The sequence below is a fragment of the Streptomyces sp. NPDC046759 genome (assembly GCF_040645475.1).
In the GTDB taxonomy this organism is placed as follows: Bacteria; Actinomycetota; Actinomycetes; order Streptomycetales; family Streptomycetaceae; genus Streptomyces.
Window position 1 is genome coordinate 283410 of record NZ_JBEYYJ010000004.1, and the last position, 81483, is coordinate 364892.

An 81483-nucleotide genomic window follows, 5' to 3' on the forward strand; every position below is an offset into this window, starting at 1 on the left:
GGCCGGGGCCCCGCACCGGAATGCTGGTGAACGTCGGCTGCTCAGGTTCCCGCGAAGTGAAGAAGTCGTTGCCCTTGTCGTCCACGACGACGAACGCCGGGAAGTCCTCGACCTCGATCTTCCAGACGGCCTCCATGCCCAGCTCCTCGTACTCCAGCACCTCGACCTTCTTGATGCAGTCCTGGGCGAGGCGGGCCGCGGGGCCGCCGATGGAGCCGAGGTAGAAGCCGCCGTGGACGTTGCACGCGTCGGTGACCTGCTTGCTGCGGTTGCCCTTCGCCAGCATCACCTTGGAGCCGCCCGCCGCCTGGAACTGCTCCACGTAGGAGTCCATGCGGCCGGCCGTGGTCGGGCCGAAGGAACCGGAGGCGTAGCCCTCGGGGGTCTTCGCCGGGCCCGCGTAGTACACCGGGTGGTCCTTCAGGTACTGCGGCATCTCCTCGCCCGCGTCCAGCCGCTCCTTGATCTTGGCGTGGGCGATGTCACGGGCCACGACCAGCGGGCCGGTGAGGGACAGACGGGTCTTGACCGGGTACTTGGTCAGCTCGGCGAGGATCGTGTCCATCGGCTGGTTGAGGTCGATCTTGACCACGTCGTCGTCCGACTCGAGGTGCTCGTCGGTCGTCTCCGGCAGGAACCGCGCCGGGTCGGTCTCCAGCTGCTCCAGGAACACGCCCTCGGCGGTGATCTTCGCGACGGCCTGGCGGTCGGCCGAGCAGGAGACGGCGATGGCGACCGGGCAGGACGCGCCGTGCCGGGGCAGGCGGACCACGCGGACGTCGTGGCAGAAGTACTTGCCGCCGAACTGCGCCCCGATGCCGATCTTCTGGGTCAGCTCGAAGACCTTCTCCTCCAGCTCCTTGTCCCGGAAGCCGTGGCCGAGCGGCGAGCCCTCGGCGGGCAGCTCGTCCAGGTAGTGCGCGGAGGCGTACTTGGCGGTCTTCAGCGCGTACTCGGCGCTGGTGCCGCCGACGACGATCGCCAGGTGGTACGGCGGGCAGGCGGCCGTACCCAGCGAACGGATCTTCTCCTCCAGGAACTTCATCATGGAGGCCTCGTTCAGGACGGCCTTGGTCTCCTGGTAGAGGAAGGACTTGTTGGCCGAGCCGCCGCCCTTCGCCATGAACAGGAACTTGTAGGCGCCGCCGTCGGTGGCGTACAGCTCGATCTGGGCCGGGAGGTTGGAGCCGGTGTTCTTCTCCTCCCACATGGTGAGCGGAGCCATCTGCGAGTAGCGCAGGTTCAGCTTGGTGTAGGCGTCGTAGATGCCGCGGCTCAGCGCCTCCTCGTCGCCGCCCTCCGTCAGCACGTTCTGCCCGCGCTTGCCCATGACGATCGCGGTGCCGGTGTCCTGGCACATGGGGAGCACGCCGGCCGCCGCGATGTTCGCGTTCTTCAGCAGGTCGAGGGCGACGAACTTGTCGTTGCTCGACGCCTCGGGGTCGTCGATGATGCGGCGCAGCTGGGCGAGGTGGGCCGGGCGCAGGTAGTGCTGGATGTCGTGGACGGCCTCCTCGGCCAGCTTGCGCAGCGCCTCCGGCTCCACCTTGAGGAACGTCCGCCCGTCCGGGCCCTCGACGGTGGAGACGCCCTCGGACGTCACCAGCCGGTACGGGGTGGTGTCCTCTCCCTGGGGGAGCAGATCGGTGTACGCGAACTCAGGCATCTCAGCCCATTCCTCACTCTGACGGACGGCGCCCGCCGACGCTGGCGGGCCTCACCAGCCTAGAACCTGCCGCCGACGCGGAACCTGTGAGGTAAGGCTCAGTTCGGCACGCCGGGGTTGCGCACCCCCTAGTCGCGATCTATCGCGTTTCGGTACGCTGCGGTCGTGGACCTTCAGAAGCACACCGAAGCGCCGGTCTCCGAGCTGCGTGCCTCGGACGCCGACCGTGATCGCATCGCCGACATCCTCCGCGAGGCCCTCGCCGAGGGCCGGCTGACCGCCGACGAGCACGCCGAGCGCGTGGACGGCGTGCTGCACGCCAAGACGGTGGGCGAGTTGGAGGTCTTCATCCGGGACCTGCCCGCCGCCCACCGGCGGCCGTCCGTCCCCGGCTGGACGCCCGCCCCGTCCCGGCCCACCCCGGGCGCGATCCCCGCCGAGGCCGACGCCAGCGTGGTGGCCGTCTTCAGCAGCGCCGTGCGCCGGGGCCGCTGGCACGCGGGCCGCCGGATCCATGCGTACTCGATCTTCGGCAGCGTCGAGATCGACCTCAGTGAGGCGATCTTCGAGTACCAGCAGGTCGTGATCAAGGCCGTGTCGGTCTTCGGCGACGTCCAGATCCGCGTCCCGGAGAATGTGTCGCTGCGCGGCACCGGGGGCGGCGTCCTCGGTAACTTCGAGGTGGACACGCTCGACTCGGTCGAGTCCGACGCGCCGGTCGTCTACGTCGACGGCTGGGCCGTACTCGGCAACGTCGAGGCGCGCCCCCGGCGCGGCAAGCGGGTGGCGGACATCCTGGAGCGGGTGCAGGGCAAGGTCGACCGGAAGCTGGAGCGGGTCCACGACAAGGTCGACCGGAAGCTGCGCAAACACCTGGACCGTTGACGGTCGCGAATCCGCGGGTGACCGGAAGGTTCCGGTCCTGTTGTGCCGCCCGGCAGGGGCGCGAACGAGCCGCCGCGCGCCTACGGTTGGGAACTCTGTGCATAGGCGCGCGCACAGCGGGTAGGCCTTGCTGCATCGTGTCTCGCTCGCGAAGCCGTCGTCAGGAGTAGACCGTGCTGCAACCGCCGCATTCGTCCCTGCAGGTCGCTGCCGTTCCGGCCCAGCGGGTGCCAGCGCGAGACAGGGATCAAGACGCTCCCTGGCACACCGAGGCGGTGTGCCGGCGCGACGAGGCGGGTCTGTTCTTCGCCCCGTCGAAGGAGCCGACCGCCGCCCGCCTCTCCCGCGAAGAAGCGGCCAAGCGCGTCTGTGCCCGCTGCCCGGTGATGGTCGAATGCCGCGAACACGCCCTGCTGCAGCCCGAGCCGTACGGTGTCTGGGGCGGCCTCACGGCGGCGGAACGCCGGGTCGTGCTGGCCAGGCGCCGCCGCCGGGAGATGGAACTGAAGAAGGCGTCGCGGGCGACGGCCAACCGCATAGCGGGTTAGCTCGGCGGAAGCACGGAGCGCCCCCCTCCGCACAGGGGGGCGCTCGTCACGGGCGCGGGGAACTGCGCGAGCAGCCACGGATGATCCGCAGCCGCCGGCGCTCCACGCGCCCCCTCCGCTCGGGCGCCCGTCGCTCGGGCGCCCTTCGCGCCGGACCTACTTGGCGCGGTCGAAATCGATCGCGCTGTAGGCCCGCAGCTTCTTCAGCCGGTGCTCGGAGTCGATCTTCCGCACCGTCCCGGACTTCGACCGCATCACGATCGACTCGGTCAGCGCGGTCTCCGACCGGTAGCGCACGCCCCGCAGCAGCTCACCGTCGGTGATGCCGGTGGCGACGAAGAACACGTTCTCGCCGGACACCAGGTCGTCGGTGGTCAGCACGCGGTCCAGGTCGTGGCCGGCGTCGATGGCCCGCGCACGCTCCTCGTCGTCCTTGGGCCACAGCTTGCCCTGGATCGTGCCGCCCAGGCACTTCACGGCGCAGGCCGAGATGATGCCCTCCGGCGTGCCGCCGATGCCGAGCAGCAGGTCGACGCCGGTGCCCTCGCGCAGCGCGTACACCGAACCGGCGACGTCGCCGTCGGAGATCAGCTTGATGCGGGCGCCGGCCTCGCGGACCTCCCGGATCAGGCCCTCGTGCCGCGGCCGGTCGAGGATGACGACGGTGACGTCCTCCGGGGTGGCCTTCTTCGCCTTGGCGATCCGCTTGATGTTCACGGCCACCGGCGCGTCGATGTCGACGAAGTCGGCGGCCTCCGGGCCGGTGACCAGCTTGTCCATGTAGAACACGGCGGACGGGTCGAACATGGCGCCCCGCTCGGCGGCGGCGAGGACGGCGATCGCGTTGGGCATGCCCTTGGCGGTCAGCGTGGTGCCGTCGATCGGGTCGACGGCGATGTCGACCTCGGGGCCGGTGCCGTCGCCCACGTGCTCGCCGTTGAAGAGCATCGGGGCCTCGTCCTTCTCACCCTCGCCGATGACGACGACGCCGTTCATCGACACGGTGGAGACGAGGGTCCGCATGGCGCGCACCGCGGCGCCGTCGGCGCCGTTCTTGTCGCCGCGCCCCACCCAGCGGCCGGCGGCCATGGCGGCGGCTTCGGTCACCCGGACGAGTTCCAGGGCGAGGTTGCGGTCGGGAGCCTCGGAGGGAACATCGAGCTCGGACGGCAGGTGATGATTTTCGGTCATCGGAGCGCACCTTTCTGATACGACGACGGCCGGATGAGGGAGTTGCGCCTGACTCTATCGTTAGGCAGACAAAATGAGCAGGGGACCCCACGGATGAGCGCTTGGGGCACCTGCGACGATAGGGGGCGTGGCAGGTTCGAACGGTAAGCAGAAGACGGCCCGGGACATGATTCTCTCCCTGGCCGTGATCGGCATCGCGGCGTCGGTCGTGTACTTCCTCGGCATCCCGCACGACGATCACGCTCCCGATCTCCCGCGGGTCGACTACCAGGTCGAACTGACCACCGCCCGTCGCGCGGCGAGCTATCCGGTGGCCGCACCCGAGGGACTGCCGAGTACCTGGAAAGCGACCTCTGTACGCTTCCAGGGCGAGAACGGCGACCGCTGGCACCTGGGCTTCCAGACCCCGGACAGCCAGTACGTGCAGGTCGAGCAGTCCACCGAGAAGCGGGCCGCCTTCATCGACGACGCCAGCCAGGGCGCGTCGGCCACGGAGAAGACCGAGACGATCGGCGGCCGCACCTGGACCCGCTACACCGGCGGCCGCTACGACGCCCTGGTGCTGAACGGCTCGCGGGGCTCCACCACCGTGGTGGCCGGTACCGGGTCCTTCGCGGAGCTGGCGAAGATGGCGGCGGCGCTGAAGACGCAGTGAGCCGTCCCGCTGAAGACGCAGTGAGCCGTCCAGGAGGCGGCCCGTGGTGGAGACGGCCCATGGAGAAGAAGAGGCCCCCGGCGGTGCCGGGGGCCTCTTCGTGTGGCCTGCGGAGCCGGGTGGCTCAGACGGTGGTGACGACGTCCTCGTACCCCAGGCGCGGCGAGCGCGGGAACCAGGCGTCCGGGCCCGGCCTGCCGATGTTGACGACCATCAGCGGGGTGTGGTCGTCGTCCAGGAACTCCTTGCGCACGCCCTCGAAGTCGAGACCGGTCATCGGGCCGGCGGCGAGGCCGGCCGCGCGGACGCCGATGATGAAGTAGGCGGCCTGCAGGGCGGCGTTCAGGGTCGCGGCGCCCTCACGGGCCGCACGCTCGCTGAAGAACACGTCCTTGGCCTGCGGGAAGTGCGGGAACAGGGTCGGCAGCTCCTCGTGGAACTCGTTGTCCGCGGAGAGGATCGCGACCAGCGGGGCGGCGGCCGTCTTCGGCTGGTTGCCCTCGGCCATGTGCTGCACCAGGCGCTCACGGGCTTCCGCGGAGCGGACCAGGGTGATGCGCAGCGGGCTCTGGTTGAAGGCGGTGGGGCCGTACTTGACCAGGTCGTAGATCGCCTGGACCTGCTCCTCGGTCACCGGTTCGTCGGTGAAGGTGTTCGCGGTGCGGGCCTCGCGGAACAGCAGGTCCTGTGCGGCGGGGTCAAGAACGAGAGACATGGGTGAGCTTCCTAGGTGGGGGTCGTGCTGCGGCGTACCGGACCGTGGTCCGGATGACCTGACGGCATGACTCTACGACAGGTGAAGTTCAACCTTCAACAAATGTCGGGCTGTGGTGGCCTGGTTCACACGTGCGGGCCGACGCCTACTCGGCGTCCTCCTCGGCCTCCTCGGTCAGTGCCGCGTCCAGCCGGGCCCGCGCCCCCTCCAGCCAGCGCCGGCACACCTTGGCCAGCTCCTCGCCGCGCTCCCACAACGCCAGGGACTCCTCCAGTGTCGTACCGCCCGCCTCCAGGCGTCGTACGACCTCGATCAACTCGTCCCGCGCCTGCTCGTACGAGAGCGCTTCGTCCACCTTGCTGGTCATTCGCCTACCTTCACTGTGAATTCTCCATCGGCGACACGGGCCCGCAGCGCCTCGCCCGGCGTCACCTCGTCCGGTTCGCGCACCACATGCCCGTCCGCCTTCTGCAGCACCGCGTAACCACGCTTGAGCGTCGCCGCGGGGGAGAGCGCCACCACGCGCGCGTGGGTGTGCGTCAGCTCCGAGTCCGCGCGGTCCAGGAGATGGCCGAGGGTGCGCCGGCTCCGCTCGACGAGAGAGGACACATGGTCCGCGCGCTCGTCGACCATCCGGTGCGGATCCTCTATCGAGGGGCGGGCCAGCGCGTGCGCCAGCCCGCGCTCCTCCCGCTCCAGGAACGCGTTCAGACACCGCCGGGCGCGGTCCCGCAGCATCCCCACCCGCTGCAGCTCCTCGCCCACGTCCGGCACGACCTTCTTGGCTGCGTCGGTGGGTGTGGAGGCGCGCAGATCGGCGACGAGGTCCAGCAGCGGGCTGTCCGGCTCGTGCCCGATCGCCGACACCACGGGCGTACGGCACTGGGCCACCGCCCGCACGAGCTGCTCGTCGGAGAACGGCAGCAGGTCCTCCACGCTGCCGCCGCCGCGCGCGACGACGATGACGTCGACGTCCTCGATCTCGTCCAGCTCCTTGACGGCCTGCACGACCTGCGGGACGGCATGGACGCCCTGCACCGGGACGTTGCGCACCTCGAAGCGGACGGCGGGCCAGCGGTGCCGGGCGTTCTCCAGCACGTCGCGCTCCGCGGCGGAGGCGCGGCCGCAGACGAGCCCGATCAGCTGCGGCAGAAAGGGCAGCGGCTTCTTCCGCTCCGGCGCGAACAGACCCTCGGCCGCGAGGGCCTTCTTCAGTTGTTCCAGCCGGGCCAGCAGTTCACCGACGCCGACGGGCCTTATCTCGGCGGCACGGAGGGAGAGCTGCCCCCTGGGCGCGTACCACTCCGGCTTCGCCAGGACGACGACGCGTGCGCCCTCGCCGACCACGTCCGCGACGGCGTCGAAGACCTGCCGGTAGCAGGTCACGCTCACGGAGATGTCGTACGACGGGTCGCGCAGCGTCAGGAACACGACCCCGGCACCGGGCCGCCGGGACAGCTGCGTGATCTGCCCCTCGACCCACACCGCCCCGAGCCGGTCGATCCATCCCCCGATGAGCCGGGAGACCTCGCCGACCGGGAGCGGCGCTTCGGGGGTGGTGTTCGCAGCCATGTGGTCGAGCGTAACGGCGGGTACTGACAGGGGAGCGCCGCCGGGCTCGAGGGAAGGAGGAGTCCGTGGACCACGTGACGGTGACGGCGCCGTCCTCCGTCTCGGACAGGGCGCCAGTGCTCCCCGCAGGGCACCGCGGACGCGAGCTCAGCGCCGTCGAACGCGGCCTTACGATGGGACCCATGACCGCTTCGTCTGGCCGCCGTGTCCTGCTCGCCGCCCCCCGGGGCTACTGCGCCGGTGTGGACCGCGCCGTGATCGCCGTCGAGAAGGCCCTGGAGCAGTACGGGGCCCCGATCTACGTCCGGCACGAGATCGTCCACAACAAGTACGTCGTGCAGACCCTGGAGAAGAAGGGCGCCGTCTTCGTCGAGCGGACGGAGGAGGTGCCACCGGGCAACATCGTCATGTTCTCGGCGCACGGCGTCGCCCCCGTCGTCCACGAGGAGGCCAAGCAGGGCCGCCTCGCCACCATCGACGCCACCTGCCCGCTGGTCACCAAGGTCCACAAGGAAGCCGTCCGCTACGCCAAGGAGGACTACGACATCCTCCTGATCGGCCACGAGGGCCACGAGGAGGTCATCGGCACCTCCGGCGAGGCCCCCGACCACATCCAGCTCGTCGACGGCCCCGAGGACGTCGCCGGCGTCGAGGTCCGTGACCCGTCGAAGGTCGTCTGGCTCTCCCAGACCACCCTCTCCGTCGACGAGACGATGGAGACCGTCGACGCCCTGAAGACGAAGTTCCCCGGGCTCGTCTCCCCGCCCAGCGACGACATCTGCTATGCCACCCAGAACCGCCAGCTCGCCGTGAAGCAGATGGGCGCCGAGGCCGAGCTGGTGCTCGTCGTCGGCTCGCGCAACTCCTCCAACTCCAAGCGCCTGGTGGAGGTCGCCAAGCTCGCCGGCGCCCGCGAGGCCTACCTGGTGGACTTCGCCGACGAGATCGACGAGGCCTGGCTCGAGGGCGTGACCACCGTCGGCGTCACCTCCGGCGCCTCCGTCCCGGAGGTCCTGGTCGAGCAGGTCCTTCAGTGGCTCGCCGAGCGCGGGTACGGCGACGTGGAGATCGTCAAGGCCGCCGAGGAGTCCATCACCTTCTCACTGCCCAAGGAACTTCGGCGCGACCTGCGCGAGGAGGCCGCCGCCCTGGCCGCCGAGCGCGGCGGCACCGGCACTTCCGAGGCGTGAGGGCCGATCGCCCGTCGTAACGTGGTGCCATGCAGATCTTCGGCGTGGACATCGGCGGATCCGGGATCAAGGGCGCCCCTGTGGACCTGGACAAGGGCGACCTGGCCCAGGAGCGGTGCAAGGTGCTCACCCCGCACCCCGCGACGCCGGCCGGCGTCGCCGACGGGGTGAAGCAGGTCGTCGACCACTTCGGCTGGACCGGCCCGGTCGGCCTGACCTTCCCCGGAGTGGTCACGGGCGGCGCCACGGTCCGTACGGCGGCGAACGTCGACAGGAGCTGGATCGACACGGACGCGCGCGCGTTGTTCAGCGGCAGGCTGGGCGGCCTGCCGGTGACCGTGGTCAACGACGCGGACGCGGCGGGCGTCGCCGAGATGGAGTTCGGCGCCGGCCGTGACCGCGGGGGCACGGTCATCCTGCTCACCTTCGGCACCGGCATCGGCAGCGCCGTCTTCGTGGACGGCGTCCTCGTCCCGAACACGGAGCTGGGCCACCTTGAGCTGAGCGGCCACGACGCGGAGAAGCGCGCCTCCAGCAAGGCCAAGGAGGACGAGGGGCTGAGCTGGGAGCACTGGGCGCGCCGCGTCCAGAAGTACCTGGCGCACGTGGAGATGCTGTTCTCGCCGGAGCTGTTCATCATCGGCGGCGGGGTCAGCCGCAAGTCCGAGAAGTTCCTCCACCACATCGACGGCATCAAGGCCGAGATCGTCCCCGCGCAGCTGCAGAACAACGCGGGGATCGTAGGGGCGGCGATGAGAGCGGCCCAGCAGGCGTAGGTCCCGGCGGCGCCGGCTCGCCGGCGCCCGCCTTCCGGTTCGGGGGGCGGACACGGTACGGCACCTCGGCTTGGAAGCGGCCCGCCGGCTCAGGCGTGGCGGGGCCGGCTCGGGTACCGCGCGCCGCCTCAGGCGCGAGGGCCTCGGCGGCCCCGCACCCACCGCACCCGGCGGACGAGCACGACGGCTCCGGCGACGAGCGTCCCGACGTACAGCCAGCCGGCCTGGGTGGCGAGCCCGGTGAAGATGCCCATCAGCCGGCCGAGCAGACCCCCGCCTCCCTCGGCCAGGGGAATCAGCCCCACGGCGAACGCGATCGGCACGACCACCGGCGCGCTCAGCACGTCCCCGGCCCGCACCCACAGCGCGGTCAGGACGCACACCGGCACGAACAGCACGCCGTACACCGGCAGCGAGCCGCCGAACAGCTCGTCCAGGAAGCCGAGCAGGAACATCGCGGCGACGCAGAACAGCCCGCTGCCGAGCCCGGTGAGCCGGGTACCGGGTAGCCCCGGACCCGGCCGGGGGGCCCATCCCCGCCGCCCCGGCCGCCGCGCCCCCGGCCCCTGACCCGGCCCGCCCTCGCCGCCGGTCCGGCCCCTGGCCTGTGGAGGCAGGTGCGCGGGCTGCTGCGGGGTGCCGCGTCGCGGTCCGTCGTTCGGAGGTCGCATCCTGTGTTGCTCCACTGGACCAACTTAGGTCTGCTTATGTGCCGAATAGCCCATCAGACACGCCGGTGAGGAGAGCTTGGCCGGACGTTCGACGCTCCCGCGAGCCGCCCGGCACGGACGCCGTAGACTGGTGGATCGGCCGGTGTCGGTCTCTGGCCCCCTGGCAGCCTCTGGCCCACTCATCTACGGGAAGTCGCAACGTGTCGCTCACGATCGGAATCGTCGGCCTGCCGAATGTCGGCAAGTCGACCCTGTTCAACGCCCTGACCAAGAACGACGTGCTGGCGGCCAACTACCCGTTCGCCACGATCGAGCCCAACGTCGGCGTGGTCGGCGTCCCCGACGCCCGCCTGGCCAAGCTGGCGTCGATCTTCAAGTCGGAGCGCATCCTTCCGGCCACGGTGGACTTCGTCGACATCGCCGGCATCGTGCGCGGCGCCTCCGAGGGCGAGGGCCTGGGCAACAAGTTCCTCGCGAACATCCGTGAGTCCGACGCGATCTGCCAGGTGATCCGGGCCTTCAAGGACGAGAACGTCGTCCATGTCGACGGCAAGGTCTCCCCGAAGAACGACATCGAGACGATCAACACCGAGCTGATCCTCGCCGACCTGCAGACCATCGAGAAGGTCCTGCCGCGCCTCCAGAAGGAGTCGCGGATCAAGAAGGACGTGGCCCCGAAGGTCAAGGCGGTCGAGGAGGCCAAGGAGATCCTGGAGAAGGGCGACACGCTCTTCGCGCACGGCATCGTCCAGGGCACCGAGCGCAGCGAACTCCTCCACGACCTGCACCTGCTCACCACCAAGCCCTTCCTCTACGTCTTCAACGTCGACGAGGACGAACTGGTCGACGAGGGCTTCAAGAACGAGCAGCGCGCCCTGGTCGCCCCCGCCGAGGCGATCTTCCTCAACGCCAAGCTGGAGGCGGACCTCGCCGAGCTGGACGAGGAGGAGGCCCTGGAGCTCCTCCAGTCCGTCGGCCAGGAGGAGCCCGGCCTCGCCACCCTCGCCCGCGTCGGCTTCGACACCCTCGGTCTGCAGACGTACCTGACGGCCGGACCCAAGGAGTCCCGCGCCTGGACGATCAAGAAGGGCGCCACGGCCCCCGAGGCGGCCGGGGTGATCCACACCGACTTCCAGAAGGGCTTCATCAAGGCCGAGGTCATCTCCTTCGGCGACCTGGTCGAGACCGGCTCGGTCGCCGAGGCCCGCGCGAAGGGCAAGGCGCGCATGGAGGGCAAGGACTATGTGATGCAGGACGGGGACGTGGTGGAGTTCCGGTTCAATGTGTAACCGACTCGCTGCTGTGCGCTAGGTAGTCGAGCGTGGATCAGGAGGGGCTGAGCTCTGGCGAGCTCAGCCCCTCCTGCGTTCCCGTGCCGACTTGGTGCTGACCCCTAGGTGCTCGTCGGTGGCGTGAGCCTGTCGAGGTCCAGGCTGATCTCGAACGGCAAACCCTTCCGGTCACAGCACTAGGACGCTCCCAGGGCCGGAGACGGCGCCGGGTCGGTCACCCAGCCCGCCGCCAGCACCAGGCGGGACTCCCGTTCGACGGCGAGGAAGCCGAAGGGGCGGTCGAAGACGGCCCGGACGACCGTCGTCTCGTAGCGGTGCTGCGGTGCCGGGCTGCCGTACTGCGCCGCCAGGGCCGTCACCGCCGCCGCCCGGAAACCGAGGGCGCCGAACTGGGCGACGGCCGACTGGCGGCCCTGGGCGACGGCCAACGGGCGGTCGCTGATCCCCGGGAAGTGGCCGGCCCGGGTGTCCATGGCCGCCGTCAGGCCGAACAGCTCCGGCCGGGCCAGCAGGTCGTGGTCGCCGCGCACCTCGTACGCCACCGTCCGCACGTCCAGGGCGATCGGCTCCGGAGCGGTGGCGGGCTCCCGTACCACGTGCAGGCCCGGGCCGACGTGTCCGAGCGGGAGCCCGCCGCCCGGGCTGAGCGGCAGTGCCCGCTCCACGATCCCGACCCCGGCGGCCAGCACCTGACCGGGTGTCATCCGCTCCTCACCGAGCACGAGGTGGACGTCGACGCCGTTGTCACCGGGAACCGTCAGCGCGGTGACGAAGCCGTCGGGCGTGCCCGTGACGCCCACCCGGTCCGGCCGCACCCCGCGCCGGTGCAGGCCGCGCAGCGTGCGCCCCTGCCAGGGGCCGGCCTCCGGCCTGAGCGGCAGCTCGGTGAACGGCTGCCGCCAGGTCGTGCGCAGCGCCAGGGCACTGGCCAGCACCATCCGCGCGTCCCTGGTCAGCGTGACCGGCATCCGCTCGACCAGCCCGCCGGTCCGCTCGGCCGCCCACGTGTCCAACTGCTCCTGCGCGGTGACGAGATCGTCCCCGAACGCCCCGCAGGTCCCGGCCGGCAGTCCGGCGCGCCACTCCTGGCGGAGGGCGAGCGCATGGTGCGTCCACAGACCGAGCGCCGCCTCCAGCCCGGAGATCGAGCGCAAGGCCGCCGGCAACTCCCGGGCCACACCCGCCGCCTGATGCGCCGGCAGCCCGAGGGCCTCGCTCAGCTCGGCCCGCGCCGGGCCGGCCGCGCCGTCGGCCAGATGGGCCAGCAACGGCCAGACCCCCGCCGCCGAGAAGACCGTTCCGCCGTGCGCGGTCGCCGCCCACCGTCGGGTGAGGCCGTTCACCGCCCGGACGGCCTCGCCGCCCACCCGGCTCACGGTCTGGTCCACCGTCATTCCGCCCCCGTTCGTGCCCTGGTCACCGGGCGCCCCGTCGTACGTCGGCCCGGTCACCGGCGGTTCACCGGTCCCGTGCTCCGCCACCGGGCCCCAGGAGCACGCTACCGGTGCCCGCGTCCCCGCCTCACGGCCCCACCGGCCGGAAGCGCCGTATCGGCCACCCGGACCGGCACCCAGGTGTGAGCAGGGCCGTCCGCGCGCATCTATAGGGAGAAAGTGCCTGCGTAAAGCCCTGCAGCACCACATGTCATCACATCGAGTGATTCTCTGGCCTTTGCTTGCACGGCACAACCCACGGTTGCCAGTCTGTTGCTGTCTGTACAACCTGATGGGAGCGGCCAGTGACTTTCGGTGAGCAGCCGGCGTACCTGCGTGTCGCGGGTGATCTCCGCAAGAAGATCGTCGACGGTTCGCTGCCGCCCCATACCCGCCTGCCCTCCCAGGCCCGCATCCGCGAGGAGTACGGCGTCTCGGACACGGTCGCGCTGGAGGCCCGCAAGGTGCTGATGGCCGAGGGGCTGGTCGAGGGCCGGTCCGGTTCCGGCACGTATGTGCGCGAGCGCCCCGTGCCCCGGCGGGTGGCCCGCTCCGGGTACCGCCCGGCCGCCGGTGCCACGTCCTTCCGGCAGGAGCAGGCGGACGCCTCGTCGCGTGGCACCTGGGAGTCCGGCAGCGAGCAGGCCGAGGCCGGGGCCGCGATCGCCGAGCGGCTGGGCATCCGGGCGGGCGACCGGGTCATGCGCACCAAGTACCTGTTCCGGGAGGCCGGTGAGCCGATGATGCTCTCCACCTCCTGGGAGCCGCTGGCGCTGACCGGCCGCACCCCGGTGATGCTGCCCGAGGAGGGCCCGCTCGGCGGCATGGGTGTGGTGGAGCGGATGCGCGCCATCGACGTCATCGTCGACAACGTCACCGAGGAGGTCGGCGCCCGTCCCGGCCTCGCCGAGGAACTGCACCTGCTCGGCGGCGTCCCCGGCCATGTGGTCCTGGTCGTCCAGCGCACGTACTACGCGTCCGGCCGCCCGGTGGAGACGGCCGACGTGGTGATCCCGGCCGACCGGTACCGGGTCTCGTATCACCTGCCCGTGAAGTGACGGCCGGAGCCGGCGGTCGCTGAGCGCGCTCCTCCGCGTGAGGTGGCGCACACCCCTGCACGCCCCGGCGCCGGACGCCCGGGGCGTGCGACCTTGCACCAGAGGCGACCGGCCGCTGCAATCCAGCCGTTTTCCCAGGTGACCACGGGTCACACGGATATGCCCCCGACTCGGGGCGGCGGCGCTCACGACGGCGCGTTCACTTCCGCGCGCCCCCTGGGTTCTGGCTGGTTGCGTACCTCTTTGTGAAAAGGCGTATTCGCTGCGTGAAGGTTGGGCGTACGCTCGGGCATATGCGGATTGCGGTTTCCTTAGGCGGGGCTCGCGGGGGCCCGGTCGAGTGTGGGGGAGGGCAGCGCGGTGCAAGAAGGACCGATGCGGGGGGTGGGGACCGTGAGTGAGGGGACCGTCTCCCTGCCCTGGATCGTGATACGGCAGGACGACAACGGCAATCGCTATCGCGTCGGCCGGTACGCGACCCGCGCGGAGGCCCAGGAGATCGCCGACAGCCTCGACGACCGCGGCCACAAACAGCTCTACTGGGTCGAGCGCATCGGCCAGAACGGGGACGGCGCCCGCAACTGACCTCGAGCGCCCTCCCGTAGGCTCCGCCCCATGACGCCCAGGACACCCATGACGGACCGGATCGTGGTGGTGGGAGCCGCTCTGCTCGACGGCGGCCGGCTGCTCGCCGCGCGTCGCAGCGCTCCCGAGGACCTGGCCGGACGCTGGGAGCTGCCCGGCGGCAAGGTCGAGACGGGCGAGCGGCCCGAGGACGCCCTGGTGCGTGAACTGCGCGAGGAACTCGGCGTCGACGCCGAGGCCGTCGAGCGCGTGCCCGGGCAGTGGCCGCTGCGGGCGCCGTACGTCCTGCAGGTGTGGACCGCCCGGCTGCGCCCCGGATCGCCTGCGCCGAGGCCCCTTCAGGACCATGACGAGCTGCGCTGGCTCACCGAGGCCGAGCTCTGGGACGTGCCCTGGCTGGACCAGGACGTTCCCGCCGTCCGTGAAGTCGCACCCAGACTGGGTACGGGCATGCGCTGAGCGCCCCGTACGCCGTTCGTGCCACAGTGCGCCCCACCCCACGGTACTGCCCTCCAGATATCGGGTATGTGCCAATTAACCCCACGAAACCGGACATGGGTGCGCTTGCTGGCCTGGGAAGTGATCGGCGTGATCGACACCGATGGCGACTGCGCCGAGTGGACCTTTCCCGCGGAACCGGGCGCCGTGCGCGCCGCACGTGCCGTGGTCCGCGGCAAGTTGCACGGCTGGCATCTCGACTGTGTAGCCGACCTTGCCGCGTTGCTGGTCAGTGAGCTGGTCACCAACGCGCTGCGGCATGCCACCGGCCCCATCGGCGTACGACTGGTCCGGCCCGCCGGGCTGGGCGGCGGGCTGCTGGTGGAGGTCTCCGACCCGCTGCCGGACCCGCCGCGCGAACGCGTCGCCCGCGACGAGGACGAGAGCGGGCGCGGTCTGCAACTGGTCGCCGGGTCCTCGCGCCGCTGGGGCACCCGGCCCGGCACGAGCGGAAAGACCGTCTGGTTCGAACTGGCGGTGCCGGGGTGAGCCTGAAGCACCCGGGGGGCACGGGGATGTACGGCAGGCGGTGTTCCGTCCAGCGTGCGCTCCGAGCGCCGGCCGATCCCGCGGTGTGTGATTCACGGGCGTGTTCCCTGGTTAGAAGAGTGGAAGTGTTGTCACGGACCGGTCCGAAAAACATCTGGACCGAGCTGTGATCGTGAACACCGTGTCGTGCGGCGCCGTAGTGCTGGATACTGCGGGCAGCCGCCTTTCGGTGACCGGTGCCGGATGCGGTGAGCTGGAGGGGACGGTTCGCGTGAGCGAGATACCAGCGAAGGCCACGGAGTCCGAGGACCCGTCGGACGGCGCGATGGGTCGGGCCGCGGAGGCTGCCGCACCCGGCGATGCCATGTGGCAGAGCAGTCCGCCCGGTTCGATCTACGACTACATCAAGGTCGCGTCCTTCTCCATCAGTCCCGGCGGGCTCGTCGACCAGTGGAGCCTGCGCGCCGAGCAGCTCTTCGGCATCCCCGCCGCACGCGCCGTCGGCATGGACCCGATAGAGGCCTTCATCGACCCCGACCTGCGCGAGCGCAGTCAGCGCAAGATGGCCGAAATCCTCGACGGGCGGGAGTGGACCGGGGTCGTGCCCTTCCGGATGCCGGACACGGCCGACGGCGGGCGCGGCGAGGAGGGACTGGCCGAGGTCTACGTCATGCCCACCCGGACCGCCGAGGGCGACAAGGCCGCCGTCTGCATCGTCGTGGACGTCCGCACCCTGCGCAGCATGGAGACCGACCTCGCCGCCTCACAGGCCATCTTCGGTCAGTCCCCCTTCGGATTCCTGCTGATCGACCCCGACCTGAGGGTCCGTCGGGCCAACGAGCGGTTCGCCTCCATCTTCGGCGGAACCCCGGACGACCACCGGGGCAAGGGAGTTCACGACTATCTGCCGCGCGGTGAGGCCGAGCGGGTTTCGGCCACCCTGCGGCGCGTGCTGGAGAGCGGCCAGTCCATCACCGACATGCACGTCACCGGTCACGTCCCCGGCTCCGAGGAACGCAGGCACTGGTCCGTCAACCTCTACCGCGTGCACAGCGGCAGCGGCCGGCCCATCGGCATCGCCTGGCTCGGCACCGACATCACCGCCCGCCGCGCCGCCGCCCGTGAGGCCGCCGCCGCCCGGCGCAACCTCGCCCTGCTCAACGAGGCCGGCGCGCGCATAGGGAACTCCCTCGACCTGGAGACCACGGCCCGGGAACTCCTCGACGTGGTCGTCCCCGGCTTCTGCGACCTCGCCACCGTCGACCTCTACCAGGGCCTGCTCACCGGCGACGAGACCCCGCCCGGGCTCGCCGACGGCAGCGCCGAGCTGCGCCGGGTCGCCTTCGCCAGTGCCGTCTCCGGCGCCCCCTTCGCCGGCTCCGGCGAGCCCGTCGAGGTCGGTGCGGTCCACCACTTCCCGTTCAACTCGCGCTGCGCAGACGCCCTGCGCACAGCCCGGCCGCAGCACGTGCCCCCCGAGGACGGCGGTCTCGTGCAGTCCACGCTGGCCGTGCCGATGGTCGCCCACGACACGGTCGTCGGCCTCGCCCAGTTCGCCCGCACCAAGGGCAGCGAGCCGTTCGGCGACCGCGACCGGGAGCTGGCCGTGGAGCTGGCCGCGCGCGCGGCGGTGTGCATCGACAACGCGCGGCTGTACCGCAGGGAGCACGAGCGCGCGCTGATACTGCAACGGTCGCTGCTGCCGCCGGGCGACCCGGAGGCCTCCGGACTGGACATCGCCTGCCGCTATCTCCCGGGGAACGCGGCGACCGAGGTGGGCGGCGACTGGTTCGACGTCATCGAACTGCCGGGCCACCGTACGGCGCTGGTCGTGGGCGATGTGATGGGGCGCGGCCTGCGGGCGGCCGTCGCGATGGGCGAACTGCGCACGGCCGTAAGGACCTTGGCCCTGCTGGATCTGGAACCGGCCGAGGTGCTCTCGGCGCTGGACGAGATCGCCCGCGGGCTCGGTACCCCCGGCGGCGTCCAGCAGGCCACCCGCACGGCCCGCCAGCCCCGCGACGCCGACCTGTCCGAGGTCTACCTGGCGACGTGCGTGTACGCGGTGTACGACTCCGTCACCAGGCGCTGCACGTTCGCCAACGCCGGCCATCTGCCGCCGGTCCTGGTCGAACCCGGTGAGCCGGCCCTGATGCTGGACGTGCCGCCCGGCATGCCGCTCGGGGTGGGCGGCGAGCCCTTCGAGGAGGTGGAGGTCGAGCTGCCGGAGGGCGCGCTGCTGGCCCTCTACACGGACGGTCTGGTCGAGTCGCGCGACCACCCGCTGGACGAGGGCCTCCAGGCGTTCGTCGGCGCGCTCACGGATCCGTCCCGCCCGCTCGAGGACGTCTGCGACCACGTCCTGAGCACCCTCGACACCCACCACGGCGAGGACGACATCGCGCTGCTGATGGCCCGGGTGCAGGGGCTGCCCGCCGAGTCCGTCGGCGACTGGACGCTGCCGCGCGAGCCGCGGAGCGTGGGGCGCGCGCGGGAGTACGCCCGGGGGCAGCTGCTGAGCTGGGACCTGGAACCGCTCGTCGACACGACCGAACTGCTCGTCAGCGAGCTGGTCACCAACGCGCTGCGCTACGGCGAGGGGGAGATCCGGCTGCGGCTGCTGCTGGACCGCACGCTGGTCTGCGAGGTGTGGGACTCCGGTCTGGTCCAGCCCCGCCGGCGGCGCGCGCGCGACACCGACGAAGGAGGCCGGGGGCTGCAGCTGGTGGGGCTGCTCAGCGCGGCATGGGGCTCGCGCCGGACACCTCGCGGCAAGACGGTGTGGTTCGAGTTGCCGCTGCCTGGGGGAGAGGCGGGGCTGACCGACCCGGCGGAGGCGCTGCTGAGCCTCTTCTGACGTCCTGCGCGCGGGGTCGGCGCGAGGGATTGGGCGGGTGGCGAGCAGGTGTGGCGGGTCCGGGTCCGGGGGCCTCCGTAGCCGGCGGGCGGGCCTGTGTCCGTGTCCTGCGCAGGCAGCATTGCGCCCAGGGCTGGGTCAGGCGGGCGGCGAGCAGGTGTGGCGGGTCCGGGTCCGGGGGCCTCCGTAGCCGGCGGGCGGGCCTCCGTCCGCGTCCTGCGCCAGCAGCACTCCGCCCAGGACCGCGCCCGCCAGTCCGGGTGCGTCGCCGTCGGCGCTGGTGTGCGGGTTGCCGCGGGCCCGGACGTCCCGCTCGGCCAGGGACCGTGCCTCGCGGGCCTCGGCGTCGGCCCGGTCGGCGCGGCCCGCGCCCAGTTCGCGTGCCGCTTCCGCGAGGCGGACCCGTGCCTCCGGGCCCACCGCGCCCCGGTGCACCGTGACGAACTCCTCCGCGCCGGCGACGGAACTCCGCGCCACGAGCAGCGCCGCGACGGCCGGCGCACCGGCGTGGCCCGTGTGCAGCCGCTCCACCGCCCGCGCGATCCGGCGCAGGGCGTCCAGCGGATCGTACGGACCCGCCGTCAGCTCCTGCCGTACGGAGGCCAGCACGCCGTCCGCGTGGGCCAGCCGGGCGTGCAGCTCACCGCTGGTCAGGGGCTTTTGCACGTCCCCTTTCCGGGCCGCCGCGAGCTCCGCCTCGGCGCCGGTCAGCACGGCCGGCACCAGCCGTGCCGCCTCCCGCAGCCGTTCCGCGAGCCCCTCCACCCCGGTCACCAGGACCCCGGCCTGCGCGACCGCGCCCTCGGCGGCGCGCAGCTGCCCGGCGGCCCGTGCACCGGCGCCCGCGTCGGACGACTGACGGGCCTCGTTGAGCCGGACGGTGGCGAACACCAGCCGGTCCTTGGCCTGTTCGAGGTACCCGGTGACGGATGCGACGGCCGAAGGGGCGCAGCGGCCGTGCAGGGCGGTCAGGGTCTCCCCGGCGGTCAGCGTCCGCCCGGTCAGCTCCCGGAACCGTCCCTCGGCGACCTCCAGCGCCCCGGCCAGCCCCGGTCCCTCCAGCTCCCGCAGCCGGTCCAGCGCGGGGGCTTCGGCGTCCAGCCGGCGTCCCGCCTCCGCGCACCGGCCGACCACGCCGATCAGCGCCTGCCGCCGGGCCACGTCGTCCTCCGGCACCCCCAGCTCGTACCGCCGCCAGATCGCGCAGGCGGCCGCCAGCTCGGTCTCGGCGGCCCGCAGGGCGTGCACGAGGGGTTCGGTGTCCGGCCGCGCGAACCGCGCCCGGACGAAGGAGAGTTCCTCACGGCTGGTGCGTACACAGTCGTCGGCCAGCACCAGCGCGGCGCGGGCCTGCCGCTCGGAGTCGGCCGGGGTGGGCGTGGGCGGGGCGGCGGAGACGGTTCCGGGGGTGGTGCGGGTGCGGGCACGGCGGGTGCGGCGCACAAAGCCGTACCCGGCCAGCACCACGGCGGCGATCCCCGCGATCAGGGGCAGCACGAGGTCGGCGGTGGACGTCTCGTCCTGCCGTGGCGCGGCGGCGCTCGCGACGGTTCCGGCGGGCGCCGCGGGAACCGGATCTTGCCCGCCGACCGTCATCACCGGCAACACCAGCCACCCGACCCCGGCCACGGCGCCGAGCACGGCATGCGCCACCCGCACCCGTATGTGCGCCTTGGCGCGCCGGGGCCGGCCCCGGATCAGGGATGACGTCACATTTTGGAGCGTATGGGCAGGTAGGCGCCTTCGCGAGCGGGACGGATACGGGTGGGGGACGGGAGAAGCGGGGGCAGGAAATGGACGACCGAACCAGCCAGGGTGAGCAGGTCCTGCCCGACGACACCGCCGGCGCGGACGACCCGCACCCGCCACCCGTGCCCGGCACCGCCGCTCGCGCGGACAAGGCGGGCCAGAAGAAGACGATGCGGCGCCGCGTCCTGCGCTGTGCCCTCGCCGCCCTCGCCGTGCTGCTCCTCCCGCTCCTCACCGCCGAAACGGCACTCCGCATCAACTACACCGGCACCCCGGGATCCGGTACCACGACCCGCCACCGGGACGCACTGTGGCTGGGCCACGCCTGGGTCGACGGCCGGAAGAACGACCAGGACGTCCGCAAGCTCGCCCGGCGCCTGAAGGACACCGGCATCCGTGACCTGTACGTCCACTCCGGCCCCCTGGAGCACGACGGCACCCTGCCGGACTCGGCGTACCCGAAGGCCCGTTGGCTGATCTCGGCCGTCCACCGTGAGCTGCCCGGCGTCCGGGTCCAGGCCTGGCTCGGGGACAAGCTGGCCACGGAGAGCCCTGACGGCCTGCGGCTGGAGCGCGCCGCGACCCGTGAGGCGATCGTGGCCTCCGCCGGTCGCCTTCTCGCCGCCGGCTACGACGGCGTGCACGTCGACCTGGAGCCACTGCACTCCGGCGACCGCCACTACCTCTCCCTGCTGGACCGCCTGCACGGCCTGACCCGCAGCCGGAAGGGCCTGCTGTCCGTCGCCGCCCACCAGATCGACCCGCTGCCCGCGTTCCACTCCCTCTGGGGGACGACCACCGGTCACCCCAAGTGGTGGTCGCAGGCCTACTTCGGGCAGGTGGCACGCCGCGTGGACCAGATCGCCGTCATGTCGTACGACACCATGCAGCCGCTGCAGAGCCTGTACGGCGGCTACGTGGCCGAGCAGACGAGCCTCGCCCTGGAGGTCACCCCGGACACCACGGACCTCCTCATGGGTCTGCCCTTCTACCACGAGAACCGCTTCGGGCACCGGGCGCGTGCCGAGACCGTCCCGGCCGCCGTACGCGGCGTCCGCCTGGGCCTGTCCCGCACCGACGCCGACCGGACCCGCTTCGGCGTCGCCCTCTACGTCGACTTCGCGGCGACGGAGGCGGACTGGCGGGCGTACGAGAGGACCTGGGCCCGCTGACCGGAGGGACCTTCCCTTGACGCGATCCATGCGCGGTCTCGCCGCGCACGACCTGGCGCAGGCCCCGGCACCAGGAGGAACATGACAGTCATGCACATGTTCTTGGTGGTGGCCAACGGCGTGGCCATGGGTCTGCTGGGGGTGTTCGGGATCGCGGGCATCGCGACCGGCTGGGTGGCGCCCTGGGGCCGCGGCCGGGTGCTGCGCCCGAGGCTGTGGGGCTCCGGCTCGCTGCTGAGCGGCGTCGGCGGAGCGTTCTTCGTCTTCCTCGGCCCGCTCGCCGCGGGGCGGCACACCGTCCTGCCCTGGCTCGGCTGGGTCGCCTTCATGGTGGGGCTGGGCCTGCAGATGCTGGCCCAGCGCCCCGGCCGGCCCCTTACGAGGAACGCCTCCTGATCTTCGAGCCGAGCCACACCAGCGGGTCGTACTTGCGGTCGACCGCACGCTCCTTCAGCGGGATCAGCGCGTTGTCCGTGATCTTGATGCCCTCGGGGCAGACCTCGGTGCAGCACTTGGTGATGTTGCAGTAGCCGAGGCCGTGTTCGTCCTGGGCCGAGCGTTTGCGGTCCAGTCCGGTCTCGGCGGCCGCGTCGAGCGGGTGCATGTCGAGTTCGGCGATCCGCATCAGGAAGCGCGGGCCCGCGAACGCCGTCTTGTTCTCCTCGTGGTCGCGCACCACATGGCAGGTGTCCTGGCACAGGAAGCACTCGATGCACTTGCGGAACTCCTGCGAACGGTCCACGTCCTCCTGCATCATCCGGTACTCACCGGGCGCCACACCGGCCGGCGGCACGAACGACGGGACCTCCCTGGCCTTCTGGTAGTTGAAACCGACGTCGGTCACCAGGTCCCGGACCACCGGGAAGCCGCGCAGCGGAGTGACCGTGATCGTCTCCGCCCGGTCGAAGACCGACATGCGGGTCATGCACATCAGCCGGGGACGGCCGTTGATCTCCGCCGAGCACGAACCGCACTTGCCCGCCTTGCAGTTCCAGCGCACGGCCAGGTCGGGGGCCTGGGTGGCCTGGAGACGGTGGATGATGTCGAGCACCACCTCGCCGTCGTTGACCTCGACCGTGAAGTCCGCCAGGCCGCCGCCCTGCACATCACCCCGCCACACCTTGAAGCGGGCCTCGTAGCTGCTCACTCGTACAGCTCCTCTTCGGCGAGGTACTTGACCAGCTCCTCCTTCTCGAAGAGGGCGAGCAGGTCCGGGCGGATGGGATCGGTGGTCTCGCGGGTGAGGCGGATCTGGCCGCGGCCGGAGTCGGTCGCCGCGAGGCCGCCGGTGGGGTCGGCGAGGGTGCACAGCAGGTTCACGTTGCGCCAGGCGCGGTCCATCGAGGGGTGATCCTCGCGGGTGTGGCCGCCGCGCGACTCGGTGCGTTCCAGCGCGGCCCGCGCCACGCACTCGCTGACCAGCAGCATGTTGCGCAGATCCAGCGCCAGGTGCCAGCCCGGGTTGAACTGGCGGTGGCCCTCAACGCCGGCCCGGCGGGCCCGCAGGCGCAGCTCGCCGAGCTTGCGCAGGGCCTGCTCCATCTCGCCCTCGCGGCGGATGATGCCGACCAGGTCGTTCATGGTCTGCTGAAGTTCCTGGTGCAGGGTGTACGGGTTCTCCGGCGGCCCCGCCTCGCCCTCCCGGTCCGCCTCGGCGGAGAAGGGGCGCAGGGCCTCCGCGGCGGCCGTGTCGACCTGGGCGTCGTCCACCGGCGGGCGCTGATACGCCAGGCCCTGCGCGTACCGTGCCGCGTGCCAGCCCGCCCGTCGTCCGAAGACCAGCAGGTCGGAGAGCGAGTTGCCGCCGAGGCGGTTGGAGCCGTGCATTCCGCCCGCCACCTCACCGGCCGCGAACAGCCCCGGCACCCCGCGCGCCGCCGCCGTGTCGGAGTCGACCGCGATGCCGCCCATCACGTAGTGACAGGTCGGCCCGACCTCCATGGCCTCCGCCGTGATGTCGACGTCGGCCAGCTCCTTGAACTGGTGGTACATGGAGGGCAGCCGGCGCCGGATCACCTCCGCCGGCATACGGGTGGACACGTCCAGGAACACCCCGCCGTGCGGCGAGCCCCGGTCCGCCTTCACCTCGGCGTTGATGGCGCGGGCCACTTCGTCCCGGGGCAGGAGCTCCGGCGGCCGGCGGTTGTTGTCCGGGTCCTCGTACCACCGGTCGGCCTCCTCCTCCGACTCGGCGTACTTCTCCTTGAAGACGTCCGGGATGTAGTCGAACATGAACCGCTTGCCCTCGGAGTTCCGCAGGACCCCGCCGTCGCCGCGGACCGACTCGGTGACGAGGATGCCCTTCACCGACGGCGGCCAGACCATGCCCGTCGGGTGGAACTGCACGAACTCCATGTTCAGCAGCGGCGCGCCCGCGAGCAGCGCCAGCGCGTGGCCGTCGCCCGTGTACTCCCACGAGTTCGAGGTGACCTTGAAGGACTTGCCGATGCCGCCGGTCGCGACCACGACCGCGGGGGCCTCCAGGACGAAGAAGCGGCCGGTCTCGCGCTCGTAGGCGAAGACCCCGCAGACGCGACCCGCGGCGGAGCCGCTGTCGGACGCGGTGTCCTTGAGGACCCTGGTGACCGTGCACTCCTGGAAGACCTTCAGCCGGGACTCGTAGTCCCCGGTCTCCTTGAAGTCCTCCTGCTGCAGGGCGACGATCTTCTGCTGGAGGGTGCGGATCAGCTCCAGGCCCGTGCGGTCGCCGACGTGGGCGAGACGCGGGTACTCATGGCCGCCGAAGTTGCGCTGGGAGATCCGGCCGTCCTTCGTACGGTCGAACAGCGCGCCCCAGGTCTCCAGCTCCCACACCCGGTCCGGGGCCTCCTGCGCGTGCAGCTCGGCCATCCGCCACTGGTTGAGGAACTTGCCGCCGCGCATGGTGTCGCGGAAGTGGACCTGCCAGTTGTCGTGCTCGTTGGCGTTGGCCATGGCCGCCGCGATGCCGCCCTCCGCCATCACCGTGTGCGCCTTGCCGAACAGCGACTTGCAGATCACCGCGGTACGGGCGCCCCGCTCGCGCGCCTCGATCGCGGCCCGCAGCCCGGCGCCGCCGGCACCGACCACGACGACGTCCCACTCCTGGCGGTCGACCACGGACATCAGTCCCTCACTGTGTCTCTAGAAGAAGCGGGGGTCGGCGAAGACCCCGGACGCGACGAGATAGACGTAGAAGTCGGCGAGCGCGACGCTCACCAGCGACGCCCACGCCAGTTGCATGTGGCGGGCGTTGAGCCGGCCGGCGAACTGCCACGCCCTGTAGCGCACCGGGTGCTTGGAGAAGTGCTTGAGCTTGCCGCCGACGATGTGCCGGCACGAGTGGCAGGAGATCGTGTAGGCCCAGATCAAGGTGATGTTGATGAGGAACACGACAGTGCCGAGGCCCATGTGGCCCCAGTTCTCGTGCGGGTCGCGGAAGGACAGCACCGTGTCGTACGTCAGCACACCGGCGACCAGGATCGCCGCGTAGAAGAAGTACCGGTGGATGTTCTGCAGGACCAGCGGAAAGCGGGTCTCGCCGGTGTACCTGCGGTGCGGTTCGGCCACCGCGCAGGCGGGTGGGGACGCCCAGAAGCTGCGGTAGTACGCCTTCCGGTAGTAGTAACAGGTCAGGCGGAACCCCAGCGGGAAGATCAGGATGATGATCGCCGGGGAGATCGCCCACCAGGTGCCGAAGAGATCGGCGTTCGGGCCCGAAGGCATGCTCTTGCAGTTCTCCGCCAGGCACGGCGAGTAGAACGGCGAGACGTAGGGCGCCGCGTAGTAGTCCGCGTTCGCGAAGGCCCGCCAGGTCGAGTACACGACGAAGGCCAGCAGACCGGCCGCGGTGACGGCGGGCGCCAGCCACCAGCGGTCGGTCCGCAGATGCGGGGCGGCGATCTCGGCTCGCGTACCTGTCCGTACGCCGCCGCTGTTCTGTTGGGGTTCGGTGCCGGTAGCCAATGCGGGGCTCCGCTTCTCTGGCTCGGGTGTCAGGGGGCGCGGCGGTCGCGGGCGCCCAGGCCCTCGTCGTCCGAGTCCGTCCACAGGCTGATGTCGTACGGCGTGTCGGAGATGGTGACGAGGTCGGGCCGGCGTGACGCGTCCGGCGCGGCGGAGGCGTCACGCAGCAGCGCCACGCTCTCGCGCAGATGGTCGGCGTCCAGTCGGACCCGGCGCATCTCCAGGCCGCCGCTGCCGAGCTGGTGTTCCAGGCGCCCCAGCGACCGGTAGAGCTCGTCGAGGGAACGCTGGACCGAGGTGATGTCGTCGTGCACGGACATGACTTGCCCTCACTTCCGCGGGTCCGGCCGACCCTGGGCGGCGACGCTCATGCGCCTTGGAGTGTTGCGCGTCACACGTGCCGGTGTGAAGGCATGTGCAGCGATTGGCGGAGGCGTACGGATGCATCTGTGGTGGTGTTGCGCCGCACGGGTGGGGTTGCCGCCCGGCGCCGCCGTGTCGCCTGCGGTGGCCGGATCCTTTCCTCTTCAGTGGGCCGCATAGATCTGATCAGCTCCAAATACCGCCAAAAGTGATCATAACGCTCGCGGCTTCCCGGAGGTAGCAGAGATGTCCCACGACGGAGTCGGACCGCGCGCCGTCACGCGATCGGTCGCCTTCCTGGCCGCGGGAGCGCTCGCGGTGCCGTTCCTGGCCGGGTGCGGCTCCGACGACAAGGTGAGCAAGCCGCTCGCCGGACAGGACATCGTCCCGGTCGCCCGCGACCTGGTCGCCGACGGCGGCACCCTGAAGTGGGCCGTCGACGCCCTCCCCCAGACGCTGAACGCCTTCCAGGCCGACGCCGACGCCGGCACCAGCCGCGTCGCGCAGGCCGTGCTGCCGTCGATGTTCCGGCCGGACGCCACCGGCCGTCCGGTGCCCGACCCGGCCTATCTGGAGTCGGCCAAGGTCATCGAGACCGAGCCCCGCCAGGTCGTGCTGTACAAGCTGAACCAGCAGGCCGTCTGGAGCGACGGCCGGGAGATCGGCGCCGCCGACTTCGTCGCCCAGTGGCGCGCCCTGTCCGGCAGGAACAGCGCCTACTGGACCGCCCGCAACGCCGGCTACGACCGCATCGAGAAGATCGAGCGCGGCGCCAACGACCTCCAGGTCCGGGTCACCTTCTCCCGCCCCTACGCCGACTGGAAGTCGCTGTTCTCCCCGCTGTACCCGAAGGATGTCACGGGCGCCCCGGACGCCTTCAACGACGGCGCACGCCGCAAGCTGACGGTCACCGCCGGACCCTTCACGGTGGACAAGGTCGACACCGCCCACAAGGACGTCGTCCTCACCCGCAATCCGCGCTGGTGGGGCAAGGCTGCCAAGCTGTCCGAGATCGTGCTGCACGCCGTACCACGCGACAAGCGGGTCGCCGCGCTCGCCGACGGCAGCGTGGACATCGCCGACGTGGACGCCGCAGACGCCCAACGGATCGGGCTCGCCGCCCACAACACCGCAAACCCGCTTCAGGGCTCCGGCAAGACGTCCGTGAAGAAGCTGCGCGCCTGGGCGCGCGCGCACGACCTCGGCTCCGAGGACGTGAAGGCCGGCAAGAAGAAGCTGCGCAAGGCGATCTCCGAGTACCTGGACGAGCAGCAGGCGATGCGCGACTTCGAGGTCCGCAGGTCGCTGGAGCCCGCCTACACCCAGCTCGCCCTCAACGGCTCCGCCGGACCCCTCGCCGACGAACGCGTCCGCCGGGCCGTCGCCCGGGCCCTCGACCGCAAGGAACTGGCCAAGCTGGTGCTCACCCCGCTCGGGCTGCCCGCCGTGCCGGTCGGCAGCCACCTCGCCCTGTCCGGGCAGGCCGCCTACGCCGACAACAGCGACGCGGTCGGCGACCCCGACACCAAGGAGGCGCAGGCGCTGCTCGCCGACGCCGGCTGGGTGGCGGGCGGCCCGATCAAGGAGGAGCCGCAGAAGAAGAAGGGTCAGAAGGCGGCCGGCCCGCAGAGCGACCACGAGGACAAGTCCAAGGGGTACAAGGACGGCGAGTACATCGTCGGCGAGGACGACAGCGGGGACGACGACAGCGGGGACGGCAAGAACAGCGACGGCAGGAACGGCGACGGCAAGGCCGGTGGCCGCGGTGACGAGGGCGGCCGGCACCTGGCGCAGGAGGGCAGGCGCGGCGGCGAGCCCGGCGCCTACGCCCCGAAGGGCACGGCCGCGCCGGCCGCCGCGCCGGCGGCACCGCTCGCCAAGGACGGCAAGCCGCTCGCGCTCCGCTTCGTCCTCCCGTCCGGGCCCGGCTCCGAGACGCTGAACTCGGTCGCCGAGCGGATCTCGGCCATGCTGGAGCGGGTCGGCATCCGGACCTCGATCAGCAAGGTCTCGGACGCGAGCTACTTCAAGGACCACATCGCCTCCGGCGACTACGACCTCGCGCTGTACTCGTGGCCCTCCTCCTCGTTCCCCGCGACGGACGACCGGCCCGTCTACGCCAAGCCGGTGCCGGCCGCGGACGGCTCGGTGAACGTCGAGCAGAACTACACGCGGGTCGGCACCGACCAGGTCGATCAGCTCTTCGACGAGGCCGCGGCGACGCTGGACGAGGACGAGGAGATCTCCCTGATCCGCAAGGCCGACTCGCGCATCTGGGCCGCGGCGGGCTCGATCCCGCTGTATCAGCGGCCTCAGCTGGTGGCGGTGCGCAAGAATCTGGTGAACGCCGGGGCGTTCGGGTTCCAGACGCCGGTCTACGAGGACATGGGCTTCCTGAAGAAGGGGGCAAGGGTTCCCACCAGCCCCTCGCCGCACTGAGGAGCGTCGGCGGATCCGGCCCAGCGAGCCCATGCCCCGGAGGGCACGTACCATGGGGTGAGGCCGTGGCATGTCAAGCCCGGCAGGGCCCGCGTGCCACGGACGTACGCGCAGGCTTTCCTCACACTCCGGGAGTTCGCCGCACTATGGCCACGCGCCACGACATCCGCAACGTCGCCATCGTCGCTCACGTCGACCATGGCAAGACCACCATCGTCGACGGCATGCTGAAGCAGGCCGGCGCGTTCGCCGCCCACCAGCTCGACCAGGTCGACGACCGGGTCATGGACTCGAACGACCTGGAGCGTGAGAAGGGCATCACGATCCTCGCCAAGAACACGGCGGTGAAGTACCACCCCAAGGACGGCGGGGACCCGATCACCATCAACATCATCGACACCCCCGGCCACGCCGACTTCGGCGGCGAGGTCGAGCGCGGTCTGTCGATGGTCGACGGCGTCGTGCTGCTGGTGGACGCCTCCGAGGGCCCGCTGCCGCAGACCCGCTTCGTGCTGCGCAAGGCGCTGCAGCAGCGTCTGCCCGTCATCCTCTGCATCAACAAGACGGACCGCCCGGACTCCCGGATCGACGAGGTCGTCAACGAGACCTACGACCTCTTCCTCGACCTGGACGCGGACGAGGAGCAGATCGAGTTCCCGATCGTCTACGCCTGCGGCCGTGACGGCATCGCGTCCCTGACCAAGCCGGACAACGGCACGGTCCCGGCCGACTCCACCAGCCTCGAGCCGTTCTTCTCCACCATCCTGGAGCACATCCCGGCGCCGACGTACGAGGAGGAGGCGCCGCTCCAGGCCCACGTCACCAACCTCGACGCGGACAACTTCCTCGGCCGTATCGCGCTGCTCCGCGTGGAGCAGGGCGAGCTGCGCAAGGGCCAGACGGTCGCCTGGATCAAGCGCGACGGCTCCGTGCAGAACGTGCGGATCTCCGAGCTGATGATGACCGAGGCGCTCACCCGCAAGCCGGCCGAGGTGGCCGGTCCCGGTGACATCTGCGCGGTCGCCGGTATCCCGGACATCATGATCGGCGAGACCCTGGCCGACCCCGAGAACCCGGTCCCGCTGCCGCTGATCACGGTGGACGAGCCGGCGATCTCCATGGTCATCGGTACGAACACCTCTCCGCTGGTCGGCCGCGGCGGCACCGGCAAGGGCGCGGACGCCAAGGCGGCCGTGAAGGACCGCAAGGTCACCGCCCGCCAGGTGAAGGACCGCCTGGACCGCGAGCTGATCGGCAACGTCTCGCTGCGCGTGCTGGACACCGAGCGCCCGGACGCCTGGGAGGTACAGGGCCGCGGTGAGCTGGCGCTCGCCATCCTGGTCGAGACCATGCGCCGCGAGGGCTACGAGCTGACGGTCGGCAAGCCGCAGGTCGTCACCAAGGAGGTCGACGGCAAGGTCTACGAGCCCGTCGAGCGCATGACGATCGACGTGCCCGAGGAGCACATGGGCGCCGTCACCCAGCTCATGGGCGTCCGCAAGGGCCGCATGGACAACATGTCCAACCACGGCTCCGGCTGGGTCCGCATGGAGTTCGTCGTGCCGTCCCGTGGCCTGATCGGCTTCCGGACCGAGTTCCTGACCCAGACCCGCGGCACGGGCATCGGCCACTCCATCCACGAGGGCCACGAGCCCTGGTTCGGTGCGCTGCAGACGCGGAACAACGGCTCGCTGGTCGCCGACCGCTCCGGTGCCGTCACCGCGTTCGCGATGACCAACCTGCAGGAACGCGGCGTGCTGTTCGTGGAGCCCGGCACCGAGGTGTACGAGGGCATGATCGTCGGTGAGAACTCCCGCTCCGACGACATGGACGTCAACATCACCAAGGAGAAGAAGCTCACCAACATGCGGTCCTCGACGGCCGACGTCGCGGAGTCGATCGTGCCGCCGCGCAAGCTGTCGCTGGAGCAGTCGCTGGAGTTCTGCCGCGACGACGAGTGCGTCGAGGTGACCCCGGAGGCCGTCCGCATCCGCAAGGTGAACCTCGACCAGCGTGAGCGGGCCCGCGCCGCGAGCCGCGCCAAGCACGGCTGACGCCCGGGCCCTTCGCGGCCCGAACACGCAGGAGGGCCTGTCCGGCAGCCGCCGGGCAGGCCCTCGTGCCGTTTCCGACCGCCGGCAGCGGTGGGGGCGGTCAGGGGCGTAGAGGGTTTTCCCTACAACAGACCGTCAGATCGCCGCGGCGGGCCGGACGGCCGTGCGGCGTTGTTAGAGTGACCGTAATCACCAGCTTGTTGGGCGCTCGCGCCGGTCTGTCCCGTGCGCTTATATCCCGACACCACGGACAATGGGCATGGTCCGGTGTGTTCCGATACGCCCCGGCATGGTGTCGATCGTGCCCGGCATGTTCATCCGGCCGTCCAGCGCAACCGGTTTTCTACCACTTCTTGTCCGCTATTCGGACGCCGAAGCCCGATAGTTGTGTAACAAGTCCGTTTCGCATCGATCTTTCGCCAAACCGTTTGTCCGGATTTTGGAAGAAGTATTCGGCAGGTGTGATCGAACCGAGACCTTGAAGGTGTGGTTCACGCCGGTTCGCATGGCAGATAGTTAGGCGCGTAGAGCTCGGAGCAAAAGGGTCACGCCGCTGTTGGCGCCGACTCACGAGCGCGGGGGCACTTGATCGTTGCAAGCACCGGTAACGGTGTTGCGTCTGGTGCCCCTCCATGCGGTGAACCAATGGACTCATTGAGGAGGAGCCCCATGCGTGGTGCCAAGGGCGCCAGGTGGGCCGCGGTCGCGATAGTCGTGGCCATGGGAGCGACCGCCTGTGGTGGCGGTGGCGACACTGGCAACGGCAGTGCCGGCGGTAAGAACAACGGCGTGGTGTCGGTGGAGATCGGTCAGCCGCAGAACACGCTGGTCCCGTCGAACACGTACGAGACCGAGGGCGGCCAGGTCATCCACGCCCTCTTCACCGGTCTGACGAAGATCGACCCGAGCAACAAGATCGTCAACGACGAGGCCCAGTCCATCAGCACGAAGGACAACAAGGTCTGGACGATCAAGCTGAAGCCGGGCTTCACTTTCCACAACGGCGAGAAGGTCACCGCCCAGTCCTACGTCGACGCCTGGAACTACGGCGCCGACCAGACGAACGCGCAGCAGACCAACGCGCTTTTCAGCCACATCCAGGGCTACACGGACCTCAACCCGGGCCCGAAGAAGACCGTCAAGACCCACACGATGTCCGGTCTGAAGGCGGTCGACGACACCACGCTGCAGGTCACCCTGACGGCGCCGTTCTCGGCGTTCCCGACCCAGCTGTCGTTCACCGGCTTCGTGCCGCTGCCGAAGGCGTTCTTCAAGGACCCCAAGGGCTTCGGCAAGAAGCCGATCGGCAACGGCCCCTACGAGGCCAAGACGTCCTTCGTCGACAACGAGGGCATCAGCCTGGTCAAGTACGACAAGTACCCCGGGGCGTCCGCCTACAAGGTCAAGGGCATCGACTTCAAGGTCTACTCGAACCAGGACACCGCCTACAAGGACCTGGTCGCCGGTAACCTCGACGTCCTTCCGGTGGTCCCCACCTCGGGTCTGGCCACGTACAAGAAGGACCTGCCGGGCCACACCCTCGACGTGCCCGAGGGCGCGACGGGCTACATCGGCTTCCCGCTGAAGTACAACAAGGCCTTCGCGAACCCGAAGATCCGTCAGGCCATCTCCATGTCCATCGACCGGGACGCCATCGCCTCGAAGGTGTTCCTCGGTGCCCGTGCCGCGGCCGACGACTACGTGCCGCCGCTGATCGACGGCTACCGCAAGGGCGCCTGTGGTGACGCGTGCACCTACAACCCGACCAAGGCGAAGCAGCTCTTCAAGGAGGCCGGCGGTCTGCCCGGCAACCACCTGGAGATCGGCTACAACGCGGACGGCGACCACAAGACCTGGGTCGAGGCCGTGGCCAACCAGATCCAGAAGAGCCTCGGCGTCAAGGTGACGGCCAAGCCGTTCGAGCAGTTCCAGACCATCCTGAACGACCTGGACGCCAAGAAGTACCAGGGCGCCTTCCGTATGGGCTGGCAGATGGACTACCCGAACATGGAGGACTTCCTCCGTCCGATCTTCTCCAAGGACGCGATCCAGAACGGCTCGAACTACGCGGGCTACACCAACCCGGCGTTCGAGAAGCTGCTGAGCCAGGGCGACCAGGCGCCGACCGCGGCCGACGCCATCAAGAAGTACCAGGCTGCGGACGACGTCCTGCTGAAGGACATGCCGTACATCCCGGTGTACTTCTACCGTCTGAACTCGGGCTTCAGCAACAAGATCAGCTCGATGCAGCTCACCGCTCACCTGATCGACTGGGACACCGTCAAGCTCAGCTGAGTGAAGCCGAGAACCGCGTCCGCGACGTGAAGTAGCGGGCCAGGGGTGGGTTGGGGGACCGCCGGAGCCGACGGCTCCCCCACCCACCCTCTTCGCCGTTGGGCCCGACCGGCGAGCGCCTCCCCTCGGCGCCGACCCGGGCCAGCATTCCTTGGAGAACCAATGGGCCGATTCGTCGTGCGCCGTGTGCTGCAGGCGATCCCTGTACTCATAGGCGTCACGTTCCTCATCTACTGCCTGGTCTTCCTGCTGCCAGGCGACCCGATCAGGGCCCTGATGGGCGAGAAGCAGGACCCCCACCTGGCCTTGGTGCTGCGTGCGCGCTACCACCTCGACGATCCACTGGTGGTGCAGTACTGGCACTACATCAGCGGCGTCTTCCGCGGGGACCTGGGCACCACCTACACCGGCCGGTCGATCAGTGACATCGTGGCCCAGCGCTTCCCGATCACGCTGAAGCTGGCACTGACGGCGTTCGGCTTCGAGGCGGTCATCGGCATCCTGGCCGGCATCATGTCGGCGCTGAAGCGCGGTCGGTTCGCGGACAACCTGGTCTTCATCGCCACGCTGTTCCTGATCTCCATCCCGGTGTTCGTGCTCGGCAACGTCCTGCAGCTCGAACTGGGCGTCAAGTTCAAGCTGACGCCGGTCGCGGGCATCGAGGACGGCTGGCCCGCCAGCTACGTGCTGCCCGGCCTGGTGCTGGCGGCCACGTCGATGGCGTACATCGCGCGACTGACCCGGACCAGCATGATCGAGTCGGTGCGCTCGGACTACGTCCGCACCGCCGTCGCCAAGGGCCTGCCCCGTCGCCGCGTCATCGGCGTCCACGCGCTGCGCAACTCCCTCATCCCCGTCGTCACCTTCCTCGGCATGGACCTCGGTTCGCTGATGGGTGGCGCCATCATCACGGAGCGGGTCTTCAACCTCCCCGGTATCGGTGGTCAGTTGGCCCAGTCCGTCTCCCTGCGCGAGGGGCCCGTCGTCGTGGGCCTGGTCACCCTGCTCATCCTGATCTACCTGGTGGCCAACCTCGTCGTCGACGTCCTCTACGCCGTGCTCGACCCGAGGATTCGTTATGAGTGAACAGATCATCGAACGGCCCGTGCCCGCCGACGGCCCCACGGCCAAGGCGCCGGAACCGGACGGCAAGCCGGAGCGCGTCGCCAGCCTGTGGCGCGACGGCTGGACCGACCTGCGCAAGCGGCCGATGTTCCTCATCTCGGCCTTCATCATCCTGTGCCTGCTGGTGCTCGCCATCGCGCCCGGTGTGTTCACCTCCCGCTCCCCGTTCAGCGACGGTTTCTGCGACCTGACGCACTCGATGGACGGCCCGCGCGGCGGCCACTGGTTCGGCTACGACGTCCAGGGCTGCGACATCTACACCCGTACGGTGTGGGGCACCCGCAACTCGATCATCGTCGGCGTGGTCTCCACCGTCCTGACGACGGTGCTCGGCGGTGTCATCGGCATGCTGGCCGGCCTGTGGGGCGGCTGGGCGGACTCGCTGATCTCCCGCTTCTCGGAGATCTTCTACGCGCTGCCGATCCTCATCGGCGGTCTGCTGATCATGTCGATGGTCGGCAGCAGCAACGTCTGGACCGTGTCCGTCGTGCTGTCGATCCTCGGCTGGCCGCAGGTCTACCGGATCATGCGCGGTGAGGTCATCGGCAACAAGTACAACGACTACGTCGCCGCCGCCAGGGCGCTCGGCGCGGGTCCGATGCGGATCGCGTTCCGGCACATCCTGCCCAACACGCTCGCCCCGATCGTGGTCGTCTCCACGATGAACCTGGGCGTCTACATCGCCGCCGAGGCCTCGCTGTCCTATCTGGGCATCGGCGTCCAGTCCCCGGCCATCTCCTGGGGTCTGATGATCAGTGACGCCCAGGACCGCTGGCTCACCTCGCCGCACGCCCTGCTGTTCCCGGCCGGCGCGCTGAGCCTGACGGTGCTCGCGTTCATCATGCTCGGCGACGTGGTCCGCGACGCCTTCGACCCCAAGCTGCGCTGAGGAGGGCGTAACCCATGACCATCATCGAGGACGCCGTCCCCGCCGCGCGCGGTGTCGGTGACGAGCAGACACCCCTGCTCGAAGTCCGTGACCTGCACGTGGAGTTCCACACCCGGGAGGGCGTGGCCAAGGCGGTGAACGGCGTCAACTACACCGTCAGCGCGGGCGAGACGCTCGCCGTGCTCGGCGAGTCCGGGTCCGGCAAGTCGGTCACCGCGCAGGCCATCATGGGCATCCTGGACATGCCGCCGGCCCGCATCCCGCAGGGAGAGATCCTCTTCCGCGGGCAGGACATGCTGAAGATGTCCGGCGAGGAGCGCCGCAAGCTCCGCGGTGCCAAGATCGCGATGATCTTCCAGGACGCGCTCTCCTCGCTGAACCCGGTGCTCACCGTCGGCTACCAGCTCGGCGAGATGTTCCGGGTGCACCAGGGCATGTCGCGCAAGCAGGCGAAGGTCAAGGCCATCGAGCTGATGGACCGGGTGAAGATCCCGGCCGCGGCGGCCCGGGTCAACGACTACCCGCACCAGTTCTCCGGCGGTATGCGCCAGCGCATCATGATCGCCATGGCGCTCGCGCTGGAGCCCGACCTGATCATCGCCGACGAGCCGACCACCGCGCTCGACGTGACGGTCCAGGCGCAGGTCATGGACCTGCTCGCGGACCTCAAGCGCGAGTACAACATGGGCCTCATCCTGATCACCCACGACCTCGGCGTGGTCGCCGACGTCGCGGACAAGATCGCGGTGATGTACGCGGGCCGGATCGTGGAGACCGCCCCGGTGCACGACCTGTACAAGAGCCCCTCCCACCCGTACACCCGGGGTCTGCTCGACTCCATCCCGCGCCTGGACCAGAAGGGCCAGGAGCTTTACGCGATCAAGGGCCTGCCGCCCAACCTGCTGCGGATCCCGGACGGCTGCGCCTTCAACCCGCGCTGCCCGAAGGCGCAGGACGTGTGCCGCACCCAGGTCCCGGAGCTCGCCCAGATCACCGGTGACGAGGGCCGGGAACTGGTCGGCCGCCGCAGCGCGTGCCACTTCTGGAAGGAGACCCTCAATGGCTGAGCCCACGGCTCGGGACGCGGCTGAGACCCCGAACACCGCGCCGGTGGACAAGGTCGAGGCAGCCACCGAGGAAGCGGCCATCGCCGCCGTCGAGGCACCGGTGGAGCGCGGGGAGCCGATCCTGCAGGTGCGCAACCTGGTGAAGCACTTCCCGCTCACCCAGGGCATCGTGATCAAGCGTCAGGTCGGAGCGGTCAAGGCGGTCGACGGCGTGTCCTTCGACCTGTACCAGGGCGAGACCCTGGGCATCGTCGGCGAGTCCGGCTGCGGCAAGTCCACCGTGGCCAAGCTGCTGATGAACCTCGAGCGGGCCACCGCCGGCGAGGTCTTCTACAAGGGCCAGGACATCACCAGGCTGTCCGGCCGCGCCCTGAAGGCGGTGCGCCGGAACATCCAGATGGTGTTCCAGGACCCGTACACCTCGCTCAACCCGCGGATGACGGTCGGCGACATCATCGGCGAGCCCTACGCGATCCACCCCGAGGTGGCCCCGAAGGGCGACCGGCGCCGCAAGGTGCAGGAGCTGCTGGAGGTCGTCGGCCTCAACCCCGAGCACATCAACCGCTACCCGCACCAGTTCTCCGGCGGTCAGCGCCAGCGCATCGGCATCGCCCGCGGCCTCGCGCTCAACCCGGAGATCATCATCTGCGACGAGCCGGTCTCCGCCCTGGACGTCTCCGTCCAGGCGCAGGTCATCAACCTGATGGAGCGACTGCAGGACGAGTTCAACCTCTCCTACATCTTCATCGCGCACGACCTGTCGATCGTCCGGCACATCTCGGACCGCGTGGGTGTGATGTACCTCGGCAAGATGGCCGAGATCGGCACGGACGAGCAGATCTACGACCACCCGACGCACCCCTACACCCAGGCGCTGCTCTCTGCCGTGCCGGTCCCCGACCCGGAGGCCCGTGAGCACCGCGAGCGGATCATCCTCACCGGCGACGTCCCGTCCCCGGCCAACCCGCCGTCGGGCTGCCGCTTCCGCACCCGCTGCTGGAAGGCCCAGGACAAGTGCGCCGAAGAGGTCCCGCTGCTCGCCGTGCCCGAGCAGTTCCAGGGCTCGGACTCCCCGGTGGCCCACGAATCGGCCTGCCACTTCGCCGAGGAGAAGGACGTGGTCAACGCGGCCTGACGGGCTCCACGCCGACGCCGGTTGCCGGCACCCTCTCCGATCGAGGGTGCCGGCAACCGGCGTTTTCACGCGGGTGCCCCGTCCGCCGCCCGGGCCCGCGCCCAGTGGCAGGCCACCTGCGCTTGAGGCCCCGGGCCGAGGATCCCCGGGTCCTCGGCCCGGCACGCCTGCGCCACGCCCGCCCGTTCCGCCTCGCCGGCCGCCAGCACCGGGCAGCGGGCGCGGAAGCGGCAGCCGCTGGGGATACGGGCGGGGTCCGGGGGCTCGCCGGTCAGGACCACCGGGTCGCCGGCGGCCTCCGGCAGCACCGACAACAGCGCCCGGGTGTACGGATGTCGCGGGGACGTCAGGACCTGCTCCACCGTGCCCGTCTCCACGATCCGGCCCAGGTACATCACCGCCACCCGGTCGGCGATGTTCCACGCCAGCCCCAGATCGTGGGTCACCACCAGCGCCGCCAGACCGAGGTCGGCGCGGAGCCGGAGCAGCAGGGCCAGGATCTCGCCGCGCACCGAGGCGTCCAGGGAGGCCACCGGCTCGTCCGCGACGAGGAGTTCGGGCTCCAGCACGAGCGCACCCGCGATCACCACCCGCTGCCGCTGGCCGCCGGACAGCTCCTGCGGATAGCGCAGGAAGAACCGTTCCGGCGGGCGCAGCCCGGCCCGGGACAGAGCCTCGGCGACCGTCGCCCGCTCGTCCCCGGTGTGTCCGTGGATCCGCAGCCCCTCGGCGACCGCGTCGTACACCGTGTGCCGGGGGTTGAGGGAACCGGTGGGATCCTGCAGCACCAGCTGTGCCCGTCGCCGGTACGACCGCAGGGCCCGCGTCGAGTACGTCAGCGGGCGCCCGGCGAAGGTCACCTGCCCGTCCGTCGGCCGCACCAGCCCCAGCAGGGCCCGGGCGAGGGTCGACTTGCCGCACCCCGACTCGCCCACCAGCGCCACGATCTCTCCGGGCCGTACGTCGAGTTCGACGCCGTCGACCGCACGGGCGGGTGCGCCCCCGTGCCGGCCGGGAAAGGCCACGCGCAGCCCACGGGCGCTGAGCAGGGCCGGTGCCTCCGACTCCGTCGTCATGGCGTGCTCCCTGCGTTCTCGGTGGTGTCCGCGGGCTGCGCCGGTGCGCCGGGGCGCATGTATGCGGTCCGGCGTTCGGGCCCGGCACAGCGTGGGAGCTGGTTGTCCGTCGTGCATGGCGGCGTCGCCGGGTGGCGCCGGGGCAGGGCCACGCGCAGCTCCCGGGCGCCGGGCAGGGGCGGGGCCACCCGCTCCCTCGTCATGGCGTGCTTCCTGCGTTCTCGGCGGTGCCGGTGGCGCCGGTGGCGCCCGTGGTCTCTCTGGTGTCCTCGGTGGTCGCCGTGTCCCTGGGGCCAGGTGCCGGGGTGCCGATGTGCACGCATGCCCCCCGGCGCCCCGGCCCCGCCTCGCGCAGCGGCTGGTCCTGTGTTGCGCAGACCGGCAGCGCCACCGGACAGCGTGGATGGAAGGCGCAGCCCGGCGGGAGCGCGGTGGGGTCGGGAGGGTCGCCGGGCAGTCCACGGGGAGCGAAGCGGGAGGCGGGGTCGCCGATGCGCGGGAAGGCCGCCGACAGGGCCCTGGCGTAGGGATGCCGGGCGTCCTCGTACACCGCACGGGCGGGGCCCTGCTCCACCACCCGGCCGGCGTACATCACCGCCAGCCGGTCGCAGGTGTCGGCCAGCACGGCCAGGTCATGGCTGATCATGATCAGGGCCACGTCCTGTTCGGCCACCAGCCGGCCGATCAGCCGCAGGATCTGCGCCTGCACCATCACATCCAGCGCGGTCGTCGGCTCGTCCGCGACGATCAGCCGGGGTCCGCAGGCCAGCGCCATGGCGATCATCACGCGCTGCCGCTGCCCGCCGGACAGCTCGTGCGGGTACGCCGCCGCCCGGGCCGCCGGCAGCCCGACCTGCTCCAGCAGCTCCCCGGCCCGCGACCGGGCGGCAGCCGTACCCGCCCCGCCGTGCAGCAGGATCGGCTCGGCGATCTGGTCGCCGATCCGGTGCACCGGGTTGAGGGAGTGCATGGCTCCCTGGAAGACGATCGACGCCCCCGCCCAGCGGACCGCGCGCAGGCGCCCCCAGCGCATCCGCAGCACGTCCTCGCCGTCCAGCGACACCTCCCCGGTGACCTCGGTGCCGGCCGACAGCAACCGGAGCAGCGCCAGCGCCAGCGTGGACTTGCCGCAACCCGACTCGCCGGCGACGCCCAGCGTCTGCCCGGCGCCCAGGGACAGGTCCACACCGCGTACGGCGGCCGCCCCACCCGGATAGGCGACCTCCAGGTTCCGGACCTCCAGCAGCGTCAACGGGCCACCCCCAGCCTGGTGTTGAGAACGGACTCCACGGCCCGCCCGCACAGCGTGAACGCCAGCGCCACGCCCGCGACCGCGATGCCGGGCGGCGCCAGGTACCACCAGTCGCCCGAACTGACCGCACCCGTCTCCCGCGCGTCCTGGAGCAGCCCGCCCCAGGACACCACCGTCGGGTCACCGAGCCCCAGGAAGGCGAGGGTCGCCTCGGCGAGGATGGAGGAGGAGACCATCAGGGTCGTCTGGGCGAGGATCAGCGGCAGCACGTTGGGCAGCACATGCCGGGTCATGATGTGCCAGTGCCCGCCGCCGAGCGCCTTGGCCCGCTCGATGTACGGCCGTGACTCGACCGCCAGTGTCTGGGCCCGGACCAGGCGTGCCGTGGTGGGCCAGGACGTCACACCGATCGCCAGGATCACCGTGCCCAGCGAACGGGACATCACGGTGGCGAGCGCGATGGCCAGCACCAGCGTCGGCATCACCAGGAACCAGTCGGTGATCCGCATCATCACCGTCGCGAACGCGCCTTTGAAATGGCCCGCGGTGATGCCCACCACCGCGCCGATCGCCACCGACAGCACCGCCGCCAGCAGCCCGACCAGCAGCGAGATACGCGAGCCCCACACCAGCAGGCCCAGCAGGTCCCGGCCGAACCGGTCCGTGCCCAGCGGGAAGGCACCGCTCGGGCCCTGCAGCGGCCGCCCGGGTGCGCCGGTCACGCTCGCCACGTCCGAGCCGACCGTGAGCGGCGCGGTGAGCGCCAGCAGGACGAAGAGGGCGAGGGTGGCCAGCCCGACGACGCCCGCGCGACGAGTGCGGTACCGCCGCACGAATCGTGCGGCGGCCCGCCGGCGCCGCCGCCGGGCCAGCGTGCGGGCGGTCGCGCCCGCCACGGCTTCCGTGGTCATGTCCGGCCCACCCGCGGATCGAGCAGCGGATAGACCAGGTCGGCCAGGGTGTTCATGACGATCACCGCCGAGGCGAAGAAGAGGAACAGGCCCTGCACCAGTGGCAGGTCGGGCACGCTGAGCGCCTGGTAGAACAGCCCGCCCAGGCCGGGCCAGGAGAACACGGTCTCGACCAGGATGACGCCCGCGACCGTCCGCCCCAGGTTGACGAACAGCAGCGTGACGGTGGGCAGCAGCGCATTGGGCACGGCGTGCCGGCGCCGGACCAGGTCGTCGCGCAGTCCCTTGGCCCGGGCGGTCGTCAGATAGTCGCTGTCCATCTCCTCCAGCAGCGCGGAGCGGGCGACCAGCAGCGTCTGCCCGTACTCCACCGCGACCAGCGTGATCACCGGCAGGACGAGATGGTGGGCGACGTCCACGGCGTACGCCAGGCCGTGCTCGCCGCCCGACTCCATGCCGCCGGTGGGGAAGAGCCCGGGGACCGGACCCGCGCCCACCGCGAACACGATGATGAGCAGCAGCCCCAGCCAGAACGACGGCACGGAGTACAGGGTCAGCGCGAGCCCGGTGTGGAACCGGTCGGCGAACCGGCCCCGGCGCCAGGCGGCCCTGGTGCCGAGGACCAGTCCGAGCGCGGTGTAGAGCACGAAGGCGGTGCCGGTCAGCAGCAAGGTGTTCGGCAGCGCCTCGGTGATCTTGTCGATGACGGGGGTGCGGAACTGGTACGACGTGCCCAGATCACCCGAGAGCGCCTTGCCGCAGTAGTCCGTGAACTGCTCCCACAGCGGCAGGTCGAGACCGAACTCCCGCCGGTACTCGGCCAGCTGCTGCGCCGAGACCGGTCGTCCCCCCGTCATGGTCTTCACCGGGTCGCCCGGGATCAGCCGGAACAGGAAGAACCCGGTGACGAGCACGGCGAGCAGGGAGACGACCGCCCCGCCCGCCTTGACCGCCACGTACCGCAGATAGGTGCTGCCGCCTGGGCCCTTGCGCTCGGTGACCCCGTCGGGCACCGGCAGTACGGTCGCGTCCACCGGCTACTCGCGGTCGTCCGCGGTGGTACGCCGGCGCCGCGCCAGGAACGCCCCGGCCCCGGCGAGGACCACGACCCCCGCGGCGACCCCGATGAGCACCCCGGTGGAGCCGCCGCCGGACGAGCCGCCGGAGCGGGCCGGGACCGCCGACCACCAGCTCCAGTAGCCGTCCTGGCCGTAGATGTTGCCGGCGGCCTTCGGCATCGTCTCGATCGACTTGATCTGGTCGGTGCGGTACGCCTCCACGGCGTTCGGATACGCCATGACGTTCATGTACCCCAGGTCGTACAGCCGCGACTCCATCTGCTTGACGAGCGCAGCCCGTTTGGCGACGTCGTACTCGGCGAGCTGCCCGGCGTACAGGTCGTCGTAGGCCTTGTCGCAGATGAAGTTGTCGGTCGCGCCGGTGTCCTTCGGGGTCGCGGGCAGGGCCGCGCAGGTGTGGATGGAGAGGACGAAGTCCGGGTCGGGGTTCACGGACCAGCCGTCGAAGGCGAGGTCGTACTTGCCGGCGAGCCAGGGGTCGGTGACGTTGTCGAGGCAGTCGAGGGTCATGCCGACGCCGAGCTTGCCCCACCACTCCTTCAGGTACTGGCCCACCGCCTTGTCGTTGGGGTCGGTGGCGTGGCACAGGACCCGGTAGTTCAGCGGCCTGCCGTCCTTGCCGACGCGCTTGCCGTCGGCGTTCTTCCGGTAGCCGGCTTGGTCGAGGAGCCGGGCGGCCTTCGCCGGGTCGTAGCCGAGTTGCTGGCTCGCGGACGGCTTCCAGAAGTACGTCGAGAAGCGTGGCGGGATGTAGCCCTGGCCCTCCACGGCGTGGCCCTGGAACACCTTGTCCACCAGGGTCTTGCGGTCGACGGCGAGGAAGAGGGCGTGCCGCACCCGCTCGTCCAGCAGGGACGGGTCGCCGTCGCCGAACTTCCGGCCGTTCTTCGCCCGTGCGCCGGGGTTGGTGGCGAGGGCGTAGAAGCGGCGGCCGGGGGCGTCGTTGACGTGGATGTCCGGCTCGCCCTTGAGGGAGGCAGCCTGGGCGGGGGTCAGGGAGGGGGAGCCCGCGACGAAGGACACCTCGCCCTTGCGCAGGGCGGCCACCGCCGCGTCCTGGTCCTTGTAGTACTTGAAGACCAGCTCGTCGAACTTGGGCGCGCCGCGCCAGAAGCTCTTGTTGGCCTTGAGCCGTACGTAGCTGTCGGCCTGGTAGTCGGTGAGGACGAAGGGGCCGTCGCCGACGACCGGGAAGGTCTTGTCGTTGTTGAACTTCGAGAAGTCCGTGACGTTCTTCCAGATGTGCTCGGGCACGATCGGCACGTCCAGCGCCGTCATCGTGGCCTGCGGCTTCTTGAGCTCGATGACCAGCTTGGTGGGGCTCGGAGCCGTCACCTTGCGGAAGTTGGTGACGAAGCTGCCGTTGGCGGTGGCGGCGGCAGGGTCGGTCATCAGTTTGCCGAACGTCCACGCGGCGTCCTCGGCCGTCACCTTCTGCCCGTCCGACCACGTGGCGTCGGAGCGGATGGTGTACGTCCAGGTCAGCTTGTCCGGCGAGGAGGACCAGTGGGTGGCCAGGCCGGGCACCGGGTGCGCGTCCCCGGGGTCGTAGTCCGTCAGGTACTCGTACGTCAGCCGCAGGATGCTGGTGCTGACCAGGCGCACCGCCAGGAAAGGGCTCAGCGAGTCGACGCTCTGCGCCACGGCGACGGTGAGGACCTTGTCGCCCTGCGCGGCCTCCGCCTGCTGGGGCGCTGGACCGAGCGGGGTCACGAGGGCCGCGGAGAGCGCCAGGGCGCAGGCTCCGGCGGCGACGGCGAGTCGGCGGACGCGGGGGCGGGGGCTTCTCGGTTGTGAACGTCTCGTGCCGTGCAGGTCTGGTGTGCTCATGAAGGGTGACCTCGCGTCATCGCTCGCACAGGGACGGCTGGTTCGACTTCGGGACCGGGTTTCTCCTGGTGACGCCAGTGGGGTGATGAGTGTGTATCAGCGGCGGTCTGCGCGCGTCAACGGCGCGTGAAGCGTGCGTGGCCTGCGGAAACAGCGAACGTGCGATCGTTGCGGCAGACATTGGTCCAGACCTCTGAAGACGTCCTGGTCGGGTCCTGACGGGTGAGTGCCGGACCCTGGGGCGGCGGCTGCCGGCTTCGGATGACGTGTCCCTCGAAAGGCCCCGCAATCCGCCCGGTGCGTCCCTCTGGTGGCCCCGCCAGGAGGCTGCGGGCATGCGGTAAGAGTTTTATACGCCGATATTGGCCGGTACGGGTCGGTGATCGCGGAGGAGGCAGCCATGCGGGGAGTCACCCACGCCCGATGGGCCGCCTGTGTGATCGCCGTGGGGCTGATGGCCACCGCGTGCGGGGACGGCGGTGGTTTCGGCGGGGCCGGGGTGCTGACCTCGTCCTGGGGTGACCCGCAGAACCCGCTGGAACCCACCGACACCAACGAGGTGCAGGGCGGCAAGGTCCTCGACATGATCTTCCGGGGCCTGAAGAAGTACGACCCGAGGACCGGCAAGGCGCAGAACTGGCTCGCCCAGTCCATCGACACCCGGGACTCGCGGAACTTCACCATCAAGCTGAAGGACGGGTGGACCTTCTCCAACGGCGAGAAGGTGACCGCCCGCTCCTTCGTCGACGCCTGGAACTACGGGGCGGGACTGAAGAACAACCAGAAGGACGCGTACTTCTTCGCCTACATCGACGGCTACGACAAGGTCCACCCCGACGTCGGCACCCAGAAGGCCGACACCCTGTCCGGACTGAAGGTGGTCGACGACCACACCTTCACCGTCCGGCTGGGCCAGAAGTTCTCCAGCTTCCCCGACACCCTCGGCTACGCCGCCTACGCACCGCTGCCCCGTCTGTTCTTCACCGACCATGCCGCCTGGCTGAAGAAGCCGGTCGGCGACGGGCCCTACCGGATCGACTCCTACACCAGGGGCTCGGCCATGAACCTGAAGAAGTGGGACGGCTATCCCGGCCCGGACGCGGCCCGGAACGCGGGGGTGACCCTCCTGGTCTACACCGACAACAACACCGCGTACACCGACGTGCTGGCCGGCAACCTCGACCTCGTCGACGACGTGCCCTCGACCCAGCTCAAGAACGTCGAGACCGACCTGAACGGCCGCTACATCAACACCCCGGCCGGCATCCTGCAGACCCTGGCCTTCCCGTACTACGACCCGAAGTGGAACACCGGCGGGGCGCGGAAGGTCCGCACCGGCCTGTCCATGGCGATCAACCGCAAGCAGATCACCGAGACCATCTTCCGGGGCACCCGTACCCCGGCCACCGACTGGACCTCCCCGGTCCTCGGCGTGGCCGGCGGCTACAAGGCCGGGCTGTGCGGTCACGCCTGCGACTACGACCCCGTCCAGGCCAAGAGGCTCATCCAGGAGGGCGGCGGGATCCCGGGCGGCCAACTGAAGATCACCTACAACGCGGACACCGGCTCCCACAAGCAGTGGGTGGACGCCGTGTGCAACTCCATCAACAACGCGCTCGGCAACGACAAGGCCTGCGTGGGCAACCCGGTCGGCACCTTCGCCGACTTCCGCAACCAGATCGGGCAGCACAAGATGACCGGTCCCTTCCGGGCCGGCTGGCAGATGGACTACCCGTTGATCCAGAACTTCCTGCAGCCGCTGTACTACACGGGCGCCTCCTCCAACGACGGCCTGTGGTCGAACAAGCAGTTCGACCGGCTCGTCGACCGGGCCAACGCCGAGACCGAGCAGGCCAGGGCCGTCGGGCTGTTCCAGCAGGCGGAGGAGGTCGTCCGCGACAACATGGCGGCCATCCCGCTCTGGTACCAGAACGGCAGCGCGGGCTACGCCTCCCGGCTCTCGCACGTGGCGCTCAACCCCTTCAGCGTGCCGGTCTACAACGAGATCAGGGTCGGCTGATCCCCATGGGGCGCTATGTCGCCAGGAGGCTGCTCCAGATGGTCCCGGTGTTCATCGGGTCCACCCTGCTGATCTTCCTCATGGTCAACGTGATGGGCGATCCCATCGCGGGCCTGTGCGGGGAGCGGGCGTGCGATCCGGCGACCGCCGCCCAGCTGAAGCGGGAGTTCGGCTTGGACAAGCCCGTCTGGCAGCAGTACCTCACCTACATGGGGAACGTCTTCACCGGAGACTTCGGTACGGCGTTCAACGGCCAGCCGGTCACCGAGCTGATGGCGTCGGCGTTCCCCGTCACCATCCGGCTCACCGTCGTCGCCATCGTCTTCGAGATCGTCGTCGGGGTGAGCCTGGGCGTCCTCACCGGCATGCGGCGCGGCCGGCCCGTGGACACCGGGGTGCTGCTGGCCACCCTGGTGGTGATCTCCGTCCCCACGTTCGTCACCGGTCTGCTGCTGCAGCTGCTGCTCGGCATCAAGTGGCAGTGGACCAGCCCGTCCGTGCACACCGGAAGCTACGACGAGCTGATCGTGCCCGGCCTGGTGCTCGCCTCCGTCTCCCTCGCCTACGTCACCCGGCTGACCCGCACCTCCATCGCGGAGAACAAGCGGGCCGACTACGTCCGCACGGCGATCGCCAAGGGCCTGCCCCGGCGCCGGGTCGTCGTACGGCATCTGCTGCGCAACTCCCTGATCCCCGTGGTGACCTTCATCGGCGCCGACATCGGCGCCCTGATGGGCGGTGCCATCGTCACCGAGCGGATCTTCAACATCCACGGCGTGGGCTTCCAGCTCTACCAGGGCATCCTGCGCCAGAACACGCAGACCGTGGTCGGGTTCGTGACCGTGCTGGTCCTCGTCTTCCTCGTCGCCAATCTCCTCGTCGACCTCCTGTACGCCGTACTCGACCCGAGGATCCGCTATGCCTGAACAGCCGCACGAGCCCGAGGGCGCGATCGCCGGGACCGGCATGGGCGGGGCGATGGACCTCGGCACGAGCGAGGCGGCCACGCTGGAGCGGGCGCCCGGCGGACCCAGGGGAACTCCGGGCGGGCCGCCCGGCGGGCGGGCGCGCAGCCTCTGGTCCGACGCCTGGCGGGACCTGCGCCGCAACCCGGTCTTCCTGATCTCCGCCCTGGTCATCCTCTTCCTGGTGTTCATTTCCGTCTGGCCCTCGGCGATCGCCTCCGGCAGCCCCCTGAAGTGCGACCTCGCCAAGGCCCAGGACGGCGCGGCACCGGGCGCGCCCTTCGGCTACGACGGCCAGGGCTGCAACGTGTACACGCGCACGGTGTACGGCGCCCGCAGCTCGGTCACGGTCGGCGTGCTGGCGACGCTCGGGGTCGCCGTGCTGGGCTCCGTGCTGGGCGCGCTCGCCGGTTACTTCGGCGGAGCCTGGGACTCGATCCTGTCCCGGCTCACCGACATCTTCTTCGCCATCCCGGTGGTCCTGGGCGGCCTGGTCCTGCTCTCCGTGGTCACCAGCAACACGGTGTGGCCGGTCATCGGCTTCATGGTGCTGCTCGGCTGGCCGCAGGTCTCCCGCATCGCGCGCGGCTCGGTCATCACCGCCAAGCACAACGACTACGTCCAGGCCGCCCGCGCCCTGGGCGCCTCCGACACCCGCATCCTGCTGCGCCACATCGCCCCGAACGCCGTCGCCCCGGTGATCGTCGTGGCGACCATCGCCCTCGGCACCTACATCGCCCTGGAGGCGACCCTGTCGTACCTGGGCGTCGGGCTCAAACCGCCGAGCGTCTCCTGGGGCATCGACATCTCCGCCGCCTCTCCCTACGTCCGCAACGCCCCGCACGCCCTCCTCTGGCCCTCGGGCGCCCTCGCCATCACGGTGCTGGCGTTCATCATGCTCGGCGACGCGGTCCGTGACGCCCTCGATCCGAAGCTGAGGTGATGGTGCGGTGCTGCTCGAAGTGCGGGATCTGCACGTGGAGTTCCGGACGCGGGACGGGGTGGCCCACGCCGTCAACGGGGTGAGTTACGAGGTGGATGCGGGGGAGACGCTGGCCGTGCTCGGGGAGTCGGGGTCGGGCAAGTCGGTGACCGCGCAGGCCGTGATGGGGATCCTCGACATGCCGCCCGGCAGGATCACCGGTGGACGGATCCTGTTCCGGGGGCAGGACCTGCTGAAGCTGAAGGAGGAGGAGCGGCGGAGGATCCGGGGCGCCGGGATGGCGATGATCTTCCAGGACGCGCTGTCGGCCCTCAACCCCGTGATCTCCGTGGGCGACCAGCTGGGCGAGATGTTCGTCGTGCACCGCGGGATGTCGAAGAAGGACGCGCGGGCCAGGGCCGTCGAGCTGATGGAGCGGGTGCGCATCCCGGGCGCCGCCCAGCGGGTGCGGGACTACCCGCACCAGTTCTCCGGCGGCATGCGCCAGCGCATCATGATCGCCATGGCGCTGGCCCTGGAGCCGGCGCTCGTCATCGCCGACGAACCCACCACCGCCCTCGACGTCACCGTGCAGGCCCAGGTCATGGACCTGCTCGCGGAGTTGCAGCGCGAGTACCGCATGGGGCTGATCCTGATCACCCACGATCTGGGGGTCGTGGCGGACGTGGCCGACCGGATCGCGGTGATGTACGCCGGGAAGATCGTCGAGTCCGCGCCCGTCCGCGACATCTACAAGGCGCCCGCCCACCCCTACACCCGCGGCCTGCTGGACTCCATCCCGCGTCTGGACCAGAAGGGCCAGGAACTGTACGCGATCAAGGGCCTGCCGCCGAACCTGATGGACATCCCGCCGGGCTGCTCCTTCCACCCGCGCTGTCCGATGGCGAGGGACGTCTGCCGCACCGACGAACCCCCGCTGTACGAGGTCTCCGGCACCCGCGGCAGCGCCTGCCACTTCTGGAGGGAGTGCCTCGGTGACTGAGCCGATCCTCGAAGTGACCGGGCTGGTCAAGCACTACCCCCTCACGCGGGGCGTCGTGTTCCGGAGGCAGGTCGGCGCGGTGAAGGCCGTCGACGGCGTCGACTTCACGCTCGGTACGGGGGAGACCCTCGGCATCGTCGGCGAGTCGGGCTGCGGCAAGTCGACGGTCGCCAAGATGCTCTGCAATCTGGAGCGCCCCACGGCCGGCAGCATCAGGTTCAAGGGCGAGGACATCACCAAGCTGTCCGGCAAGGCCCTCAAGGCGGTGCGCCGCAACATCCAGATGGTGTTCCAGGACCCGTACACCTCCCTCAACCCCCGGATGACGGTCGGCGACATCGTCGGCGAGCCGTACGACATCCACCCGGAGGCCGCGCCCAAGGCCGACCGCCGCCGCAGGGTCCAGGAACTGCTGGACGTGGTCGGCCTGAACCCGGAGTACATCAACCGCTACCCGCACCAGTTCTCCGGCGGCCAGCGCCAGCGCATCGGCATCGCACGGGGGCTGGCCCTGCGCCCGGAGGTGATCGTCGCCGACGAACCGGTGTCCGCGCTGGACGTCTCGGTACAGGCCCAGGTCGTCAACCTGCTGGACCGGCTCCAGTCGGAGTTCGCCCTGTCGTACGTCTTCATCGCGCACGACCTGTCGATCGTCCGGCACATCTCCGACCGGGTCGGCGTCATGTACCTGGGGCGGATCGTGGAGATCGGCCGGGACGCCGAGATCTACGACCACCCCACGCACCCCTACACCCAGGCGCTGCTCTCCGCGGTCCCGGTCCCCGACCCCCTGGCCCGCGAACGCCGCGAGCGGATCATCCTCACCGGGGACGTGCCGTCGCCGACGGACATCCCCTCCGGCTGCCGCTTCCGCACCCGCTGCTGGAAGGCGCAGGAACGCTGTGCCCGTGAGGTGCCCGCCCTCGCGGTCCCCGCTCATCTCCGGGGCGCCGCCGGCCCTGCCGCCCACGACTCGGCCTGTCACTTCGCGGAGGAACGGCGGGTGGTTCCGGCGGAGAGCGAGTACGGCGACGGGCCGGGATGACATGGTGCACCCCGGCCCGCTCACGGCACCCGCACGGCCGTACGCTGATCAGTCTCCCGCGTCCGTATATCGGTGCCGCTTCCATGAAGTTGCCTGCGTGTTAACGCAATGGGCGGTCATTTGCCCGCGTGCGGCAGCGAACGCCGAAGGAAATCCAGCTGCAGCCGCAGCAGGTTCTCCGCGACGGTCTCCTGCGGAGTCATGTGGGTCACTCCGGACAACGGCAGGACCTCGTGCGGGCGTCCCGCGGCGAGCAGGGCGGAGGACAGCCGCAGGGAGTGGGCGACGACCACATTGTCGTCCGCCAGCCCATGGATGATCATCATCGGGCGGTGCGGTTCGGCGGGGTCGACCAGACCCGCGTCGTCGATCACCGAGTTGCGGCGGTAGACCTCCGGCTGCTCGCCCGGAAGGCCGAGGTAGCGCTCCTGGTAGTGGGTGTCGTACAGCCGCAGATCGGTGACCGGGGCGCCCACGACCGCGGCGTGGAAGACGTCCGGGCGGCGCAGCACCGCCAGCGCGGCCAGGTAACCGCCGAAGGACCAGCCGCGGATCGCCACCCGGCCCAGGTCCAGCGGGAACTCCTCGGCGAGCGCGTGGAGGGCGTCCACCTGGTCCTCGAGCACGGTGGCCGCCACCTCGTTGCGGATCGACTTCTCCCAGGCCGGCGAGCGGCCGGGGGTCCCCCGGCCGTCGGCCACGACCACGGCGAAACCCTGGTCGGCGAACCACTGGGAGGTGAGGTGGGCGTTGTGCGCGGCGAGTACCCGCTGGCCGTGGGGGCCGCCGTAGGGGTCCAGGAGGACGGGCAGGGGAGTGTCACCGTGGTAGTCCCGTGGCATAAGTACGGCGCACGGAATTCGGCGTGCGCCCCCATGGGTGAGGGTCAACCGAGGGGACAAACCAGGATCTTCGGCGTACGACCGGACAGTCGCCGCTGGTTTTCCGTCACGCAGCACCTGGACCCGGGACCCCGGGCTGTCCGCCCTCGCGGACACCACCACCGTCACGTTGCCGGCCCGTACCGCCGCATGGACGCCGGGCTCCTGGGACACGCGCTCCACGCCCAGCTCGTTCACCCTGTACACATGGATCTCGCCGATTTCCGGCGCTTCCGCCTCCTCGCCCGCGGAGGCGGAAACGAGCACGTCGTCCGGACCCACGTCGAGCACCGCACGGATGTGCAACTGACCGCTGGTCAAGGGGCGTTCGCCGACCGTCAGCACCCGCGCACCCCCCTCGTCCGCGATCCGGACAAGTTGCCCGGACGGGCTCCAGCAGGGCACTCCAGCGAACAGTTCAAGCCAACTTGGATCTTCATCCGCGTGCACCATGCGCGTGGCCCCGGTGTCCGGGTCCACCGCAAGGAAGAGCTGGCTGCGCTGGTCCCGCGCCTGCACCAGCAACAGCGGCGCACCCGCCGCTGACCAGTGCACACGGGCCAGATACGGATAACGGGACCGGTCCCATGCGACCTCCGTGCGCTCCCCGTCCACCCCGAGGACGAACAGCCGGACGTCCGCGTTCGGAGTGCCGGCGGCGGGGTACCCGACGTTACTTGGCTCACGTCCGGGATGGGCCGGATCGGCGATCCACCACCGCCGCACCGGCGTGTCGTCCACGCGCGCCACGAGCAGCCGGCGCCCGTCCGGCGCCCACCAGAAGCCCCGCGAGCGCCCCATCTCCTCGGCCGCGACGAACTCCGCGAGCCCGTAGCCCACCCGCCCAGGTTCGTCCCCCGGCTCCGGTCCGGCGAGCACCCGGTCGTCCTCGCCCTCGGCGCCGACGACCCGCAGCGCGCCCTCGGCGACGTACGCGATGTGCCGGCCGTCGGGCGACGGACGCGGGTCGATCACCGGCCCCGGGACCCGGAGTTCACGCGTCGTGCCGGCCCGCAGCTCCGCCGTGAAAAGCCGACCTGACAAGGCAAAAGACGCCAGCTCCAGCGCCGCGTCGGTGGCATAGCCGACGATGCCGGCACCGCCCTCCCGGCTGCGCTCCCGGCGCGCCCGCTCCTCGGCCGAGAGCTCTTCGAGGGCTCCGCCGAGGAGGGCGCCCGGATCGGCCGCGAGGCGTTCCTCGCCCGCCGGGAGGTCCATCACCCACAGGGAGTTGGCCCGGTCGGTGCCGGAGCCGGAACGCAGGAACGCGACACGCGAACCGTCGGGGGCCACCGTGAACGCGCGCGGCGCGCCGAGGGTGAACCGCTGCGTCCGGGCGTGCCGACGGGGGAAGGAGTCAGACTCGGTCGTCATACCCCGACCATATTGGCCATGCGCCCCCTTGTGCGGCCGTGCGCCGCGCGATGCGCGAGTACGGATAGTTATGATCACTACCGCTGTGTGGGTATGAACCTGCTGGCGTCTGCATGGATTTGCTCAACTGATCTAGATCTGACGATCTTTGGAGGTGAGCCGCCGTGGCACTCTCGATTTCGGCGGTGGTGCTGCTGGCGATCATCGTCTTCCTGCTGATCAAGAAGTCGGGGCTGAAGGGCGGGCACGCGGTCATCTGCGTCCTGCTCGGCTTCTATCTCGCCTCCTCGACCGTCGCCCCCACGATCAGCGAGCTGACCACCAACGTCGCCAGCATGATCGGCAGCATCAAGTTCTGACCCGCGCTGCTGCTTCCGGCCGCGTGGCTCCGTAAGCGTTGCCGTCCGAGGTCGGGTGATCGCTGGGGGCGGCGGGTGGAGCCGAACGTCGGGTCAGTCTTGGGACGCGTACGACACGAAACGGGCCCAGGCCCTTGGCGTCAGCACGAGCCGAGGGCCCTCGACGTCCTTGGAGTCGCGTACGTGGATGGTGCCGGGGGCTATGGCGATCTCGACGCAGGAGTTGCCGTCGTTGCCACCGCTGTAGCTGCTCTTGAACCACGCCAGCTCGGACGCGTCCCCGGCAGTGGTCGTGCGGATCATGCTTCTCCCAGCAGTTGTTCGATCAAGGCCAGCGACTCCCACGGGGAGAGTGCCTGAGCCCGGATCGTGCCATACCGCAACTCAAGAATGCGGAGGTCTTTGGGTTCTGTGGTCGGCCGGCCGTTGGACGCGCCATCGGAGCGACCCACGGCCGTGCCGTCTGCGAACTTCAGCAGTTCGATCCGACCGTCCAGCCCGGAGTGGGTGTGGGTGTTCATCGGCATCACCTGAAGCACGACGTTGTGCAACCGCCCTACGTCCAGTAGACGTTCGAGCTGACGGCGCCAGACCATTGTGCCCCCGATGGGGCGCCGCAGGACTCCCTCTTCCAGGACGAAGCTGAGCGCTGGAGAAGGGGAGCGCTCGAAGATCGACTGCCGGGCCAGACGAGCGGACACCATGCGTTCCACATCGTCCGGCGAGTATGGCGGCTGCGCTGCTCCGATCACCGCTCGTGCGTGCTCTCGCGTCTGCAGCAACCCAGCGATGATGTGGCTCTCGTACACCCCGATCTCGACCGCCTTGGCCTCCAGCTCCGCCAGAGCCCGAACCTTCTTGGGATACCGGACCTTCTCCACATCCTCCTTCATCGCGGAGAGCAGCCCGCCCGCCCTCAACACCTTGTCGGCCTTGTCCAGATACTCGGGCCGGGGGATCCGCTTCCCGCCCTCGATCTTGTAGACCAGGTCCTCGCCGTAGCCGACGGCCTTGCCGAAGTCGCCGGCCCGCATCCCCACCGCCTCGCGGCGCAGCTTCAACTGCCGCCCCACGGTGGCGATCACGGCCACACCCCACTCGTCGTCCGGATCCACCTCCCAGCCCGGCTCGTCCGCCTCGGTCCTGAGCCGTACCGCCTCGCCGTCCACCGACATCCGCGCCCCTCCGCCGTATTGCCTGGTGCTCGCAGGCCCTGCCGTACGCCCGGTGCCGACAGTCCGGACACCACAGGACAAGCACCGGACAGTCACCGTACGCAACTGTGCAGTCACTCATCACGGTAAGCATCACCAGCCACTCTGAGTGACGTGAATCAGGAAATCGCCCAGGCCACGAGCCAACTCGACAGCGGCATCCCCAACTTCAGCGTCCTGCTGTCCTGCACTCCGCGCGGAGCCCGGCTCGCCCGGCTGCTCGCCGCCGACCAGCTCCGCGCCTGGGAACTCCCGCCGGACCCTGCCACGCACATCGTCGCCGAGCTGGCGGCGAACGCCGCCACCCACGGCCGTCTGCCCGGCCGCAGTTTCCGCCTCACGCTCTACGTGGTCGGCCGCACCCTGCGCATCGAAGTCACCGATACCCGCGGGGACCGGACGCCCGAGCTCCGCGTGCCGGACGCAGACGCCGAGTCCGGCCGTGGCCTGCTCCTCGTGGACGCCCTGGCCGACCGCTGGGACGTCGTCGAGGGCCGTTTCCGCGCAAGACCGTCTGGGCCGAACTGTGTCTTCCCGCACCGGAACCCACCCCCACGGGCTCCGGTGATGCCGGCGCCTGAGAAGCAAAGAACCGTGGGGAAAGAACCCCCACCGAACCCCACCCCTCCCGCCCGCGGCCCACGCTCACCCGGGCGGGTGAACATCTCCGGCTCGGCTGGATTCCGTGGCCCCCCGGCTGCCACATCCAGTCGTTGCCGAAGGGCGCCCGCGTCGACATCAAAAGCCTCGCCGCCCGCTTCCCCGAGGGAGCCACCCGCATCGCCGCAGCGCTGCGCGAACTGGAGACTCACGGCTACCTGCGCCGCGAACGGCACCGGATCCCCAGCGGCCGGATCATCACCCGCACGGTCTCCTGCAACCAGCCGGCGGCCCGGCGTCACGCCGGCAGGCCGGACTGCAACGACCGGGCCGCCACCCGAACGGCGGCACGGCCCAGCAGGCACGCACCCGCTCGCACCCGCAAACCGCTCCCTGTCGTGCCGCAGCCCGCTCACACCGCCCCGTCCCTCCTCCAGACGGCCACCGACCTCCTCGCCGACCTGCGGTGCCGCGACTCCCGGCTGTTCCTCTCCGCCCGCGACGCGGCCCACTTGGCTCCCGGCGTCGCCGCCTGGCTGGAGCGTGACGTCAGCCCCACCGCCGTACGACGCGCACTGACCGCCGACCTGCCGCCCGAGGGGCTGCACCGGCCCGCCGCCCTGCTGGCCCGCCGCCTCAGCGAGCTACTGCCGCCCCCGCCCCCGTTCCGTGAACCGGCCGCTCCACCGCCCGTACGGCACCCGTTCCAGACCTGCGACGGCTGTGACCGACCCTTCCGCGCCCCCGAGCCGGCCGGTGCCGTGACTGCCGCTGCGACACCAAGAAGGCCGCCTGGCATGAGAGCGACGACGGGTGAGAGGCGGCCACGACGCGACGGGCGGCAAGGCGGCGACCTCGTAGGGTGGTCCCATGACGGAACTGCCAGCCCGGCGTCTCCTCCTGGTGCACGCGCACCCGGACGACGAGTCGATCAACAACGGCGCCACCATGGCCAGGTACGCGGCCGAGGGCGTGCACGTGACCCTGGTCACCTGCACCCTCGGGGAGCGGGGCGAGGTCATCCCGCCGGAACTGCGGCACCTGACGGGGCCCGCCCTCGGCGCCCACCGGCGCGGGGAGCTGGCCGCCGCCGTGCGCGCGCTCGGTGTCAGCGACGCCCGCCTGCTCGGTGGCGCCGGCCGCTACGGCGACTCCGGAATGATGGGCATCCCGGACAATGCGGACCCGGGGTGCTTCTGGCAGGCCGACGTCGACGAGGCCGCCGGGCACCTGACCGAGGTGATCCTGGAGATCCGCCCCCAGGTGCTGGTGACCTACGACGACAACGGCGGCTACGGCCACCCGGACCACATCCAGGCCCATCGCGTCGCCATGCGCGCCGTCGACCTCGCGGCCGAACGCGGGCACCGGATCGCCAAGGTGTACTGGAACCGCGTCCCGCGGTCCGTCGCCGAGGCCGCCTTCGCCCGCCTCGAGGACGAGTTGTCCGCACTGCCGTTCGACAAGAGCGCGTCCGTGGCCGACGTGCCCGGTGTGGTGGCCGACGACCGGATCACCACCAGCGTCGACGGGACCGCCTTCGCCGCGGCCAAGGCCGCCGCGATGCGCGCCCACGTCACCCAGATCGAGGTGGCCGAGCCCTGCTTCGCGCTCTCCAACGAACTGGCACAGCCGCTGTTCACCACCGAGTACTACGAGTTGGTGCGCGGCGAGGCGCTGCCCGGCGAGAGCGATCTGTTCGCCGGGCTCGACCCGGAGGAGACGTCATGAGCAACACCGAACCCGGTCCGCTGCTCGCCCAGCCGCTGCAACGGCCCCCGGCGGGGCGCGCCGCCGCCTATGCCGGCCTCTTCCTGCTCGGAGCCGTCGTCGCCCTCGCCGGGGCCCTCGTCCAGGCCGCCTGGTTCCCCGGCGGGCTGCTGCTCGCCCTCGCGGGCGCGGCCGGGCTGTTCCTCGGCGGGTCCTACGTCATGGGCGGCCGGGGCGGGGCGGTCGCACCGGTGGTGGGCTGGATCGTCACCGTCATCCTGCTCACCACCTCGCGTCCCGAGGGTGACTTCCTCTTCGGCGCGGGACTCGGCTCCTATCTCTTCCTGCTCGGCGGTATGGCACTTGCTGTGATCTGCGCCACCATCGGTGCCGGGCGGCGACCCGGGGGCGGTCCCGCCCGACTTGGCAAGTGACGTACCACTTCGCCGTACGACGCACGTGCGAGTCCGGTGTGGGTTTCCTCGGCGGTCATGGGATAAGCGCCAGAGGCGGACAGTATGGTGGTGCGCGCCGCCGAGCCTCCCCCAAGCTCTCGACATCGCTCGAGTTGGGGGGACCCCCAGAGCAGTAAGGTCGTAAGGGCGGCGGAGCCAACTGGGAGAACCTGCCTTGAGTCGTGAAACTGACACTCCGTCCTCCGGGCCCAACGGGCGCGGCGGAGCCGCATACCCCTCCGGCACGCCGCCGTACGGGACCCCCATGGCTTCCGACGACGGTACGGGCGCGGGCCGTTCGGGCACGCGGCCCGAGGAGAAGAAGACCGAGACCACGCTGACGACCCGGATCCGGATCAACATCCCCGGCTCCCGGCCGATCCCGCCGGTCGTGGTGCGCAAGCCCGTCGCGGACGCCGACGGCGCCGGGGACGAGGCGCCCGCCGAGCCCCGGCCCGCGGCCGACCGGACCGCCACCGGCGGCCCCGAGCCCGTCGCCGAGCCCGCGGCCCAGGCCGAGGACAAGACCAGCGACTGGTTCGCGCCGCGCAAGTCCTCCGCCCCCAAGGGCGGTCCGAGTGGCGGCGGCACGAACGGGGCCGGAACCCCTGGCGGTTCCAGCTCCGCCTCCGGCGCGTCCGGCACCCGTCCGGGTGGTCCGGCAGCGTCCGGCGCGGCTGGTGCCACCGGCGCGCGCCCCAGTGGCGGCCGCCCCGGCGGTGTGGTCGGCTCCATGAGCGTCCCGGGCGCCTCCCGCTCCGGCGGCACGAACGGCAAGGGCCTGCCCGGCGCCACCGGCGGCCCCGTCGCCCCCGGACACGGCGGCGGCACCGGCTCCTTCGACGTGACCGAGGCGCTGGCCGCGGGCCCCCTGGGCGGCGGCTCCCGCCCCGGCGCGGCCGGCGGCGAACCGCGCCGCGACGACCTGCCGTACTTCTCGGAGAACGGCGGCCAGGAGGGCTTCGGCGGCTCCGACGCCCCGGGCCGGAACGGTTTCGCGGGGTCCGGCGCGTCCGGCCCGAGCGGCCCGGACGGCTTCGGCGGTACGGCGGGCACCAGCGGAGCGAACGGACACGGCGGCCTCGGCGGCCCCGGTGGTCCCAGCGGCTTCAACGGCCCGCAGGGTCCGGCCGGCCCCACCAGCGGCCCGGTCACCGGCGACGGCCCGCTCGTCCCGTCGGCCGGCGAACCCTTCGACGGCCTGCCCGGCACGGGAGGCTACGACCGTCCCGGCGGCCAGGCGCAGCGCAGCGCCCTCGCCGACCTGGACGGCCTGGCCGGTCCCGGCGGTCCGGGTGCCGCCCCGGGCGGCGCCGCCACCGGCCTCGGACCGGGCGGTGGGCTCAGCGACGACACCGCGATCCTCACTCCGCAGAAACCGGCCCCCGAACCGGGCACGCCCGGCTACCGCCCGGCCGACAACGTCTCCGGACACACCGTCACCAGCGGCATCCCGGTCGTTCCCGGCGCCGGCACCTCCCCGTTCGGCGGCGGCTCCGCCGACGGCCCGGCCGCGCAGACCCGCTCCAAGCCGGAGCCGGCACCCGCGTCCAAGGCGCAGGCCAAGCCGAAGAAGGGCCGCAGCAAGCTGGTGCTGCTGGGCGTCGGCGTGGTCGTCGTCGCGGGCGGTGCCTACTGCGCCGGACTGCTGATGAACCACACCGACGTGCCCAAGGGCACCACGGTCCTCGGCGTGGACATCGGCGGCGGCACCCGTGACGACGCCGTCAAGAAGCTCGACGACGCCTTCGGCAGCCGGGTGAACAAGCCGCTGAAGCTCTCCGTCGGCGGCAACACGGTCGCCCTCACCCCGGAGAACGCCGGCCTGCAGTTCGACTTCCAGGCCACCGTGAGCAAGGCCGCGACCAGCGACTACAACCCGGTCCACGTCATCGGCTCGCTCTTCGGGCAGAAGCGCGTGATCGAGCCCGAGATGCCGGTGGACGAGGAGAAGCTGCAGGCCGCGCTCCAGCAGGCCGGCGGCGGATCCGGCTCGGTCGTCGAGGGCGGCATCGACTTCAAGCCGGGCCGGGCGGTCGCCGTCTACGGCAAGGCGGGCAAGGCCATCGACGCCGGCCAGTCGACCCAGGCGGTCGAACAGGCCTACCGAGCCCTCGTGGAGACGGACACGGCGACCCCGGTCACCGTCCCGACGACCACCAAACAGCCGACGGTGTCGAACGCGGCGGTCGACCAGGAGATGAAGCTGTTCGCGAAGCCGGCGATGTCGGCCAAGGTGACGGTGTCGGCGGGCGCGGGGCACGTCGTGCTGATGAGCCCGGAGAAATCGCTCTGGAAGTTCCTCAAGGTGGTGCCCACCGCGGACGGCAAGCTGGTCGACAAGCCCGACCTGAACGCCCTGAAGCAGCTGTACGGCAAGACCTTCGACGGCGTGCTCATCACCCGCGGCAACGGCAGCAAGACGCCCGTCACCCCGCAGGACGTCTACGTCGCCCTGCGCCAGGCCCTGATCAGCACGACCAACCGGGTGGCGGTCATTTCGACCAACCCCCGTTAGCGCGGTGACACGACGGGGGCGCCCACCGGACACCGGGCGCCCCCGGCGGCGTACCGTCACCCGAACCGCATGACATCTGTCATCCGGCACTCAGGACCCCCGACACTCCCTGCACCGGGCCCGCGCCGGGAGTATGAATGCCATGACGACAACTGCGGCACCGGCCACCACCACCCCGGTGGTCGGCTTCGACCAGGTGACCAAGACGTACGGGAGCGTGCGGGCCGTCGACGGGCTCTCGCTCCGGCTTTACCCCGGCGAGACCGTCGCCCTGCTCGGCCCGAACGGGGCCGGCAAGTCCACCACCCTCGACCTGCTCCTCGGCCTCAAGCACCCCGACAGCGGCACGGTCAGCCTGTTCGGCGGGACCCCCCGCGAGGCGATCGTCGCCGGGCGCGTCGGAGCCATGCTGCAGAGCGGCGGCCTGATGGACGAGGTCACCGTCGAGGAACTGGTCAAGCTGAGCTGCTCGCTGCACCCGAAGCCGTACAAGGCGGCGGACGTCATGGCCCGCTCCGGGATCACGCAGATCGCCGACCGCAAGGTCAACAAGCTCTCCGGCGGTCAGGCCCAGCGCGTCCGCTTCGCCCTCGCCACCGCCGGCGACAGCGACCTGATCCTCCTGGACGAGCCGACCACCGGCATGGACGTCTCCGCCCGCCAGGCCTTCTGGGCCACCATGCGCGAGCAGGCCGACCAGGGCCGCACCGTCCTCTTCGCCACCCACTACCTCGAAGAGGCCGACGCCATCGCCGACCGGGTCCTGGTGCTGCACCGCGGCCGGCTCCTCGCCGACGGCACCGCCGCCGAGATCAAGGCCAAGGCGGGCGCCCGCAGGGTCGCCTTCGACCTGGAGGGCGAGATCGACGAGGACGCACTGCGCGCCCTGCCGTTCCTCACCTCGATCGATGTGTCGGGCCAGACCGTCCGCATCCAGTCCTCCGACGCCGACGCCACCGTCCACGCCCTGTACGGCCTCGGTGTCTACCCCCGCAACCTCGAAGTCGCCGGCCTCGGTCTGGAGCAGGCCTTCGTCGCCATCACGGAGGCCGAGGAGGCCAAGCAGTCATGAACGCCCTGATCAAGCTCGAACTGGCCCGCGCCCTGCGCAACAAGAAGTTCCTGTTCTTCTCGGTGCTGTACCCCGCGATCCTCTTCCTCATCTTCTCCAGCAGCTCGGGTTCCACGTCGAAGGTCGACGGCACCGGCCTGACCGTCGCCACCTACCTCATGGTCTCCATGGCCTCGTTCGGCGCGCTGACCGCCGTGCTGATGGGCAACAGCGAGCGCATCGCCAAGGAACGCGAGAGCGGCTGGGTACGGCAACTGCGCCTGACCCCGCTGCCCGGGCGCGGCTACGTCCTCGCCAAGACCGCCAGCGCCGCCGTGGTGAGCCTGCCGTCGATCGTCGTGGTGTTCCTCGCCGCCGCAGTGATCAAGCACGTCCACCTGGACGCCTGGCAGTGGCTCGCCCTCACCGGCGTCATCTGGGCCGGCAGCCTGGTCTTCGCCGCGCTCGGCGTCGCCATCGGCTACGTCGCCTCCGGTGACGCGGTACGCCCGATCACGATGATCATCTACTTCGGCCTGTCGATCCTCGGCGGCCTGTGGATGCCGTCCACCACCTTCCCGAAGGTGCTGCAGGACATCGCGAAGTGGCTGCCCACGCACGCGTACGCTGCTCTGGGGCGGGCGATCGAGCAGAGCCAGGCCCCGCGCACGACGGACATCGCCATCCTCGCCGGCTACTTCGTCCTCTTCGCGGGCGGCGCGGCCTGGCTGTACCGGAAGGACACGCTGAAGGCGTGAGCACGATGACGGAAGACCCGCAGACCGGTGAGGTGCGGCCGGAGCCCCAGGTGCGGATCGGCCAGGGCCCCCGCAACCCGCGCGAGCTCATGATCAAGGTGCTGTGGATCGGCGTCTGGCTGATCTTCCTCAGCGGCCCGGTCGAGGACCTGACCTCCGGCCACCACACCACGGCCGGCACGGTCGGCGGCGCGCTCGGCCTCGCCGCCTTCATCACGGCCTACCTGACGCTGGTCTTCCGGAACATCGGCCGGCCCTTCAGTCCCCGAGTCGTCATCTCGCTGTTGGCCGTCCTCGCCGTCCTCGCCCCCCTGCTGACGTACGGCCTCGGCCGCGCATGGCTCGGCCTGTTCGTCTACCTGTCCGTCGCCTGCGGGGCGACCCTGCCGGTCCGGGCCGCTTTCTGGGCGATCCCCGCGGTGACCGTGACGATGTACCTCGTCGGACTGCGCTGGCACGAGAAGGTGGACGAGACCCTGCTCCTCGTCCCGCTGATCGGATTCGCGATGGTCGGTGTCGGGCAACTGATCCGTACGACGGTCGAGTTGCGCAAGGCGAGGGCCACCGTCGCCCACCTCGCCGCCAACGAGGAGCGGCTGCGCCTCGCCCGCGACCTGCACGACCTGCTCGGCCACTCGCTCTCCCTGATCACGCTGAAGAGCGAGTTGGCCGGCCGCATGCTGCCCGACCACCCCGGCAAGGCGGCCCAGCAGGTCGCCGACATCGAACAGGTCAGCCGGCAGGCCCTGGTCGACGTCCGCGAGGCCGTCACCGGCTACCGGCGCCCCCGGATCGCGGCTGAACTCGCCGGCACCCAGGTCGCCCTGACCGCCGCCGGTGTCACCGCCGAGGTCCCCGCCGAACCCGACCTCGCCGGTGTCCCCGAGGAGTCCGAGTCCGCGCTCGCCTGGGCGCTGCGCGAGGCGGTCACCAACGTCGTCCGGCACAGCGGCGCCGACCGCTGCGTCGTGGGGCTCGTGCGCCGTCAGACCCTGGAGGGCCCGATGCTCGAACTCTCCGTCGAGGACAACGGATCCGGCGGCACCGGCAGCGTCCCGGGCAACGGTCTCACCGGTCTCACCGAGCGGCTGGAGAAGGCCGGCGGCACGCTGGAGGCGGGCCGGGTCAAGCACGGCTTCCGGCTGGTCGCCCGCGTGCCCGCGCCGCCCCGGGGAGACGTAGTATCCGGGGCATGACGAGCACGATCAAGGTCCTCCTCGCCGAGGACCAGTCGATGGTCCGCGAGGCCCTGGCCGCACTGCTCGGCCTGGAGGAGGACATCGAGGTCGTCGCCCAGGTCGCGCGCGGTGACCAGGTACTGGCGGCCGTCGGCGTGCACGGCGTGGACGTGGCGCTGCTCGACATCGAGATGCCCGGCTGCACCGGCATCGAGGCGGCCGCCCAGGTCCGACAGGAGTTTCCGCAGGTCAAGCTGGTCGTCCTGACCACCTTCGGGCGCCCCGGCTATCTGCGCAGCGCCATGGAGGCGGGTGCCGACGCCTTCCTCGTCAAGGACGCCCCGGCCGCCCAGCTCGCCGAGGCGATCCGCAAGGTGCTCTCCGGCGAACGGGTCATCGACCCCACGCTCGCCGCCGCCGCGCTCGCCGAGGGGGCCAACCCGCTCACCGATCGCGAACGCGAGGTGCTCCGCGCGGCGGCCGACGGCTCCACCAACGCCGAACTGGCCAAGGCCCTCCACCTCTCCCAGGGCACGGTCCGCAACTACCTCTCCACGGCCATCCAGAAACTGGCGGTACGCAACCGGGCGGAGGCGGTGCGGACGGCGCGGGAGAAGGGGTGGCTCTGACGACCCGGCCCGGCCCACGGCTCAGTTGAGCATCGCCCGCGCGGTGTGCGCCTGTTGCCGCACCTTCTGCGCGGCCGGCTCGTCGACGACCTCGATCAGGTCGGCGTAGTGCTCCAGCTCCTTGGCGCCCGAGGTGAACTCCCCGCGCTGCACCAGGAGTTGACCCTTCTCGTAGCGGAGCCGCGCCGGATGCGCGGGCACCAGCAGCGCCAGCTCCACGGCCCGCAGCGCCACGTCCGACCGCTCGGGCCGGGACGTGGCCCACGCGCGGATGTTGTTCAGGATCCGCTGGACGACCTCCAGCGGCGCCGCGGGCTCCAGCATCGAGGCGTCCAGCGGCGCTCCCGTGGCCCCCACCACGAGCATCTCCGCATCGGCACCGGTCAGCAGCCGCCCTCCGTCGAACGGATCGGCCAGCACCTGCTCCGCCGCCGCGCCGAAGCCCACCACGAAGTGCCCCGGCAGCGCGACCCCGTACACGGGGGCCCCGGCCCGCCGGGCGACCTCCAGCCACACCACGGACAGCAGGATCGGCAGCCCGCGCCGCCGGCGCAGCACCTCGTGCAGCAGCGAGGACTCCAGCCGCTGGTACTCGCCGGGCGTCCCACGGAAGTCGTAGCGTGCCCCGAGCAGCTGCTGCACGGCCTGCGCCCACGCGAGCGGCCCGCCCGGCCGGTACGGCAGCTCGCCCGCGAGCCGGTCCAGCTCCAGCTGCGCGGCATCGATCCCGGCCTCGTCCAGCGAGCCGTCCGCCTCGGCGCCGATCAGCAGGCACAGCGCCGACAGATCCGGCCGCTCGGACCGGGCCTCCTCGGCGAACCTCCGGCGCAGCTCGGCCGACCGCTCCGGCCCGGGCGGATACGGCGGCGGGAGATACGGGTGACGCATGCCTGGCTCATGCCCTTCCACGACGGTTCTACCACCGACCCTCACCGACGGACCTGCGCCGGCTGCCGATGGGCCCGGCCGTGCGGTTCCGGCCGCCCGGCACGCCCGTTGCCCCGTGTGCGGAGCCGTCGGCTTGCGTCGGGCGGCGGGGGGTCCTGGGGGTGTGGGGCGCCCGGTGCGGGCCGTCGACGGGTTCGGTGGTGTGGCCGTGGGCGTCCGGTATGTCTGTGGCGTGATGGGGGGTTTCGTTGGTATTTGCATGGGTTTTGGCGTTGGTTCCGGCCGGCCGGCGGAGGGTCTTCGCGGTGCGGAGTGTCCGGTGCCGGCCGTCCGTGGGTTCGGTGGTGCGGCTCCGGCCGCCCGCCATGCCCGTGGGCCGGTGCGGGCCGTCGGCCGCTCGCGGCGCCCGGTCCGCGTCCGGGGACTCGTCCGCCGCGCAGTCCTCTCCGTGGGACCGGGCCGTGGCCGCCGGATCGGCCGGGTGTCCCCCTCCCGCCTGGTGACGGCCCGCGGGCTCGTCCGTCGTGCGGGCCGCCGGGTCGGCGTGCTGTGTGGCGGCCGTCGGGCCGGTGTGGTGTTCGTCTGCTGTCCGGTGACGGTCTTCGGGCTCGTCCGTCGCCCCGGCCCGGTCGCCGTACTCCGTCCGGCCCGCCGGGCCGGCCCGGCGGCCCTCCGGTGCGCGGTAATGGTGGTACGCGTGGTGCGGTGCGAAGCCCAGCGCGGCGTAGAGCGCGCGGGCACCCTCGTTGTCGGTCTCGACCTGCAGCCAGGCCGCCGACGCGCCCTCGTCCAGCGCCCGGCGGGCCAACGCGGCCATCACCTCGGCGGCGAGCCCCTGGCGGCGCCGCGCGGGATCCACCTCGATCGCGGCGAACCCGGCCCAGCGCCCGTCCACGACACACCGCCCGATGGCCGCCGGAGGCTCGCCCTCGTCACCGGGCACGGTCGCGAACCAGACCGACGGACCCCCGCCGAGCACCCGCAGGGCCACCTCGCCCACCCCTTTGCGCTGGTACCGGGCGAGCCACGCTCCGTCCGGCTGCCGGGACAGCGCCACACCGGCGCCCTCCGCCCGGTCCGCGACCGGCGCGAGCGCGCCGGTCCACACCTCGGCGGTCACCTCCCGCACCCAGCCGCGCCGCTCCAGCTCCGCGCACAGCAGTTCCTGCGTACCCTCGGCGCCGGTGGCCGTCTGCACGTAGGCGGGCAGGCCACGCTCGCCGTACCAGCGCCGTACGGCCGCGAGGGCCGCGTCGAGCGGAAGGCCGGGCTCGCCGAGCGGCAGCACGCTGTTGGCCCGCCGGGTGAACCCGCCGGCCGCCCGCAGCTCCCACTCGCCGAGCCGCTCCGTCTCCAGCGGACGCCAGCCGCGCGCGGCGACACGCGCGAGTTCCTGGTACGACACGGCGGGTCCCCGGCGGCGCGCCGGGGCGGCCGGTACGACCTTGCCCGCGACCAGGGCAGACTCGGCGATCCGAACACTCCGCCCATCCCGCCGTGTGATCATGAGCACGCCCTCGTCCCATGATGTGAGAACACCCACCGTGTCGGTGAACTTCTCCGCCGCCGCGCCCGGTTCGCTCAACCGCCGTACGGATACCCGTTTTCCCACGTCAGCAGGGGTGATGCGGACTTCCAGGTGTCCTGTCGCCGAGATTTCCACTGGTCAGTTCACCCCTCCTGTTCGGATCATGCTCCGGAACGGAGATACTAGGGGCGGGCATCGACGACGCCGCGCTCCCGCGCGCCAGGCGGCGGAGCCTGAGGAGGCCCGCCAGCGCCCTATCGAGGAGGAACGACAGCGTGACCTACGTCATCGCGCAGCCTTGTGTCGACGTCAAGGACAAGGCGTGCATCGAGGAGTGCCCGGTCGACTGCATCTACGAGGGCCAGCGGTCCTTGTACATCCACCCGGACGAATGCGTCGACTGTGGTGCCTGTGAGCCGGTCTGCCCGGTCGAGGCGATCTTCTACGAGGACGACACCCCGGAGGAGTGGAAGGACTACTACAAGGCGAACGTCGAGTTCTTCGACGAGCTCGGCTCTCCCGGTGGTGCCAGCAAGCTGGGGCTGATCGAGCGCGACCACCCCTTCATCGCCGCGCTGCCGCCGCAGGGCGAGTGACCGTCTGAGCGCCAAGCGGCCGCCTGCGAACCGCGCCGCCTCGGTCCCGTACGGCCCGATCGTCCCGATCACCGCCGTACGGGACCGAGGTGTTTGCCGCACCGTACGAAAGTGAGCCTGATTTCCGTGTCCGCAGTCTCCGACCGGCTTCCCACCTTCCCCTGGGACAAGCTCGAGCCGTACAAGAAGACGGCCGCCTCGCACCCCGACGGGATCGTCGACCTCTCCGTGGGCACCCCGGTCGACCCGGTGCCCGACCTGATCCAGAAGGCCCTGGTCGACGCGGCCGACTCCCCGGGATACCCGACCGTGTGGGGCACGCCCGCGCTGCGCGACGCGATCACCGGCTGGCTGGAGCGCCGCCTGGGCGCCCGCGGGGTCACCCACCGCCATGTGCTGCCGGTCGTCGGCTCCAAGGAACTGGTCGCCTGGCTGCCCACCCAGCTGGGCCTGGGCCCCGGCGACAAGGTCGCCCATCCGCGCCTCGCCTACCCCACCTACGAGGTCGGCGCCCGCCTGGCCCGTGCCGACTACGAGGTCTACGACGACCCGCGCGACCTCGACCTCGCGGGCCTGAAGCTCCTCTGGCTGAACTCCCCGTCCAACCCGACCGGCAGGGTCATCCCCCAGCGGGACCTGACCGACATCGTCGCCTGGGCCCGGGCCCACGACGTCCTGCTGGTCTCCGACGAGTGCTACCTGGAGCTCGGCTGGGAGGCCGACCCGGTCTCGGTCCTGCACCCGGACGTCAACGGCGGCTCCTACGACGGCATCGTCGCCGTCCACTCCCTCTCCAAGCGCTCCAACCTGGCCGGCTACCGCGCCGCCTTCATCGCCGGCGACCCGGCGGTCCTCGGCCCGCTGCTGGAGATCCGCAAGCACGGCGGCATGATGACCTCCGCGCCCACGCAGGCCGCGGTCGTGGCCGCGCTCTGCGACGACGTCCACGTCCACGAACAGCGCGAGCGCTACGCCGCCCGCAGGGAGGCCCTGCGCGCCGCCCTGCTCGGCCACGGCTTCCGCATCGAGCACAGCGAGGCCAGCCTCTACCTCTGGGCCACCCGCGACGAGTCCTGCTGGGAGACGGTCGCCCACCTGGCCCACCTGGGCATCCTGGTCGCACCGGGCGACTTCTACGGCGAGGCGGGCGAGAAGTTCGTCCGGGTCGCCCTCACGGCGACGGACGAACGCGTCCAGGCGGCGGTGTCGCGCCTGTAGCAGCCGACGGCCGTCTCCTCTGTGCCGGGGAAAGGCGACGGGGCCCAGGAAACCCCCTGGACCCCGTCGCCGTTCAGCTCGGTGGCGGCGAACCGTCAGCCGCCCAGCGGCAGCCCCTGCACCGGAAGGTTCGGCACGCCGCCCTTCGTCGCGTTGGACGCGGCGCCCCCGAGGACACTCCCCGCCGCCCCGGCGGCGCTGCCCACGGCCTGCTGCGCGACCGGCGCGGTCTTCTTCACGGCGCCGCCGGCGGTCTTGCCCGTGGTCGGCACCGTCTGCTCGACCGCCTTGCCGCCCGCGTGGCCCGCGAGGGAGGTGGCGTTCTGCGCGGCACCGTCGACAGTGTCGCCGACGTGCGCCCCGTCCACGGCGGTCAGACCACCCAGGTTCGGGGTCGCCGCCGGCAGGTTCGTGGCCGCACCGGCGGAGCCGGCCGCACCGACCCCGGCTGCCGCTCCCGCTGCGACGAGCAGCGCGGCACGGGCGATCCGGCGGGTCAGAGGGAGGGACATGATGCTCCATTCGACGGGAGAGAACGGTCTGTGCGTCCGGGTCCGTGTCCGGGCTCGGACGCCGTGACTACCGCTCGAAGCCCGCGAAGGTTGCGGACGCCCCGGGTAAAGAATGGATAACGCATCGCATTATCAGGTGGGGATAAAAACGGGCAAACGGCTTCCGCCGGAAATCCCCGCAGAATCCTTACGGCCCTTGATTTTCCAAGGGATTCCGCAGAAGGCCGGTCTCTTGCGCGGACAGCGGGCCGAACCGGCGCCGTACAACCCGCCGGAGTGATCTGCCGTACTACTGTCCGGCCACGATCCGCACGACCTCCAGGGACGCCGCCGCACCGGCGGTTCCGCCCTCGGCGGTCGTCCTCCACTCGCCGCCGCCGCTCCCGGCGGTCCACTCCCGCCCCGCGTACGACACCCGCTGGATGTGCAGCGTCGAGGAGTTGGCCACGGCCCACTGCGCCACCTGCCAGCCCCGCTGCCGCTCGCCGCGCCCGATCGCGTCGACCTTCGCGCCCTGCGGCACCGGCACGGTCACGGTCCGCCCCTGAGCGGTCGCGGTCACGCTCGGCGAGGGGGACGGCGACGGCACGGGCGTCCCGCCCACCTCCGCGCCGGTCTCCTGCAGCGCGTCCCGCCCGAAGTCCCGCACCAGCGCCGTGCGTACGGCGTCCGGGCCGGTCGCCGTGGCCGTGCCGTCCGGGTGCCCGTCGCAGGTCAGGGTGGCAGCCGCACGCCCGGTCAGCGCCTCGGCCAGCAGCGTGGCGTCCCGCTCGTGCTTCGCGTACGCCTCCGGGTAGCCGCTGCGCTGGACCTCCTGGGCCGCCTCGGTCAGCGGCAGGTCGGTGTAGTGCGGCACCTTGGCCAGATGCGCGTAGAAGATGCCCGCCGCGTACGCCGGGTCCATGATCTGCTGCTCGGTGCCCCAGCCCTGCGAGGGCCGCTGCTGGAACAGGCCCAGCGAGTCCCGGTCGCCGTGCCCGATGTTGCGCAGCCCCGACTCCTGCAGGGCGGTCGCCAGCGCGATCGTCACGGCCCGCTCGGGCATGGCGCGCCCGGTGCCCACGGCCGCGATGGTCGCCGCGTTCACCGCCTGCTCCGGCGTGAACTCGAACGACGTCCCGTCACCGTCGGACGAGACCACCTTGCAGCCGCGCGCTCCGCCGCCTCCGGTGACGTACTGCACCACGAGGTACGCGGCGACACCGCACAGGACCAACAGGGCCGCGGCGAAACGGAAGAGGCGGCCGCGGCGTTTGGGACGGGTGGGGGACGGCTCTGACACGCGTACAAGGTACTGGAGGCCCCCCGGGCCCCGACCGGCGGTCCGGTCAGCGCCGCGCAACCGGCCCCGAGCGGGCGGGGCGCTAGGGTCGACGCCATGGCCGACACCTCGCTTGACCTCACGCTCGACGCCGCCGCGCTCACCGCGCGACTCGTGGACTTCCCCTCCGAGAGCGGCACCGAGAAGCCGCTCGCGGACGCCATCGAGACCGCCCTGCGCGCCCTGCCGCACCTGACGGTCGACCGCTACGGCAACAACGTGATCGCCCGCACCCGTCTGGGGCGCGCCGAGCGGGTGATCCTGGCCGGCCACATCGACACGGTCCCGATCGCGGACAACGTGCCCTCGCGGCTGGACGAGGACGGCGTGCTGTGGGGCTGCGGCACCTGCGACATGAAGTCGGGCGTCGCGGTGCAGCTGCGCATCGCGGCCACGGTTCCCGCCCCCAACCGGGACCTCACCTTCATCTTCTACGACAACGAGGAGGTCGCCGCCGAGCTGAACGGCCTCAAGCATGTCGCCGAGGCCCACCCGGACTGGCTCGAGGGCGACTTCGCGGTCCTGCTGGAGCCCTCCGACGGCGAGGTCGAGGGCGGCTGCCAGGGCACCCTGCGGGTGCTGCTGAGGACGACGGGGGAACGGGCCCACTCGGCGCGCGGCTGGATGGGCTCCAACGCCGTCCACGCGGCGGCCCCCATCCTGGCCCGCCTGGCGTCCTACGAGCCGCGATGGCCGCTGATCGACGGCCTGGAGTACCGCGAGGGCCTGAACGCGGTCGGCATCAGCGGGGGAGTGGCCGGGAACGTCATCCCGGACGCGTGCGTGGTGACGGTCAACTTCCGCTACGCCCCCGACCGCACCGAGGAGGAGGCGATCGCGCACGTCCGCGAGGTGTTCGCCGACTGCGGTGTCGAGGAGTTCGTGGTCGACGACCACAGCGGGGGCGCCCTGCCCGGCCTCTCCCACCCGGCCGCCGCGGCCTTCATCGAGGCGGTGGGCGGCATCCCGCGGCCCAAGTACGGCTGGACGGACGTCTCCCGCTTCTCCGCGCTCGGCATCCCCGCCGTCAACTACGGCCCGGGCAACCCCCACTTGGCCCACAAGCGCGACGAGCGGGTGGAGACGGCGAAGATCCTGGCGGGCGAGGAACGCCTGCGCGCCTGGCTCACCGCGTAGAGACGCCCGTACGGTCCACGCGCGCCGGACATGCGCATGTCCCCCCTCCGTAACCGACGTGGATCTACGCTGAGGTGGAACCACCCCCGAGCGGAGGGAGCGCACATGCCTACCGGCAACCCCGAGGGGAAGAAGATCCCGCCGGACGAGCAGCGGCTGGGGCCGGTCCTCCGGCGGCGGGGACAGGTGACGGCGAGTACGACCGACCAGCGCCTGCTGGACGCCGGCGGCCCCTCGGACTGGGTGCACACCGACCCCTGGCGCGTGCTGCGCATCCAGTCGGAATTCATCGAGGGCTTCGGCACGCTGGCCGAACTCCCCCCTGCCATCAGCGTGTTCGGCTCGGCGCGTACCCCGGTGGACTCGCCCGAGTACGACGCGGGGGTGCGGCTCGGCCGGGGCCTGGTCGAAGCCGGCTGGGCCGTGATCACGGGCGGTGGGCCGGGGGCGATGGAAGCGGCCAACAAGGGCGCCTGCGAGGCGGGCGGCGTCTCGGTCGGCCTGGGCATCGAGCTGCCGTTCGAGCAGGGGCTGAACCCCTATGTCGACATCGGCCTGAACTTCCGCTACTTCTTCGTCCGCAAGATGATGTTCGTGAAGTACGCGCAGGGCTTCGTGGTCCTGCCCGGCGGCCTCGGCACGCTCGACGAACTCTTCGAGGCCCTGACCCTGGTCCAGACCCAGAAGGTCACCCGCTTCCCCATCGTCCTGTTCGGCAGCGAGTACTGGGGCGGCCTGGTGTCCTGGCTGGAGAACACCCTGGTGGCCCAGGGCAAGGCGGCGCAGGCGGACCTGCTCCTGTTCCACGTGACGGACGACGTGGAGGAGGCGGTGGCACTGGTGTCGAAGGAGGCCGGCCGCTAGCGCTGCGGGGTCCAGGGGGCGGAGCCCCCCGGTACCTAGTGCTGTGACCGGAAGGGCGAGCCGGTGAACCTTTCCGGTCGCCGCACTAGGCCAGGCCCCGGCGGGCCACCGCGGGGGCCCGGTGCCCGGCGATGGACGCCACCATGTCCAGCACCTGCCGGGTCTCGGCCACCTCGTGCACCCGGTACACCTGCGCCCCGAGCCACGCCGACACCGCGGTCGTCGCCAGCGTACCGATCAGCCGTTCCTTCACCGGGCGGTCCAGCGTCTCGCCGACGAAGTCCTTGTTGGACAGCGACACCAGCACCGGCCACCCCGTCGCGACCATCTCGTCCAGCCGCCGGGTCGCCTCCAGGCTGTGCCGCGTGTTCTTCCCGAAGTCGTGCCCGGGATCGATCAGCACCGACTCCCGCGGCACACCGAGCGACACCGCCCGCTCGGCCAGACCCAGGGTCACCTCGAGGATGTCGGCCAGGACGTCGTCGTACGTCACCCGATGGGGTCGGGTGCGCGGCTGGACACCGCCCGCGTGCGTGCACACCAGCCCCACCCGGTACCGCGCCGCGACCTCCGCGAGGCGCGGGTCGACGCCGCCCCACGCGTCGTTCAGCAGGTCCGCACCCGCCTCGCACACCGCCTCGCCGACCTCGGCCCGCCAGGTGTCCACGCTGATGACCACGTCGGGGAAGCGGCGCCGCACCTCCGCCACGAAGCCGACCGTCCGCCGGGCCTCCTCCGCGGCCGTGACGTCCTCGCCCGGTCCGGCCTTCACACCGCCGATGTCGATGATGGCGGCGCCCTCGGCCACCGCCTGCTCCACACGCGCGAGGGCCGGCTCGTCCCGGAAGGTGGCCCCCTGGTCGTAGAAGGAGTCCGGAGTCCGGTTCACGATCGCCATGATCACCGGCTCGTGGGGCCCGAATTCCCGCCTGCCCAGCCTGAGCATCCGCTGTGACCTCTCCTAGTACGTCCCGCAGTACGGCCGCCTGTGACCCTAACCGTCGGACTCGCATGGCACGATCGGACCCTGAGAGATTCGACGTCCGGCACAGCGTCCGGCAGAGAGCGTGGGGATCCCGAGGCGATGCTGATGTTCTTGTTCCTGGTCGTCGCGCTGGCCGTCGTGGTCGCCGCGGTGACACTCGCCGTGGTGGGCGGCGGCGAAAGCGCCCCGCTGCCCGAGGTGGCGCCGGAGCGGCTGCAGGACCCGCTGCCCCCGGACCGCCCGGTGAACCGTGCCGACGTGGAGAGCCTGCGCTTCCCGCTGGCCCCGCGCGGCTACCGGATGGCGGACGTGGACGACGCCCTCGGCCGCGTCGCCGCCGAACTCGCCGAGCGGGACGCCCGTATCGCCGATCTGGAGTCCGCGCTCGCCGGGGCCAGGGCCGCGGCTGCACACGTCCGCCTGGAGAAGGCCGATCACCCGGAGGACGGGCGATGAGCGAAGGCGCCGCCCTCGCCGGACCGGACGGCGCCCTGCGCTGCCCGTGGGCCCTGTCCACCGAGGACTACGTGTCGTACCACGACGAGGAGTGGGGCCGCCCGGTCCACGGCGACGACGCCCTCTTCGAGCGCATCAGCCTGGAGGCCTTCCAGTCGGGCCTGTCGTGGATCACGATCCTGCGCCGCCGCCCGGGTTTCCGCGCGGCCTTCGCCGGCTTCCGGATCGAGAAGGTCGCCGCGTTCACCGACGAGGACCGCGAGCGCCTGCTGGCGGATCCGGGCATCATCCGCAACCGCGCCAAGATCGACGCCACCCTCGCCAACGCGCGCGTGCTCGCCGGCTGGGCCGAGGGCGAGCTGGACGAGTTCATCTGGTCCCACGCCCCCGACCCGGCCGGCCGCCCGGCCCCGAAGACCCTCGCCGACGTCCCGGCCGTGACTCCCGGGTCCACGGCCCTGTCGAAGGCCCTGAAGAAGCGCGGCCTGAGATTCGTCGGCCCGACGACGGCGTACGCGCTCATGCAGGCGTGCGGCCTGGTGAACGACCACCTGGAGGCATGCGTGACCAGAAGCGCCCTTCAGGGGCGGGGGTAGGCCGAATCGATGTGCGGCTTCGCCGCGTGAGCGCGATCGGCCGTGACGCGCCCGCGGTTCCCCCGGGCGCGTCACCGCCCCGGACTCACCGGCCCAGGTACTTCGGCTTCTCCTTGTTCACGAACGCCTGCACGGCGATCCCGTGGTCCTCGGACCGGCCGGCCCGGGCCTGCAGCTCGTCCTCCTTCTCCAGGGTCTCGCCGAGGGAGTGCGTCAGGCCGAAGGCCATCGCCTCCTTGATCGCCGCATACGCCACGGTCGGGCCCTCGGCCAGCGCCCGCGCCGTCTTCCCGGCCTCGGCGCGCAGCTCGGCCGCGGGGACGACCCGGTTGGCGATGCCCAGCTCCAGGGCGTCCTGGGCGCTGATGCTGCGCGGGAAGAGCAGCAGGTCGGCGGCGCGGCTGGGGCCGATCACGCGGGGCAGGGTCCAGGAGATCCCGGAGTCGGCGGTCAGGGCGACGCCCGCGAAGGACGTGTTGAAGGCGGCGGTGTCGGAGACCACCCGGTAGTCGGCGGCGAGCGCGAAACCGAAACCGGCCCCGGCCGCGACCCCGTTCACCGCGGCGACCACCGGCTTGGGCGCCCCGGCGAGAGCCCGCACGATCGGGTTGTAGTGCTCCTTGACCGTGCTCATCGTCTGCCCGGACCCGGTCTCCCGGTCCGCCGCGAGCAGCCCGATGTGCTCCTTGAGGTCCTGGCCGACGCAGAACGCCCGGTACCCGGCGGCGGTCAGCAGGATCGCCCGTACGGCCGTGTCCCCGGCCGCGGCTTCCGCCGCCTCCCGCAGGGCGACCTTGGTCGCGATGTTCAGCGCGTTCATCGCCTCGGGGCGGTTCAGCGTGATCGTCGCGAGCCCGTCGCTCACCTCGTAGAGCACGGTGTCGGCCATGGCGCATCCCCTCCGGTTCGCGGATGACGTACCGCTCAGTACGTCCTGGTATGAAGGACAGCATGGCGGAGAACGCCGTCCGGGGGCCGGACCGGACGTGTGACCTGCGTCAAAGAAAAACGGAGCCGAGCCGGTCGGCGGAACTCGGTGCGGCGGAGAAGTATCGCAGCCACATCGCCGAATTGAGTGGTTTTGCTCGCGCGCGTTGCCCAAGCGATGCCGACCGATGTTGGTCATCGGGTCCTGCGATGCGGGATAATGGCTGGGAAGCAATGTGTTCGATGCCGGTGTCGCGTGTCCGTTCGGGAACCGCGGATGCCCTCCCAGGGCTCTCGGCAGACGATGAGCTGGTTTCAGGAAGGGGAACGAGCATGGCGGCCATGAAGCCGCGGACGGGCGATGGCCCGCTCGAGGTGACCAAGGAGGGGCGGGGCATCGTCATGCGCGTTCCGCTCGAAGGCGGCGGTCGACTCGTCGTCGAGCTGACCCCTGACGAGGCCGAGGCGCTCGGCGACGCCCTCAAGAAGGTCGTCGTCTGACGTCCCAGCCATCCTGTCCTTCCGACTGCCCCGGCATCGTACGCGGTGCCGGGGCAGCCGCGTCTTTCGACACCGCGGCGGGCCGCTCACCGTTTGACGGCGCACAGCAGACCGTCGCCCACCGGGAGCAGCGACGGCACCAGCTCCTGGCTCTCGCGCACCGCGCGCAGCAGCTCGCGCAGCCGCAGCACCTCGGTCGGCTGCGGTCCGGAGTCGACGGTCCGGCCGTTCGCGAAGACGCCCTCGAAGACCACCAGGCCGCCGGGGCGCAGCAGGCGCAACGATTCAGCTAGATAGTCCAGGTACTCGTGCCGGTCCCCGTCGCAGAAGACGAGGTCGTAGCCGGCGTCCGCGAGCCGGGGGAGCACCTCGAGCGCGCGGCCGGGGATGAAGCGCGCCCGGTTGCTGGCGAAACCGCAGGCGCGAAAGGCCTGCCGGGCGAACTGCTGGTGCTCCGGCTCCGGGTCGACCGTGGTGAGCACTCCGTCCGGGCGCATGCCGTGCAGCAGATGGATTCCGGACACCCCGCAGCCGGTGCCGATCTCCGCGACCGCCTTGGCGTCAACGGAGGCGGCGAGCAGACGCAGGGCTGCGCCCGTGCCGGGCGACACCGAGCGCAGCCCTGCCTCGCGGGCCCGGTCGCGGGCCCAGCGCAGCGCTTCGTCCTCGGCGACAAAGGCGTCGGCGAACGCCCAGCTCGTCTGCCGGTTGCCGGTAATGACCCTCTCCCGTCCCCATGGTTGCCTGGGCGTGACTGTATCCGTTGGGGTCGGGAACCCGCAGATGGGACCGGGCGTTTAAAGGGGTGGGCCAGTGGCCCGGAGACGCGACGGGGGGTAAGAGGTGGATCAGGGCACCGAGCACCTGCTGATCCAGCCGCACGAGCCGTGTCAGCCTGTATCAAATTCTCGTAAAACCGCTTATCCGGAGCTAACGGGCGAGGTGGCTATGGTAGGGGCTCCACTGGACACCACCAGAGCTGACAGGGGAGGTGCGGCTGCGCCCGGGGACCGGGGCGGAGTGCTGCGGCGCTTCCTCGGGTCGGCGGGCAGGCCGAAATCCGTGACCGACACCGCTGCTGACCACCACGCCGGTTTCGCCGCAGGCGAAGCCCAGACCGCGACCTTCTCCACCGACGCGGACGGGCAGGCGTGGACTCCGCCCACGTGGGAGGAGATCGTCAGCACGCACAGCGGCCGGGTGTACCGGCTCGCCTACCGCCTGACGGGCAACCAGCACGACGCCGAGGACCTCACCCAGGAGGTCTTCGTCCGTGTCTTCCGCTCCCTGTCGACGTACTCGCCGGGCACCTTCGAGGGCTGGCTGCACCGCATCACCACCAACCTCTTCCTGGACATGGTCCGGCGCAAGCAGCGCATCCGCTTCGACGCCCTCGGCGAGGACGCGGCCGAGCGTCTGGCCAGCCGCGAGCCCAGCCCGCACCAGATCTTCAACGACGCCCACTTCGACGCCGACGTCCAGCAGGCCCTCGACACCCTCGCGCCCGAGTTCCGCGCCGCCGTCGTCCTGTGCGACATCGAGGGACTGTCGTACGAGGAGATCGCCGCGACGCTCGGCGTGAAGCTGGGCACGGTCCGTTCCCGGATCCACCGCGGCCGCTCCCAGCTCCGCAAGGCGCTCGCGCATCGCTCCCCGGAGGCCCGCGCGGCCGAGCGGCGCTCTTTCCTGGCGCGCGTTCCCGCTCTGGGGGGAGGGGGCGCGACCGCGTGAGTGGATCCCGGCCCAAACCTGCGGAGGCGCACCTCGCAGAGCAGCACCTGGGAGACCGGCTCTCCGCCCTGGTGGACGGAGAACTCGGTCATGAGTCGCGTGAGCGGGTCCTCGCGCACCTGGCCACCTGTGCCCGGTGCAAGGCGGAGGCGGACGCCCAGCGCCGGCTGAAGAACGTGTTCGCGGAGGCGGCCCCGCCGCCCCCCTCGGCGAGTCTCCTGGCCCGCCTCCAGGGCCTGCCCGGAGGAGGTGACCTGGGCGGCGACGGCATGTCGCCGCCCGGGGGCGGCCTCTTCGGACGCGGCTCCCACGACGAGGCGGCAGGAACCACCGGGCCCGAAGGAGCCTCCGGCGGCTTCGGTGCCTTCGGAGTGAGGCGCGGCGAGCGCTTCGCGTTCGGGTACGTCCCCGCCCGCCCGCACGGTCCCGCCGGCCCGTCGCACGGCGTCCCGGCTCCCGAGGAGCGAGGTTTCCGCATCCACCTCGTCGGCCGTCCGGACGACGGCCGCTCCGCCTCGCGCGGTCTGCGGTTCGCGGTCGCCGCCGCCGGTGCGGTGTCGCTCGCCGCGGTCGCTCTCGGCGGCGTGACCACCGCCGTTCCCGGGGACAGCAGCGCCGACGCCCGCGGCGGCTCCGGCACAGGCAGCAACGTGGTCCCGGCGCGGCCGGCCGGCACCGGCGCGGCCACGCCCGACACACAGCGCCGTCGCCCGGGCGGACCGCTCCTCGCCCAGGGCGGCACCCAGTTCGGCCAGGCTCCGGCCGTTCCGACGTCCATGGCCGCACCGCTGGTGCCCGGACTGCCGACCCCCGACATGGGCAAGGCCCAGAGCGACGCCCTGCGTAGCCTGACCGCGCCGGTGATGGCCCGTGCGGCCGCGGTCTCCCCGCTGATACCTCCGCTCGACCACACCGTGGTCTATCCGCTCACCGCCTGGACCGGGTTCCCGGGAGTGGCCGGCTCCGGCCTGCTGTCCGCCTCCGTCCCCGACACCACTTCCGCTCCCTCGCCGTCCCCCTCCACTCCCCGCCAGACGCCCTGACCGGGCACTGCGCCACGGCCCGCGAACCTGGTTGAATCCTGTGAGAACCGTTCCCGCGGCGTGACCCGGGGGCGCAGTCGCCGTTCCGTGGCCACCGTCGAAGCGCGCGGCCGCGGCCAGCCGTGGGGAGAGCATGAACGAGGGGAACCGTGTCCCGCCGGAGGACGGGCCTCAGGGACCTGCGGGGGTGGCACCGGCCGAGGCCGCCGACTTCGAGCCGGCACCTCCGGCCACCACGACGGAGTCCACGCGGACGGCCGGGCCCGGCGAGGAGCGCGTCGAGGCCGTGGCCGGCGGCGACTTCGAGCTGGCCAAGCCGCTGCCGGGGCCGGCGGGCGCGGCCGAGGCGGACACGAGCCCGCGGGCCGGCGTCGCGGGCGGCACCGGGGAGACCGCCTGGGCGGCTGCCACCGAGCGGCCGAAGCCGCTGCACGACCCCGACCCCTATGGCACCCCGCCGTACGGCCGGCCGGGCCCCTGGGCGCCCGCACCGCCCGTACAGCACCCCGCGGCCACCCTGGCCCAGGGGGCGGCTCTGCCGGCCCCGGCGGTGCCCGCGGCCGACGCCCCCGCCCCTGAGGCCCCGGCGCCCGTACCCGGGTCGCCCACCACCCTGGCCGCCGCACCCGCACCCGCACCCGGCACCCCCGGCACGATCCCCGCGCCGGCCCCCGCGGCGCCGGTACCCGCCGTCGCTGCGGTCGACGGGACCGCGCCCGGCGTCGGCGCTCCGGCCCCGGTCCCCGCCACCCCCATGCCGGCGCCGGGCTCGGACCGGCGGCGCTACGACCCATGGGCCGCCGGTCCGGCCACCGAACAGATGCTGGGGCAGGGGGCGTTGCAGCAGACCGGCGTCGCGGTGCCGGCGAAGGAGCAGCGCAACCGGCGGGCGAAGCGGCTGCTGGTGGTGTGGAGCCTGGTGATCGCCCTGGTGTCCGCCGGTGCCGGCGGGATCGCCGGAGCCTGGGCCGAGCGTCAGGGCCTGGGCGATGACGTGCATCTGCCGCAGGCCGGGGCCGTGCCCGCCGGGCGGGCGCCGGACAGCGTGGCCGGGATAGCCGCACGCGCGCTGCCCAGCGTCGTCACCCTGCACGTCACGGGAACCGATCAGTCGGACACCGGTACCGGCTTCGTACTCGACACCAGGGGCCACATCCTCACCAACAACCATGTCGTAGCGCCCGCCGGATCGGACGGCGCGATATCCGTGACCTTCAGCAGCGGCGACACCGCCAAGGCCGAGGTGGTCGGCCGGGACAGCGGGTACGACCTCGCCGTCGTCCAGGTCCACGGCGTCCACGGGCTCACCCCGCTGCCCCTCGGCAACTCCGACGACGTCCGGGTCGGTGACCCCGTCGTCGCCATCGGCGCCCCCTTCGACCTCGCCAACACGGTCACCTCCGGCATCATCAGCGCCAAGGAGCGGCCCATCACGGCCGGCGGCGAGAAGGGCGACGGGAGCGATGTCTCGTACGTCGACGCGCTGCAGACCGACGCGCCCATCAATCCCGGCAACTCCGGTGGCCCGCTCCTCGACTCCAGGGCCCAGGTGATCGGCATCAACTCCGCGATCCGTTCCGCCGACGACGGCTCGGACTCGGGCGGCAGCCAGGCCGGCTCCATCGGTCTCGGCTTCGCCATCCCCGTGAACCAGGCCAAGCGCGTCGCCGAGGAACTGATCAACCACGGCCGTGCCACCCATCCCGTCATCGGTGTCACCCTCGACATGGGGTACACCGGCGACGGCGCCCGTATCGACGGCAAGAGCGCGGGCGGCGGCCCGGCGGTGAGCCGGGGCGGCCCCGGTGAGCGGGCCGGTCTCGAGGCGGACGACGTCATCACCGAGGTGGACGGGCAGCGCGTGCACACGGCCCAGGAACTGATCGTCAAGATCCGTGCGCACCGGCCCGGTGACCGGCTGCGGCTGACGGTCCGGCGTGACGGGACCGACCGGGAGGTCTCGCTCCGGCTGGGCGCGGCGGAGCAGAACTGACACAAGTCTCACCTCGGACGGTACCGGTCGGACAGGAACGGCGGGTACCGTTGAGCGACCGAGGACATCGCAAGGAGCGACAGGTGTTCAATGACATAGGGCCACTGGAGCTGGTGACGATCATCGTGCTCGCCGTGCTCGTCTTCGGTCCGGACAAGCTCCCGAAGGTCATCCAGGACGTCATGCGCACGATCCGGAAGATCCGCGAGTTCTCCGAGAGCGCCAAGCAGGACATCCGCAACGAACTGGGCCCGGAGTTCAAGGACTTCGAGTTCGATGACCTCAACCCCAAGACGTTCATCCGCAAGCAGTTGGACAACGACGAACTGGGGCTGAAGGAGATCCGCAACGGGTTCGACCTGAAGAAGGAGATGGCCGAGGTCACGGACGCCGTCCACGCTCGGGAGAGCGAGACGTCCGCGTCGTCGTCGGGACCGGCTTCCTCGGCGCGGGTCGACATGACCAAGAAGTCCGAGGCACTCGGCAAGGACGAGCTGCCGCCCTTCGACGCGGACGCCACCTAGGGCCGCCACCCGGCTCCGACACGCGCACGCGGGCGTACGCCGCGCACGTGACGCGTTTCATAGCACGCCCCCGTCGCACACGGCTTGAACAGGCCGTTCGTGCGACCCACGCATCCAGTGCCTGCCCTGAGGCTCTCACCGGTGTGGATATGCTGCCGAGTTGTTGTGCGGACCGGACGAGTACGCCCGAAGGGGGGCGGGCCACCCGGTCCGACGAGAGCGAGGAGGCGTCCGGGCAGATGGAGACGACGAGTCGGGTGGGCGCACAGGCGCCGGCCGCGGAGGGCGAACAGCAGCTGCCCTCCGCCCGGCGCACGGTCGACGGTTACCTGCAGGCGCCGTTCCCCTGGTACGGCCTCGACGAGGCGTTCACGGGGCCGCGTTGGCTGATGCAGGTCGGTACGGCGGCCGACGGTGCCGTCGAGCACGGGTCGATCGGGCACGGGGACGAGCCCTCCGTACGGGGCGAGGCCGGCGCCGCCGACGAGCCGCGGGAGAAGTTCGCGGTGGTCGTCACCGTCGCCGCGCAGCCGTCCCGCAGGAGCGCCGACGGTACGGGGCTGCTGGAGGCCACGTCGGTCTCCTCGGCGGCGTGGCTTGCCGGGGTGGGGCTGCTGTCGTTCACCTGGCCCGGGCAGATGGACCACAGTCTGCGCGACGACTGGCTGGAGCAGCAGACCGAGACCGCGTGGGCCCTGGCCGACGATCTCGAGGGACCGGAGTGGAGTCGGCTCTCTCTTCCCGTGGACGGGGTCGCCGCCTCTTTCCACTACCGGGAGTCCGAGTTCGGATGGGTGCTCGCCGGTACCACTGAGGCGGGGGTGCACCTGGGAGCGTACGGGCGGGGGATGAGCGCGTACGGGCTCGGCTTCGCCGTGGTGAAGGACGTCTCCGCTTACGCGTGACACAAGGGCGCCGGTCTTCCCCGGCGCCCTTTCGTCGTCCGGTCTCGGGTACGGCGAGCTGCCCACGGCCCGCCGGGAAGCGCCCCAGAACTTGGGTTCGAGCCCTGCCGGGGCACCAGGCAAAAGGCCCCGGACCGATCATGTTCCGGGGCCTTCCAGCACCCGCCTGTCCCAGTCCGCGTCCGACCAGCGCAAGCCGGGGTCAGCGAGACATGGTGCCGCAGTTCACCGGCGCGGCCCTCACGGTTTGAGGACGACCTTCTCGCAGCGGTCCTTCTTGTTCTTGAACAGGTCGTATCCGGTCGGTGCCTCGGTCAGCGGCAGCCGGTGGGTGATGACCCTGGTGGGGTCGATCTTGCCCTGCTCGATCAGACCCAGCAGCGGCTTCATGTATCTCTGCACGTGGCACTGCCCGGTGCGCAGGGTCAGGGACCTGTTCATCCAGGCACCCGCCGGGAACTTGTCGATCAGCCCGCCGTAGACACCGATGACCGACACCACCCCGCCGCTGCGGCAGGACAGGATGGCCTGGCGCAGGGCGTGTGGCCGGTCGGTTTCGGAGCGCACCGCCTGCTTGGCGCGGTCGTAGAGGTGGACGTGAGAGGCACCGTGCGTGGCCTCCAGGCCGACCGCGTCGATGCACTTGTCGGGGCCGCGACCACCGGTGAGTTCGAGCAGTGCCGAGCGTACGTCGGTGTTCTCGAAGTCGATCGTCTCGTATCCCTGGGCGGCGGCCATGTCGAGCCGGTAGCTCTCCTTGTCGATCGCGATGACCTTTTCCGCGCCCAGGACCCGGGCGCTGTCCATGGCGAACTGGCCGACCGGACCGGCGCCCCAGACGGCGACGACGTCACCGTCCTGGATGTCGCACATCTCGGCGCCCATGTACCCGGTCGGCAGGATGTCGGACAGGAACAGCACCTGCTCGTCGGTGAGGTCCGGCTCGATCTTGAGGGCGTTGGCGTCGGCGAGCACCACGCGGGCGTACTCGGCCTGGCCGCCGGCGAAGCCGCCGGTGAGGTGGGAGTAGCCGTAGATGCCGCTGGTGGGGTGGCCGAAGAACTTCTCCGAGATGCCGGCGTTGGGGTTGGTGTTCTCGCAGCACGAGTACAGCTCTGCGCGACAGGACGCGCAGGCGCCGCAGGCAATGGGGAAGGGCACGACGACCCGGTCGCCGACGCGCAGTCCGTCGCTGATGCCGGGGCCCACCTCGACGACCTCTCCCATGAACTCGTGGCCCATGATGTCGCCCTTTTCCATGGTGGGGACGTAGCCGTCGAGCAGATGGAGGTCGGAGCCGCAGATCGCCGTCGAGGTGATCTTCACGATGGCGTCGCGGCTGTTGAGGATCGACGGATCGGGGACGTCCTGCACCTCGACCGAGTTGCGTCCCGTCCAGCAGTTCGCCTTCATGCCAGGGCCTCCTTCAGTTCGTCCTCGGTCAGCGGTCGGGCCGGATGCTGCGGGAACTCGCCGCGGGCCCGCTTGCCGCCGGGCGCGCCCTCGGAGCGGACGACCTCGCCGGTCTCCGCGATCTGCTTGAAGCGGCGCAGGTCATCGTCCAGCTGCTGGTGCGGTTCCTCGCCGAAGTAGCGCGCCGCGGCCTTGCCCAGCGCCCCGCCGGGTAGGTCGTAGCGCAGGGTCACCCGGATCTCCGTGCCCCGGCCGCCGGGGGCGGGCACGAAGCGGACCTCGCCGGAGTTGTCGATGTCGGCACCGTCCACCGAGCGCCAGGCGATCAGCGCGCCGGGGACGTCCTGAGTGGTCTCGGCGTCCCATTCGACCGCCTCGTCGAACGGTGCGACGGCCCGCCAGTGACTGGTGCGCGGGCCGGTGACGCGCACCTCGTCCACGTGCGCCATGAAGTCCGGCAGTCGTTTCAGGTCGCTCCACAGGGCGTAGACCTCGTCCGGGGGCCGGGCGACGGTGGTGGTCGCGGTCACTTCCATGGGGGCGCTCCTGTGGGTGCGGGTCACGGCCGCGTAGACGTCCGTGGCCGTGATGGCGGTGACCGCGGCGGTCGCGGCAACGGTGCGGCCGAGGCCACGACCGTCGTGGTTCTTCAGGGCCCGGGTCAGCATCGCCAGATCCATGAGGTCGCCACTGACGCGGCCCCAGAGCCAGGCGGGATGCGGCCGCCCCAGCAGTCCGGTCGCCGCCGCCAGCTCGCGCACGCCCACGGCGGTCGTGGCGGAGCGGTGCCGCAAGGTGTCGTCCACGCCCAGGGCCCGGGTGAAGCCCGCCGGGGTGAGGACCTGGGGCACGCCCAGGAGCGCACTGGTCCAGCCGAGGCTCCGGACGAGCGGATCGTGCCGTAGGCGGGAGGCGGAATGGGTGTCTGTCTTCATGAGTGCTCCCCACGTGCGGTGAGGCGAACGGAAGGCGGGCCACTTGAGGGAGAAGGCGAAGCGGGCCACTTGAGGGCGAAGGTGAAGAGGGCGCCACTTGAGGGAGAAGGTGAAGAGGGCATAACGGACAACGTCGGGTTTTCTCCCGGCCCGACAACTGCCGGTCCAGCCCCGGCCGGAGGACCGGCAGATCGCCACCCGTCCCCCGGACCGGTCCGGTGAAACAGGGGGCACGGCGGCCCCGGGTCTCTTACCGCTTGTGGCCG

Annotated in this window: 73 protein-coding genes and 3 pseudogenes (1 of these 76 cut by a window edge); 47 read left to right on the forward strand and 29 right to left on the reverse strand. The window is 71.2% G+C overall.

Annotated features, from left to right (window positions below):
- On the reverse strand, positions 1 to 1666 hold the 5' portion of the coding sequence (locus ABZ919_RS07960; RefSeq protein ID WP_361243957.1) for a fumarate hydratase. It extends 8 nt beyond the left edge of the window; the window shows 1666 of its 1674 coding nt (coding positions 1–1666); its start codon is at positions 1664 to 1666; its stop codon lies off the left edge, out of view.
- A 165-nt stretch (positions 1667 to 1831) separates the two neighbouring features.
- On the opposite strand from ABZ919_RS07960, the gene ABZ919_RS07965 reads away from it, so the two are divergent.
- Together ABZ919_RS07965 and ABZ919_RS07970 are read left to right on the forward strand one after the other, a co-directional pair.
- Positions 1832 to 2551 (forward strand): DUF1707 domain-containing protein, encoded by a 720-nt coding sequence (locus ABZ919_RS07965; protein WP_361243959.1) that lies wholly within the window; start codon positions 1832 to 1834, stop codon positions 2549 to 2551.
- Between the two features lie 173 nt (positions 2552 to 2724).
- Entirely contained in the window at positions 2725 to 3099 is a 375-nt protein-coding gene (locus tag ABZ919_RS07970) for a WhiB family transcriptional regulator (RefSeq protein ID WP_361243961.1), read from the forward strand.
- A gap of 156 nt (positions 3100 to 3255) precedes the next feature.
- Here the strand turns inward: ABZ919_RS07970 and glpX are convergent, their stop codons facing one another.
- Positions 3256 to 4290, reverse strand: coding sequence for a class II fructose-bisphosphatase (glpX, locus tag ABZ919_RS07975; RefSeq protein ID WP_361243963.1), 1035 nt, complete (start codon positions 4288 to 4290; stop codon positions 3256 to 3258).
- 127 nt (positions 4291 to 4417) lie between these two features.
- On the opposite strand from glpX, the gene ABZ919_RS07980 reads away from it, so the two are divergent.
- Entirely contained in the window at positions 4418 to 4945 is a 528-nt protein-coding gene (locus tag ABZ919_RS07980) for a DUF4245 domain-containing protein (protein WP_361243965.1), read from the forward strand.
- Between the two features lie 124 nt (positions 4946 to 5069).
- Here ABZ919_RS07980 and ABZ919_RS07985 read toward each other — a convergent pair whose 3' ends face one another.
- The 3 genes from ABZ919_RS07985 to xseA form a co-directional block, all read right to left on the reverse strand.
- On the reverse strand, positions 5070 to 5660 hold the full coding sequence (locus tag ABZ919_RS07985) for a malonic semialdehyde reductase (RefSeq protein ID WP_361243967.1): 591 nt from the start codon (positions 5658 to 5660) through the stop codon (positions 5070 to 5072).
- Positions 5661 to 5805: 145 nt separating this feature from the next.
- The gene (locus ABZ919_RS07990; RefSeq protein WP_361243969.1) at positions 5806 to 6027 is read right to left on the reverse strand and encodes an exodeoxyribonuclease VII small subunit; all 222 of its coding nucleotides are present in this window, start codon (positions 6025 to 6027) and stop codon (positions 5806 to 5808) included.
- Positions 6024 to 7232 (reverse strand): exodeoxyribonuclease VII large subunit, encoded by a 1209-nt coding sequence (xseA, locus tag ABZ919_RS07995; RefSeq protein WP_361243970.1) that lies wholly within the window; start codon positions 7230 to 7232, stop codon positions 6024 to 6026. The genes ABZ919_RS07990 and xseA overlap by 4 nt, the downstream gene beginning before the upstream one ends.
- Before the next feature lie 173 nt (positions 7233 to 7405).
- Between xseA and ABZ919_RS08000 the strand changes: the two genes are divergently transcribed.
- Together ABZ919_RS08000 and ppgK are read left to right on the forward strand one after the other, a co-directional pair.
- A complete protein-coding gene (locus ABZ919_RS08000; protein WP_361244099.1) occupies positions 7406 to 8422 on the forward strand; it encodes a 4-hydroxy-3-methylbut-2-enyl diphosphate reductase in 1017 nt (338 codons plus the stop codon).
- Between the two features lie 29 nt (positions 8423 to 8451).
- A complete protein-coding gene (gene ppgK, locus ABZ919_RS08005; protein WP_361243972.1) occupies positions 8452 to 9198 on the forward strand; it encodes a polyphosphate--glucose phosphotransferase in 747 nt (248 codons plus the stop codon).
- 128 nt (positions 9199 to 9326) lie between these two features.
- On the opposite strand, the gene ABZ919_RS08010 is transcribed toward ppgK, so the two are convergent.
- Positions 9327 to 9869, reverse strand: a complete 543-nt coding sequence (locus ABZ919_RS08010; protein ID WP_361243974.1) for a DUF6542 domain-containing protein — start codon at positions 9867 to 9869, stop codon at positions 9327 to 9329.
- A gap of 200 nt (positions 9870 to 10069) precedes the next feature.
- On the opposite strand from ABZ919_RS08010, the gene ychF reads away from it, so the two are divergent.
- Positions 10070 to 11158 (forward strand): redox-regulated ATPase YchF, encoded by a 1089-nt coding sequence (ychF, locus tag ABZ919_RS08015; protein ID WP_361243975.1) that lies wholly within the window; start codon positions 10070 to 10072, stop codon positions 11156 to 11158.
- Between the two features lie 179 nt (positions 11159 to 11337).
- On the opposite strand, the gene ABZ919_RS08020 is transcribed toward ychF, so the two are convergent.
- Positions 11338 to 12555 (reverse strand): serpin family protein, encoded by a 1218-nt coding sequence (locus tag ABZ919_RS08020; protein WP_361244101.1) that lies wholly within the window; start codon positions 12553 to 12555, stop codon positions 11338 to 11340.
- 344 nt (positions 12556 to 12899) lie between these two features.
- Here ABZ919_RS08020 and ABZ919_RS08025 point away from each other — a divergent pair, with 344 nt between their 5' ends.
- The 5 genes from ABZ919_RS08025 (at position 12900) to ABZ919_RS08045 (ending at position 18081) form a co-directional block, all read left to right on the forward strand.
- Entirely contained in the window at positions 12900 to 13652 is a 753-nt protein-coding gene (locus tag ABZ919_RS08025; RefSeq protein WP_361243977.1) for a GntR family transcriptional regulator, read from the forward strand.
- Between the two features lie 393 nt (positions 13653 to 14045).
- Positions 14046 to 14237 (forward strand): SPOR domain-containing protein, encoded by a 192-nt coding sequence (locus tag ABZ919_RS08030; protein ID WP_361243979.1) that lies wholly within the window; start codon positions 14046 to 14048, stop codon positions 14235 to 14237.
- Between the two features lie 48 nt (positions 14238 to 14285).
- The gene (locus tag ABZ919_RS08035; protein ID WP_361244103.1) at positions 14286 to 14696 is read left to right on the forward strand and encodes a (deoxy)nucleoside triphosphate pyrophosphohydrolase; all 411 of its coding nucleotides are present in this window, start codon (positions 14286 to 14288) and stop codon (positions 14694 to 14696) included.
- 99 nt (positions 14697 to 14795) lie between these two features.
- On the forward strand, positions 14796 to 15224 hold the full coding sequence (locus ABZ919_RS08040; RefSeq protein WP_361243981.1) for an ATP-binding protein: 429 nt from the start codon (positions 14796 to 14798) through the stop codon (positions 15222 to 15224).
- Between the two features lie 271 nt (positions 15225 to 15495).
- Positions 15496 to 18081 (forward strand): SpoIIE family protein phosphatase, encoded by a 2586-nt coding sequence (locus ABZ919_RS08045; protein WP_361243983.1) that lies wholly within the window; start codon positions 15496 to 15498, stop codon positions 18079 to 18081.
- A gap of 138 nt (positions 18082 to 18219) precedes the next feature.
- Here the strand turns inward: ABZ919_RS08045 and ABZ919_RS08050 are convergent, their stop codons facing one another.
- Entirely contained in the window at positions 18220 to 19794 is a 1575-nt protein-coding gene (locus ABZ919_RS08050; RefSeq protein WP_361243984.1) for a hypothetical protein, read from the reverse strand.
- A gap of 80 nt (positions 19795 to 19874) precedes the next feature.
- On the opposite strand from ABZ919_RS08050, the gene ABZ919_RS08055 reads away from it, so the two are divergent.
- The gene (locus ABZ919_RS08055; RefSeq protein ID WP_361243986.1) at positions 19875 to 21002 is read left to right on the forward strand and encodes a hypothetical protein; all 1128 of its coding nucleotides are present in this window, start codon (positions 19875 to 19877) and stop codon (positions 21000 to 21002) included.
- An 81-nt stretch (positions 21003 to 21083) separates the two neighbouring features.
- On the forward strand, positions 21084 to 21398 hold the full coding sequence (locus ABZ919_RS08060) for a hypothetical protein (protein WP_361243988.1): 315 nt from the start codon (positions 21084 to 21086) through the stop codon (positions 21396 to 21398).
- Here ABZ919_RS08060 and ABZ919_RS08065 read toward each other — a convergent pair.
- From ABZ919_RS08065 to ABZ919_RS08080, 4 genes are read right to left on the reverse strand one after another with little or no spacing between them, the layout of a single operon-like run.
- The gene (locus ABZ919_RS08065) at positions 21379 to 22149 is read right to left on the reverse strand and encodes a succinate dehydrogenase/fumarate reductase iron-sulfur subunit (RefSeq protein WP_361243990.1); all 771 of its coding nucleotides are present in this window, start codon (positions 22147 to 22149) and stop codon (positions 21379 to 21381) included. The two genes, ABZ919_RS08060 and ABZ919_RS08065, sit on opposite strands and share 20 nt — an antisense overlap.
- Entirely contained in the window at positions 22146 to 24107 is a 1962-nt protein-coding gene (locus ABZ919_RS08070; protein WP_361243992.1) for a fumarate reductase/succinate dehydrogenase flavoprotein subunit, read from the reverse strand. The genes ABZ919_RS08065 and ABZ919_RS08070 overlap by 4 nt, the downstream gene beginning before the upstream one ends.
- A gap of 18 nt (positions 24108 to 24125) precedes the next feature.
- Entirely contained in the window at positions 24126 to 24947 is an 822-nt protein-coding gene (locus ABZ919_RS08075; RefSeq protein ID WP_361243994.1) for a hypothetical protein, read from the reverse strand.
- A gap of 29 nt (positions 24948 to 24976) precedes the next feature.
- The gene (locus tag ABZ919_RS08080; protein ID WP_361243995.1) at positions 24977 to 25267 is read right to left on the reverse strand and encodes a hypothetical protein; all 291 of its coding nucleotides are present in this window, start codon (positions 25265 to 25267) and stop codon (positions 24977 to 24979) included.
- Positions 25268 to 25556: 289 nt separating this feature from the next.
- Between ABZ919_RS08080 and ABZ919_RS08085 the strand changes: the two genes are divergently transcribed.
- The 7 genes from ABZ919_RS08085 to ABZ919_RS08115 all read left to right on the forward strand — a co-directional run bounded on the left by ABZ919_RS08085 (position 25557) and on the right by ABZ919_RS08115 (position 36314).
- On the forward strand, positions 25557 to 27749 hold the full coding sequence (locus ABZ919_RS08085; protein WP_361243997.1) for an ABC transporter family substrate-binding protein: 2193 nt from the start codon (positions 25557 to 25559) through the stop codon (positions 27747 to 27749).
- A gap of 146 nt (positions 27750 to 27895) precedes the next feature.
- Complete coding sequence (gene typA, locus ABZ919_RS08090) at positions 27896 to 29803, forward strand: translational GTPase TypA (protein WP_361243999.1); 1908 nt, start codon at positions 27896 to 27898, stop codon at positions 29801 to 29803.
- Positions 29804 to 30472: 669 nt separating this feature from the next.
- Entirely contained in the window at positions 30473 to 32098 is a 1626-nt protein-coding gene (locus tag ABZ919_RS08095; RefSeq protein WP_361244001.1) for an ABC transporter substrate-binding protein, read from the forward strand.
- 162 nt (positions 32099 to 32260) lie between these two features.
- On the forward strand, positions 32261 to 33184 hold the full coding sequence (locus ABZ919_RS08100; protein ID WP_361244003.1) for an ABC transporter permease: 924 nt from the start codon (positions 32261 to 32263) through the stop codon (positions 33182 to 33184).
- Entirely contained in the window at positions 33177 to 34112 is a 936-nt protein-coding gene (locus tag ABZ919_RS08105; RefSeq protein ID WP_361244005.1) for an ABC transporter permease, read from the forward strand. The genes ABZ919_RS08100 and ABZ919_RS08105 overlap by 8 nt, the downstream gene beginning before the upstream one ends.
- A 14-nt stretch (positions 34113 to 34126) precedes the next feature.
- Entirely contained in the window at positions 34127 to 35179 is a 1053-nt protein-coding gene (locus ABZ919_RS08110) for an ABC transporter ATP-binding protein (RefSeq protein WP_361244007.1), read from the forward strand.
- Positions 35172 to 36314 (forward strand): dipeptide ABC transporter ATP-binding protein, encoded by a 1143-nt coding sequence (locus ABZ919_RS08115; protein WP_361244009.1) that lies wholly within the window; start codon positions 35172 to 35174, stop codon positions 36312 to 36314. Before ABZ919_RS08110 ends, ABZ919_RS08115 begins: the two co-directional genes overlap by 8 nt.
- A gap of 65 nt (positions 36315 to 36379) precedes the next feature.
- Here ABZ919_RS08115 and ABZ919_RS08120 read toward each other — a convergent pair whose 3' ends face one another.
- The 5 genes from ABZ919_RS08120 to ABZ919_RS08140 form a co-directional block, all read right to left on the reverse strand.
- A complete protein-coding gene (locus ABZ919_RS08120) occupies positions 36380 to 37390 on the reverse strand; it encodes an ABC transporter ATP-binding protein (RefSeq protein ID WP_361244011.1) in 1011 nt (336 codons plus the stop codon).
- 199 nt (positions 37391 to 37589) lie between these two features.
- Complete coding sequence (locus tag ABZ919_RS08125) at positions 37590 to 38642, reverse strand: ABC transporter ATP-binding protein (protein ID WP_361244013.1); 1053 nt, start codon at positions 38640 to 38642, stop codon at positions 37590 to 37592.
- On the reverse strand, positions 38639 to 39553 hold the full coding sequence (locus ABZ919_RS08130; protein WP_361244015.1) for an ABC transporter permease: 915 nt from the start codon (positions 39551 to 39553) through the stop codon (positions 38639 to 38641). The genes ABZ919_RS08125 and ABZ919_RS08130 overlap by 4 nt, the downstream gene beginning before the upstream one ends.
- A complete protein-coding gene (locus ABZ919_RS08135; RefSeq protein WP_361244105.1) occupies positions 39550 to 40572 on the reverse strand; it encodes an ABC transporter permease in 1023 nt (340 codons plus the stop codon). Before ABZ919_RS08135 ends, ABZ919_RS08130 begins: the two co-directional genes overlap by 4 nt.
- 18 nt (positions 40573 to 40590) lie before the next feature.
- The gene (locus tag ABZ919_RS08140; RefSeq protein WP_361244016.1) at positions 40591 to 42462 is read right to left on the reverse strand and encodes an ABC transporter substrate-binding protein; all 1872 of its coding nucleotides are present in this window, start codon (positions 42460 to 42462) and stop codon (positions 40591 to 40593) included.
- A gap of 400 nt (positions 42463 to 42862) precedes the next feature.
- On the opposite strand from ABZ919_RS08140, the gene ABZ919_RS08145 reads away from it, so the two are divergent.
- From ABZ919_RS08145 to ABZ919_RS08165, 5 genes are read left to right on the forward strand one after another with little or no spacing between them, the layout of a single operon-like run.
- On the forward strand, positions 42863 to 44482 hold the full coding sequence (locus ABZ919_RS08145; protein WP_361244018.1) for an ABC transporter substrate-binding protein: 1620 nt from the start codon (positions 42863 to 42865) through the stop codon (positions 44480 to 44482).
- A 5-nt stretch (positions 44483 to 44487) separates the two neighbouring features.
- Positions 44488 to 45408 (forward strand): ABC transporter permease, encoded by a 921-nt coding sequence (locus ABZ919_RS08150; RefSeq protein WP_361244020.1) that lies wholly within the window; start codon positions 44488 to 44490, stop codon positions 45406 to 45408.
- Positions 45401 to 46390 carry an ABC transporter permease gene (locus ABZ919_RS08155; RefSeq protein WP_361244022.1) on the forward strand — a complete coding sequence of 330 codons (990 nt, stop codon included), beginning with the start codon at positions 45401 to 45403 and terminating at the stop codon, positions 46388 to 46390. Before ABZ919_RS08150 ends, ABZ919_RS08155 begins: the two co-directional genes overlap by 8 nt.
- A 7-nt stretch (positions 46391 to 46397) precedes the next feature.
- Positions 46398 to 47372: an ABC transporter ATP-binding protein gene (locus ABZ919_RS08160; protein WP_361244023.1), complete on the forward strand. Its 975-nt coding sequence runs from the start codon at positions 46398 to 46400 to the stop codon at positions 47370 to 47372.
- The gene (locus ABZ919_RS08165) at positions 47365 to 48417 is read left to right on the forward strand and encodes a dipeptide ABC transporter ATP-binding protein (protein WP_361244025.1); all 1053 of its coding nucleotides are present in this window, start codon (positions 47365 to 47367) and stop codon (positions 48415 to 48417) included. Before ABZ919_RS08160 ends, ABZ919_RS08165 begins: the two co-directional genes overlap by 8 nt.
- A gap of 116 nt (positions 48418 to 48533) precedes the next feature.
- Here ABZ919_RS08165 and ABZ919_RS08170 read toward each other — a convergent pair whose 3' ends face one another.
- Positions 48534 to 50672, reverse strand: coding sequence for a prolyl oligopeptidase family serine peptidase (locus tag ABZ919_RS08170; RefSeq protein WP_361244027.1), 2139 nt, complete (start codon positions 50670 to 50672; stop codon positions 48534 to 48536).
- Between the two features lie 164 nt (positions 50673 to 50836).
- Between ABZ919_RS08170 and ABZ919_RS08175 the strand changes: the two genes are divergently transcribed.
- The gene (locus ABZ919_RS08175) at positions 50837 to 51031 is read left to right on the forward strand and encodes a hypothetical protein (protein ID WP_031163587.1); all 195 of its coding nucleotides are present in this window, start codon (positions 50837 to 50839) and stop codon (positions 51029 to 51031) included.
- Positions 51032 to 51124: 93 nt separating this feature from the next.
- On the opposite strand, the gene ABZ919_RS08180 is transcribed toward ABZ919_RS08175, so the two are convergent.
- Positions 51125 to 51334, reverse strand: coding sequence for a DUF397 domain-containing protein (locus ABZ919_RS08180; RefSeq protein WP_361244029.1), 210 nt, complete (start codon positions 51332 to 51334; stop codon positions 51125 to 51127).
- The gene (locus ABZ919_RS08185) at positions 51331 to 52206 is read right to left on the reverse strand and encodes a helix-turn-helix transcriptional regulator (RefSeq protein ID WP_361244030.1); all 876 of its coding nucleotides are present in this window, start codon (positions 52204 to 52206) and stop codon (positions 51331 to 51333) included. The genes ABZ919_RS08180 and ABZ919_RS08185 overlap by 4 nt, the downstream gene beginning before the upstream one ends.
- A gap of 198 nt (positions 52207 to 52404) precedes the next feature.
- Here ABZ919_RS08185 and ABZ919_RS08190 point away from each other — a divergent pair.
- The 9 genes and pseudogenes from ABZ919_RS08190 to ABZ919_RS08230 all read left to right on the forward strand — a co-directional run bounded on the left by ABZ919_RS08190 (position 52405) and on the right by ABZ919_RS08230 (position 61144).
- Positions 52405 to 52826 (forward strand): annotated as a pseudogene (locus ABZ919_RS08190) (ATP-binding protein).
- Positions 52827 to 52925: 99 nt separating this feature from the next.
- Positions 52926 to 53662, forward strand: a pseudogene (locus tag ABZ919_RS08195) (helix-turn-helix domain-containing protein).
- A gap of 53 nt (positions 53663 to 53715) precedes the next feature.
- Positions 53716 to 54576 (forward strand): N-acetyl-1-D-myo-inositol-2-amino-2-deoxy-alpha-D-glucopyranoside deacetylase, encoded by an 861-nt coding sequence (gene mshB, locus ABZ919_RS08200; protein ID WP_361244032.1) that lies wholly within the window; start codon positions 53716 to 53718, stop codon positions 54574 to 54576.
- Positions 54573 to 54989 carry a DUF6113 family protein gene (locus tag ABZ919_RS08205; RefSeq protein ID WP_361244035.1) on the forward strand — a complete coding sequence of 139 codons (417 nt, stop codon included), beginning with the start codon at positions 54573 to 54575 and terminating at the stop codon, positions 54987 to 54989. The genes mshB and ABZ919_RS08205 overlap by 4 nt, the downstream gene beginning before the upstream one ends.
- A gap of 196 nt (positions 54990 to 55185) precedes the next feature.
- Positions 55186 to 57528: a hypothetical protein gene (locus tag ABZ919_RS08210; protein ID WP_361244036.1), complete on the forward strand. Its 2343-nt coding sequence runs from the start codon at positions 55186 to 55188 to the stop codon at positions 57526 to 57528.
- 142 nt (positions 57529 to 57670) lie between these two features.
- Positions 57671 to 58600, forward strand: a complete 930-nt coding sequence (locus tag ABZ919_RS08215) for an ABC transporter ATP-binding protein (protein ID WP_361244038.1) — start codon at positions 57671 to 57673, stop codon at positions 58598 to 58600.
- Positions 58597 to 59337 carry an ABC transporter permease gene (locus ABZ919_RS08220; protein ID WP_361244040.1) on the forward strand — a complete coding sequence of 247 codons (741 nt, stop codon included), beginning with the start codon at positions 58597 to 58599 and terminating at the stop codon, positions 59335 to 59337. Before ABZ919_RS08215 ends, ABZ919_RS08220 begins: the two co-directional genes overlap by 4 nt.
- Positions 59338 to 59342: 5 nt before the next feature.
- Positions 59343 to 60533 (forward strand): sensor histidine kinase, encoded by a 1191-nt coding sequence (locus ABZ919_RS08225; protein ID WP_361244107.1) that lies wholly within the window; start codon positions 59343 to 59345, stop codon positions 60531 to 60533.
- Entirely contained in the window at positions 60530 to 61144 is a 615-nt protein-coding gene (locus tag ABZ919_RS08230; RefSeq protein ID WP_361244042.1) for a response regulator transcription factor, read from the forward strand. The genes ABZ919_RS08225 and ABZ919_RS08230 overlap by 4 nt, the downstream gene beginning before the upstream one ends.
- 21 nt (positions 61145 to 61165) lie before the next feature.
- Here the strand turns inward: ABZ919_RS08230 and ABZ919_RS08235 are convergent, their stop codons facing one another.
- Complete coding sequence (locus ABZ919_RS08235; RefSeq protein ID WP_361244043.1) at positions 61166 to 62032, reverse strand: transglutaminase-like domain-containing protein; 867 nt, start codon at positions 62030 to 62032, stop codon at positions 61166 to 61168.
- Between the two features lie 670 nt (positions 62033 to 62702).
- Positions 62703 to 63695 (reverse strand): annotated as a pseudogene (locus tag ABZ919_RS08240) (GNAT family N-acetyltransferase); the annotation flags it as partial.
- 140 nt (positions 63696 to 63835) lie between these two features.
- On the opposite strand from ABZ919_RS08240, the gene fdxA reads away from it, so the two are divergent.
- Together fdxA and ABZ919_RS08250 are read left to right on the forward strand one after the other, a co-directional pair.
- Positions 63836 to 64156 (forward strand): ferredoxin, encoded by a 321-nt coding sequence (gene fdxA / locus ABZ919_RS08245; protein ID WP_018561461.1) that lies wholly within the window; start codon positions 63836 to 63838, stop codon positions 64154 to 64156.
- 126 nt (positions 64157 to 64282) lie between these two features.
- A complete protein-coding gene (locus ABZ919_RS08250; RefSeq protein WP_361244045.1) occupies positions 64283 to 65374 on the forward strand; it encodes a bifunctional succinyldiaminopimelate transaminase/glutamate-prephenate aminotransferase in 1092 nt (363 codons plus the stop codon).
- A 95-nt stretch (positions 65375 to 65469) separates the two neighbouring features.
- On the opposite strand, the gene ABZ919_RS08255 is transcribed toward ABZ919_RS08250, so the two are convergent.
- The gene (locus ABZ919_RS08255) at positions 65470 to 65886 is read right to left on the reverse strand and encodes an ATP-binding protein (RefSeq protein ID WP_361244047.1); all 417 of its coding nucleotides are present in this window, start codon (positions 65884 to 65886) and stop codon (positions 65470 to 65472) included.
- Positions 65887 to 66175: 289 nt separating this feature from the next.
- A complete protein-coding gene (locus tag ABZ919_RS08260) occupies positions 66176 to 67168 on the reverse strand; it encodes a heavy metal transporter (protein ID WP_361244049.1) in 993 nt (330 codons plus the stop codon).
- A 96-nt stretch (positions 67169 to 67264) separates the two neighbouring features.
- Here ABZ919_RS08260 and dapE point away from each other — a divergent pair, with 96 nt between their 5' ends.
- Positions 67265 to 68344 (forward strand): succinyl-diaminopimelate desuccinylase, encoded by a 1080-nt coding sequence (gene dapE, locus ABZ919_RS08265; RefSeq protein WP_361244051.1) that lies wholly within the window; start codon positions 67265 to 67267, stop codon positions 68342 to 68344.
- Between the two features lie 105 nt (positions 68345 to 68449).
- Positions 68450 to 69208, forward strand: coding sequence for a TIGR00730 family Rossman fold protein (locus ABZ919_RS08270; protein ID WP_361244053.1), 759 nt, complete (start codon positions 68450 to 68452; stop codon positions 69206 to 69208).
- An 85-nt stretch (positions 69209 to 69293) separates the two neighbouring features.
- Here the strand turns inward: ABZ919_RS08270 and folP are convergent, their stop codons facing one another.
- Positions 69294 to 70154 (reverse strand): dihydropteroate synthase, encoded by an 861-nt coding sequence (folP, locus tag ABZ919_RS08275; protein ID WP_361244055.1) that lies wholly within the window; start codon positions 70152 to 70154, stop codon positions 69294 to 69296.
- Positions 70155 to 70292: 138 nt separating this feature from the next.
- On the opposite strand from folP, the gene ABZ919_RS08280 reads away from it, so the two are divergent.
- Together ABZ919_RS08280 and ABZ919_RS08285 are read left to right on the forward strand one after the other, a co-directional pair.
- Positions 70293 to 70649 (forward strand): DivIVA domain-containing protein, encoded by a 357-nt coding sequence (locus ABZ919_RS08280; protein WP_361244057.1) that lies wholly within the window; start codon positions 70293 to 70295, stop codon positions 70647 to 70649.
- A complete protein-coding gene (locus tag ABZ919_RS08285) occupies positions 70646 to 71245 on the forward strand; it encodes a DNA-3-methyladenine glycosylase I (protein ID WP_361244059.1) in 600 nt (199 codons plus the stop codon). The genes ABZ919_RS08280 and ABZ919_RS08285 overlap by 4 nt, the downstream gene beginning before the upstream one ends.
- An 85-nt stretch (positions 71246 to 71330) precedes the next feature.
- Here ABZ919_RS08285 and ABZ919_RS08290 read toward each other — a convergent pair whose 3' ends face one another.
- On the reverse strand, positions 71331 to 72134 hold the full coding sequence (locus ABZ919_RS08290) for an enoyl-CoA hydratase-related protein (protein ID WP_361244061.1): 804 nt from the start codon (positions 72132 to 72134) through the stop codon (positions 71331 to 71333).
- Positions 72135 to 72505: 371 nt separating this feature from the next.
- Between ABZ919_RS08290 and ABZ919_RS08295 the strand changes: the two genes are divergently transcribed.
- A complete protein-coding gene (locus ABZ919_RS08295) occupies positions 72506 to 72673 on the forward strand; it encodes a DUF3117 domain-containing protein (protein ID WP_018544333.1) in 168 nt (55 codons plus the stop codon).
- Between the two features lie 86 nt (positions 72674 to 72759).
- Here ABZ919_RS08295 and ABZ919_RS08300 read toward each other — a convergent pair whose 3' ends face one another.
- Positions 72760 to 73458: an O-methyltransferase gene (locus ABZ919_RS08300; RefSeq protein WP_361244109.1), complete on the reverse strand. Its 699-nt coding sequence runs from the start codon at positions 73456 to 73458 to the stop codon at positions 72760 to 72762.
- A gap of 235 nt (positions 73459 to 73693) precedes the next feature.
- On the opposite strand from ABZ919_RS08300, the gene sigE reads away from it, so the two are divergent.
- The 5 genes from sigE (at position 73694) to ABZ919_RS08325 (ending at position 78869) form a co-directional block, all read left to right on the forward strand.
- The gene (gene sigE / locus ABZ919_RS08305) at positions 73694 to 74404 is read left to right on the forward strand and encodes an RNA polymerase sigma factor SigE (protein ID WP_361244063.1); all 711 of its coding nucleotides are present in this window, start codon (positions 73694 to 73696) and stop codon (positions 74402 to 74404) included.
- Entirely contained in the window at positions 74401 to 75447 is a 1047-nt protein-coding gene (locus ABZ919_RS08310) for a zf-HC2 domain-containing protein (RefSeq protein ID WP_361244065.1), read from the forward strand. Before sigE ends, ABZ919_RS08310 begins: the two co-directional genes overlap by 4 nt.
- A 133-nt stretch (positions 75448 to 75580) precedes the next feature.
- Positions 75581 to 77440, forward strand: coding sequence for a trypsin-like peptidase domain-containing protein (locus tag ABZ919_RS08315; RefSeq protein ID WP_361244067.1), 1860 nt, complete (start codon positions 75581 to 75583; stop codon positions 77438 to 77440).
- Between the two features lie 83 nt (positions 77441 to 77523).
- A complete protein-coding gene (locus ABZ919_RS08320; protein WP_361244069.1) occupies positions 77524 to 77964 on the forward strand; it encodes a sec-independent translocase in 441 nt (146 codons plus the stop codon).
- A gap of 239 nt (positions 77965 to 78203) precedes the next feature.
- The gene (locus tag ABZ919_RS08325; RefSeq protein WP_361244071.1) at positions 78204 to 78869 is read left to right on the forward strand and encodes a hypothetical protein; all 666 of its coding nucleotides are present in this window, start codon (positions 78204 to 78206) and stop codon (positions 78867 to 78869) included.
- Positions 78870 to 79109: 240 nt separating this feature from the next.
- On the opposite strand, the gene ABZ919_RS08330 is transcribed toward ABZ919_RS08325, so the two are convergent.
- Both ABZ919_RS08330 and ABZ919_RS08335 read right to left on the reverse strand, forming a co-directional pair.
- Positions 79110 to 80282, reverse strand: coding sequence for a zinc-dependent alcohol dehydrogenase (locus tag ABZ919_RS08330; protein ID WP_361244073.1), 1173 nt, complete (start codon positions 80280 to 80282; stop codon positions 79110 to 79112).
- Positions 80279 to 81217, reverse strand: coding sequence for an SRPBCC family protein (locus ABZ919_RS08335; protein ID WP_361244074.1), 939 nt, complete (start codon positions 81215 to 81217; stop codon positions 80279 to 80281). The genes ABZ919_RS08330 and ABZ919_RS08335 overlap by 4 nt, the downstream gene beginning before the upstream one ends.
- Positions 81218 to 81483 lie beyond the last annotated feature (266 nt).

Coding starts and splice junctions, on each gene's coding strand:
- ABZ919_RS08235 (WP_361244043.1), bottom strand. CDS start 62,032: ATGCGTCACCCGTATCTCCCGCCGCCGTATCCGCCCGGGCCGGAGCGG.
- ABZ919_RS08315 (WP_361244067.1), top strand. CDS start 75,581: ATGAACGAGGGGAACCGTGTCCCGCCGGAGGACGGGCCTCAGGGACCT.
- ABZ919_RS08020 (WP_361244101.1), bottom strand. CDS start 12,555: ATGACGGTGGACCAGACCGTGAGCCGGGTGGGCGGCGAGGCCGTCCGG.
- ABZ919_RS08140 (WP_361244016.1), bottom strand. CDS start 42,462: ATGAGCACACCAGACCTGCACGGCACGAGACGTTCACAACCGAGAAGC.
- ABZ919_RS08185 (WP_361244030.1), bottom strand. CDS start 52,206: ATGTCGGTGGACGGCGAGGCGGTACGGCTCAGGACCGAGGCGGACGAG.
- ABZ919_RS07985 (WP_361243967.1), bottom strand. CDS start 5,660: ATGTCTCTCGTTCTTGACCCCGCCGCACAGGACCTGCTGTTCCGCGAG.
- ABZ919_RS08100 (WP_361244003.1), top strand. CDS start 32,261: ATGGGCCGATTCGTCGTGCGCCGTGTGCTGCAGGCGATCCCTGTACTC.
- folP (WP_361244055.1), bottom strand. CDS start 70,154: ATGCTCAGGCTGGGCAGGCGGGAATTCGGGCCCCACGAGCCGGTGATC.
- ABZ919_RS08130 (WP_361244015.1), bottom strand. CDS start 39,553: ATGACCACGGAAGCCGTGGCGGGCGCGACCGCCCGCACGCTGGCCCGG.
- ABZ919_RS08220 (WP_361244040.1), top strand. CDS start 58,597: ATGAACGCCCTGATCAAGCTCGAACTGGCCCGCGCCCTGCGCAACAAG.
- xseA (WP_361243970.1), bottom strand. CDS start 7,232: ATGGCTGCGAACACCACCCCCGAAGCGCCGCTCCCGGTCGGCGAGGTC.
- ABZ919_RS08170 (WP_361244027.1), bottom strand. CDS start 50,672: ATGACGACCGAGTCTGACTCCTTCCCCCGTCGGCACGCCCGGACGCAG.
- ABZ919_RS08215 (WP_361244038.1), top strand. CDS start 57,671: ATGACGACAACTGCGGCACCGGCCACCACCACCCCGGTGGTCGGCTTC.
- ABZ919_RS08205 (WP_361244035.1), top strand. CDS start 54,573: ATGAGCAACACCGAACCCGGTCCGCTGCTCGCCCAGCCGCTGCAACGG.
- glpX (WP_361243963.1), bottom strand. CDS start 4,290: ATGACCGAAAATCATCACCTGCCGTCCGAGCTCGATGTTCCCTCCGAG.
- ABZ919_RS08085 (WP_361243997.1), top strand. CDS start 25,557: ATGTCCCACGACGGAGTCGGACCGCGCGCCGTCACGCGATCGGTCGCC.
- ABZ919_RS08180 (WP_361244029.1), bottom strand. CDS start 51,334: ATGATCCGCACGACCACTGCCGGGGACGCGTCCGAGCTGGCGTGGTTC.
- ABZ919_RS08285 (WP_361244059.1), top strand. CDS start 70,646: ATGAGCGAAGGCGCCGCCCTCGCCGGACCGGACGGCGCCCTGCGCTGC.
- ABZ919_RS08225 (WP_361244107.1), top strand. CDS start 59,343: ATGACGGAAGACCCGCAGACCGGTGAGGTGCGGCCGGAGCCCCAGGTG.
- ABZ919_RS08335 (WP_361244074.1), bottom strand. CDS start 81,217: ATGAAGACAGACACCCATTCCGCCTCCCGCCTACGGCACGATCCGCTC.
- ABZ919_RS08055 (WP_361243986.1), top strand. CDS start 19,875: ATGGACGACCGAACCAGCCAGGGTGAGCAGGTCCTGCCCGACGACACC.
- ABZ919_RS08070 (WP_361243992.1), bottom strand. CDS start 24,107: ATGTCCGTGGTCGACCGCCAGGAGTGGGACGTCGTCGTGGTCGGTGCC.
- ABZ919_RS08060 (WP_361243988.1), top strand. CDS start 21,084: ATGACAGTCATGCACATGTTCTTGGTGGTGGCCAACGGCGTGGCCATG.
- ABZ919_RS08230 (WP_361244042.1), top strand. CDS start 60,530: ATGACGAGCACGATCAAGGTCCTCCTCGCCGAGGACCAGTCGATGGTC.
- typA (WP_361243999.1), top strand. CDS start 27,896: ATGGCCACGCGCCACGACATCCGCAACGTCGCCATCGTCGCTCACGTC.
- ABZ919_RS08270 (WP_361244053.1), top strand. CDS start 68,450: ATGCCTACCGGCAACCCCGAGGGGAAGAAGATCCCGCCGGACGAGCAG.
- ABZ919_RS08105 (WP_361244005.1), top strand. CDS start 33,177: ATGAGTGAACAGATCATCGAACGGCCCGTGCCCGCCGACGGCCCCACG.
- ABZ919_RS08290 (WP_361244061.1), bottom strand. CDS start 72,134: ATGGCCGACACCGTGCTCTACGAGGTGAGCGACGGGCTCGCGACGATC.
- ABZ919_RS08095 (WP_361244001.1), top strand. CDS start 30,473: ATGCGTGGTGCCAAGGGCGCCAGGTGGGCCGCGGTCGCGATAGTCGTG.
- ABZ919_RS08035 (WP_361244103.1), top strand. CDS start 14,286: ATGACGGACCGGATCGTGGTGGTGGGAGCCGCTCTGCTCGACGGCGGC.
- ABZ919_RS08280 (WP_361244057.1), top strand. CDS start 70,293: ATGCTGATGTTCTTGTTCCTGGTCGTCGCGCTGGCCGTCGTGGTCGCC.
- ABZ919_RS08000 (WP_361244099.1), top strand. CDS start 7,406: ATGGGACCCATGACCGCTTCGTCTGGCCGCCGTGTCCTGCTCGCCGCC.
- ABZ919_RS08155 (WP_361244022.1), top strand. CDS start 45,401: ATGCCTGAACAGCCGCACGAGCCCGAGGGCGCGATCGCCGGGACCGGC.
- ppgK (WP_361243972.1), top strand. CDS start 8,452: ATGCAGATCTTCGGCGTGGACATCGGCGGATCCGGGATCAAGGGCGCC.
- ABZ919_RS08150 (WP_361244020.1), top strand. CDS start 44,488: ATGGGGCGCTATGTCGCCAGGAGGCTGCTCCAGATGGTCCCGGTGTTC.
- ABZ919_RS08115 (WP_361244009.1), top strand. CDS start 35,172: ATGGCTGAGCCCACGGCTCGGGACGCGGCTGAGACCCCGAACACCGCG.
- mshB (WP_361244032.1), top strand. CDS start 53,716: ATGACGGAACTGCCAGCCCGGCGTCTCCTCCTGGTGCACGCGCACCCG.
- ABZ919_RS08080 (WP_361243995.1), bottom strand. CDS start 25,267: ATGTCCGTGCACGACGACATCACCTCGGTCCAGCGTTCCCTCGACGAG.
- ABZ919_RS08330 (WP_361244073.1), bottom strand. CDS start 80,282: ATGAAGGCGAACTGCTGGACGGGACGCAACTCGGTCGAGGTGCAGGAC.
- ABZ919_RS08255 (WP_361244047.1), bottom strand. CDS start 65,886: ATGTCCCTCCCTCTGACCCGCCGGATCGCCCGTGCCGCGCTGCTCGTC.
- ABZ919_RS08120 (WP_361244011.1), bottom strand. CDS start 37,390: ATGACGACGGAGTCGGAGGCACCGGCCCTGCTCAGCGCCCGTGGGCTG.
- dapE (WP_361244051.1), top strand. CDS start 67,265: ATGGCCGACACCTCGCTTGACCTCACGCTCGACGCCGCCGCGCTCACC.
- ABZ919_RS08010 (WP_361243974.1), bottom strand. CDS start 9,869: ATGCGACCTCCGAACGACGGACCGCGACGCGGCACCCCGCAGCAGCCC.
- ABZ919_RS07990 (WP_361243969.1), bottom strand. CDS start 6,027: ATGACCAGCAAGGTGGACGAAGCGCTCTCGTACGAGCAGGCGCGGGAC.
- ABZ919_RS08325 (WP_361244071.1), top strand. CDS start 78,204: ATGGAGACGACGAGTCGGGTGGGCGCACAGGCGCCGGCCGCGGAGGGC.
- ABZ919_RS08145 (WP_361244018.1), top strand. CDS start 42,863: ATGCGGGGAGTCACCCACGCCCGATGGGCCGCCTGTGTGATCGCCGTG.
- ABZ919_RS08295 (WP_018544333.1), top strand. CDS start 72,506: ATGGCGGCCATGAAGCCGCGGACGGGCGATGGCCCGCTCGAGGTGACC.
- ABZ919_RS08110 (WP_361244007.1), top strand. CDS start 34,127: ATGACCATCATCGAGGACGCCGTCCCCGCCGCGCGCGGTGTCGGTGAC.